This window comes from Amycolatopsis sp. NPDC033938 (assembly GCF_055575975.1).
Genome location: NZ_JBVIRO010000018.1, coordinates 39,864 through 155,206 on the forward strand (window position 1 = coordinate 39,864; position 115,343 = coordinate 155,206).

Below are 115,343 nucleotides of genomic sequence, written 5' to 3' on the forward strand. Positions count from 1 at the left end.
GGGGGGGGGCCGGGGGGTCGTTGTGGGGGTGGGGGGGGGGGGTGTGGGGGGGGGGGGGCGCGGTTCTTGGGGGTGGGGCTTTCGGGTTTTCACCCCGAATCGCCACTCACGACCACCTGTACCGAAGATCTGTCTACTTAGGACTCGTCGCGGAGAAGGTGAACTGCGCGGGCGTCTGCGGTACCCAGAACGCCATCACGGCGGTGATCAGGGTGGTGCCGATGAGGAAGCCGAACGCGGCGGTGTAGGAGAAGGTGTCCGCGAGCCAGCCCATCGCGACCGGGGCGACCGCGCCGGCCACCTGGCCGCCGAAGTTCATCACCCCCATGCCGATCCCGGTGACCGCCGTGGGAAGCACCCGCAACGGAAGGCCGAAGACGGCCATCGTCGCCACGCCGAAGACCGCGAGGGCGAGCGTCTCGTAGAGGGTGAATTCCGCCGTGCTGTCCGCGTTCACCATGAGCGTCAGCAGCACCACGGTCACCAGGGCGATCGAGCCGAGGTACCAGCGGCCGTGGTCGTGGAAGTACTTGTCGAACAGCCAGCCACCGAGGATGGTCGTGCCGATGCTGACCAGCATCGGGATCGCGGCCAGTACCCCGGTCTGGCTCAACGACAACCCGCGCGACTCCAGCAGGTAGCTGGGTACCCAGGTGATCATCCCGTAGTTGAGCATGTTGGTGACGCAGAACAGCAGGGTGAACTTCCAGATCACCGGGGACTTCAGCACCTGCTTGCGGGAGACCTCCGGCGTCTTCGCCTCGTCACGGGGAAGGCTGCTGAGCGATTTCGGCAGCGCCTTGGGCAGGATCGCCCAGACCACGACGCCGATGAACGCGCCGATCCCCGCCATCCAGAAGAAGGTGTGCCGCCAGCCGATGGCCATCAGCAACGGCCCGACGATCAATGGCGCCAGCCCCGCACCGATCCCGCCGGCCGAAAGCATCACGCCGGTGACCGTCGCCCGGTTGGCGGGAGTCGTCCGCTCCGCGATCGCCTTGAACGACGCCGCCGGGAAAAGCCCTTGGCACACCCCGAAAAGCCCACGGACCACGAGCAGCATCCCGAAGGTGCCCGCCATCCCGGTCATCGCGGTGAACACCGACCAGAGCAGCAACGTGACCAGCATCGGACCGCGGGAGCCGTAGCGGTCGGCGAGGAATCCGGCCGGGATCTGGCAGACCATGTAGACCAGTGCGAACACGGTCACGAGCCAGCCCTGCTGGGTCTTGCTGAGGTCGAACTCGGCGCCGATCATCGGCAGCGCCATCCCGATGGAGAACCGATCGATGTAGTCGACCGACCAGGCGAACACCATCACCACCATGGTGATGACCGCCGTCCGGTTGATCCGCCGCGCCGTCCAGGTGTCCTCTTTGACCACTGTCGCCATCACGCCTCCGCCGAAACCGTTGGGAGAGAAGGAGAACGACGCACGCTGTCGGGACCGGTTGCCGTTCCGGTGTCGCGCCGATCACTTATTTTGAACAGCGGGTGAACAGGAGAGTTGGTTCGATCCCACGAACATCCGGCGATCTTTCGGGCCGGGACGACCAACCTCCGACGGAGAATCAGGACTCTTCGACGGTGGGCGGCCCGGTCCGCGCGTCGCGGGGCAGCAGCCGCAGTTGCAGCATGGCGGCGAACCGCTCCCCCGCGTCGTCGAGGTCGATCTCGCCGACTTCGGCCAGCCGCCGCAACCGGTAGCGGAAAGTGTTGGGGTGGACGTAGGCCGCGGCGGACGCGGCACCGATGTCCCCGAAGGCGTCCAGCCAGCACCTGAGGGTGTGCACCAGCTGCGACTGATGCTGTGCGTCGTAGGCGAGCAGCCGCGCGACAGGGCCGGTCGCGACGTCCCCCCTCGCCGCGGCCAGATCGGCCAGCTCCAGCATGAGAGCGTCGACGTGGACGTCCTCGACGGTCGCGACGCGTTTGGCGCCGCCGTTGGTGAGCAGTACCCGCAACGCCCGGTCGGCGCCGTCGCGCGAGGCGCGCAGGCCGGAGCCGTCGAGCGCGAGCGGTCCGATGCCGATCGCGGCGGCCGCCCGGCGCCCGGTGCGCTCCAGAAACGTGGACGCGACCCGGATCGAGCGCTCCTGGCAGTCGGCGTGGCTGCCCGGCATCGGGACGATGCCGTAGGCGACGTCGCCGACGAGGGCGACGGCCGAGCGTGGCTGGACGGCGCTGAGGTGCATGGCCAGCGCGTCCGCGACCCGCTGGCGGTCCGCGGCCAGGCGGAGATCGTCGTCCGGGGCCGGCGCGCCGAGCAGGCCCATGGCGAGCACGATCGACGGCTGGCCGAGCAGACCGAGCCGGGCGATGGCCTCCGGGGCGGCGGCACCGCCTTCGAGCGCCGTGCTCACCAGCTCCGCGCGCAGCCTTCGTTCGACGTCGGCGCCCGCACGCAACCGGAGCATGTGCAACGCGACGAGTTTGGCGGCGTCGATGAACGCCTGGGTCCGCTCCTCGCTGAGCGGTTCCCGGACCGCCGCCCAGATCGACCCGAGCACCTCGTCACCCGCGCGGACGGCGAGTGCCACCCGCGGGATCACGATCTCGTGAGCGTCGTAGCGTTCCGGGTCGACGTACACGGGCGTGTGATCGCGGTAGAGCTTCTCGAAGATGCCGTCCCGTTCCAGGTTGCGGGTGAACCGCTCCGGTACCTGCCTGCCGAGGATGGTCTCGACCCGCGACGGGTCGGCCTCGTCCTGGCGCCCGGAGAACGCGAGGACCCGCGAGTTGCGGTCCTCGATGGTCACCGGCGCGTCGAGCAGCGCGGCCACCGCGTTGGCGAGGGCGAAAAGATCACCCGAGGGCATTCCGCCGAGTGTCTGCGGCGAGACTTCGCCGACGTCGCCCTCCGCGAGCAAGGTCCTGAGCATGGCGGCCAGCTGGGCCCAGGAAGCGCCGCTGGCGAGGCCGAGCAGGGCGACCCCGGTCGAGTCCGCGGCACGGCGGAGTTCCGGCGTCGGGGTGACGGGAGAACGGACGACGAGCGCCGCCGCTCCCCTCGCACCCACGTCGTGCAGGAGACTGACGACCTCGTCGTGTTCCCGCACCCCGACGCCGAGCACGACGGCGGAGGCGGGAAATTCCGACTCGTCGTGCGGATCGTGGATGACCACCCCGCCGAGCTGCTTGCGGGTGGTCCCGCCGACCGCGATCGGCTCCAGGAGCACGTCCCCGAGGTCTTCGAGGACGCGCCCCAAACTCGTGTGCGGCTTACTGGGCACCGGTGTCAGCACCCCCCGAAGTTAAACCCGGCCTCACCGAACCGAGTGGTTCGATCCGACCAAATCTAACCCCGGAATTCGTAGTTTGCTACGAATCGATCCACGCTTTCGACTTTGTTACCTCGTCCAGCAGGTCCGGAATCGGAGTCACCCCGAGGCCTGGGCCGGTCGGCACCGGCAGGTGCCCGGACTCGAGCACGAACGGCTCGGTGATGTCCGTGCGGTAGAACCGGCCGGACGCCGAGGTGTCGCCGGGGAGCGTGAAGCCCGGCAGCGAGGCGAGGGCGACGTTGGCCGCCCTGCCGAGCCCGGTCTCGATCATCCCGCCGCACCACACCGGGACCCCGTGCGCCGCGCAGACGTCGTGCACCCGGCGGGCTTCGAGGTAGCCGCCGACCCGGCCCGGTTTGATGTTGACGATCTGGCACGCGCCCAGCTTGATCGCGTCCGCGGCGGCCCTCGCCGAAACGATCGACTCGTCGAGACAGATCGGCGTCCGGATGCGGCGTGCCAGTTCGGCGTGCCCGAGGACGTCCTCCTCTTCGAGCGGCTGCTCGATCAAGAGAAGGTCGAACGGGTCCAGCCTGGCCAGCAGCGGCGCGTCGCCGAGGGTGTACGCGGTGTTCGCGTCGACCTGCAGCAACACGTCGTCACCGAAGCGCTCCCGCACCTGGCGGACGGGCTCGACGTCCCAGCCGGGTTCGATCTTCAGCTTGATGCGCACGTAGCCCTCGTCGAGGTACCCACCGACGACGTCGAGCAGCTGCGGGATGGAGTCCATGATGCCGACCGACACCCCGCAGGCCACGGAGTCGCGAGTGGACCCCAGCTCGGCGGCGAAGGACCGGTCATGCGCCCGCAGTTCGGCGTCGAGCACCGCCATCTCCAGCGCGGCCTTCGCCATCCGGTGGCCCTTGAACTTCGCCAGCAGCGGCGTCACCTTGTGCGCGGTGAGGTCACCGGCCCCCAGCAACGCCGGGATCAGATGGTTCCGCAGCACGTGCTCGGCGGCGTCGTTGTACTCCGACGAGTAGAGCGGCGCCTCCATCGCCACGCATTCGCCCCAGCCCTCGCCCGCCGGGGTCACCGCGCGGACGAGCAGCAGTTCCCGTTCGGCCTGCGTCCCGAACGACGTCCGGAACGGGGCCACGAGCGGCATCCGGACCCGGCGCAGTTCCACACCGCTGAGTTTCACGACTGCTCCTTCGAGATCACGTACCAGCCGGCACGATCGAAACCGGCGACATGGGCGTTGTCCGCCATCAGACCGCCGAGGACTTCGCGCAGGGCGACCCGCCACGCGTTACCGCGACCGGGATCGGTGCGGCGTAACCGTTCGACGTCGGGCGGGACGGCGACGAGCACGGTCGGCGTGTCGGCGGGACCGGCGAGCGGACCACCGTCCGCGTCGATCGCCAGCGCCTTCGCCGCGCCCAGTGCTTCCGCGTCGATCAGGACGGGTTCACCGAGGGCGGCGGCGCGGACGTCCGGACTCGTCAGGTCCCAGCCGACCATCAGCCGGTCGGTGTCGCCCGAACCGTTGATGCTGTCCTCCATCGGACCGTAGAAGTCGGGCAGATAACCGATGGGGCGCGCGCCGAGCTTCCCCAGGTTGAAATAGGCGTTGCGCCGCACCAGCGGATCGAAGGTCCAGGTGATCACCGAGACGTCCTGAAGCAGCGCCCAGCCGCGCTGGTGCAGTTTGAGCGCGTGACCGATCCCCCGGCCCACGCCCGCTTTGGCGACCCCGGCGATGTGACTGTGCAGGCTCGCTTTCCCCGGATTCCCGAAGAAACCGAAGCAGGCTCCCAGAAGTTCGCCGTGTTCGAACGCGCCCGCGACGTAGTTCCCGGCCGTGGACATCGCCCGGAGCAGCTCCGTGCTCACCGGGCGGGCGCCGGGCGCGGACTTCCAGATCGATTCGAACAGGTCCACGACGGCGGCCAGATCGGCGATTTCGGTGAGTTCGCGGATTTCGACGCCCGAAGCCACGGCCGCGGCCTGAGCGGCGGCGACGGCTTCGTCGCGCACCTCGGCCGAGGCCAGGCTTTCCGTATTCGTCGCAAGATTCGTCACGGGACAATCCTTTCCCGGCTCGGTGGCCGAGTCACCGTCGTGCCGTACCAGATTCGCCCGCGGGATTCGTCGCGCCGGACGGACCCCGCTTCGCGAGGACGTTTTCCACGAGGGCGGCCAGCAGGGCGGTGCGCCGCGGCAATTCCGCGACGACGACGTGTTCGTGATCCGCGTGGGCCCCGCCGCCGACGGCGCCGAGACCGTCGAGGGTGGGAACGCCCATCCCCGCGGTGTAATTGCCGTCCGAGGCACCGCCGACGGAGGCCGCCGTCAGTTCACCGAGACCGAGTTCGTCCGACAATTCCCGCGCCAGCGCGAACAATCCCGACGACGAGCCTTCCTCCAGCGGCGGCCGGTTGATACCGCCGGTGACCCGGATGACGGCGTCCTGAAGAACCGGCCGGAGGTCTCGGATGGCCCGGTCGACCCGGAGTTGTTCGGCCTCGTTCCAGACGCGGACGTCGACCTCCACCTTCGCGACGGCGGGGACGGTGTTGACCGTCGTTCCCGCCGAGACGACGGTGGGGGTCACGCTGGTCCCGGTTTCCGGGTCGGCGAGCGCGGCCACCGCGAGGATCTGGTGCGCGATCTCGATCCCCGCGTTGATCCCCTTCTCCGGTTCGAGCCCGGCGTGCGCCGCGCGGCCCGTCACCTCGACCTGGTAGTGGGAAACGCCTTTGCGACGGCATTTCAGCGCACCACCGTCGGCCGAGGCCTCCAGCACGAACGCGGCGTCACAGCCCGCCGCCGTCTCCTCGATCAGGGCGCGCGACGACGGCGAGCCGATCTCCTCGTCACCGGTGACCAAAATGGACAGTCCGGCGCGATCGGGGACGACAGCGGCGGCGTGCAGCGCCATCACCACCCCGGCCTTCATGTCGAAGCAGCCGGGACCACGCAAGACGCCGTCCCGCACGGAAAACGGATGGGTCTCCAGCGATCCGTGCGGCCAAACCGTGTCGTGATGACCGAGGAGCAGCACCCGTGTCGGCCCGTCGCCGAATCGCCAGCGCAGATGGGTGACCCCGTCGACGACGATCCGTTCCGGATCCGTCCACAGCAGTCTCCGGCCCAGCCCCGCCACGACCTCGGCGCTACGGGCCACCGCCTCGTGATCCGACGACGGGGACTCGCAGCGGACGAGCGTCTCGATGTCGGCGAGCAGTTCGCTCATCGCGGCTCACCGCGCAGCGGTTTGCCCGGGAACGCGTCGGTGCGCAGGTTGCCGTCGGTGACGACAGGAACGCCCGAAACGAACAAATGCCGGACACCGACCGAAGGCCTCGTCGAATCGAAGTAGGTGGCCGCGTCGGTGATGGTGTTCGGGTCGAGGACGACGATGTCGGCGTCCGCTCCGACGCCGAGCCTGCCCTTGGCCCGCGCGGCGGGGGCGACCTCGTCGAGGACGCGCGCCGGCAGGTAGGAACAGCGCCGGAACGCCTCCAGCCAGGTCCATGCCTTGCTCTCGCGCACCATCAGGCGCAACGTCTTGGCGTAGGTCCCGGCCGTCCGTGGATGCGTCGCGCCGCCGGGCGGCAACGGCCATTCGGTACTTTCACTGGTGCCGTTCTTCCAGTACACGGGCAGCGCGTCGCTGGCGACGATGGCGTCCGGGAAAACGAGCGCCTGACGCAGCAGTTCGAGGTCGCGGGGGTTGCTTTCGTCGAGGAACTCCAGGATGCAGGGCGCCCCCGGCTCCTCCTCGCGGACCTGCAGCAGACGGCCCTCGTCGGCGATCCGCTCCCCCGACTCCAGCATGATCACACTGGACGGCGAGAGCCCCTTCATCTTCAACCGCTCCGGCGAAAGGAAGGCCGCGCCGATCCCCGTGCTGCCCGCGCCGTACGGATAAGCCTCGACGGTCACCCGCGACCCGGCCGAACGGCTCGCCTCCAGCGCGGCGAGCACGCGGTCGATCTGGTGGCCGGAAGTGCTGTTGACATGGCAGTGGTGCATGGCCGCGCCGGTCTCGGCCGCGACGATCGCGATCTCCTCCGAACCGTCGACAGGGGTCGCCGGGTCCACTTCGACCAGTTCACGGACGTGGGTGTAGGTCGGCGCCCCGGCCTCCTTGGCGAGCCGGGCGAGCGCCACGAACTCACCCGGATCCGTCAAGGGCGCGTAGCCGAGCAGGACGCCGACGCCGAGCGCGCCCGCGGCCAGCTCACCCTCCACAAGGGACAGCCAGGCCGCCAGCTCCTTCGGCGAGGAAGACCTCTGCCAGGAAGGGTTCCCGAGCACGGCGAGCCCGCTGTCGATATTCGCGTCGGGCTCGATCCCGGCGAGCACCTGCGCCCTGGCGGAACCCCACGACGCGGAGAAACCGTAGTGCAGCGGGCGTCCCGCCGCGGCGGCCTCGGCGTAGGCCCGCTCGATCGGCATCAGCCCGGCTTCGAGGTCGAGCGCGGTCGTGACCCCGTCCATCGCCTGCAGCCGCTGGCCGGCGATGGTGTGCACGTGACTGTGCAGGTCGATGAAACCGGGGCCGACGACGAGCCCGGAGACGTCGATCTCCGTGTCTCCCGCTTCCGACGGCAGACCCACCCCCACGGCGGTGACCACCCCGTCCGTCACCAGCACGTCGGCCGTGCCGTCGAAACCCGTCGCCGGGTCGATGACACGACCGCCACGCAAGAGTGTCCGCATGCTTCGCCTCCTAGGATCGCCTCGTTCATGGCGACCCTAGGAGGTTTCGAGAAGCGTCCGTTCGTAGCGAGCGACGAATCGGGGGGCCGGGATCCATCCGCCCGCACGAACCGGCGAAATCAACGGTCAATATGCGGCGAGGCGGACGGCCTTCCAGCCGTTGCCGATCTCCGTGCCCTGCCCGAACGTGCCGGGCCCGCCGCCGAGCCACTGCCACAGCGTCCCGTCGGATGCCCGGACCGCGACCAGGTCGGCCTTCGTGTCCCCGTTGATGTCCATGGAGGTCACCGGCCCGAACCCGGACCAACCACTGCCCACCTGGACGCCGCTGGCATAAGAGTCACCATTGCGCTTCCAGTAGTAGAGACCGCCCGACGAGTTGATCGCCCACAGATCGCCATCGCCATCGCCGTCCGCGTCGGCGGACGTGTGCCGCGGATAGGCCGACCAGCCGGGTCCGACGACGTCGGCACCCGCGAACGTGCCGTTTCCCCTGCCGATGTAGACGTTGAGGTTGCCGGCGTCCCTGGCCAGGATGTCCGCCTTGTTGTCCCCGTTCACGTCCGTGACCGAGAAGTACTCGACGGCCGTCCAGCCGGAGCCGACCTGCGCCGCCTGCGAGAACTTGCCGCCGCCCAGGTTGCGCCAGTGGTACAGCCCGGAACCGCTGGTGGCGAACAGATCCGCCAGGCCGTCGGCGTTCGCGTCCCCGATGGCGATCCGGTCGAACGCGTTCCATCCCGAACCGATCCGGACCCGGGCCCCGAAGCCTCCGGCCGCACGCCCGGGATACATCCACGCGACGCCGTCCCCGTCCACACCGACGGCGTCGTCGTATTTGTCACCGTTGAGGCTCTTGGCCGGCTTCGGGGCAGGCGGCGTGGCACCGATCGCCGCGCGAGCGTCGTCGAGGAACTGCCGGTAGGAGCCCGAGCGGTAGGTCGACCACTGCGACCAGTCGGTGCCGCTTTCGGAAATCCGGAAGGCCGCGTTCGCGTTGCACTGCGCGTTGTACGCGCAGGCGTCCGAGACCTCCGGGTGGTAGTAGTCGTTGATCTGCCACAGGCCACGATCGACCGAATGTCCGGGGTTCACGCCCCTGGCCGCCGGATCGCACCGTGATTCCGCCATCGCGACGGCCACGGCGACGACGAAGTTGTTCCCGGTGAAACCCGCCGCCCGGCCCACGGTCACACAGAGATCGATGTCGCCTGCCGCCTGTGCCGGTGCGACCGCCACGGTCGAGCAGGCCGCGACGGTCGCCGCGGTCACCGCGGCGAACCGGCGGAGGAGCGAATGTCCTTTGCTGGTCATGGTTACCCCTCGTCAGAACGCCGCGAGGCGGACGGCCAGCCAGCCAGCGCCGATCCCCGTGCCCTGCCCGAACGTGCCGGACCCGCCACCGAGCCATTGCCACAGCGTCCCGTCCGAGGACCGGACCGCCACCAGATCGGCCTTGTTGTCCCCGTTGATGTCCATCGAGGTCACCGGCCCGAACCCGGACCAGCCACTGCCCACCTGGACGCCGCTGGCATAAGAGTCACCATTGCGCTTCCAGTAATAGAGACCACCCGACGAATTGATCGCCCACAGATCCCCATCGCCATCACCGTCCGCGTCCGCCGCCGTGTGGCGCGGATAGGCCGCCCAACCGGGCCCCACTGTCACGGCCGCGCTGAAGGAACCGGTTCCCTTGCCGGTGTAGAACTTGAGGTCTCCCGCGTCACGCGCGAGGATGTCGGCCTTGTTGTCGCCGTTGACGTCGGCGACCGAGAAGTAGTCGATGCCCGTCCAGCCGGAACCGACCTGCACGGCCGGCGAGAAGCTGGCGTCGCCGCGGTTGCGCCAGTACTTGAGCGCACCGCCGCCGTCCGTGGCGAAGAGATCGGCCCAGCCGTCGCCGTTGGCGTCCGCGATGGCGATCCGGTTGTACCCGCTCCAGCCCTCGCCGAGCTTCACCCTCGTGCCGAATCCACCGGCCGCGCGCCCGGGATAAAACCAGAGGTCGCCCGCGGCGTCCACACCCGCCGCGTCGTCGTACTTGTCACCGTTGATGCTCTTGGCGGCCTTGACCGGGGCCGACGCACAGTTCTTCGAGGTCAATGTTCCCTCGGGATAGGGAAAACGCGCGCCGTCGAACGTCGCGGGCCGGATGTTGCCCGGATATCCCGAGGAGCCATAGCGGACTTCGTAGTGCAGATGCGGCGAGATTCCGGGGTTCGTCTCGCTGGTGTTGCCGACCCAGCCGATCAGCTGGCCCTGGCTCACCGACTCGCCCCTGTCGACGGCCATGTCGTCCAGATGGGCGTAATAGGTGTAGTAACCGGAGGAGCCGTGCCTGATCTTCACCAGGTTCCCGAATCCGTTGTCCTGCTGGTAGGCGGCGGTCTCGACGGTCCCGGCCGCGGCGGCCAGCACCGGCTTGCCCTTGTCCTGCGCACCGCTGGCGAGGTTGAAGTCGAGTTCCCAGTCGGTCCGGTGCGCTCCGCTGTTCGGGTTGTTGCCCTTCCACACCTCGCCGCAGGTGAACGGCAGCTGGAAGTCGGGTTCAGCGGCTTGCGCGGTGGTGGCGAGCCCGGTCAACGCGGTGACGCCCGCGAGCGTGCTCACCACCAAGCGTCTGGCGAATCTGTGCTCTCTCATGGCTTCCCCTTCGGTCGGGATGGGCGAGCCACACTCGCAGCAGCCGCTAAGTAACCACTAACCGCGGGAACGACGTCGGTCTCGTGAGTGCTCGGCGATGATCTCCGCGTAGCGGTGACCACTCGCCTTCACCGTGCGAACCTGCGTGTCGTAGTCGACCCGCACGAGCCCGAACCGTTTGCTCAGCCCGCTGTCCCATTCGAAGTTGTCGAGCAGCGACCACGCGAAGTAGCCCCTCACCGGCGCTCCCGCCTCAGCCGCTCCCGCCACCGCGCCCAGGTGTTCCTCCAGGTAGGCGATGCGGTCGGCGTCGTCGATCGAACCGTCCTCGGCGACCTTGTCGTCGAAGGCGGCTCCGCTTTCGGTGACGTAGATGGCCCGCGCGCCGTACTCGTTGGCGAGGCGGTGGATCAGGTCCGCGAGGCCCTGCCCGTGGATCTCCCAGCCCATCGCGGTGGTGGCGGCGCCCTCGACCGGCACCTGCCGGGCACGCGGCGCGGGACCGGCCGGGTCGTCCTCGACGATCTGCCGGAAGTAGTAGTTCAGCCCGTGGTAGCCGACCGGGGCCGAGATCACCTCGAGGTCGTCACCGATCACGGGCGGCTCGACGCCGTACACCTCGATCATGTCCGCCGGATAGCCGCGCCCGTTCGCCGGGTCGAGCCACCAGCGGTTGACGTGGCCGTCCATCCGGGCCGCCGCTTCGACGTCTTCGGTGGAGTCGGACGCGGGCTCGATCCCGCTGAGGTTGAGCACCAGGCCGACGTTGGCGGGTTCGGTGGCGTTCGCGGTGATCGCCTGTACGCCGAGACCGTGCGCGAGCAGGAGATGGTGCGACGCGTGGATCGCCTGCTTCAGATCCTTGATCCCCGGGGCGAAGCGGCCCTCAAGGTAGCCGAGCCAGGCCGAGCACAGCGGTTCGTTGACGGTGTTCCAGTCCTTGACCCGGTCACCGAGCCGAGCCGCGACGACGGCCGCGTACTCGGCGTAGGCGTAGGCCGTGTCGCGTTCGGGCCAGCCGCCGTTCGCCTGCAGCGCCGAGGGCAGGTCCCAGTGGAACAGCGTGACGAACGGCCGGATCCCCGCTTCGAGCAGCGCGTCGACCAGCCGGTCGTAGTGGTCGAGCCCGAGCGCGTTGACCTCGCCACGGCCGGTGGGGATCACCCGCGGCCACGCGACCGAGAACCGGTAGGCGTCCAGCCCCAGCCGTTTCATGATCTCGAGGTCCTCCGGCCAGCGCCGGTAGTGATCGCACGCGACGTCGGCGGTGTCTCCGTTGAGGACGGCACCCGGGACCCGGACGAAGTCGTCCCAGATGGACGGGAGGCGACCGTCGACGTCCACGGCGCCTTCGACCTGGTACGCGGCGGTGGCCGCACCCCACAGGAAATCGGCGGGAAGGTGCAGGTTCAAGGCAGACCTCTCTGTATCGGGACGGCGCGTCATTTCACGGCGCCCGCGGTGAGCCCGGCGACGAGATAACGCTGGAGCAGAAGGAATCCGGCGACGACCGGGACGGAGACGATGAGCGAGGCGGCCATCACCTGGTTCCAGTAGACCTGGACCTGGGTGGAGTACTCCTGCAGGCCGACGGCGAGGGTCCGCGTGCCGGAGTCGGTCATCACCGACGCGAACAGGACCTCGCCCCAGGCCGTCATGAACGAGTAGATCCCCACCGCGACGATGCCCGGCATGGCGGCCGGGATGACCACCCGGATCAGCGCGCCGAGCGGTCCGGTGCCGTCGACCATCGCCGCTTCGTCGAGTTCCTTGGGGATCGAGTCGATGTAGCCGGCGAGCATCCAGATGGCGAACGGCAGCGAGAAGGTCAGGTAGGTGACGATCAACCCGAGCCGGGAGCCGTACAGCACGATGCCGGTGGTGTTGCCGATGTTGACGAAGATGAGGAACAGCGGCAGCAGGAACAGGATGCCGGGGAACATCTGCGTTGACAGGACGGTCATCTTGAAGAAGTTCTTGCCCCGGAACCGGAACCGGCTCAGCGCGTACGCCGCGAAGATCGCGATGAGCACCGACAGGACCGCCGCCGAGCCGGAGATGATCAGGCTGTTCACGAAATACTCGGCGAGCGGGATGGTCTCCCAGATGTCGAAGAACGGCTGGATGGTCAGCGTCGTCGGGATCCACTCCCATTTCCCTTGTACATCCCCGAGCGGCTTCAGCGACGACGAAACCATCGCGTAGAGCGGCACCAAGGTGAACAGGGCGAGGAAGCCGAGGACGAAACGTCGGGCCCACGGGACCCAGCGAGGCTCAGACAACGGCTTTCCTCCTTCGCGAAGTCAGTCCCAAGTAGACGGTGCTGACGATCAAGAGGAACAGCAGCAACAGCACCGACATCGCCGAGCCGAGGCCGAAGTTCCAGGTCACGAAGGAACTCTGGTAGATGTGGATCGAGATCAGTGACGCCTCCTTCGGGGCGGACGCTCCGAAAAGGACATACGGCGTGTTGAAGTCGTTGAAGGTCCACAGGAACAGCACCAGCAGGAGAACCTGGTTGACCGGCCGCAGCATCGGCTGGGTGATCGCCTGGAACTGACGCCACCAGCCCGCGCCGTCGATCGCCGCGGCCTCGTAGAGCTCACCGGGGATGTTCTGCAACCCCGCCATCACGATCAGGAACGCGAACGGCCAGTTGCGCCACACCGAGACGACCACCAGCGACCAGAAGCTGTTGTCGCCGATCAGCCAGAAGGAGTCGGTGCCCAGCAGACTGTTCACCAGGCCGGTGTCGCGCTGGAACATGAAGGACCAGGTGATCACCGCGGCGTACATCGGCAGCGCGTACGGCACCAGGAACAGGGTCCTGAGCACCCCGCGGCCCCGGAAGTTCTTCTGCATCAGCACGGCGGCCGAAGTCCCGAAGAGCCAGCAGAACCCGACCGAGAGAACGGTGTAGACGACGCTGATCCAGAACGAGCCGAGCAACGCCTTGCCCGCGGCGGAGTTGAAGTCCAGGACGAACCTGTAGTTGTCCAGTCCCGCCGCCGGGGCGGACGAGAAGTCCCGGATGGAGAACTGCGTCAGCTTGAAGAAGCTCATCACGAGCCCGGCCACCATCGGGATCAGGTGCACGAGCAGTTCGAGCAGGATCGCGGGAAGCAGCAGCAGGTACGGCAGCGCGACCCGGCGCCGTCTCCGCCGGACGCGCTGGGGACCGGACGCCCCGGCCGCTTTCACGGCCGGGGCGTCATCGAGCGTGATCGGCATCAACTACCGGCCGCGATCTGCTGGTCCGCCTGGTTCAGCTGGTCACGGATCTTCGCGTCGTCGACAGGCTTGCCGGCGGCGACGTCCGCGAACATCGTCTTCATGGCCGTACCGATCAGCGTTTCGAACTGCGACTCCTGCGGCACCTGCGGCATCGGCTCGGCCGTGTTCGCGAGCACGCTCTGGAAGACCTTGACGTCCTCGGTCTGGAACGCCGCGTCGTTGTAGGCGTCCTGGACGGTCGGCAGTGAACCGTAGGTCTTGTTGAGCAGTGCCTGCTCCGGCGCCGAGACCATGAACTTCACGAAATCCAGTGCGGCGTCGGTGTTCTTGGTGTTCTTGAACACCGACATGTTGATGCCGGCGACGAAGCTGGTCACCTTCCGGCCGTTCGGCGGTGCGGCGGCGGGCAGCGGGATCGGCGCGACGCCGAGGTCGGCCATGTTCATCCCGATGTTCTTGAACGAGCCGGCGGAAGCCTGGTTCATGAACATCGCGGCCTTGCCGTCCGACAGGTCCTTGAGCGACTTGGCGGTGTCGGCGTACTCGGCGTTCGACGGGTTGACGATCTTGTCCTTCTGCATCAGGTCGACGAACTGCCGCACGGCCGCGACCGACGGCTCCGAAGCCAGCTGCGGCTTGCCGTCGGGGGTGAAGAACCGCGCCCCCTGCTGGGCGCCGAGAATCGCCGCGTGATGGCTGTTCTCCGTGACCTGACCGGCCTGGAGCGAAAGGCCCCACTGGCCCTTCTCTGGCTTGGTGAGCTTCTTGCCGTCCTCGACCAGCTCCTCCCAGGTGGCGGGCGGTTTGGTGATCCCGGCCTCGGAGAAGAGCTTCTTGTTGTAGTACAGGCCGTACGCCTGGCCGTAGAGCGGTACGCCGACCGGCGGCTGACCGCTCGCCCCGGTGGCCGCCAGCGACGGCCCGAGGAACCGCGACTTGCCCCCGACCTTCTCCAGCGCGGCGTCGTCGAACGGCAGGAAGGCCCCGGTCGCCTGGAGCGAGGCCGACCAGGTGTTGCCGATGTTGAGCACGTCCGGGCCCTTGCCGGAGGTGGTGGCCGCGAGGATCCGGTTGAGCAGATCCGTCCACGGGACGACCTCGAGCTTGACCTTGATCCCGGAGGCCTTCTCGAACTTGTCGAGTTCGGGCTGCAGGACGGCCTTGTCGTTGTCGAGACTGGTGCCCTGGTTGGACGCCCAGTACACGAGCTCCTTGGGAGCGCTGGACGACGTGTCGCCGCCGCCGCACGCCGTCGTGGCGGCAGCCGCCAGCGCCAGGACGAGCGCGGGCGCGATCTTTCCGATTCGCATCGATGGTCCTCGGGGTGAGTGGCCAAGCCGCATCCCCGTGTGTGACACGGGACACGCCTTATTTCAGGGCTTGAGTTAAGCCGTGGCCAAGCTTGCCGTCAAGCCCTGGAAGCCACTTCGTGCCACGTTACTTTCCGGTGAGCACGTCGAGAGCTTGACCGCGATGCGCAGCGAAGAGATCGAGGGCTTTCTCGCCGTCACGGGCACGAAGCGCCGACGCCAGCCTCCGGTGTTCCTCCGGAATGCTCGCGAGGTACCCCTCGGAGTTCACGCCGATGCGGGTCAGCAGGAACAGGTGGACCTGCGACCGGATGGCTTGCCAGGCCTCGTTGAGCCGACGATGCCCGGAAGCCGCGTAGACCGCGTCGTGGAAGTCGATGTCGCAGCGCACCATTTCGTGCTCGTCGCGCGCCCGTTCCATCCGCTCGACGACCTCGTCGATCGCGGCCAGATCCTCGTCCGAAGCGGAAGCGACGACCAACCGGACGGCGAGCTGCTCCAACGCGGAACGGAGACTGTCGAGTTCCGCGACGTCCACATCGGACAGTGTCGTGACGAGGGCGCCACGATGCCATTCACTGCGGACAAGCCCCTCGCGCTCCAGCCTGAGCAGCGCTTCGCGCACCGGACCGCGGCTGACGCCGAGCGCGGCCGAGAGTTCCACCTCGCGCAACTGCGCGCCAGGCGGATAGGCGCCACCGAAGATCGCGTCCCGGACCCTGTCGGCGACCTCGTCCGCCAGCCCGCGACGACGCGCCGGCACCACCCGCGCGGGTTCGCTCATCGCTCATCCCTCCTCTGGAACGCCTGATCGTAGCGACGGGATCACCGGCCCTGTTTTGTCCTAATGTTAACATCACGACAAGTGCCCGTCCGGAAAGGATCTCCTCGCCATGACCGTCCTCGACTCCCCGATCCCGCGCTTCCACCTCGCCATGCCCGTCGACGATCTGGCCGCCGCGCGCACCTTCTACGGCGACGTCCTCGGTCTCGAACAGGGCCGTAGTTCCGCCACGTGGATCGACTGGAACCTGCACGGCCACCAGTTCGTCACGCACCTCGCGCCGGAGCGGCCACAGCGGATCCACAACCCGGTCGACGGACACGACGTGCCCGTCCCCCACTTCGGCCTGATCCTCACCGTGCCGGAGTTCCAGAAGCTGGCCGATCGGCTGCGGGCCGCGAAGACGCGGTTCGTCATCGAGCCCTACGTCCGGTTCGAGGGGCAGACGGGCGAACAGTGGACGATGTTCCTGCTCGACCCGGCGGGCAACGCGCTGGAGTTCAAAGCGTTCGCCGACGACTCTCAGGTCTTCGCCGCTTGATACGCGCCGGCCTGGCGCGCGTCCGCACCGATCGATAATCCCCGGGTTATCGATCGGTGCGGATACCCGCGTTGATCAAGCCTTGGCGCCGGGAGAAGCTTCTTCTGTCAGCGAGCCGTTGACCACCGAAGACCAAGGAGATCGCCACCGTGTTCGACCCCATCCTCCTCCGTGCCGCCGACGCCGAGATCGTCAGCGACGCGCCGGGCAGCCACATCACCCTGCTGGCCGACTCCGACACCACCGACGGCGGCTTCACCGCGAACCGCGCGACCCTGAAGCAAGGCGTCTTCGGCACCCCGGCCCACTTCCACACCCGCGCGACCGAATTCTTCTTCGTACTCGAAGGAAAGCTTCAAGTACTCGTCGAGGAAACCCTGCACACCTTGGAAAAGGGCGATTTCCTCGCCGTGCCACCCCGGGTGCCGCACGCCTTCGGGCCCGCCGCCGACTCGGACGCCGACGTCCTGGTGACCTTCACGCCGGGCATGGCCCGCTTCGACTACTACCGGCTCCTGGATCGGGTCGCCCGCGGGGAAGCCGATCCCGCGGAGATCGCCGCGTCGTCGAAGCAGTACGACAACCACTACGTCGACAGTCCGATCTGGCGCGCTGCCCGCGGTCAGTGAGCGTCAGTCGATGACGGCGGTCGCTTCGACCTCGACCAGATGCTCGGGCACGTCGAGTGCGGCGACGCCGATCAGGCGTCCCCGGTGGGGCCGGGGTGCCGCCAGTTTCGCGACGTCGCCGACAAAGTGGGCACACCGACCGTGCCGCCGCGGGTCGACTACACCCTCACCGAGGCGGGCCACGGCATATGCGACCGGACCCACCGGTTCCTCGGCCACATCGAAGACTCGCGCCGACGGTTCGATACACCTGTTAACGGTTAACGCCCTGGCCAGCGCATCGCCTGGTTCACTTCCCGGCAGCGCGGACCTATGCTCGTCGCGTGATGTCCGGCCGAGCGGAACCCCGGCCCGAGTTCGAACGGTTGCTGCGCGACGGGCCCTTCGCCGACGCGCTGCGTGAGGCCATCCGGGCGCGTGGCCTCAGCCTGGAACGCCTTCGCGACCACCTGCGTGCTCGCGGCGTTTCGATCACTGCGGCGACACTCAGCTATTGGCAGTCCGGACGCAGCCGCCCCGAACGCCGGGATTCCGTGCTCGCCCTCCGCCACCTCGAGCAGGTGCTGGAAATCCCGTCCGGCTGTTTGGTCACATTGCTCGGACCGCCCCGCGCCCGCGGCCGATGGCCCGCCCGCGCCGACGGCCTGCCGGAGATCGGCCGGTTCTGGCCGGACCGGACGCGGATCGACGCGGCCGTCAGCGAGGTCGACACCCGGTGGGACGAGCGGCTGACGAGGATCAGCCAGCACGACGTCGTCTTCGTCGGGCCCGGCCAGGAGGAACTCGCGTTCCACTCCCGGCAGGTGCTGCGCGCCGAGGCCGACGGCCCGGACCGGTGGGTGGTGATCGTCCACATCGACGAACACGACCGGCCACTGCCGCGCGTGACGTCGCTGCGAGGCTGCCGTCCCGGCCGGAGCGTCCACCGCCCCGAAGACGGTCTTCTCGTGATGGAACTGCTCTTCGAACGACCGCTCGCGAAAGGCGAAACGGTCATCACCGAACACACCCTGTCCAACAGCGCACCGTTCCCGCACGCGACGAACTACGAACGCAAATTCCGCCTTCCGGTAAGGGAATACGTGCTCGAGGTCCGGTTCTCCCCCGATGTGCTCCCGGTATGCTGCCGCCGCTATTCCGAACAGGACGGACAGCAGGCGGAATGGACCGAAGTCCTTCCGGGTGGCGATTCCGTGCACGGGGTGGCCCTGAATTTCGGCCCCGGCCGCTTCGGGTTCGCTTGGGACTGGGAGGCTTAAGGCGTGTCTCGTGTGGTTCTTTTGCGGGCTTCACACCGCTCACTGCTCGCGAAGGTGCCTACGCGCGCTACGTAGTTTCTTGGCCGTAGTTTGCTCCCGTGTAGTCTGAATATGCGATAGCACAGGTGTTCGAGTAGGGGTATTGTTGGGGTCGTGGCCAGCGAAAACAGACCCCAGGTGGTGCGCTCCGAGTGGTGGCGTGCCGACACTGCGACGCTGCACGCCCGCAAACAGGAAATCGAGGTGTTGAAGCGTCAGCTGGAGGCGGAGCAGTACGCGATCCTCGCGGAAATCAATTCCCGCGGTATCCGCGGCTGCTCCGGCCATTCCACGCTCGCGGCGATGATCTTCGAAGACTTCCAGGTGACCGACCAGGAAGCTGGAGCCCGGGCCGATCGGGTTCTGGCGTTGCATCCGGGGCCGTCTATCGGTGGAGATCCTGAGCCGCCGCTGGCGCCGTTGACCGCCGAAGCTGCCGCCGAGGGTGCGATCGGGGGTGCGCAGATCGACGCGATCATCCGCACTCTCGCCCGCATCCCCTCCACCGTCTCGGAGGAAGCTGTGCGGGGCGGGGAGAAAATCCTCGTCGACTTGGCCCGGTGTGCGGGTCCTCGGCAGATCGCCCGCGCCGGACGACGACTCTTGGACAAGCTGGATCCCGACGGCAAAGAACCCCGCAACGAAGACCCCAAAGACACCCGGCCGGAGCTGCGGTTCGTCAAACACCGCGACGGAACACTCGGCCTCAAAGCCAGACTCGACCTCGAAACCTACGCGCGGTTGAAGTCCGACCTCGACCCGATGGCGAAACCCCACAAGGCCATCGACGGGGTCCGCGACTCCCGCACCCAGGACGAACGCTACGGAGACGCGTTCACCGACTATGTGCGGTTGAAGACCACCAGCCGGAACCTTCCCGGCCAGGCCGGGGAAGCCACCCACATTCTCGTCACCCTGTCGTATGAGGACCTGATCCGGGACATCGGTGAAGCACACCTGGATCTGGTCGGGCCGATCAGCGCCACCGACGCCCGCATCCTCGCCTGCGACGCCCGTGTCCGACCCGGCGTCCTCGGCACCGCGGGCGAACCACTGGATATCGGCCGGTCGAAACGGACGGTGTCACTGGCGCAGAAGTACGCGCTGACCCTCCGCGACGGCGGCTGCGCGTTTCCCGGCTGCGACATGCCGGTACCCCGCTGCACCGCACACCACATCGTCTTCTGGCGCCACCACGGCGAAACGAAGATCGACAATCTCGTGCTGCTCTGCACGAAGCATCACCGGCTCATCCACCACAGCGAATGGAAAGTCCAGATCGCCCAAGACGGGCTGCCGGAGTTCACCCCGCCCGCTTACCTCGACCCCACCGGGGCTCCGAGGCGCAACACCATGCACCTCAGGACATAGAAGAGCTTGATGTTCCCTGTGGGCTGAACGCCTCCGCAGGTGTCACTTCCTGCCCAGCCAAGAAAACTCAGGCAGGGCGGACCCCAGGCACCAGAACATCTCTGGTGCCCCTATGGGCTGGCCGCAACAGAGCCCGCGCAACACAAGCTTTTAATTGTTAACGACTCGCGGGTCTAAAATTCCACCGGACAGGAGCCTTACCGTCTGCGCACCTACTTTTCGATTCAAGGAGTGCGCATGCGACGGCACAGCAAAGTGCTTTCCTTTTTGAGCCTCATGGCGTTGGCCGCACTGGGATTCGGTCCGACGGCCCAAGCGGTCTCACCACCGGCTCCGGCCCATCCCGACGCCGAAGTGAACGGGGTGGCCGCCGCCTTCGGTCTGACCGTGTCCGAAGCGAAGTCCCAGCTCGCTGCCCAGGACGAGGCACATCGGCTGGCCGCGTCGCTTCCGGCCGGTCTGCGCGACCGCACTGCCGGGCAATGGTTCGACGCCGCCACGGGCAAGCTGACCGTGGCGGTCACGAACACCGCCGACGCCGACGCGGCCAAGGCGGCCGGTGCCGAAACGCGGCTGGTCGCCCGCACCAAGGGCGAACTCGACCGGACCGACGACGCCGTCCGCGCGCTGGTCGGCGACGGTGTTCCTGGCGTGTTCGGCTGGGGTGTCGACGTCCGCGGCAACGAGGTCGGCGTCTCGGTCGACCGTTCACGCAAGACCGCCGAGACCGAGCGTTTCCTTTTACAGGCGAAGAATCTCGGCGTGCGGATCACCGAAACCGGGTCGTCGCCCCGGCAGCAGGCGGGCACGATCCACACCGGCGACCCGTGGTGGCCGGGTAGCGAGTCCAACTGTTCGGTCGGATTCGGCGTGACGGATTCCTCCGGCGGCAAGCACTTCCTGACCGCCGGGCACTGCACGAACGACCGCGACCAAGCCGCCTATGGCGCGTCCGGCCAGCAGAACCGGATCGGCACGTCGAACGTCGGCGGGACGCGCAGCGTCAACGCCCGCGAGGGTGACATGGGTGTGGTCGCGGTGACGCAGTCCGGCTGGGAACTCTCGGCGGCGGTCAACACCTGGGGCGAGCCCGCCGTCACGGTCACCGGTTCGGCCGAGGCGATGGTCGGCGACCGGGTCTGCCACTCCGGCAACACTTCGCACTGGAAGTGCGGCGAAGTGAAGTACACGCACAAGGCCGTCGACTACGGCGGCGGGCTGATCATCGAAGATCTGACGTGGACGACGGCGTGCTCGCTCGGCGGCGACTCGGGCGGCGGCTGGTTGCTCGGCACCAAGGCGGTCGGCCTGCACGACGGCGGCCCGTCGAAGTGCGTGGAGAACCCCGGCGACGGCGACATGTCCCTCTTCCAGCCGGTGCTCGAAGCGCTGAACAAATGGAACCTCACCCTGGTGACGGGCGACGGCGGCGGCGACACGACGGCACCGAGCGCCCCCGGCAACGCCCGGTCCACCGGCACGACCTCGAACAGTGTCACGCTGGCCTGGGACGCGGCCACGGACAACGTCGGCGTCGCCGGTTACGACGTCTACAACGGCTCGGCACCGGCCGCTTCCACGACGGGCACCAGCACCACCGTGACCGGTCTCAGCCCGGACACCTCCTACAGCTTCACGGTGAAGGCCCGCGACGCGGCGGGGAACGTGTCGCCTGCGAGCGGTGTGGTGTCCGTCAAGACGCAGCCCGGCGACGCGGGCGGCCGGACGCTGAGCAACGGCACCGACTTCGCGATCCGTGACTACCAGCAGGTGTTCAGCCCGGTGACCTCGACACTCACCGGACCGGCCGCGACCACGCTCGGAGTTTCGGTGACGATCCGGCACACCTGCGCCGAGGATCTCGGCGTCACGCTCTTGGATCCGGTGGGCAAGGCCTACCCCCTCAAGTACAGCGGCGGCTCCACCTGCACGGCTTGGAACGGCACGCGGACGTTCTCGGTGCCCGGCGCGTCGTCCCCGGCCGGCGGGAAGTGGCAGTTGCGTGTCACCGACTACGGGCCCGGCGACATCGGAGTGCTCGATGTCTGGGCGCTGACGCTTTAAGGGCGCGGGAAGGCCCGCGTTCCTACGGCAACCTCACCACCCGCAGGAACGCGGGCAACAGCCACGGCCGGGGACCACTGACGACGATCTTGCGGGTCAGCGCGGAACGCGCCTTGCCGACCCGGTGGAACAACATCAGGTTCAGCGACGGCGGATCGAAGGAGATCCGCGCGTCCACCGGGCCGTCGGGCCGCTCGACCGTGACCCGCCCCCGATGCAGCATCAGGACGACCGGAGCCGTGTACGCCGATCGGAAGGCGACGGCGATGCGTCTCTCCCTCGGTGGTTCGTCGGTGTCGAGGAGATGCCCGACGTCGTGGGTCAGCACGCCCACCAGGAAGAGGTCGAAGAACAGGGCCGCGTCACCCGGTGGGATCGTCCAGGGCAGCTTCAACGCCTTGGCGATGTCCCAGCCGTGGATCTGCAATTCGTTGACCAAATGGGCGAGGACACCGGCAAGTGGCACCTTCGAGTCCCCGAGCCAGCTCAGCGGGGTCGCCGGATCGGCGTCCTCCGTCACTCGCAGCACTTCCTCGATGTCAGCGAGCAACCCCGCCACCAGCACGCCGATGTCGCGTTCGGGAAACTTCTCCAGCACCAAGGCGTTCAGCACGGAAACCGTGTCCACAGTGGTCTTCTCGACCTGCCCCTGCCCGCGGGCGTCCAGCAGCCGCGCGCCGTCCGGCCGCACCAGCGAGGTGTACATCTTCGCGATCAGCGCGACGTGGGCGACGGTGTCGGCCACCGTCCACTCCGCGGTGACCATCGAGGCCGGATCCGGGACGCCGGTCACCAGCTCGGCGAAACGCGCGCCCGTCACCCGATAGGCGCGTCGCACCGACCTCCACTGAGCCACGGTGATCTCACTGGTCACAGCACGATTTTAGGTTGGCGGGACGGGAAATTCGTTCCTCTCCCGTGCGGAGCGGTCGTCCGCCCACAGCGGAGTGACCGTACTAACTACGGAAATCGACGTGACACACACCGGCCGGCACAGGCAGACTGAACCCCGATCAGCCTCGCCTTCGCTGTCACCGTTGCCGTCGCCGGAGGCGGCCCGACGCGGACAGCGGCCTTCCAGGAGCCCCACACAGATGACCGAAACCATGCCCGAAACGACTCACGACCAGGAAAGAGCACCGGCGAGCGCCGGGCTCCTGATCGGGGTGCTGGTCCTTTCCGCGTTCGTGATGATCCTCAACGAGACGATCCTGAGCGTCGCGTTGCGTGACCTGACCGTCGACCTCAAGGTCCCGACCACCACCGTGCAGTGGCTGACCAGTGGCTTCCTGCTCACCATGGCGGTCGTCATCCCGACCACCGGGTTCTTGCTCGAACGGTTCACCCCGCGCCAGGTCTTCCTCGCCTCGCTGACCCTGTTCAGCCTCGGCACCCTGGTCAGCGCGGTCGCGCCGGGATTCGCCTTCCTGCTGGTCGGCCGGGTGATCCAGGCTTGCGGTACGGCGGTCATGCTGCCGCTGCTGATGACGACGGTGATGCGCCTGGTCCCGGTGGAGAAGCGCGGCGCGACGATGGGCACGATCACCATCGTCATCGCGGTCGCCCCCGCCATCGGCCCGACCATCGGCGGCGCGGTCCTCTCGTCGCTGGGCTGGCGCTGGATGTTCTGGATCGTGCTGCCGCTCGCGCTCGCCGCGCTGGTGGTCGGCATGCTGCGGCTGCGGCTGGACAGCGATACCCGCAAGGTCCCGCTGGACGTGCTGTCGGTGATCCTGTCCGCCGTCGGTTTCGGCGGCGTGCTGTACGGCCTGTCGGTGTCCGGCGAGTCGGCGGGCGGGCATCAGCCGGTGCCGCCGTGGGCGCCGATCGCATTCGGCGTGGTGGCGCTCGCGGTGTTCACCTGGCGACAGCTGCGCCTGCAAAAAGAAGACCGCGCGCTGCTGGACCTGCGTCCGTTCACCCACCGCAGCTTCGTCGTCTCACTGGTGCTGACGGCGCTGTTGTTCATGTGCCTGCTCGGCGCCGCGGCGATCCTGCTGCCGCTGTACCTGCAGACCGTCCTGCACACCAGCACGTTCGTCAGCGGGCTCGCGGTGCTTCCCGGCGGCCTGGCCCTCGGCCTGCTCGGCCGTCCGGTCGGTGCGCTGTACGACCGCTTCGGCCCCCGGCCGCTGGTCATCCCCGGCGCGGCCTCGATGGCGGTCTCGCTGTGGCTGTTCGCCCTGCTGGGCGCGGAATCACCGCTGGTCGCGGTCATCGCCATCCACATCCTCCTGATGTGCGGGCTCGGCCTCATGATGACGCCGCTGATGACCGAGTCCCTCGGTTCGCTGCCCGAACACCTCTATTCACACGGCAGCGCGATCCTCGCCACCCTTCAGCAGCTCGCCGGCGCGCTCGGCACCGCCTTGTTCATCGCGGTCGCCACGGCGAGCACGGTGACGGCCGGGGCGGCCAGCCCCGACGCGACGGGTATCCGCACCACCTTCATGGTCGCCGGCTGCGTCGGTCTGGCCGCGTTCGTCGGTTCGCTGTTCGTCAAGAAGAACGCCAACGCCGGTGCGGTGGCCGCGCACCACTGACGACCTGGCTCACCTCGCGCCCGCCGCGGCCTCCACCGGAGGCTCGGCGGGCGCGCGTCGTCCGATCATCTTCCGCCCGTAGGCGATGGCGGGCTGTTCGACCCATCGGCGCAGCGCGCAGGCGAACAGCAGGGCGACCCCCGTGGTCACCGCGGCCTTGGCGATCCCGCTGGGCAGCAGCCAGCCGGACACTCCGGCGGCCGCGGTCTGGGCGAGGTAGAGCGCGTACGAGCGATCGCCGACGAAGGTCATCGGGCCGCTCGAGAGCAGCTGCCGGACCGGACCGGGTGAAACGACGGCCACGAGCAGCAGCGCCGAGCCCGCCGCGTAGACCGGGACGACGGACTGCCAATGCCCGCCGAGTGCCTTCGCCAGCGGTCCGACCGAGAACTGCAGCACGACGAACCCGCAGGCGATCACCGTGGCGACGGCGGGACTGGTCAGCGGCCGGAACAGGGCGAAGCCGCGGGGATGGTGCAGCGCCATCGCCAGCAGGCACCCGATGACCAGTGAGCAGTAGTGCACCGAAAGGCTCGCCCAGGTGTGCGACGGCGCCAGCGGCAGCGCGACCAGCACCACGCCGAGGACGGCCGACGTGCCGAGCAGGAGCCGCAGCGCTGTCTTCCCGCTTCGCGCGAACGAGGTGAGCACCAGCAGCGCGGGCCAGACCAGGTAGAACTTCTCCTCCACGCCCAGCGACCACGACGTCGGGTAGGGCGTGTTGAAGTCGACCAGCTCGTTGCCGAAGACGAGGTAGTACGGCATGGCGTCGGCGAGCCTGCTGCTCTGGTACGTGCCGCCGATGATCACCGCGATCGTGGTCAGCGCGAGGAGCAGGAAGTACACCGGAAAGATCCGGAAGACGCGCCGGAGGTAGAACTCGCGCAACGAGATCCGGCCGGTGCGGCCCTCCTCGCGCAGGGACAACGTGGTGATCAGGAAGCCGGACAGCACGAAGAACAACTGCACGGCGATCCAGCCCTGCAGCCGGTCCACGATCGGACCGCCGTAGTGGAAGAACACGACGGCCACGGCGGCGAGCGCGCGCACGCCGGTGAGGCCGGGGAACCAGGACGACTCCAGGTAACCGGCGTGGCTGAGCGGCTGCCACCAGGAGCGGCGCGAGAGATCGGACATGGCCCGTAGGTTCGGGCCCGGACGCTGAACCGAAGCTTAAGGAAGCTGAAGCCGTCTTCAGCTTCGTGTTCCCGCCGAGGGCAATCGGACGACGAGGCGGGCACCGCCGTCGTGATCGTCGACCTCGGCGGTACCGCCATGGGCGTGGGCGATGTCGGCGACGATCGCCAGCCCGAGTCCGGCGCCGCCTTCGTCACGCGCACGGCCGTCGTCCAGCCGAACGAACCGGTCGAACACCCGCTCACGGTCCGCGGCGGGAATGCCGGGGCCGTCGTCGGTGACCGTCAGCACGCAGAACTCGTCCACTGTGGACACGGCGACCTCGACGCCGGTGCGGGTGTGCCGCTGCGCGTTGTCGATCAGGTTGCGGAGCAAGCGTTCCAGCCGACCGCGGTCGCCGAGCACCACCGGATCCCCTTCCAGCCTTGCCCGCACCCCCTGCCGTCCGGAGAGACAGGATTCGACCACTTCGGACAGTCGTACCGGGGTGAGCCGTTCGGGGCCGGAGTTGTCCAGCTTGCCGAGGAGCACGAGATCGGCGACGAGATCCTGCAGCCGGGTGATGTCGAGGAGCGCGTTGCGGCAGGCTTCGCGCCAGTCCAGCCGGTCCGGATGTGCGAGCAGGACCTCCAGCTGCGTCCGCAGCGAGGCCAGCGGCGTGCGGAGTTCGTGCGACGCGTCCGAGGTGAACCGGCTCTGCCGGGTGACGGCGGTGTCCAACCGGGAGAGCATCGTGTTCATCGTCTCCGCGAGCTTCGCGATCTCGTCACCGCTGTCCGGGGCCGGTACGCGGCGGGAAAGATCGTGCGCGCCGATTTCCGCGACCTCGGACCGGATCGCCTCGACCGGTCGCAGCGAGCGGCGGACCGCGAGCCACGCGATCACACCGATCAGCAGGGCTACCACCGGGACACCGATCAACAAGGTCATCCGTACCGAGTCCAGCGCCGCCTGCCCGGACTCGTCGACGATGGCGGCACCGAAGACCCGATATTTGCTGTCCCCGCTCGCGGTCGCGTGGACGTGCAACCGGAGCCCGTCCCCCTCTGGGTCCGTCCCGAGCACGGGTGCGCAGCCGACGGATTCCTGCCTGCCGAGGTCCACCTCGCCGGGCTTGATGATGCGGACGTCGTCCCCGGACCCGGTTCTTTCGTCCGGCTCGATCGCTCCGGAGCGCAGACCGGGACAGGAGGCGAGGCGCTTCCCGGTCTGGCTGGTCACCTCGTAGATCGAGTCCCGGACGAGGAGGCGCAGGTCGGCGGGAGCCGCGCCGTTGTTCAGCAACTGGACGATCGCGTCCGCCCGCGCCCGCGCCAGTTGCGCCGCGCCGTACCCCAAGCGGCTCTGGGCATCGAGCACGAGCCAGGCCGAAACGACCCCGAGCGCGATGATCGACGCCAGGAACGCGGTCAGCGCGACCCGGAAACGGGTCGACCGCAAGCCTTTACGCACCGGAGGTCACCACGTGGTAGCCGGCGCCGCGGACCGTCCGGATCGTCTCCGCGCCGAACGGCAGATCGATCTTGCGCCGCAGCGCGCTCACGTGGACCTCCACCAGGTTCGCCGTCGCCGACGCCGCGAAGTCCCAGAGGTTTTCGAGCAGTTCGGCCTTGGTCACCACCTCGCCCTGCCGCTTCATCAGGTACGCCAGGAGGGCGAACTCCTTGCCGGTCAACGGGATCACCGTGGCGCCACGACGGCAGACGTGGCTCGCCTGGTCGAGCTCCAGATCGCCGAGCCGCAACGTGCCCGGCCGGGTCGCTCCCCCGCGCCGGATCAGCGCCCGCAACCGGGAGAGGAGGACGCCGTAGGAGAAGGGCTTCGGCAGGAAGTCGTCGGCGCCGGTGTCCAGCGCCTCGATCTCGTCGTCTTCCCCGTCCTTGGCGGTCAGCATGAGGATCGGCGTGGTGTCGCCCCGTTCGCGCAGCCTGCGGCAGACGCGGTAGCCGTTCAAACCCGGCAGCATGATGTCGAGGATCATGGCGGCGTACGGGTGTTCGTCGGCGTACCAGAGCGCGTCGCGGCCGTTGTGCGCGACGTCCACGGCATAGCCCTCGGCGCTCAGCCCGGCGCGCAACGATTCGGCGAGCCGCCGCTCGTCCTCCACGAGCAAGATCCTCATCGGGTCACGATCCCATACGGCCGCTTCAGGCCTGTTCGCCGCTGTCCGGGTGTAGGCGGCACCCCCATCAGGACGAGCCTTCCCCCGGGTGGCTTAGTCCTTTCGTAGCCTTCTGGGAGCGATCCCACATTACGGACCAAGCGACCTTGTCATGTCCGGCTCACCGCCTTACGGTCCCCATGGGAGCGCTCCCAGACATCGGATTCCGGTCGCAAGGAGGCGACGTATGAGATTCCGCAGAAAGGGTGTTTCGGCACCCCTGGCCGTCACCGCGGTACTCGCGATGGTCGGGGTACCGGCGGTCTTGGGCTCGAGCGCCGAAGCCGCGCCGGGGTGCAAGGTCGACTACACGATCACCAACCAATGGGACACCGGTTTCGGGGCGACCGTGACCGTCACCAACCTCGGCGACCCGATCAGCGGTGGCTGGACGCTGGAGTGGGACTTCCCCGGAAATCAGCGGGTCCAGCAGGGCTGGAACGGGACGTTCGGTCAGCAGGGCGGGCACGTGACGGTCCGCGACGCGGGGTGGAACGGTTCGCTCTCCACCGGCGGCACCGTCTCCCCCGGCTTCAACGGAAGCTACTCAGGCACCAACGCGAAACCCGCGGTCTTCACCTTGAACGGCACCACCTGCACCGGTTCCACCACCCCGACCACGACCACCACCACGACGACGTCGTCCCCGACCACCACGACCTCCACCCCGAACCCGGGCGGCCCCAAGGTGGACAACCCCTACGTCGGCGCCGGGGTGTACGTGAACCCGGACTGGTCGGCGAAGGCCGCCGCGGAACCGGGTGGCGCCCGGATCGCGAACCAGCCCACCGCCGTCTGGCTGGACCGCATCGCCGCCATCACGGGCACGACCAGCGGCCGCGGGTTGCGTGCCCATCTCGACGAGGCACTCCGGCAGAGCGCCGGGAAACCGTTGGTCATCCAGCTGGTGATCTACAACCTGCCCGGCCGTGACTGCTCCGCGCTCGCCTCGAACGGCGAACTCAAGGCGGACGAACTCGGGCGATACCAGACGGAGTACATCGACCCGATCGCCGCGATCCTCGCCGATCCGAAATACTCGACGTTGCGGATCGTGAACGTGGTCGAGCTCGACTCGCTGCCGAACCTGGTCACCAACGTGACACCCCGTCCGACGGCCACGCCCGGATGCGACGTCATGAAGGCCAACGGGAACTACGTCAAGGGCGTCGGCCACGCGCTGGCGAAGTTCGGCCCGATCCCCAATGTCTACAACTACATCGACATCGGGCACCACGGCTGGCTCGGCTGGGACGACAACCTCGGCCCGTCCGCCGCGCTGATGGCCGAGGCCGCGCGGTCCTCCGGCAGCACGACGGCCAACGTGCACGGTTTCATCGCCAACGCCGCGAACTACGGTGCGCTCAAGGAGCCGTACTTCACCGTGAACGACAGCGTCGGCGGCACTTCGGTGCGGACGTCGAAGTGGGTCGACTGGAACCGCTACGTCGATGAACTGTCCTACGCACAGGGATTCCGGCAGGAAGCCATCCGCGCCGGGTTCTCGTCGGACGTCGGCATGCTCATCGACACCTCCCGCAACGGCTGGGGCGGCGCCGCCCGGCCGACCGGCCCCGGGCCGTCCACCACGGTCGACGCCTACGTGAACGGCAGCCGGACGGATCGCCGCATCCACCTCGGCAACTGGTGCAACCAGGCGGGCGCGGGGATCGGCGAACGCCCCAAGGCCGCACCGGAACCCGGGATCGACGCCTACGTCTGGGTCAAGCCGCCGGGCGAGTCCGACGGTGCCAGCAAGGAGATCCCGAACACCGAAGGCAAGGGTTTCGACCGGATGTGCGACCCGACCTACACCGGTAACCCGCGGAACCAGTACAACATGTCCGGGGCGCTTCCCGACGCGCCGCTCTCCGGTCACTGGTTCTCCGCACAGTTCCAGGAACTGATGAAGAACGCTTACCCGGCGCTCTAGGGGTGGGTCTCGTGAGTGGTGATGACGGTGCTGACCGTCATCACCACTCACGGGCTTTTAGCGGGCCAAGGCCTGCCACCGCTGGTTGGCCCCGTTGGTGGGCTGATAGAGCCCGATCCGCGCACCGTCCTCACGGGACTCGCCGGTCACGTCGAGCAGCCCGCCCGTCGCGACGTTGACGAAGGCCCAGGTCCCGTCGCCGGTGCTCGACAACATCCAGCGTGACGCCGGGCCGTCCGTTCCCGCGGGAGCCAGCGTCACCGCGCCGCCCGAGGCGCCGAGCACCTGTCCAGTCCCCGCGTTCGTGATCGTGAACTGATCCCGGTTGCCGTACCGGCCGGTGCGGTCGGTCAACGTCCACCGCTGAGCCGCGGCGGAGGCGTCCGTCGTCCGCTGCACCAGGGCGCCGTTCTCGGCGCTGAGCGATTTGCCGCTCTGTACGCCGGCGAAACCGAACGCCTTGCCGGAGCCGAGGCCCGTCCCGGAGGCGACCGACCCGACGCCGTCGACCACGAAACTGGTCACCGACCGGGCCGGGACACGCAGCGTCGCCTTCTGGCCGGCCACCTTCACCGCCTTACCCGGCTTGAGCGCGCCACCGACGTCCGTCACCACAGGAGTCACCTTGGCGCCGGGCTGGATCCGGCCGAAGCCGGACAGGTCGAGGGTGACGTCCCGTTCGGTGTCGCCCGCGTTGACATGGACCACCGTCGCCAGGTTCTCGCCACGCATCGCGGCGGTGCTGGAAGTGTCGTTCACGCCGATCACGCGGTCACCCGGCTTGATGTAGTGGGTGAAGTTCCGCATGGTGTGGTACTTCGTGTTCGTCCTGATCGGACAGTTCGCCAAGGTGGCGTTCGCCGGGCAGTCGAACGGGATCTGGATCTCGCCCCAGTTCATCCCCTCCGGCCGCTCGCCGCCCGGCTTCATCGCGTTGTAGTCCTCGATCGGCTGCCAGCCGATCCACGCGCTCGGCTCCAGTTCGCGCAGGTCGCCGGTGATCTGCCGGGCCAGACCGAGGCCGGGGTCCATACTCGTGAAGTCCTGCCCGTCCTTCCAGCTACCGCCGACCTCGCTCATCCACAGCGGTTTCGCCGCGCCTTTGGCCAGGTCACGCGGGATGGGACGGTTCCCGGTGCCGTAGGTGTGCACGTTGAGCCGCCCGGCCGCCGCGCGGGCTTCGGGCGACCAGCCGTTCCAGTCCGCGGCGAAGATGTCCGGATTGGTTTCGTCGGGGGCCGACACGATCGCCCGCGAACCGCTCGCCGCCAGCGCCTTCGCCATTTCGGGGATCAGCCGGGACTGGACCGACGGCCCGATGTGCGCGCCTTCCTGCCTGCCGCCGGTCGGGTTGCCGTCGGCGCCGAGGGTGGTCTTCCAGTAGTTCGTGTTGGGCTCGTTCAGCGGGTTCACCGACGTGAACTTGATGCCATGCGCGTTTTCGAGGGTCTTGGCGGCCTTCGCCAGATACGCGGTGAAGTCGCCCATCTTCTCGGCGCGCAGCTGCTCGTCGGTGGGATTGAACCCGCCGGAGACGTAACCCGACACCGTGTGGAAGTACGGCGGCGAGTTGCTGAACGCCTCCCAGCGGGTGATCCGCTTCTTGATCCGGTCCACCCACCAGCGCTGATTCGGGTCCGCGGCGGGGTCGAACTCCGCGGGGTCACCGGGGGTCCACCAGTCCTTGTCCGCGCGGGTCGTCCCGGCAGGCGCCTTCCACCAGCCGGGGATCGCGCCGCCAGGACGCAGGTACGGCGGGACGTCCGGCGCGTTGCCGCCGCCGATGTTGAACCGGGCGATGGTGAAGTTCAGCCCCTCCTCACCGAACACCATGTCGGCCAGCTTCGTGCGGATCGGGTCCGGGTAACGGCCGGTGGCCTCCGCCATCCACGCGAGGCTGGAGCCCCAGCCCTCGAAGGTCTGATGGCGGTACGTGGGGTCGGGCCGGACGGTGACCGCGTCGGCGGCCGAGGCCGTCGCGACGAACAGCCCGGCCGCGGTCAGCGGTACACAGAGGACGGTGAACAGACGGCGGAACGCGGTTCTCGAGTTCATCGGTGAACTGCCCTTCGTTCGGATCCGTTTGCCGGTCAGGCTTCGGTGTGCCCCAAAAGCGGACGGGGAACGAACCGCGCCTCGGTTTCGAGCATCGTGTCGAGTTCCAATACGACCAGATCGTTGACGCCGGCCCGGACGACCGGTCGCGGCACGTACAGCGTCCTTTGTGGACCTCGGCGCCAGTACCGGCCGAGCAGGAACCCGTTGATCCAGACCAGGCCCTTGCCCCAGTGCGCGGTATCGAGGAAGAGGTCGGCGGGTTCGTCGAGCTCGAATCCGCCCCGCACCACCACCGGGCCGGACAACGGCCCCGCCTGGCTCTCGGTCGTGGAGACCTCCGGGAGGAGATCCGGCAGCGCGGCCACGTCGATCGGGACGACCTCCCAGCCGGTCAACGGCTCGCCGTGCAGGCGCGCGCCGCCGACGATCCCCTTGGCCTCGCCGATCCGCTCCCCGTAGTTGACCCGCCCCAGGTCCTCGATCAGCACGAGCAGTTCGCCGCGCGCACGGGGCAAGCGGATCGCGCGGTCGCGGTGCTCGCGAAGAAGGGTGCCGAGGCGGTCACCGTCGAAGAACACGGTCGCCCGGTCACGTACCTCCCCGAAGGTCAGGACACCCGGCTTCTCGGCGTCGACGTCTACCCGCAGGAACGCCAGGCGCGGCGTCGGGGTCAGTTCGTCGAAGGCGGGCAGGTGTTCGTGGACCTGCGCGGTCCCCCAGTGCCGCGGCGAATCGAGCAGCCAGATGGGGTCGTGCAGTGCCGCTACCGGCGTCGGCGCCGGACGGGCTTCGGGCGGAACGCTGTCGGGAACCTTGTGGTAACGCGCGATCACGTCACGGAACGCGTGGTACTTCGGTGTCGGGTCACCGGCTTCGTCGAGCGGGGCGTCGTAGTCGTAAGAGGTGACCAGCGGCTGGTAGACACCCTTGTCGTTGGCGCCGTTGGTGAGACCGAAGTTGGTACCGCCGTGGAACATGTAGAGGTTCACCGAAGCGCCGGCCGCGAGCAGCGCGTCCAGATCCGCCGCGGAATCGGCGACCGTGGTCGTGTGATGGTGCGCGCCCCAGTGGTCGAACCAGCCGTCCCAGAACTCGCTGCACATCAGCGGCCCGGTCGGCTGGTGTTCACGCAGGGTCTTCATTCGCGCGGTGCTCTGCGAACCGAACGACGCCGTCCGGTGGAGCACCCCGTCGAGGCCGCCGTTCTCCAGCATTTCGTGGGTGGGCTGGTCCACCGTGGTCAGCGGGACGGTGATCCCGGCGGCGCGGGTGTAGTGGGTCAGCGCGGCCAGATACCGCTTGTCTGCGCCGAAAGCGCCGTACTCGTTCTCGACCTGGACGAGCAGGACCGGTCCGCCGCGGTCGATCTGGTGCGGCGCGACCACCCGGAACACGTCGTCCAGGTAGCCGCGGACGGCGGCGAGGTAGCGCGGTTCGAACTCGCGGACCCGGAGTTCGCGGTCGCGCAGCAGCCAGGTCGGCAGGCCGCCGTTGTCCCATTCCGCGCAGATGTACGGTCCCGGCCGGACGATCGCGTACATCCCGGCCTCGGCGATCAGCCGGAGGAACCGGTCGAGATCGAGGCCGCCGGAGACGTCGAACTCGCCTTGTTCGGGCGAGTGGGCGTTCCACGCGACGTAGGTCTCGATGGTGTTGAGGCCCATGCGGCGGGCCTTGTCGATGCGGTCGGCCCAGAGGTCCGGGTGCACCCGGAAGTAGTGCAGTGCACCGGAAATGATCTGGAACGGTTTGCCGTCGAGCAGGAAGTCGTTCTCCCCGATGCTGAACTCAGACATCCCGGACCACCACCGTGGCCAGCCGGAGCGCGGTCCAGGAAAGGGGCGGGAGCGTGGCGGTGATGGTGGTTCCTTCCGGGTCGTGCTCGGCCGTCACGTCGGGCGACGGGACGGGCCGGACTGGTTCTCCGTGGACGGAATTCGTGGCGTGGCGGTCGTGCCCGTCCGGGACCGTGACGGTCCAGGCCCCGTCCGGCGTCAGCCGCGCGCCGCGGACGCGCAACCGCACTTCGGTCGCGGACACGGTGGAGCGGTTGGTGAGGAAGACGGCACAGCGGCCGTCTTCGTCGAAGGTGGCCGCGGCGTCGACGACGTCGACCCGGCCGTGCAGTCCGGTGTGGACGGTGTCGCCCTCGACGGTGAGCCGAAGGCTGTTCCCCTTGGCGAGCTTCGAAACCAGGCTGAACGGGTGGAACGTCGTCTGCCGCCACGCCGGACCGCCGGGTTCGGCGCGGATCGGCGCGATGACGTTCACCAGTTGCGCCTGGTTGGCCATCGTGACGCGGTCGACGTTACGCAGCAGGGAGCCGAGCAGCGAGCCGACCACGACAGCGTCGGTGACGGTGTAGTCGTCCTCGATGATCCGGGGGTGTTCCCGCCAGCCGCCGCCGATCAGTTCGTGCTGCTCGACCTCGTTCCAGTGGCGCTGATCCCAGACGTTCCACTCGTCGACGCTGATACCGATCTTCTTGTCGAGACCGGTTTTCGCGAGGACGTCGTCGATGATCCCGGCGGTGGTGCGGATGAACTCGTCGAGCCCGGCCGCACTGGCCAGGTAACTCGCGACGTCACCGTCGTGCTCCTGGTAGTAGGCGTGCAGCGAGAGATGGTCGACGAGCGCCGCGGTGTGCTCCAGGACGGTGCGCTCCCAGTGCCCGAACGTCGGCATCTCGCTGCTCGAACTCCCCGCGACGACGAGTTCGACGCCAGGGTCGATCATCCGCATGAGCCGCGCCGTCTCGGCGGCAAGGCGGCCGTACTCGTCGGCGGTCTTGTGCCCGACCTGCCACGGCCCGTCCATCTCGTTGCCGAGGCACCAAAGCCGGAAGCCGAACGGACGGTCGGCGCCGTTCGCACGCCGCCGTTCGCTCAGTTCCGTCCCGCCAGGGTGATTGCAGTACTCGAGGACGTCGGCGGCCTCCTGGATACCGCGGGTGCCGAGGTTGACCGCGTACATCACCTCGACGTCCGCGGCTTCGGCCCACGCGGCGAATTCGTGCAGGCCGAAGCGATTCGACTCGACGCTGTGCCACGCGGGATCCAGCCGGACGGGGCGGCCGTCCACCGGACCGACGCCGTCCTCCCAGCGATAGCCGGAGACGAAGTTCCCACCGGGATAGCGGACGACGGACGGACCGAGTTCACGGACGAGGCCGAGGACGTCACCCCGGAAACCGCTACCGTCAGAAGTGGAGTGTCCTGGTTCGAAGAGTCCCGTGTAGACGGACCGGCCCATGTGCTCGACGAACGAGCCGAACAGCCGTCGCGGCACCGGGCCGACCACCTCGGAGACGTCGGCTTCGATCTGGATGCCCACGCCTCACCCCGCGCTGACGGTGAAGCCCTGCTGGTTGCCGTAGTCCACGAGCGCCTGCTGCCAGGCGTTGAGTCCGGCATCGAGCGAGGTGCCGTTGAGGTAGGCCTTGCCGACGGTGTCGCTGAAGACGCTGTTGGCGTAGGTCTGGTACGGCAGGTACGTCCAGCCCTTGGCGACGTTCTTCGACGCCTCGGTGAGCACCTGGTTGATCTTCTGCCCGCCGAAGTAAGGATTGGCCTCGTCGAGGAAGGCGGGCGAGCTCAGGTCGGCCGTGGTGGCGGGGAAACCGCCACTGGCGATGAACGGCTTGACGCCGTTGCCGTGGTTGAGCCAGCGGACGAACGCCGCGGCCAGCGCCGGGTTGCCGCTCTGCTTCAGGACCGACTGTGTGCTGCCGCCGTTCTCCGCGGTGACCGGCTGTCCACCGTCGTAGGTCGGCATCGGCGCCACCGCCCATTTCCCGGCACCACCGGGGACCGAGGATTTGAAGTTACCCGGCATCCAGGCGCCGGTGACCAGCGAGGCGATGGTGCCGTCACCGAGTGCGCGGAACCAGTCGTCGGACCACTCCTTGATCGGGGCGAGCAGCTTGCCCTCGACCAGCTGGTTCCACATCGCGGTCCACTTCTTGGTACCGGCGTCGGCCAGGTTGATCTTCACGTTCCGGCCGTCGGCGGTGAACGGCTTGCCGCCGGCCTGCCAGATCATGCTGCTGGCGAAACCGGGGTCGCCGGTGTCGGAGGTGATGTACTTGCCGGGGTCGGCAGCGTGCAGCTTCTTGCCCGCGGCGACGTATTCCTCCCAGGTCTTGGGCACGGCGATACCGTTGGCGTCGAAGACTTCTTTGTTGTAGAAGAGCGCCATCGGACCGGAGTCCTGCGGGAGGCCGTATAGGCCGTTATTCACCCGGACGCTGGACCAGGTCGAGGGCGAGTAGTCCTTCTCGAACGCGCCGAAGCCGTACTGGTCGAGGTTGGCCAGCGACTCGGTCAGGGCGAACTGCGGCAGTGCGTAGTACTCGATCTGCGCGACGTCGGGTCCGCCGGTGCCTGCCTTGATCGCGTTCTGCAGTTTGGTGTACTGCTCCTTGTTGGTGCCGGCGTTGACGTAGTTGACCTTGACGTTCGGGTATTCCTTCTCGAACGCCGCGACCTGGTCCTTGGCCGACGGGGTCCAGCTCCAGTAGGTGATCGTGCCGCCTGCCTTCAGCGCGGCGTCGACCGAGTCCTGTGTCCCGGTGGCGGTGGCCGGGCCGCCCGCGCCGGAGGAACAGCCGACGGCCAGCGCCGCGGCCAGTGTCACGGCGACGACCGCTTTGACGCTTCTGTGGATGCGTGGCATCGAGTGTCCTTTCGGGACGGTGTTCATTGCTTGACGCTGCCCGCGCTGAGGCCGGACTGCCAGTAGCGCTGCATGAGCAGGAAGGCGAGGACGAGCGGGATGATGGTGAGCAGCGAACCGGTCAGCACCAGGTGGTACACCGGCTGTGCCCCGGCGCCGGAAGCCTGCGCGCTCCACTGGTTGAGCCCCACGGTGAGCGGATACCACTTCGGTTCGCTGAGCATGATCAGCGGCAGGAAGTAGTTGTTCCAAGTGGACACCATGGTGAACAGCGCGACGGTGACGATGCCGGGCGCCAGCTGGCGCAGGGTCACGGTGAGGAAGATCCGGATCTCCCCTGCCCCGTCGATCCGTGCCGCCTCCAGCAACTCGTCCGGGATCGCGTCGGCGGCGTACACCCAGATCAGGTACAGGCCGAACGGGCTGATCAGCGACGGGATGATGATCGCCAGCGGGTTGTTGGTGAGGCCGAGCTTGCTGAACATCAGGAAGGTCGGCACCGCGAGCGCCGTGGTGGGGACGGCGACCGCGCCGAGTACGACCGCGAACACCGCGCGGCGGCCGGGAAAGCGGTATTTGGCCAGTCCGTAGCCCGCGGCGGTGGCGAGGATGGTCGCTCCCCCGGCGCCGACGATGACGTAGAGCAGCGTGTTCCCCAGCCAGCGCAGGAAGATCCCGTTGTCGTAGGTGAACGTTTCGCCGATGTTCTCGAACAGCGCGAACGGGCCGCCGAACGCCAGTCCCGAGGTGGTGAACAGGGCGGGCTGCGTTTTGGTCGCGTTGATCACCAGCCACACGAGCGGTACGAGCGTGTAGATCAGGTACAGCGCCATCACGGCGGTGAGGACACGCGACTTACGGGGCCGCGTCACCGAAAACGTGGCCATCACATCTCTTTCCGGGAACCGCGCAGCTGCACGACGTAGGCGATGATCGCGGTGATCACGCCCATCACGATCGCGACGGTCGCGGAATAGTTGTACTGCTGTCCGTTGAAGGAAAGGTTGTAGGCGTACATGTTCGGCGTGTAGAAGGTGCCGATCACGTTGGGCTCCAGGGTGCGCATGATGTTCGGCTCGTTGAACAGCTGGAAGCTGCCGATGATCGAGAAGATCGTCGCGATGACGATCGCCCCGCGCAGCGCGGGCAGCTTCACGCTCAGGATGGTGCGGAACGCGCCCGCGCCGTCGATCGCCGCCGCCTCGAACTGCTCCTTGGGGATCACCTTGAGCGCGGAGTAGAAGATGAGCATGTTGTAGCCCACGAACTCCCAGGTGACGACGTTGCCGATGGACGCGAGCATCCAGTTGTCCGACAACGGTTTCACCACGTCGCGGCCGAGCAGGTGATTCAGGTCGGCCGCCAGTCCGAAGTGGTCGCCGTAGATGAAGCCCCACATCAGCGCCGCGACCACGGCGGGCACGGCGTACGGCAGGAAGATCACGACCCGGAAGAAGCCGGACGCGTGCAGCCGGGCGCTGTCGATCGCCAGCGCCGCGATCAGCGCGAGCACCAGCATGATCGGGACCTGTACGGCGAGGAACACCAGCACCCGCTGGAAGGAGTCCCAGAACTTCGGGTCGCCGAGCACCTGCGCGTAGTTGGCCGCGCCGACGAACGTCGTGCCGCCGAAGAAGGCCTGATCACGGAAGAGGCTCAGGACGAACGCGTAGACGATCGGCGCCAGGAAGGTCAGCGCGAAGACCAGCATGAACGGGGCGACGAAAAGCCAGCCTCGCCAGTTGCGGCGTCGGCGGCGCATGGTGGCCGTGCGGCGGGGCGGCGCCGGGGTGGGCGCGACCGCGGTGGACGTCATCGTCTCTCCGGACTCACCGAGCGATATCGCGACTCGGCGGAATGTTTACGTCAACATCAGTGCGGCGGAGGCTATCGTGTTGACGTAAACATGTCCAGAACCCCTCCGAGGAGACCACTGTGGCCGGACGCGGACCATCGATGGCCGACGTCGCCAGAGAGGCCGGAGTGTCCGGCCAGACCGTCTCCCGGGTCGCGAACGGGAAGTCGAACGTCGACGAGGCGACCCGTGAACGCGTGCTCGCGGCGATGCGGCGCGTGGGCTACCGCCCCAACAGCGCCGCCCGCGCGCTGCGTAACGGCCGGTTCCGCAGCATCGGCGTCATCATCTCGGCGCTGTCGACCTTCGGCAACAGCCGCACACTCGACGCCGTCGCGACCGCGGCCGCCGACGAGGGGTTCTCGATCGTCCTCATGCCCGTGACCAGACCGTCCCAAGGCGAGGTGTCGGGCGCCTTCAGCAGGCTGAACGAACAGGCCGTCGACGGCGTCATCATCCTCATCGAACAGCACGAGCTGGACCAGAGCGAGATCGAGCTGCCCCACGGGCTACCCGTCGTCGTCATCGACGCCGGCGGACGCCGCGACCATCCGGTCGTCGACTTCGACCAGGCCTCCGGCGCCATCGCCGCGACCCGGCATCTGCTCGACCTCGGGCACGAGACCGTCTGGCACGTCGCCGGGCCACCCGAGTCCTACGCCGCCGAACAACGCCGGAAGTCGTGGCAGGACACGCTCGACGAGTACGGCCGGGAAGTGCCGCCGCCACTCATCGGCGACTGGTCGTCACGGTCCGGCTACGAACACGGCGTCCGGCTGGCGGGCGATCCGGAGGTCACGGCCGTCTTCGCCGCCAACGACCAGATGGCGCTCGGCCTGCTGCGGGCGCTTCACGAAAAGGGCCGGTCGGTCCCCCGCGACGTGAGCGTGGTCGGCTTCGACGACATGGACGAGGCCGCACACTTCTGGCCACCGCTCACCACCGTCCGGCAGTCGTTCGACGAGGTCGGAAAACGGGCGGTGGCCGCGCTGCTCGCCGAGATCACCGACGTGGGCACGGCGGGCGCCATCAGTGTGCCGACCGAACTGATCGTCCGGTCCAGCACCGCGCCCCACGTTCACCGGACTGTCGCACGATAGGCGTGGCAGGCCTCGGACAATGAGGCCGCCACTGAAACTTTCACTGTTCACGCTCACAGCGGGCACGCGCCGGAGAGCACGGCAGCCGCCCTGGTCGATCTCGTAAGCCGTGATTATCGAGGCACAGCAACGATCTTCGGATTCGTACAATCGGTGGCAATGACTGTTAACGCTCACTTCTCACGTTGACTGGCCTTGGCCGGCGGCGCTACATTTGCCCGAAGTCAAGTCGCGCCCAGGTTTTGCTCCCACCCGGTCGAGCTGCCGCAGCCCCGACCGCCCGTCAACGATGACGCCAGGGGTTTCGATGCGAACGAATCCGATGACCAAGCTCGGGGACACCGCCGCTCCATCCATTGAGGACGGTCCAGGCACACTGGCCGAGCAGGCCGCGAACTCCGTCCAACGCAGGCGGCGACAACCGTTTCGCCCTGCCGGCCGCGAACTTCACCAACCCCTTGCCATGGCAGGACTTCGCTGAGGCGCGCCGATCCAGCGGTGACGGCGCACCGCCTCGAACTCGCCATTCCCTGACACTGAAGGAGAATCACCATGAATTCGATGGGTCAAGCTCCGCCGGCCGGGCCACTCCGGGCGGCACCCCGCCGTAGGGATCGCGCCCGGCGCGGCCGTGGGGCGCGCACGCTGATCACCCTGCTCACGACCGTCCTCGCGGCTTCCGCGGCGGTCGCGTTCAACACCACCACCGCGTCGGCGGCGACCGTCGACACGAACGCGTGGTACGTCCTGGTCAACCGCAACAGCGGCAAAGCGCTGGACGTCGCCGGCGTTTCCACCGCCGACGGCGCGGTGGTCCAACAGTGGTCTCGCCACGACGGAGCCAACCAGCAGTGGCAGTTCGTGGACTCCGGCGGCGGCTACTACCGGCTGAAGTCGAAGAACTCCGGCAAGGTGCTCGACGTCGACAACTTCTCGACCGCCGACGGCGGGAAAGTCCAGCAGTGGAGCGACCTCAACGGAACCAACCAGCAATTCCGCCTCGCCGACTCCGACGGCGGCTACGCCAGGCTGATCAACCGCAACAGCGGCAAAGCCGTGGAGGTGACCGGCTCGTCGACCGCGGACGGAGCAGCCGCCGTCCAGTACGGCGACCAGAACCGGTCCAACCAGCAGTGGCAACTCGTCCGCCTGGGCGACACACCCAGCGGATGCGCTCTTCCGTCGACGTATCGCTGGTCGTCGACGGGAGCGCTGGCCACGCCGAGGCCGGGGTGGGTCTCACTCAAGGACTTCACCAGCGTCCCCTACAACGGCAAGCACCTGGTCTACGGGACGACGCACGACACGGGGACCAGCTGGGGCTCGATGAACTTCACGACCTTCACGAACTGGTCCGACATGGCCTCGGCAGGCCAGAACGCGATGAACTCCGGCACCGTCGCACCCACGCTGTTGTACTTCGCCCCGAAGAACATCTGGGTACTCGCCTACCAATGGGGCGGGACAGCGTTCAGCTACAAGACGTCGACCGACCCCACCAACCCGAATGGCTGGTCGGCTCCGCAGACGCTCTCCACCGCGAGCATCTCCGGCTCCGGCACCGGACCCATCGACCAGACCCTCATCGCCGACGACACGAACATGTACCTGTTCTTCGCCGGTGACAACGGCAAGATCTACCGTTCGACGATGCCCCTCGGGAACTTCCCCGGCAACTTCGGCTCGTCCTACACGACCATCATGAGCGACACCCAGGCCAACCTGTTCGAAGCGGTCGAGGTCTACAAGGTCAAGGGCCAGAACCAATACCTCATGATCGTCGAGGCGATGGGCCGCAACGGGCGCTTCTTCCGCTCGTTCACGTCCAGCAGCCTGGGCGGTACGTGGACACCGCAGGCCGCCACGGAGAGCAACCCGTTCGCCGGCAAGGCCAACAGTGGCGCCACCTGGACCAACGACATCAGCCACGGCGACCTGATCCGCAGCACCGCCGACCAGACCAAGACCATCGATGCCTGTAACTTGCAGCTCCTCTACCAGGGACGTGACCCCAACTCCGGCGGCGACTACGGCCTCCTGCCCTACCGACCGGGCGTGCTGACCCTGCAGCGCTGATCACCTCACGCGGTCCTACCCCAGCCGGGTCGGCGCCCTCACCCCTCGCCGGGTGTGGGGGCCGATCCGGCTTTGAAGGAGATCCTGTGTTCGCGTCCTCTTCCTCCACGTCACGGAGATCGGTGTCCGTGTCCGTGGTGACCGCGGCCTTGACCGCCGCGATGGCCGTGGTGGCCCCGGTCCCTTCCGCTTCCGCGGCCACGACCACTCTTCACGCGTCCCCGTCCGGCACCGGCGCCGGTTGCTCCGCCGCCGCTCCATGCTCGTTGGCGGCCGCACAGGCCGCGGTGCGGTCGCTCACCGGCGCGATGTCCGGTGACCTCGTCGTGGAGCTGGCAGGCGGGGTGTACCGGCTTTCCGAGCCGCTGCGGCTGACCGCGGCGGACTCCGGCAACAACGGTCACCGTGTCGTGTGGCGGGCGGCCACGTCCGCCCGTCCCGTGATCAGTGGCGCCCGCGCGGTCACCGGCTGGTCGATCGCCGACGCGGGGAAGAACATCTGGCGTGCGAACGTGGGTGCCGGTACCGATACCCGGCAGTTGTACGTCGACGGCGCGATCGCCACCCGCGCGCGTACCCAGGTGAACCGGTCCTTGTTCACTTTCACCAGCACGGGCATGACCTTCTCCAGCTCCGCGCTGAGCTACCTGAACGGCCTGGCCGGCCAGAACCGGGTCGAGGTGGAGAGCGTCAACTCGTTCACCGACCGGTACTCGCCGGTGCAGAGCATCAGCGGGAACGCCATCACGATGCAGCAACCCGCGTGGAACAACAACACCTTCGGCTACGACACGGTCGCGGCCCCGCACCGGGCCGGTCCGTTCTATCTGGCCAACGCCTACGAGTTCCTCGACTCGCCTGGTGAGTGGTACGTCAACCCAGGGACCGGCACGCTGTACTACACCCCGCTGCCAGGACAGAACATGAGCGACGTCAGTGTGGAGCTACCGGTGTTGCAGTCGCTGGTGAACGTCGGGGGCACCTATGACGCGCCCGCGCACGACATCACGTTCAGCGGCATCACGTTCACCGGGACGAGCTGGCGCGGTCCCAGCAGCAACCAGGGATACGCGGACCAGCAGACCGGCGCCTACCTCGCGGGCAACTGGAACTGGCCCGCCGACCGGCTGACGTCCTGCCAGAACGGTTGCCAGCAGTTCGAGGCGGCTCGGCCGCACTGGAACCAGATGCCCGCCGCCGTGCAGGTGTCCGCCGCCCGCGGCATCACCTTCAGCGGCTCCGCGTTCGTCAACCTGGGACAGACGGCCATCGGCATCGGCAACGACGCCAACGCCCACGCCAGCGGAGTCGGTCTCGGCGCGAGCGACATCAAGGTCACCGGATCGGAGATCGCCCGCAACTCCGCGGGCGGTTTCGTGGTCGGTGGCGTCCGGGCCGACGCGCACCATCCCGGCGATCCGCGGATGGTCAACCGGAACATCACCATCAGCGACAACCGCGTCCACGACCTCGGCCTGGAGTACCGCGGCAACGTCTCGGTACTGACCACCTACGTCACGACCACCGACGTGTCCCACAACGAGGTCTACAACATGCCGTACTCCGGCATGTCGATCGGATACGGCTGGGGCAGCAACGACGCGGGCGGCAGCAACCACTACGCCAACCGCGGCCTGTACAACTACCAGCCGCGGTACTCGACGCCGACCACCGCGTCCGGCAACCGGCTCGTCGGCAACTACATACACGACGTCATGCAGCAAATGAACGACGGTGGCTGCATCTACACGCTGGGGTGGAACCCGAACGCGACGATCAGCGGCAACCACTGCCTGCGGACCAACGGTTACTTCGGCATCTACTTCGACGAAGGCTCCCGGTACTACACCGCGACGAACAACGTCTTCTCCGCCACGGGAACCTGGGCCACCGCCAACTACTGGGGCGGCGAGAACATGGGCAACTGGACCGTCACCGACAACTGGTCGACCAACGGCAGCACCAACGTGTCGAACGGCGACCGCGGCAACGTCGTGTCCGGCAACGTCACCGTGACCAATGGGAACTGGCCGTCCGGCGCACAGGCCGTGATGGCGAACGCCGGCCCGCGGGGCAGCGGCGAGCCACAGGCAGGCACGATCGTGGGCGGACAGTCGGGCCGCTGCGTCGAGGTCGGTGGCGGAAGCACGGCCAACGGTGCCAGGACACAGCTGCGGGACTGCACCGGTGCCGTCAACCAGAGATGGACCTACACCTCCGCGAAGCAGCTGGTGGTATACGGCAACAAGTGTCTCGACGCGTCGGGACAGGGAACCGTCGACGGCACCGCGGCGATCATCTGGGACTGTCACAGCGGGGTCAACCAGCAGTGGAACGTCAACGCCGATGGCACCATCACCGGCGGGCAATCCGGACTGTGCCTGGACGCCAGTGGCAACGGGACCGCGAACGGCACCGTGATCCAGCTCTGGTCGTGTCACGGTGGAACGAACCAGCAGTGGGCCCTGCGGTAGCACAAGTGTCCCTTATGGACAGCTGTCCCGGCCGCGTCCGAGCGGCGCGGCCGGGACAGCGATCAGGTCAGCGGCGCCAGTGCTGGCTGGTGGCACCCCGGCAGTCGTACTGCTGGAGCCGGGCACCGTTCGCCGTCGAGGAACCGACGACGTCCAGGCACCGGCCCGAGTGACGGGCGACGATCTCGAGGTAGCCGTCGGCGTCGCGTAGCTGCCACTGTTGATTGGTCCTACCATTGCAGGACCAGAGGACGATCCTGGCGTTGTTCGCGGTCGAAGCGCCGCTGATATCCAGGCATTTTCCGGAATGCCTTGAGACGAGCTGGACGTGACCATCGGCGGCGGGGCGCGCTTCCCACTGCTGGTTCGTCCCGCCATGGCAGTCCCATTGGATGATCTCGGCACCGTCGGCGGTCGAGGCGCTCACCACGTCGACGCATTTGCCGGAGTTCCGGTTCGCGATGGCGGCGACCGGCGTGCCAGGGCTTCCGTTGTCACCCCAGGCGTGCCGCAGCCGGTCGGCGCCGCTGGTGTTGCGAAGGCTCAGCGAGAGCCCGGTGCCGCTGCCGTGGAGCGCGAACATGGAGTACCAGTCGTAGGTCTGCCCGGCGGTGACCTTACCGCCGAGCGCCGGCCAATAGGTCCCTCCCATAACGCGGTCGCGCATGGTGTCGGTGATGGCGCGGAGATACCGGACGAAGTTGTCGGAACTGTTCGCGTTTCCGTAGTCGAGACCGGTGTCCATCGGCGCACCGAATTCGGTCACGACCGCACGGGAGGCACAACTGCCCAGCCGGGTCTGCGCGAGATCGCGCCAGCCTGCGTAATCGTGCTGCCCGTAGAAGAATGCGTAGAAATGGAAGGACAGCAGGGTTCCGGCGAAACGGCTGTCAGCACACACGGGCCTGAGATCCTGGCTGAAACCCGTGCCGCCGATGAGAATTCGGCCTCGCGGAATCGACGGGCGCGCGCTGATCCAGTTGGCGGCGACGTTCAACCATTCGCTCGCACCGTATCCGTGCGGTTCGTTCATCGGCTCGAAGTGCACCAGGCCGTTACCGCCGTACTGGGCGATCACGGTGTCCCACATCGAGTTGAAAGCGGCCATGTTGGTGATGCGGCCACCCGAGGCGGCCCCGTCCTCCCAGTAGGCGAGGATGACCTTGAAGCCGCGGCCGGTCGCGGCGTCGATGGCGCCGCGGTAGGCGTTCCACCAGGATGAACCGACGGTGTGGGTGTTGACGGGCAGCCGGACGGTGTTGACGCCGAGCAGGTTCTCCATGCCGGCGTAGATCGCGTCGGCCTTGGCCCGGACGGTCGCGTAACTGTCAGATCCGTTCAACCCTTCCAGCACGAGGGTGCCGGTCGTGAAGTTGTCGCCTTTCCGAGCCCAGTTCATACCTCTGAACTGACTCGTGTCGGCGACGGCGGGCGACGCACTGACGAGCGCGACGGCGGACATCAGGGCCGCCGTCATCAATACACCGAGGAGGCGGCGGAGCGGCAGCGTGAACTTGTATCTTTTGGTGGACATGACACCGACCGTTCTCGTGCGACGTTGCAGGAAGTGGTCATCGAGAGAGGGTCGGTCGTGAGTGGCGATTCGTGTTACACCCCGAATCGCCACTCACGACCGTCGAAGGGTGTGCGGTAGGACGGAGGCTGGTCTCGCAGGTCGAGACACAGCGTCAAGCGGACACGAGTGGAGGGAGGCAACTCGACGCCGAGCCACGGCCCGCCGACCTGTGTGGACACCGAAGTCACCGTCGGCTGACGATGTCCGTAGTCGTACAGGTCGCCGAGCCAAGACGAGTCCTCGCAGACGGTGTGCCGCACGGAGCGGATGGAGTGCTCGGCGAACGCCCCCGCCTGCACGACAACGGAACGCGCCGTTCCCGGATCGAGATTGACCAGCTCGACCATGGTCGCCTCCGGCTCGATGCTCGACACGAGCGCCGCCACCGAGGGCGGCAGGCCGGGCCGCAGGGCTTCGGCGTCGTAGTAACGCACCCGAGCCTGCTGCAAACCACCGTTGTAGATCACCTGCGGGCCACCCCACGTGAGTTGCACCAGTGCCTCGGTGACGACGGGATTCGACTGCTGCCACAGGTGGATGTCGGCCTCGGACACGTCATGGTCCCGGTGGCGCTCCATCCTGGCGAGCCGGTGCCGCACCTGCGCCTGCGCGGCGGCCAGTATCCGTTCCGGGTACTCGGGGTTGTCCCCGGCGAGGAAGGCGAACCAGGGCTCTTCGTGCCCGGCCTCCTCCTTGAGCCGGAACGGTCGCACGGTGCGCCAGTCGTGACCGCTGGCTCTGCGCAGTGACTCGACGCGCTCCCGGTCGGCGGGTGCGGCCGAGTGATGCCACAGCGCGGCGGGAACCGACATCAGCATCGGGTTGTAGTCGAACCATCCCCGGTCGTCGTGCCGGAACGGTACGAGCAAGGTGGGTGTGTGGACGTCCTCGCCGAGTTGCCTGATCCACCGGGACCGCAGGCTGGAGTCCGCCTCGGTGAACGCCATCGTCTTGCCCCGTTGGATGACCTCGTCCAGCGCGGGCCGCACCAGGTCGAGAAAGGACTCGTCGCCGGTCGCCGCGACCGCCGCCAACGCCGCGACCATCGCGGCGTGCCCGACGCTGTACCAACCGTGCGGCCAGGACCAGCCGTAATGCCCGCCGTACCAGCGTCCATCCAGCAACCCGCCGACCGTGCCGTCCGGGCCGACGTTGTCGGGGATGATGCCGCCGTTGCCGTCGGCCCGCTTCCGCCATGCCCCGACGTAATCGGCGATCCAGTCCCGATAGCGCTGCTTTCCGGACAGCAGCAACGCGTTGTGGACGAGCCCCGAGGCCGCCAGGTTGACCGCGGTGTCACCCACCGCCATCCGCCGGTGCATCTCCTCGCCGAGGCGCGGGTCCCGATCTCGCGGCGGTTCGTCCTCGCCGGGAGGCAGCACCCAGTCCAGAGGAAAGCCGTACATGCGGGCTTCTTGCGGCAGCCAAGGATAGGAATCGCCGTCGAACAATCCCTCCCGGTGCGGATCGCTGCCGTTGTGCGGCCGGCGGATGATCCGGTGTTCGGGGTCGTAGTTGCCGTGCGCCGGGTCGACGTAGAGCTCCGCGAAGCGCAAAGCCCGCTCGGCCCAGCGATCGGGCGCGGCCATACACAGGAAGTAGAACATCTGCAGGCTTTCGCCCTGATGGAACCAGTCGTAGCCGCGCTCGTACTCGCCGTGGAGCATGCCCAGTCCGGCGAGCTGGCGGGTGACCCCCTCCCAATGCCATTCGGACGCGGGCAGGAGGTCGTCGGCCCCACCCAGCAGGTAGAGCTGGGGCCAGTTGAAGAAGGTCTCGTAGAAGTCGTCCACGCCGTCGCGTGAGGTGAGCCCGGCCTGGTAGTTCAGCTGCCCGTCGGCACCGGTGAAGTCGTGCTCGAACCGGCGCCAGGCATGGTCGAGCAGGTCGAACAGTTCACGTTGCGCGATCGCCCAGTTCGGCGGCTCGAGCAGGGGCACCGAGGCGGTGATGAGGGGATGCATCCGGGGCGATCACTCCTTGGTCGCGCCGGCCAGCATTCCGGCGACGAGGAATCGTTGGGAGAAAAGGAAGACGGCGAGTACCGGGATGATGGCGACCAGCGTCGCCAGCGCCAGTTGGGGACGCTGGACCGCGAGTTCGCCGACGGTCGGATTGAACTGGGGGACGTTGTTGAGCAACTCGCCCAGGCCGACCTGGACCGGGAAACGGTCGCTCGTGGGCAACAGGACGTAGGGAAGGAAGTAGTTGGTCCAGTTGGTCACGAAGCTGAAGAAACCGACCAGTGCGACGACCGGAGCGGCCAGCGGCAGGGCGACGCGGCGGAACACCCCGAATTCCGAACAGCCGTCGAGTCTGGCGGCGTCCAGCAGTTCCCTCGGCAGCGCGGTGGTGAAGAAGATGTAGGCCAGGTACACGCCGAACGGGTAGAACGAGTACGGCAGGACGATCGACCAGACCGAGCCGATCAGGCCGACCGCGTTGAGCTCGAGAAACAGCGGTACCACCAGGGTCGCGTTGGGCATGAGCATCACCACGAGGGTGGCCACCAGCAGGGTGTGCCGACCGCGGAACTCGGTCATCGCGAGCGCGTATCCGGCCGGAATCGCCACGCACAGGGTGATGACCAAGGCGAGACACGAGTACAGCGCGGAATTGCCCAGCCAGCCGAAGATCGCGTTGTCCCCGAACGCTGTCAGCGCTTCCCAGTTCGCCCGTAGTGCCTGCCATGACCCGAAGGACAGCGGGCTGCCGTGCACGAGCTGGTCGTCGGTCTTGGTGGCGGCCAGCACCAGCCAGAGTGCCGGGAGGGCGAAGAAGAGCAGGAAGAACACAAGGACCACTGTGGACAGTGGGTTCGGAAGGTCGCGGCGAGTGCTGTCAGTCGGCATCGAAGAACCTCGATCGCGTGACGAACAGACCCGCGGCGATGAGCCCGACCACCAGCAGCTCGACCGAGATGGCGGCAGCGGTGTTGACGTTGTCGTTCTGAAAGGCGAAGTCGTAGGAAAGCTGGTTGAGCGAATAGTCACGACCGGCGACCCCGACACTGGCTTGTGACAGCAGTTGCGGCTCGACGAACAACTGCGTCCCACCGGCGAACGCCAGGATCACCATGTACACGATCCATTTGCGCAGCAACGGAAGCTGGATACGCCGCGCGATCTGCCATGGTCCAGCGCCGTCGATTCGTGCCGCTTCGACAAGGTCCGGTGAGATGTTGTTCAACGCCCCGTACAGCACCACGATCCACCCGCCGGCACCGGTCCAGAACGCGATGAGAGTGAACAGGACCGGCAGGTGTCCCGGCGCCACCACTTGGCCGAAGGTGTCGAAACCGAACGCGCGCAGCAGGAAGCCGACCGGGCTGACCGCCGGATCGAGCAGGAACAGCCAGACCAGGACGCTCGCCGCTCCGGCCAGTGCGCCGGGAATGTAGTACAGGAAACGCAAGGACCTGCTGAGGGCGCGGGAGGACACGCGGTGCAGCAGCAGCGCGAGGCCGACCACGAACACCACCAGGGTGGCCAACCAGAAGACCAGGTAAAGCGCGACATGCCCGACGGCCGAGACGAACCGGAAGTCGCTCGCGGCGGTGGCGAAATTCGCCAACCCGACGAAGCCACCCTGGGAATCGGTGAAGGCGAAGTAGAACGCGTACCCGATCGGCACGACACCGAATCCGGCCAGCAGTACCACGTAGGGTGCGACGAAACCGTAGCCGGCGCGGCCACGCCGGCGCGCCACGGCGCTCGACGGCGAGGTCATGGGCTGACTTGGTATCCGTCGGACCGCGCGTGGTCGGCGATCGCTTTCTGCCATTCCGGAAGCATCGACACGATGGTCTTGCCGGCGTTCAGTCCCGGGGTGACCGTCGCCGCCCAGATCGCCTCCTGACTGAACTGCCCGTAACCCCAGCCCGGCCACACCTGGCCCGCCGCGGCTTGCAGCGGTGGGGCGATGTCGTGTGCGTAGTACCCGGAGGAGTTCTGGTTCGCCAGCCAGGTTTTCGCCGCGGGCCCGTATGCCGGATAGCCGGGTGCGATCTTGCCCTGGTAGTCGTCCGATGTGGTCACCCAGGTCAGGAAGTCGGTGGCCGCCTTCAAATTCGCGCTGTGGGCGGACAGCAGCCAGGTGCCACCGCCGACATTGCCGACCGCAGGGTTGCCGTCGCCGGACCACTGCGGCATCGGGGCGACCGCGGTCTGGCCTGGCGGGACTTTGAAGGTGCCCTGGAACAGCGAGCCTCCGTACCACGCCGGCCCCGGCATCATCAGGATCTTGTCGGCGTGGTTCTTGCCGAAGTCCGAACTGAACACGCTACTGGTGGACAGCGTGCGGTTCTTGATCAGCGTGTCGAGCAGCGATGCCATCCGGGTGCACTCCGGGCTGGTGGTGTTCACCGTGACGGCCTTGGGCCCGGTGATCTGGTTGGCGCCGCATTTTCCCGCCCACAGATAGATTTCCGGGGTGAACGTGTCGCCTGCGGAGCCGACCAGGTAGCCGGGGTGTTCGGCGGCGACCTTCTCACCGAGTGCCTGGTACTGCTCCCAGGTCGTGGGGACTTGGTACCCCCACTGCTTCATCAGGGACGCGTTGTACCAGAGCACGGTCTGGGACACGTCGTTGCGCAGACAGTAAAGTGTGCCCTCGACCAGGCACGGGTCGTTGGCACGGGGAGCCCAGCCGTCGAGCAGCGGCTGCGGGATCAGTCCCTTGTTCAGCGGCGCGGTGAACTTCGCTTGCACAGCCCAGGTGGTCTCGTTGTTCTGTGAGCTGAAGACCACGTCCGGCCAGCCACTTCCGGTCCGGTTGAACAGACTCACCTTCGTCTGCAGGTAGTTCGAACCGTTGGCGCCACCGTCGTAGGTGACGATGTCCATCGGCACCGAAGGGTTCTGCTTCTGATAGAGCTGCGCGGCGGCCAGACGCGTCGAATCCACCCACACCGTCAGCTTGCCGCCGGTCTGTTCCACCGGCGTGAACTCGTTCTGCGCGCCCGCGGGTACACCGCCGTTTCCGCAGCCGGTGACCGCGGCCAGGACCAGTGCGGCACCACCGGCCAGCAACGCCGTCCGCCTTCGGCCCTTCCTTGACTTCGTTCCGCCGCCCGCGTCGAGCTTCGCTGTCATGAGCTACTCCACTACGTTGTGGTGCCCGCCGATCGATGCACCGCGGGCTCCAAGCTTCCAGCATGTATCTGACTCATTTTCGTGTCGCAGACAGGCGAACCGAGTCATTGCCGGGTTTTGTGCGGTCGCCGGGACGGAGTACCTTGCATAGATCACACATAACAGCCGCCCGAACGCGGTCAGTCAAGAGATGAACCTGACTAATCCACCGATCACCGGAACCCAGCGCGTCCGTTTGGCCCTGTCGTGAGGGCAACGTCCACAGACGGCGCCAGGTAGTGTCATGTGGAGTCCGACGATGACTCACACTTCTTCTGGTGGTCCTACGTTGTAGGAGGCATGCAGGTGGACAGTGAGCCCCTACCGGCCGGTGCCGTCGCGCCCGCGCGGGAGCAGGATGTCGGCTCGTCCGGCGGGTACCGGCCTGGTTACGAACTGGTGGCCGAGCGGATCCTGCACCTCATCGCCGAACTGAAGCTGCGGCCAGGTGACCGCATGCCCACCGAGAACGACCTGGCCACCCGGCTGGGCTCGAGTCGTACCGTGGTGCGGGAAGCGGTCAAGATCCTCTCGGCCATCGGCCGGATCCGGGCCCAGAAGGGCAGGGGGCTCTACGTCGCGGACGACGACGGCATGCTGGGTTCGGCACGCTGGGGAGGATTCTTCCTGCCCACCGACCTGGACCACGTGTACATGCTCTTCGAGTTCCGCCGGGTCCAGGAAACCGCGGCCAGCCGGCTGGCGGCGACCAGGGCGACACCGGCCGAACTGCGAGCCATCGAAGCCGCCGCCGAAACCTGCCACCAGGGCCACCTGACCGATCAGGCCGCGCTGTTCGATCGCGGCGACGACGACTTCCACCTCGGCATCGCCGCCGCGTCACACAACGACTTCCTGGTCGCCTCCGTGCGCGAGGCCCGCCGTCTTCAACGCCAGTCCAGCGCCATCGGCCTGAACGGCACGGTCGGCGGCCACGCCGAGGGAGCCATCGAGGAGCATGCCGCCATCTACCGGGCGATCCGGGACGGCGACCCGGAAGCCGCGGCACAGGCCACCGCCGTGCACCTGGACAACACGCTGCAGGACTACCGCCGCGAGATCCAGCGTCGAGTCTTCGGCTGACCTCGGCGCTCCACTTGGTGACGGGACAACCGGGCCGCAGTAGCTACCTAACGTGGTGCTGTTGCCGGGGGGATGTTCCTATGTTGGTTGTCAACTGGGAGTCGGGTTTCTGGTCACCAGAGTTCGTCGAGGGTTGCGAGTTGTTGCCGAAAGGTTCTGGCATCCTTGGGCGGAAGGGCGTGTGCAACAAGGTCGAGGGTTCGTCGCAGTTCGGCCGGGTCGGGGCAGCATTGCGGTACACCGCAGCCACTGTGAGGGTCCCAGAGTCGATGCATGGGTTCGTGGACGAACAGTCTCCAAGCTTGAAGTGCTTCGGCGGCGGCGCCGGGCCATAGCCGGGTGCGTTCGAGGCGGGCGATGCTGGCTCGCCCTCGGGGTGAGAGGCCCTGAAGCGTGAAAATCCGCTCGTCAGTGCGGCAGCGGCGATGAGTATCGGCCCGGACACGGGCTGGCGATCTATGCGGCATTGCCCTTTCGGATGGTCGACATAGCGTTGATTGTGCCACGCGCAGGCTTCGGTGCGGCGAGGTTCAAGCGGCTGATGCCGTGGGGGTTGGTAATGGGTGCGGTTGCGGAGCATGGCGAAGAGGACGTCGCAGCGTCGTCGGCGAGGCAGATGAGGGCGGCGTTGTGTTTCTTGCCTTCGGCGCGGCCGCGTCGGGTGGCGGTGCGGTAGAGGGTCCCGCCTCGGTGGGATGCTCGGTGATCCCAACCGGCGCCGTGTCGCGGCCAGCCCACAGGGGCACCAGAGATGTTCTGGTGCCTGGGGTCCGCCGTCCCCGGCGGACGGAGGCGTTCAGCCCACAGAGGGACATCAAGCAGGTCTATGTCCTGAGGTGCATGGTGTTGCGCCTCGGAGCCCCGGTGGGGTCGAGATAAGCGGGTGGGGTGAACTCCGGCAGCCCGTCTTGGGCGATCTGGACTTTCCATTCGCTGTGGTGGATCAGCCGGTGATGCCGAGTGCACAGGAGCACGAGATTGTCGATCTTCGTTTCGCCGTGGTGCCGCCAGAAAACGATGTGGTGTGCGGTGCAGCGGGGCACCGGCATGTCGCAGCCGGGAAACGCACAGCCGCCATCGCGGAGGGTGAGTGCGTACTTCTGGGCCAGCGACACCGTCCGTTTCGACCGGCCGATGTCCAGTGGTTCGCCCGCGGTCCCGAGAACACCGGGCCGGACACGGGCATCACAGGCGAGGATGCGGGCGTCGGTGGCGCTGATCGGCCCGACCAGATCCAGATGCGCCTCACCGATGTCCCGGATCAGGTCCTCGTAGGACATGGTGACGAGAATGTGGGTGGCCTCGCCCGCCTGCCCAGGCAGGTTCCGGCTGGTGGTCTTCAACCGCGCATAGTCGGTGAAGGCGTCTCCGTAGCGTTCGTCCTGGGTGCGGGAGTCCCGGACCCCGTCGATGGCTTTGTGTGGTTTCGCCATCGGATCCAGGTCGGACTTCAACCGCGCATACGTCTCCAGATCCAACCGGGCCTTGAGACCCAGGGTGCCGTCACGGTGCTTGACGAACCGCAACTCTGGCCGCGTGTCCTTGGGGTCCTCACTCCGGGGCTCTTTGCCGTCGGGATCCAGCTTGTCCAGCAGGCGTCGTCCGGCGCGGGCGATCTGCCGGGGCCCGGCACACCGGGCCAAGTCGACGAGGATTTTCTCCCCGCCCCGCACTGCCTCCTCCGACACCGTGGACGGAATCCGGGCGAGAGTGCGGATGATCGCGTCGATCTGCGCACCGCCGATCGCACCCTCCGCCGCCGCCTCCGCGGTCAACGGCGCCAGCGGCGGCTCAGGATCTCCACCGATAGACGGCCCAGGATGCAACGCCAGAACCCGGTCAGCACGGGCCCCGGCTTCCGCGTCCGTGACCTGGAAGTCCTCGAAAATCATCGCCGCCAGCGTCGAATGACCCGAGCAACCACGGACACCGCGGGAATTGATTTCCGCGAGGATCGCGTACTGCTCCGCCTCCAACTGCCGCTTCAACACCTCGATTTCCTGCTTGCGGGCGTGCAGCGTCGCAGTATCGGCACGCCACCACTCGGAGCGCACCGCCTGAGGTCTGTTTTCGCTGGCCACGCCCCCAACAATACCCGTGCTCGAACACCTGTACTATCGCATATTCAGACTACACGGGCACAAACTACGGCCAAGAAACTACGTAGCACGCGTAGACACCTTCGCGAGCAGTGAGCGACGTAAAGCCACAAACCATTACACGAGCCACACCTAAGGAATGATTCCCAGAACCCGGAATCACCACTCACGACTGCACGGCCGCTTTCTGCGCCGCCCCGGTGATGTTGCGGACCATGCCACCGAAGATGACACCGTGGAACGGCGCGATCCCCTTCCAGTACGCGTGCCCGGCGAAGCCGTGTGGCTCGAACACCGCACGCTGCTTGTAGATCGTCCCGCCGTTCCCGTCGGGCTCGACGCCGAGTTCGAGCCAGGCTCGTCCCGGCAGCTTCATCTCCGCGCGGAGCCGCAGCAGGCGTGGCCGGTCGAGGTATTCGACGCGCCACCAGTCCAGTGCTTCGCCCAGGTGCAGCCGCCGTGGATCCCGGCGGCCGCGCCGCAGCCCGACGCCGCCGACGAGCCGGTCGGCCCAGCCTCGGACGGACCACGCCAGCGGGAACGAGTACCACCCGTGTTCGCCGCCGATCGATTCGATGACATCCCACAGCGCCTCCGGCGAGGCGTCCGTCCTCTGCTCACGTTTGTCCTCGTAGACCGTCCCGCCCGCCCAGTCCGGGTCACTCGGGAGCGGATCCGAAGGTGCCGAGGCGGTCGACGCGTCGGACCAGCGGGTCGGCACGTCGGCGTTGCGGATCCGGGTCAGCGCCAGGCCGACGGCGTGTTCGTAATGGGTCAGGCCCGCTTCCGGGTCGGGGATGTGCTCGGCGATCGCGTGGTCGTGACAGACCACCTCGTGCACCAGCGATTCGATCAGCGGGACGGCGATCGACTTCGGCACGGGGGTCACCAGGTTGACCCACTGCGCCGAAAGCCACGGCGTCAGCACGGGCACGGGTACGACGGCTCGCCTCGGCAGCCCGGCGACGACGGCGTAGCGGCGCATCATGTCCAAATAGGTCAGGACGTCGGGACCGCCGATGTCGAAGGCACCTTGTACGTCGGGCGGCAGATCCGCGGCATGCACGAGGTAGTGCAGCACGTCCCGGATGGCGATCGGCTGGATGCGGCTGCGCACCCATCGCGGGGTGACCATCGCCGGGAGCCGCTCGGTCAGATAGCGCAGCATCTCGAAACTCGCCGAACCCGAACCGATGATCACCGCGGCCTGCAGGACGATGGCGGGCACCCCCGACTCCAGCAGGACCCGGCCGACCTCGGCCCGCGACGCCAGATGCGGCGACAACTCGTCGTCGTCCGGCACGATGCCGCCGAGGTACACCAGCCGTCGCACGCCCGCCGCCTTCGCGGCCTCGGCGACCGTACGGGCAGCCTCCCGGTCGATCTCGACGAAGTCCTTGCGCGACAAGGAATGCACGAGGTAGTAGACGACCTCGCCGTCAGTGAGCACCTGCTCGATCGACGCCGGATCGGTGACGTCGCCGCGTTCGACCTCGACGCGGTCACGCCAGGGCTCTTCGGCGACCTTCTCCGGAGAGCGCGCCACCACGCGGACCTCATGACCGGCGTCGAGCAGCTGGGGCACCAGCCGCCCGCCGACATAACCCGTCGCACCGAGCACCACACATCGCATTCCACCGAGTCTTCCCGGAGGAGGCCGGTGGCGCAGCCCGAGTGGCCCGTTCAGGGGGCCAGGCGCCCGCGGACCTCCACCGTCGCGGCGATGCTGCTCCGGAGGAACCGGGCGACCGTCCGGCGCTCGTCCTCCCCCAGATCCCGCCACGCCGCGGAGAAACGCTCACCCAGCGGAAGGAAGAACTCGGACCCGATCCGGCGGGCCTGGTCGTGCATACGCAGTTCGACCTTGCGCCGGTCGGTCGCGCTGCGGTCCCGGTAGAGGTGCCCCGCCCGCTCCAGCCGGTCGAGCACCGCGGTCGTCGCGGACGCACTGAGATGCAGCGCCTCCGCCAGCCGGCTCGGACTCATCGGTGTGCCCATCTTGGCCGCGTCCATGATCACCGCGAGCGCGTTGAGATCGGTCCGGTGCAGGCCGTGGGCCTCCCCGAACATCTCGGCGAACCGGTCCGACTCGACGGTCAGTTGACGCAGCAGGAGGACGAGCAGGGCGTCCGTGACCTCCTCGGTGTCCTCAGCCACGCCCGAAACCTCCCCTCACGCTGCACCGGCCAGGCGACCACTCTACTATTTCGATGGTCGAACTATTCACTCGTCGAAGTAGTATTGCCACGGGAGCCATCCGCTCATGATCTCGGAAGTCGAACACCCCACCCGCACGCGGTCACGTCTGCGCTGGCTGCTCCCCGCGCTCGTGGCGGTGGCCTGGCTGATCTTCGGCGGGCCGTACGCGGGCAAACTGAGCCAGGTCACGGAGAACGACAGCAGCAGTTTCCTGCCCGCGTCGGCCGAGGCGACCGAGGTCGGCGAACTCCAGAAGCGATTCTCGAGCGCCGCCGTCATCCCGGCGATCGTCGTGGCCGAACGGCCGTCCGGCCTGACCGAGGCTGACAAGCGCTTCCTCGCCGACCGGACCTCGAACGCGCGGCTCGTCCCCGCGCCGGAGAGCGACGCCGGCGCCCAGGTCGTCGTCCTGCTCGACGCCAAGGGCGATCCCGGTGACGTCGTCGAGGCACTGCGAGAGGCGCTGGCCCGTGACACCCCCGACGGCCTGAAGGTTCTCGTCACCGGCCCCGCCGCCCAGGTCGCCGACCTCAAGGAGGCGTTCGGCGGGATCGACGGGCTGCTGCTCCTGGTCGCGGGCGCGGTGGTCGCGCTCATCCTGATCATCGTCTACCGAAGCCCGTTGCTCCCGCTGCTCGTCCTGTTGTCGGCCGTGTTCGCCCTCGGGACGGCGAGCCTCGCGGTGTACCTCCTCGCGGACAACGACCTCCTGGCTTTGAACGGGCAGAGCCAGGGGATCCTCTTCATCCTCGTCTTCGGCGCCGCCACGGACTACGCGCTCCTGATGATCTCCCGCTATCGCGAAGAACTCCGGACGACCGACGACGCCCGGACCGCCCTGCGCACCGCATGGCGCTCGACGATCGAACCGATCGCCGCCTCCGCCGGGACCGTGATCCTCGGCGTCCTCTGCCTGCTGTTCAGTGACTTGAACTCCAACAAGGGACTCGGCCCGGTCGCCGCCATCGGCATCGCCGCCGCCCTGCTCACGACGGTCACCTTCCTGCCCGCCGTTCTGGCCTTGTGCGGCCGCAACGCCTTCTGGCCCTTCCGGCCGACAGTGGCTCCGCCTCGCGAAGAGACCGGCAAGCTCTGGGGACGCGTCGCCGGCTGGGTCGCGCGTGCTCCCCGCACGATCTGGATCGCCACCACCGTCGTCCTCCTGGCGGGTGGTGCGTTCCTGCCGCAGCTCAAGGCTTCCGGAACCGCGCAGTCCGACGTCTTCCTCACCCCGGTCGACTCCGTGGCGGGACAGGAGGTCCTCTCGCGCTACTTCCCCGGTGGCTCCGGCTCCCCCACGGTGATCGTCACCCCTGCCGGACAAGCCAAGACGGTGACCGAGCTGGCGCGCGTCCCCGGCGTCTCGGACCTCCGTCAAAGCGGCGAAGCCGACGGCCTCGCGAAAATCGACGCTGTGCTGGCCGATCCCCCGGACTCCGACGCGGCAGTCGCGACCGTGGAACGGATCCGCTCGGCCGTGCACCCGGTCGACGGCACCAAGGTCGGCGGCCCGACGGCGACCCTGCTCGACACCAGGACGACGTCCGAGCACGACCGGATGGTGATCATCCCGATCGTCCTGGTCGTGATCTTCCTCGTGCTCGCCCTCCTGCTGCGTTCATTGCTCGCACCGCTGCTGCTGATCGCCACGGTGGTGCTGTCGTTCGCCGCCACGATGGGCGTCTCGGCGCTGGTGTTCAACCACGTCTTCGACTTCCCCGGCGCCGACCCGGTCGTCCCCCTGTTCGGCTTCGTCTTCCTCGTCGCGCTGGGCATCGACTACAACATCTTCTTGATGACCCGGGTCCGCGAGGAGGCGGGCAGGATCGGCACGAGGGAAGGGACCCTGCGCGGCCTGCGGGTCACCGGCGGCGTGATCACGTCCGCGGGGGTCGTCCTCGCCGCGACCTTCGCCGCCTTGGCCGTCCTGCCGATCCTCTTCCTGGCCCAGCTGGCGTTCATCGTCGCGTTCGGCGTTCTGCTGGATACCCTTCTGGTCCGGTCGCTGCTGGTACCGGCGCTGACGATCGACGTCGGACGGAGGATCTGGTGGCCGTCGAAGCCGGCGAAAGCGGACCGGGGATGAACGCGGCGATCGCCAGTGCCACGAGGGCGGTCCCGCAACCGAGTCCCATGATGAGCCGGAAGCCGCCCTGCGACGGGACCGCGACCGGGCCGAAAGACACGGTCAGCTGCGCCAGGATCACCCCCGCGACGGCACTGGACACCGAGGTGCCGATCGCCCGCATCAAGGTGTTGAGGCTGTTGGCCGCGGCGGTCTCCGAGACCGGGACGGCGCCCATGATCAGCGCGGGCATCGCGCCGTAGGCGAGGCCGATCCCGGCCCCGATGGTGGCGGACACCAGCACCAGTTGCCACACGTTCGCCATCAGGACGGTGCCGAAGCCGTACCCGGCGGCGACCACGAGGGCGCCGGCCATCAGCGTCACCTTGGGGCCGCGCGCCTTCGTGATCCGCGCGGAGAGCGGGGCGGTCAGCATCATCACGACCCCGGACGGCACCAGCACCAGTCCGGTGACCAGCATGGTCTGCCCGAGCCCGTATCCGGTCCCCGTCGGCAGCTGCAGGATCTGCGGCAGCACCAGCGACTGCGCGAACATGGCGAACGCGAACACGATCGACGTCAGATTGGTCAGCAGGACCTGACGCCGGGTGGTCGTCCGCAGATCCACCAGTGGCCTGGCCGTCCGCAGCTCCCACCAGCCCCACAGCAGCAGAACCAGCGCGGCGGCGCCGAACAGGCCCGAAGTCCGTCCGCTCGCCCAGCCCCACTGCCCGCCCTTCGAAATCGCCAGCAGCAGACAGACCAGCGCCACCGAAAGCCCGGCGGCGCCGACGAAGTCGAACCGTCCGCCGGTCCGCACACTCGATTCCGGAACGAAGGCGAGCACGAGCCCGGTCACGATGGCGCCGAGCCCGGCCGCGATCCAGAACAGCAGATGCCAGTCGGCGTTCTCCGCGAGCAAGGCGGCCGCGGGCAGGCCGAGTGCGCCGCCGACGCCGAGTGACGCGCTCATCGTCGCGGTCGCCGACGCGAGCCTCTCCGCCGGGAGTTCGTCGCGCATGATGCTGATCCCGAGCGGGATCACCCCGGCCGCGAACCCCTGCAGCACCCGGCCGGCGACCATCGGGACCAGTGTGTCGCTGAGCGCGGCGAGCACCGAACCCGCGATCAGCATGCCGAGGCTGAGCAACAGCATCCGCCGCTTCCCGTACATGTCGCCGAGCCGGCCGACGACCGGTGTCGCGACCGCGCTCGCGAGCAACGTCGCCGTGATCACCCACGTCGTGTCGGCCGCCGGCGCGTGCAGGAGTTCCGGCAGTTTCGGGATCAGCGGGATGACCAGGGTCTGCATCAGCGAGACCACGATCCCGCCCAGCGCTAACACCACCACGACGAGCCGAGGTCGTGGCACGGCGGACGACTGGGGCATACGAGGCCTCCGGTGAAGAGCACGAGTGAGTGCGACCAACTTAAGTCAGTTGATTGACTTATGCCAACACTCCGGGCACTGTGTGAATCAAGGAACCACCACGCTGAAGGAGTCCTTGATGACGCAGAGCGACCAGGATCGGCTGCCGAGCTTCCCGTTCCCGACCGAGGCCGCACTGGCGCCGCCCGCCGAATGGGCCGAGTTCCGGGCCAAGTGCCCGGTCGCCAAGGTCGCGCTCGCCAGCGGCGACGAGGCGACGCTGCTCACCCGGTACGCGGACGTCAAACGCGTCCTGTCCGACCCGCGGTTCACCAGGCCGACCCCCGAGGACAAGGCGGCCAGGGTCGCGGACACCGAGTCGGGCGGGGTCTTCAACAGCGAGATGGCCTCGGTCATCCCCCAGCACGGCGAGGCGCACCTGAAGTGGCGCCGGATGCTCGGGAAATGGTTCACCGCCAAGCGGATGACCGCGCTCCGGCCGCGGATGGAGGCCATGTCCGTCCAGTTGATCGACGAGATGGTCACGAAGGGACAGCCCGCGGATCTCAAGGCGGGCTTGGCCTTTCCGCTCCCGGTGTGGGTCATCTGCGACATGCTCGGGGTGCCGGACACCGACCGGGACCGCTTCGCGCACTGGTCCGACGTCATGCTCAGCATGACCCGGTACACCCAAGCGGAGTTCGACGTCGCGCAGGCGGAATTCGGCCGGTACATGGGCGGGCACATCGCCGCCAAGCGGGCGGAACCGGGCGAGGACATCCTGAGCGCGCTCATCACCGACACCGACGTGGACGGCGAGCGCTGGTCCGACAAGCTGCTCGTCGCCACCGGGATCGGCCTGCTGATCGCCGGGCACGAGACCACCGCGAACATGATCGCGAAGATGGTGGCGATGCTGCTGGAGGACCGGACCCGCTGGGAGGCCCTGCTCGCGGACCGGACGCTGATCCGCACCGCCGTCGAGGAATCCCTGCGGATGGACGCCAACGCGGGCATCGGAATGTCGCGCTACCTCACCGAGGAATTCGAGGTCGGCGGCACCACCTTGCCGGCGGGCACCACCGCGATGTGCAGCATGGCGGCCGCCAACCGCGACGAGAGCGCGTTCGAGGCCGCAGGCGACATGACACTCGATCGCAGCCCGAACCCGCATCTGGCGTTCGGCGCCGGAGCGCACGCGTGCCTCGGGCAGCCTCTCGCCCGTACCGAACTGCAGGTCGTACTCGGGGTCCTGCTGGAGAAACTGCCTTCGCTGGAACTCGCCGTCCCGGCGGCCGAACTGCGCAAGGTCGAAGGACTCGCCGTCGGCGGACTACGGGAACTGCCCGTGCGATGGTGATGCCCATGACGAGTGAGATCACCGGTGCCCGCGCCGAACGGGTGCACGCCACGCGGGAACTGATCCTGACCGCGGCGGAACGGCTGTTCGCCGAACACGGCGTGTTCGCCGTGTCCAACCGCCAGGTCAGTGAAGCTGCGGGGCAGGGGAACAACACCGCGGTCGGCTACCACTTCGGCACCAAGGCCGATCTGGTCCGGGCGATCGCGCGGCGGCATTCGGGGCCGATCGAGGAGATCCGCCGCCGGAAGCTGGCCGAACTCGGGGACAGCACGGACCCGCGGGACTGGATCGGCTGCCTGGTCACCCCGGTGGCCGAGCATCTGGCCACCCTCGGCAATCCCACCTGGTTCGCGCGGTTCGGCGCACAGGTCATGACCGATCCCGCGCTCCGCCCGATCATGGTCGAGGAATCGCTGACCTCGCCGTCACTGGTGCGGATCGTCGAAGGATTGCACCGGTGCCTGCCCGACCTGCCGCCCGAGGTACTCGCGGAACGCGGCGACATGGCCCGCCAGCTGCTGGTCCACATGAACGCCGAACGCGAACGCGCCCTCGCCGAGGGCACCCCCACTCCCCGGTCGTCCTGGCAGGACGCCGCGACCGGGCTCATCGACGCACTCGCCGGGATGTGGCTGGCACCGGTCACCCCCGGCCCGGACGGAGGAAAAGGATCATGAAGATCACCGTCGACCAGGACAAATGCTGCGGCGCCGGCACCTGCGTGCTGCTCGCCCCCGACGTCTTCGACCAGCGAGAGGAGGACGGCATCGTGATCCTGCTGGAGGACGCGCCCGGCACCGACCTGCACGACGTAGTCCGCGAGGCGGCGGACGTCTGCCCCGGCGCCGCGATCGCCGTGAGCGAGAACGCGTGACCGTGCTCGTCGTCGGCGCCTCCGCCGCCGGTCTCGCGACGGTGGAGGCGCTGCGCCGCAAGGGATATCAGGACGAGATCACGGTGCTGGGCGCGGAACCGCATCTCCCCTACGACCGGCCTCCACTGTCCAAACAGGTCCTTTCCGGACTCTGGGAGCCGTCGCGGACCCAGCTGCGACCCGCCGACCGGTTGTCCACATTGGACGCCGAGTTCGTGCTCGGAGACCAGGCCACGGCACTGGACGTCCAGGAGAGGGCCGTCCACACGGCGTCGGGCCGGACGCTGACCGCGGACGAGATCGTGATCGCCACCGGGCTGCGGCCACGCACCTTGCCGGATCAGGACGGACTGGCCGGAGTCCACGTTCTCCGCACCCTCGAAGACGCGGTGGGCCTGCGAGCGGACCTGCTGTCCTGCTCCAGGGCGGTGGTCGTCGGGGACGGCGTCCTCGGCACCGAGATCGCCGCGAGTGCCGCCGGGATGGGCGTCCACGTCACCCTCGCGGGACCGCAACCGGCGCCCCTGGCCGCCCAGTTCGGGCCGGTCGTCTCGGAACTGCTGGCGGAACTGCACACGTCCCGCGGTGTCGCCTTGCGGCTCGGCGCCGCGGTCACCGGACTGGCTTCACAGGGCGGACGCGTCAGCGGCGTGCGGCTGGAAACCGGCGAAGTACTCCCCGCGGACGTCGTCGTGGTGGCTTTCGGCGCCGCACCGGCGACAGAGTGGCTGGAAGGAAGCGGGCTGGCGCTGGCGAACGGTGTCGTCTGCGATACCCGATGCCGCGCCGCCGAGGGTGTCTACGCCGTCGGCGACGTCGCCCGCTGGCATCACGAGACCCTCGACATGGCGCTGCGGCTGGAGAACCGGACCAACGCCACCGAACAGGCAGGACACGTCGCCGGGGTCATCCTCGGCGACGACCGCCCCTATACCCCCGTCCCCTATTTCTGGACCGACCAGTTCGACGCCAAGATCCACGTGCACGGCACCCTCTTCGCCGACGCCGAAGTGTCCATTGTGGAGGGCGACCTGGCCGGACGCCGGTTCGTCGCGCAGTACCGGCGCGACGGCGCGGTGACCGGCGTCCTCGGCTGGAACATGCCCAAACAAGCCCGTCTGCGCCGTCCGGAACTCGCTGGAGGAACGCTGAGCACGCCCGGCTGCCCGTGACGTGGTGATCAGCGTTCGCCACGCATCGCGGGGATCAGCACCGGAAGCACGGACAGCAGCGCGACGCCACGCACGACACCGGCCACCGGATACGGAACACGAAGGCCGAATCGGTGGGCGAGCAGTCCACCGGTCAACGCGCCGAGCGGCATCAGGCCCCAGCCGACCAGCCGGTAAACGCTGTTGACCCGGCCGAGCAAGGTCGACGGCACGTTCCGTTGCCGGACGCCGACGGTCACGACGTTCCAGATCGTCGTGACGAACCCGCTCGCGGCCAAGAGCGCGCCGAGCATGATCACGTTCGCGCTGAACCCGATCCCGATGAAGACGAGGGCGTTCACGGCCAAAGAGGTGAGCAGGGCGCGCAGGTCGCCGAGACGGGTGACCAACCGCGCGCTCGTGAGCGCGCCGAGGACACTACCGATCGCAGCCCCGGCGAGCACGAGGCCGAACGCTCCCGAACCGCGACGCAGCTCGTCCGTCACGAACAGCACCAGGGTGGCGTTTCCGAGCTGACCGCAGAACGTGTTGACGCCGAGCAACAAGGCGAGGGCACGCAACAACCGGTGTCTCGTCAACCAGCGGAGTCCACCGAGGACATTCGCATTGTCCGAATGCTCGCGCCGTCGCCGGGGCAGCCGGGACAGCAACAGGGCGGCGATGACGAACGACACGGCGTCGACTGCGAACGGAAGGGTCCAGGCGAGCGCGAAGAACAAGCTCCCGAGGGGCGGCCCCAGGAACTGGTTGCCGACGGTCATCGCCACCTGCTGGCTACCGTTCGCCCGGTGCAACAGCTCCTTCGGGACGAGATCCGGGAGCACCGCTTGGGCGGCGTTGTCGTAGAAGACCTCGCAAGAACCGAGCGCGAGCGCCAGTACGACGAGGACCGGAACACCCAGCGCGCCCACGGCGACGAGCACCGAAAGGACGCCGACGACCAGAGCTTGGAGCACCTGCGTCCGCCACATGAGGAGGATGCGGTCAACCCTGTCGACGACGGATCCGGCGGTGAGGGACAGCAAAAGCCATGGCAGGTACGTCGCCACGGAGACCAGTGCGATATCCCGCGCGTCGTGGCTCACCGTCACCGCCACCAGGGGCAGTGCCGCGGTGAAGACGCCATTGCCGAGGCTGTCGATCCCGGTGGCCCGCCCACCACAGCCGCCGGTAGACACGGGGTAAGCGGGGCATGGTCGAATCGTGGCGACGTCACGCGACCCGGAGACACCTTTTAGTGCGGGGCTACATACTCGGGCGATGTCGATGACCATCGAACTCGGCGTCGCCGAACTCGCCGCGACCCGGTTCGCGCTCTCGCCGCTGTCCGAAACCGTGGCCTGTCTGCAGCAGATCGCCGGCCTCGACCAGAACACCGTCAACCTGCCTTGGCTCCGGTGGGCGCGCGAGGAACTCGACCGCGAACCACTCTCGCTTTCCTGGACGTGGCCGCTGCTCGTGAACGGCAGGCTCACCTGGCCGGAGTTCCTCGTTCCCGCTCCGCGGGATTCCGGGGCCTCCCTCGAAAACGACCTCGAGGCATTGCGGCGGACCTCCGGGGCTCAGGTCAAGGCCAGTCTTCACCGGGTCTTCGGCGGAGATCTTCCGCCCACCGCCGCCGCACTCGCCAAGGACCCGGCGTCCGGGCTACGGGAAATCGCCGAAGAACTCCGCCAGGCGCACGACCGCCTCGTCGCACCACAGTGGCCTCGGATCCGCGCGGTGCTGGACGCCGACGTCGGGCATCGGGCCCGGCGCCTCGCCGCCGGTGGTGCCGAGAGGTTGTTCGCGGATCTGCATCCGCACCTGCGTTGGCGCGCCGACCGGCTGATGCTGGTCCGCGACCGGCGGGAACGCACCGACCGCGTCGTCAACCGAGGGCCGGGCGGCCTGGTCCTGATGCCGGTCGTCCTCGGCTCGCCGTATGTCCTGATCAAAGAGAACACCTCGACCCAGACCACGGTGCGATATCCGGCGCGCGGCACCGGCACCCTGTGGGCGGCCGGGACCCGGCCGCCCCGGCACAGCACGGTGCGCCTACTGGGGCGGCCGCGCGCGGAACTCCTGCGGGCGCTCACTTCCCCCGCGACCACGACCGACCTGGCCCGCACTCTCGGCGTGACGCCGAGCGCCGTTTCCCAGCACCTCAAGGTCCTATGGGACAGCGGCCTCGTCGCGCGCGAACGCTCCGGGCGCAGCGTCCTCTACCTGACGACCGCGCTCGGCGAAAGCCTGCTCTGAGCCTCCCTCAGAGATCGATCAGCTCGACGGTCACCTTCGCGACATCACCCTCCTCGAGCCCTTCGGCCTTCCGGACCGCCTTCTTGACCGGCAGCACGTAAGCGCCGCGTTTGGCGTCCGGGAAGATGGACGTCTTCCACTTGCTGCCACCGATGCCGACCTGGACACGGACCGCGCCGAAGCCGCGACGCGGGCCGTCGGTGATCTCACGGATCTCCTCGGAGATGTCCTCGGGCAGGCTCACGAAGGTCCAGGTCTCTTCGCGGCGGGCGTCCCAGACCCACAGCTCGGCATCGAACACGACGATCATCCCCGGAGGGTCGCACAGGGGACCGACAATTCCCGCGCGGGATCGTGCAGAGCCCTGCCGAGGCCGCGGCCCTAATCCTGCGGAGGATGCCGCAGTGAGCGTGTCGTCGGAGTCCCGAGCACACGCGAGGCCATCCACGCGAGCGCGTCGGCCGTCCGCGCCGGGGTGTCCGACGGCTGCATGATGTGGCTCAGCACCGTCCGGACGACGACGTCGATCGCCACGTCCAGCTGCGCGGCGTCCAGCGGCGGGCCGTAGGAGCGCACGCGGCCGCGCAACATGATCGTCGCTTCGCTCAGCAGGCTGCCCGCACGAACCGTCAGCAGCGGCAGCAACTCGGTGTCGGCACCGTGTGTCGCCGAAACGATGGCGCGCAGCAGGAGGTTGTCGTCGGCGAGTTCGAGGACGCCGCGGACGGCGTCGTGGATCGCCTCGACGAGGTCGTCGGGATGCCGTTCGAAAGCCTCCCGGACGACCGAGAGGAACCTGCCGAGCTCGTGCGAGATCATCGCTTCGGCCAGCTGGGACTTCGAACCGAGCTCGTTGTAGACGGTCTGACGGCTGACGCCGACGATCTCCGCGAGTTTGCTCATCGTCACCGACGACCAGCCGGAGCGCACGGTCAGCTCGATCGCCGCCGCGACGATCGGCTGCCGGTACGGGCCACCCGTAACGGAGACTGAGGGTGCCTCGCTCATGATCGTCATTCTAGGCCGCCGTTCCCGCCGCGAACGCCAGCGCCTCCGGCCAAGGCGCCCGTCCGGCGATGTGGCGCCGGTACTTCATGATCTCGCGTGGCCGGTCGACGGTCAGCGCGCCGACGATCCGGTCCCCGCGCCGGTACAGCGCCGTGAACCCGCCGGAAGCCGGGACGGCGGCCACCACCTCGTCGGCGCGCGGGGTGCCGACGAACTGGATCCGGTGGTCGTACCAGTCCGACCAGAAGTACGGCACCGGCGCCAGAACGCGCGCCGACTCCGGGGCGAGCGCGTGACGAGCGGCCGCGGCACCCTGCTCCGCGGCGTTCGTCCAGTGCTCCAATCGCATCAGGTCGCCATCGAACAGCGGGTTCTCGGCGTGCGCGACGTCCCCGGCGGCGTACACACCCGGTATCCCGGTCGCGAGGGTGGCGTCGCAGACCACGCCGCCGTCGCGCTCGTGCAGCGGGACCCCGCTCCCGGCAAGCCAGTTCGTGGCGGGAGCGACGCCGATGCCGGTGACCACCAGGTCCGCGGGCAGCGTCTCGCCGGTCGAGAGCCGGACTCCGGTCACCACGCCACCGGCCGACTCCAAGCCGGTGACCGCCGTGGACAACCGCAGTTCCGTGCCCGCCTCCCGGTGCAGAGAAGCGCACACCTCGCCGGCCTCGGCTCCGACGGATCGGGCGAGCGGGACGTCGAGCGCCTCCACGATCGTCGCCGCCCGCCCGCGTTTCCTGGCCGCGGCGGCGACCTCCGAGCCGATGAAGCCTGCCCCGATCACGACCGTGCGTGCCCCGCGATCGAGCGCGGCCCGGATGGCCAGTGCGTCCTCGGCGGTCCGCAACGCGTGGACCCCGGCGATCCCGTCGCTCCCGGGCAGACGGCGCGCCGTGGCGCCGGTCGCGATCACCAGCGCGTCGTATGGCACGGCCCGGCCCGCCACCGCGACTTCCCGCGCGGCTGTGTCGAGCCCGTCCGCGGGTGCGCCGAGCAGCAGGTCGACGCCTAGTTCGTCGCGCAGAACCGCCTCGCTGTGGAACGGCTCGACCTGGCCTGGGCCTTCGGCGTCGAGGAACGACTTCGACAGCGGCAGCCGGTCGTAGGGCGGATGTTCCTCCGCCCCGATCAGCACGATCCGCCCGCGGTATCCGTCCCGCCGCGCGGCCTCCACCGCGCGCAGCCCGGCCAGCGACGCTCCCACGACGACCAACGTCATGATCAGTCCCGCAGCTTCAGGGCGAGGACCGGACAGGCGTCGACGGCGGCCGACAGGTCCTGCCGGTGCTCCTCGCCGGGCTGCTCGTCGAGCACCACGACGGTTCCGTCGTCACCCACCTCGAAGAAGTCGGGCGCCATCGCCTCGCACATGCCCAGGCCGTCGCATTTCGCGCGGTCCGCCTCGATCTTCATCATGCTCCGACCCTTCCCGGTGCCACGAAATCGATCTTTTCCCGCACACCGCAGTCCGGGCAGCACCACGAGTCCGGGATCGCCGACCACGGTGTTCCGGCGGGGAAACCCTCACGCGGGTCGCCGAGTTTCTCGTCGTAGACGTAGCCGCAGCCAGGGCACATCCCGCCATCGGACGCGTCGCCGTACGTGTCGGCGGCGGCGCGGGACGGCGCGGTGACGCGGGTTCCGTGGCGCGCGAGGATCTTGGCGCGTTTCGACGGCTGGATGTTGGCGCGGGAGATGTCGCCGTCGAAATGCGCGAGCACCCGCGGATCCATCACCCGGCGCCAGAGCGGCGGGAACAGGGCCAGCACGATCATCCCGGCGTATCCCGTCGGCAGCACCGGCGATTCCGCGAAATCGCGCAGCGTCTGGTAGCGGCGAGTCGGGTTGGCGTGGTGGTCGCTGTGCCGCTGCAGGTGATACAGCAGGACGTTGGTGGCGATGTTGTTGGAGTTCCAGCTGTGGCTGGGATCAACCCGTTCGTAGCGCCGCCGGTTCGGCGGGCCGACCTTCTGCCGCCGCATGCCGTAGTGCTCCATGTAGTTGACGACCTCCAGCAGCGAGAACCCGATCACTGCCTGGATCACCAGATACGGCAGGATTCCGACGCCCAGCCAGGCGATCATCGCCACCCAGAGCACCGCAGACATCAGCCAGGCGTTGAGCACGTCGTTGCCGATCCGGAACGGATGCCGGTCGCGCCGGGCGTACCGCTTGCGCTCCAGCCCCCACGCGGACTTCAGCGAGCCGAACACCGTGCGCGGCCAGAACCGGTAGAAGCTCTCCCCCACCCGGCTGCTGGCCGGATCCTCCGGAGTCGCCACCCGGACGTGGTGGCCGCGGTTGTGCTCGATGTAGAAGTGGCCGTAGAAGCTCTGCGCCAACGCGATCTTCGACAGCCAGCGTTCGTGGCTTTCCTTCTTGTGCCCGAGTTCGTGCGCGGTGTTGATGCCGATCCCGCCGATGCAGCCGATCGAGATCGCCAGGCCCACCTTGTCCACAACGGACAGATCACCCCGGGAGATGAGCCAGAACGCGGCCACGAAACCCGCGTACTGGATCGGCAGGAACGCGAAGGTGATCCACCGGTAGTAGCGGTCCTGCTCCAGCCGTTCGATCACGTCGTCGGGCGGATTGCTCCGGTCCAGGCCGGCGAGCAGGTCGATCAGCGGCACGACCACCAGGATCACGATCGGCCCGATCCAGAACCACACCCCCCACCCGGTGGCCGAGTGCAGCCCGATGGCGAGGAAAGCGAGCGAGGGGACCACCAGCCCGATCAGCCACAGATATCGCTTGCGATCGGTCCACCGTTCGGTCGAGCCCGCCGGGACCGTGCCCGTCATCTCGCTCATCGCACCCTCCTCCGTTGGCTGGGTTTACAAAACTGTAGGTGATGTACACCCCGTTTGACAAGTATCCACCTTTTGTAAATCCGCCGTTGCTTCATTTCGTGAGAACTTGGCGATATCTTGTGTTCGTAAGGAAACTTACTTAACTTGTGACGACACGCCGCGACCCACTTCGTCCGTCCCGAAGGAGCGCGAATGCCTCGATCATCCCGTCGGATCCGACCCGCCGCCGTGGCCGCCGTGGCCGCGGCTCTGCTGGCACTGCCCGCCACGACCGCCTCCGCGAGCACCGTGGCGAACAGCTCCTGGCCGGGCTCTTCCACCGTCACGAACGCCGACAGCTCGAACGTCCTCGGCGGCAACATGAGCGGACTGTCCTTCGGCGGACCCGACGTCCTCTGGGCGGTGAAGAACGGGCCGGGCACGCTGTACCGCCTCGTGCGCAACGGCACGAAGTGGCAGCCGGACACCGCCAACGGCTGGTCGTCGGGCAAGGCACTGCGTTATCGCGACGGCAACGGTGACCCCGATGCCGAAGCGGTCGTAGCGACCCCGGACGGCGTGGTCGCGGCCACCGAACGCGACGGTGACGAGAGCAGCACGAGCGCGCTCAAGGTGCTCCGGTACGACGTCTCGGGCACCGCCAAGACCCTCACCGCCAAAGCGGAGTGGAATCTGACGGCCGACCTGCCGAAAGTCTCGGCCAACGACGGTCTCGAAGCCATCTCCTGGATTCCGGACAGCGCCCTCACCGCGAAGGGTTTCGTGGACGAGCGCACGCAGGCGCCGTACAACCCGGCAGGCTATCCCGGTCACGGGACCGGCCTCTACCTCGTCGGCCTCGAAAGCAACGGGATGATCTACGCCTACGCACTCGACCAGGCAGGTGGGAAGTACACCCGCGTCGCGAGCTTCGCGAGCGGTCTCGACTCGATCATGGAACTCGAGTACGAGGCTTCGACCGGCAAGCTGTGGGCGGTCTGCGACGACAACTGCGGCGGCACCTCGACGACCCTCTCCGTCGGCACACAGGGCAAGTTCGCCGTGACCGCCACATACGACCGTCCGAGCGGGATGCCGGACTACAACAACGAAGGCTTCGCCATCGCGGCCACCTGCGCGTCGGGAAGCAAGCAGGTGGTCTGGGCCGACGACGGGAACGAAAGCGGCCACGCACTCCGCGCCGGGACTCTTTCCTGCGGCTGAACCGGCACCGTTCCGGCGCGGATCCGGGGGATCCGCGCCGGAATGGAGTGCATGGATTCCGGCCTTTGTTCCCGCCGGTGAGATGGACTACTTTGTCGGCATGAAATTCGCCTCCCTCGCTATTCTTCCGGCATTGGCCGCACCCCTGCTCTTACCCTCAGCGGCGTCGGCGGGCGACGGCCGGGAATCCATCGGCACCGGCATGACCTCGGGCGCCAGCGGTATCGCCGTCCTGAGCCGGGACGACGGCCGTATCGACGCACTGGTCTTGCGAGACAGCAAGAAATCCGGCGAGAACCGGGCGGCACGAGTCCGGCTCGTCGACGGCCGAGTGTCCAAGGTGGACCCGATCGACTGGCCGGGCGAACTCCCGGTCGACCTGGAAGCGGCCGAAGCGGTGCCCGGAAAAGCCGGCGAATTCATCGCACTGGCCAGCGGCGGTAAAGGCTTCCACATCAAGCTGAACGATCGGCGCCTGAAAGTGCTCGGCACCTTTCAGGTACCGAAGAGGGACGCCGACGACAATTACGAGAGTTTCGCACTGAAGAAGACGAATGGCCGATTGTTCGCGGTCTGGGCGGACCGGGGGCAGGACGCGCGCCCGGCGACGCTGTACTCCGCGGAGTTCTCGGTGTCGAAGCTGTCTTTCGGAAAAGTGAAGGCGATCCCGTTCCGCGTCTCGTACCCCACCACCCACGTCCGGCACGCCTCGGACGTCGAGATCACCGCCGACGACCGGATCCTGATCTCGTCGGCCTCCGACCCGGGTGACGACGGCCCGTTCGACTCCGCCGTATACGCGGCCGGATCGCTCCGCTCCGACGGTTCGATCGCCCTCTCCCCCGCCCCGGTGAGGATCGGTGACTTCCCCGGTCACAAGATCGAGGCGATGACCTGCCTCTCGCGCTCGTGCGACAGCGTGCTCTACGGAACCGACGACGAAGCCGGGGGCGGTAGTGTCCGGATCGTCACCAGTAACGAGCCGGAGGACCAGTGATCAGCGAAGACCTGCGCGAACGCCGCCTCAAGATCATCGAAGAACACATGGACACCGAGGTGACCCAGGAGTTCGACCGGACACTGGGCACCTTCAACGGCCATCCGCGCTACGAGATCATGGCGACCGGGCAGATCTTCGACGGCGACGAAGAGGTCATGGGCTACTACCGCATGACCCGCACGGCCTTTCCCGATCAGCGGCACGAAAACGTCCGCTACCACTTCGCCGACGAATCGGTCGTCGTCGAGTTCGACCTGCTCGGCACCAACCTCGGCGAATTCTACGGTCGCCCGCCCACCGGCAAGGCGTTCCGGGTGCCGATCATCGCGGTCTTCTTCTTCGACGAAGACCGGATCACCAACGAGCGGGTCTACTTCGACGCCGCCAGCCTGATCACCCAGGCGGGGCACGCCGAACTGCTGACGCTGCTCGCGGCGGGCGGGGCCTGAACCAATGGCCGCCCACATCGGCCGATCGGCCGATGTGGACGGTCGGGGCACGCGGAGAGGCTGACGGAGACCTGCCGTCGAGTCTTGGAGAACCACCCATGCCCCGAAACCGGGTCGCGACCGTGTTGCTCGCGACGACGTTGGCCGCGCTGGCGACACCGGCACTCGCCTCGGCGTCGTCGACCTCGCCGCTGGACTGGAAACTCTGCAAGGACGTCGCCAAGGACTGGCAACCCGCCGACGATCAGCGTACCGAATGCGCCATGGTGGCCGTTCCGGTCGACTACGCGAAGCCGGACGGCCGCAAGATCGACATCGCGGTCTCGCGGCGGAAGGCGGCCGACTCCGCCAAAAGGCGAGGCGTCGTCCTGCTGAACCCCGGTGGCCCTGGCCAGTCCGGGATCCACGAGCCGAGGTGGATCACCGACAGCAAGGCGGCCGCGATCGGGGTGGACCACGATCTCATCGGGTTCGATCCGCGCGGTGTGGACTACAGCGCCGACGTCGCCTGCCCAGCGCTTCCCGGTGACGACGCAGAACCATCGCCTTCCTTGCCGGACAAGGAAAAGGCCCGGTTCGTGTTCGAACGGGACGCGAGAGTGAACCAGCGGTGTGTCGCGGCCGATCCCGAGTTCGTCCGGAACCTGACCACCGACAACGTCGCCAGGGACATGGACCGGATCCGGGAGGCGCTCGGCGAGGAGAAGATCGGCTTCTACGGCGTCTCGTGGGGTACCGCCCTCGGTGCCGCCTACCGCACCCGGTTCGACTCCCATGTGGACCGGATGCTGCTGGACTCGCCCATGGCGCCGACCTTCGACGTCGGCGCCATGGACGACGCGATGATGGCGGCGGCCGACGTCACCGTCCGGGACTTCGCCGGCTGGATCGCGCGCTACGACGCGGTTTTCCACCTTGGTAGCACTCAGCCCGCAGTGCTCGATGCGCTGCTGAAGCTCCGCGACGAACTGACCGGACACCCCCGGACGGTGAACGGGGAGACCGTCGACGGCGAAACGGTGAAGAACTACCTCGCCGGTCCGCGGCGCGAGTGGGCGAATGCCGCCAAGGCCCTGGCGGCCCTGCGCGACGGCGTGACGCCCGGCGCGAAACCCGTGTCGGGTGGTGGCGCGGGCTTCGGCTGGGACACGAAACCGAGCGGGCACAACGCCTTCCAGCAGACGGCGATCCTCTGCAACGCCTCCGAAGGCCCTCGCGACTTCGAAACGATCTGGCAGCGACGGCTCGACCGCGTCCGCGCCTACCCGGCCGTCGCCTCCCCTGGGTTCTGGAACGGCCGGTGCGCGGGTTGGCCGCTGCCGGTCCAGCCGTGGAACTTCACAAAGGGAACCAGTCCGCTGCAACTGGCCGGGCACGTCTACGAACCGGTGACACCGATCGGCTGGGCGGTGGCCATGCACGAGCGGATCGGCGGTGCCCTGCTCACCATCGAGGACGATCACCACGGTTCGCTGTCCTCGCTCCCCTGCGCGAGCAAGGCGGTCCAGTTCTTCTCCACCGGCGAGACGAGCGACGAATCCTGTGCCGGAGCGCCGATCCCACCGCCGCACATCGGTCACTGACGACGGCTGCCACGGTGGGCGCGAACGGACGTCGTTCAGCCGTCGAGGCGCGAAAGGCCGAACGCGGTGAGGAAGCCCGCGACCGTGATCAGCCCGGTCCACAGGTGCGCGTCGTCGAAGGCCTCGGGAATCATCGTGTCGGCGATCATGGCGAGGATCGCTCCGCCCGCGAGTGCGGTGATCACGGCAAGCACGGTGCCGGACGCGCCACCGAGGAGACCATAACCGAGCAGTGCCGCCACCCCGCTGATCACGGCGATGCCACTCCAGAGCGTAAAGACATAACGCGGGCTTCGGCCTGCCCGCTTCATCCCCGAGGCGCTGGAGAGTCCTTCCGGGACATTGCTGATGAAGACGGCCGCCACGGTCACCACACTCACCTTCCCCCCACCGAGCAGGCTGGTTCCGATCACCATCGACTCGGGGACGCCGTCCAGCAACGCGCCGAGCGCGATCGCCGTACCGGAACCGGCCTGCTCCGCCTCGGACGGCTGCAGGTCACCCGACCGCTTGCGATGACGCGCGCCCCGCCGGGCGAGCACGATGTTGGCGAGCGTGTAGATCAGCGACCCGCCGAGGGCACCCAGGGCCGTCGGCAGGAAACCGCCCTTTTCGTGAGCCTCGGCGATCAGTTCGAAGGACACCGCGGAGATCAGGACCCCGCTGCCGAAGGCCATCACGCTGGCCACCGCCCTGCTCGGGATCCGGACCAGGAAACCGATCATCGCGCCGAACAGCAAGGCCGACCCACCGAGCAGACCCCAGCCGCCCGCCGCGAGCAACTCCGGCACGTGTCCCGTCTCCTTCCGTCCGGCGAAAACAGGCCGGGCCGGCCGCGAACCGCGGCCGGCCCGGTCTCAAGCCAGGTTCAGGCTCGGATCATGCCACGTCGTACCGGTCGGCGTTCATCACCTTGTCCCATGCCGCCACGAAGTCGCGGACGAACTTCTCCTTGGCGTCGTCGCTGGCGTAGACCTCCGCCACCGCGCGAAGCTCGGAGTTCGAACCGAACACGAGGTCGGCACGGGTACCGGTCCACTTGACCTCGCCGGTCGCGGAATCGCGGCCCTCGAAGGTCTCCGCGTCAGCGGACGTGGCGGTCCACTGAACACCCATGTCGAGCAGGTTCACGAAGAAGTCGTTGGTCAGCGACCCCGGCTTCGCGGTGAACACGCCGTGCGGGGACTGCTGGGCGTTGGCGCCGAGGACACGCAGGCCGCCGATGAGGACGGTCAGCTCGGGCGCGCTCAGGTTCAGCAGGTTCGCGCGGTCGAGGAGCAGGTACTCCGTCGGGAGACGGTGGCCCTTGCCCCGGTAGTTGCGGAAGCCGTCGACGGTCGGCTCCAGCGGGGCGAACGACTCGGCGTCGGTCTGCTCCTGCGTCGCGTCGGTCCGGCCCGGGGTGAACGGCACCTTGACGTCGTGTCCGCCGTCCTTGGCTGCCTGCTCGACGGCCGCGACGCCACCGAGGACGATCAGGTCGGCGAGCGAAACCTTCTTGCCGCCGGTCTGGGCGCTGTTGAAGGACTCCTGGATACCCTCCAGGGTCCGCAGCACCTGGGCCAGCGTCTGCGGGTCGTTGACCTCCCAGTCGCGCTGCGGCTCGAGGCGGATGCGGGCACCGTTCGCGCCGCCGCGCTTGTCGCTGGCGCGGAACGTCGAGGCCGACGCCCACGCGGTCGAGACCAGTTGCGAGACCGAAAGCCCCGAAGCGAGCAGCTTCTCCTTGAGGGAGGCGATGTCCGCGTCGTCGATCAGCTCGTGGTCGACGGCGGGCACCGGGTCCTGCCAGATCAGCGTCTCCTGCGGGACCAACGGGCCGAGGTAACGCTGGATCGGGCCCATGTCACGGTGGGTCAGCTTGAACCAGGCACGGGCGAAGGCGTCCGCGAACTGGTCCGGGTTCTCGTAGAACCGGCGCGAGATCTGCTCGTAGACCGGGTCGAACCGCAGCGCCAGGTCGGTGGTGAGCATGCCGGGCGCGCGGTTGAGCTTGCCGTCCTCGGGGTCCGGCACGGTGTTCTTCGCCTTGCCGTCCTTCGGCGTCCACTGGTGGGCGCCCGCCGGGCTCTTGGTCAGCTCCCACTCGTACTCGAAGAGGTTGTGGAAGAACCAGTTGCTCCACTGGGTCGGCGTCGGCGTCCAGGTGACCTCGAGGCCACTGGTGATCGCGTCACGGCCCTTGCCGCTGCCGAAGGTGTTCTTCCAGCCGAGCCCCTGCTCCTCGATCGAGGCGCCCTCGGGCTCGGGACCGACGTACTTGTCCGGGTCTGCCGCACCGTGCGTCTTCCCGAAGGTGTGCCCGCCGGCGATCAGCGCGACGGTCTCCTCGTCGTTCATCGCCATGCGGCCGAAGGTCTCGCGGATGTCGCGGGCCGCGGCCATCGGGTCCGGGTTGCCGTTCGGGCCTTCCGGGTTCACGTAGATGAGACCCATCTGCACGGCGGCCAGCGGGTTCTCCAGCTCACGGTCGCCGGTGTAGCGCTCGTCCCCGAGCCACGTGCGCTCGGGACCCCAGTACACGTCCTCGTCCGGCTCCCACACGTCCGCGCGGCCACCGGCGAAGCCGAAGGTCTTGAAGCCCATGGTCTCCAGCGCGCGGTTGCCGGTGAAGATCATCAGGTCGGCCCACGAGATCTTGCGGCCGTACTTCTTCTTGACCGGCCACAGCAGCCGACGGGCCTTGTCCAGGTTGCCGTTGTCCGGCCAGCTGTTGAGCGGGGCGAACCGCTGCATGCCCGCGCCCGCGCCACCGCGGCCGTCCTCGATGCGGTAGGTACCCGCGCTGTGCCATGCCATGCGGATCATGAAGGCGCCGTAGTGGCCGAAGTCCGCAGGCCACCAGTCCTGCGAAGTGGTGAGGACGGCGTCGACGTCCTTGGCGAGTTCGTCGAGGTCGACGGTCTTGAACTCGGCGGCGTAGTCGAACCCGGCGTCCATCGGATCGGAGGCCGCGGAGTGCTTCCGGAGGATCTTCAGGTTGAGCTGGTTCGGCCACCAGTCACGGTTGCCCGCGCCTTCGGTGGGGTGATTGCGGCGCCCCGCCGAGACGGGGCAGCCGCCCGCGCCCTCTTCGTTCATTTCGCCGACGACGGCGTCTGGGCTGTCAGACACAGGGATCCTTCCGGAGGATTCAGAGCTTGCAGGGCTCAGGAACGGGATTCTTTCGCGCAGTCGGGACACAGGCCCCAGTAGATGACCTCGGCCTCTTCGATCACGAAGCCGTGGTCGTCCGACGCGCTCAAACAGGGTGCGTGGCCGACGGCGCAATCGACGTCGGCGATGACACCACATGATCGACACACGACGTGGTGATGGTTGTCCCCGACCCGGGACTCATAGCGTGCCACGGATCCGGCCGGCTGGATGCGCCGGACGAGACCCGCGGTGGTCAGTGCCCGCAACACGTCGTAAATGGCCTGGTGAGAGACCTCGCCGAGCTCCGAACGCACGGCACCGATGATCGAGTCGGTGTCGGCGTGCGGATGGTCGCGTACCGCGGTCAGTACGGCCACCCTGGGACGCGTCACGCGCAGGGAGGCCCCGCGCAGCATCCGTTCGAAGTCCGGGTTCGTGGGCACGGCCGCAGTCTGGCCCATTTTCTGGAATGAATCAAGTTCGTGGATCCCGGGCGTGTCCCGCGCCACAGGACGCCACGAGGACCCCGCCCGCCGACTCGCGGCGGGCGAGGTGATACCTCCCAAGGGCGGCTAACCCTGTAGCCGTCACTTTTGTCGCCCTTGTTACAGATTTCATTCGAATGTTTTGCTTCGATGACAAAAACGGCCGAAGACCTATTCCTTCGATCGTTTTGCAATATTCCCGAAAGGGCGAGGTCAGCCGGTCGCCGAAGACTGGGCACCGGTCCGCACCTACCGCGGAAACGAGCCACGAAAGTGCGGAAATCGAACCGGATTTGCGCTCATGGCAAGGAATCTCCGCCACCGGAGGCCGCTTTGGTTACACATCAACCGAAAGAGGCTCTCCGATGCACCTGGAAGAGTGAGCGTCTTCAGCGGAGCGTCGCCGGCCCGGCATGATCGAATCCGCCGCGGGGCGCCCAGAACCGTTGCCAGAGCGCCGATCCGAGTGTTTCCGCTGCTCCAGGACCTGCTCAACATGGTGCCACGACCCGATTCTTCCGTGGTAGCGTCTGCGCCCTGTTCGAATTCGATCCCACTCGACGATCGCCCGATCCAGTCAAGGAAAACGACATGCCTGAACACGGTGCCGGTACCGTCATCGCGGTGGACGGCCCGGCGGCCGCGGGCAAGACCACCACCTGCCTGGCGCTGGCGAAAGCCTTCGACCTTCGCTACCTGGAAAGCGGCAGGACCTACCGCATCATCGCCTTCGAAGCCCTTCAACGGGAAATTCCGGTGGACGACGCACGAGAAGTCACCGGCCTCTGTGACGAACTGCTCGTGGAGAGCCACCCGGCCGGCCTGCTGACATCGGAGCGCTATGCTTCGGACAAGCTGCGCGAAACCCCGGTCAATGTCGCCGTTTCCGCCGTCGCGAAGATCGCGGACGTCCGCCAGCGGGTCACCGGTCTCATCAGGCTTTGGGCCAAAAGCCAAGCGCGCTGCGTCATCGAGGGCCGCGACATCGGGACGGCCGTCTTCCCGGCGGCACACGTCAAGTTCTACTTGACCGCTTCGCCCGAAGTCCGGGCGATGCGGCGAGTACGGCAGGAGCGGGCAGGTACTTACGAGAACGTGCTCAAGGACGTGATTCGCCGAGATGAAGCCGATATGAACCGAGCGGCGTCACCATTGGTCCCCGCCGAGGACGCCATCAGGATCGACACGACTCGGCTCACCATCGACCAGGTGATGAGCCGGATGTCGGCGGCGTGTCGCAATCGAGGGTTAGAGATCATTCGTTAGTGCGAGTAGGCTTCTGCTTTGTCTGCGACGAAGCTAAGTTGACCAACGGTATGACTTCAAGTGATCGATCAATGACAAGGGGTATCAATGATGGAGCCGGTGATGGCGAAGGAAAACGGCGCCGAGCCGGCCGCTGGCAAATGTCTCTTCTGCCAGCTTCACGATCCCGATGTCAACGAGCTGGTGATCGACGGCGGCGAGGTCTACGTCCGCTGGGACAACTACCCCGCCGCCAAAGGCCATGTCGAAGTCGTCCCCAAACGACACGTGGAGTCCTACTTCGAGCTCACGAAAAGTGAACACGCCGAAGTCTATGCGCTGATCAAGGAAGCGAAGACGCGGATCGAGGAACGGTTCCAGCCCGCCGGTTACACCATCGGGGTGAACGAGGGGCGTGCCGCCGGCCGGACGATCGACCATCTCCACATCCATCTGATCCCCCGCTACGAAGGCGACGTCGAGGATCCCCGGGGCGGCATCCGTCATGTCCTTCCCGGGACGAATCCCGATGAGTGGCTGGCTTGAGCTTTCACCGCCTCCACGACGAACCAGGTGCCCCGGCCGCTCGGCAAGATCCGGGCCGACGCGAAGCCGACCTCAGTCAGTTCCTTCACAACGGCCTCGGGCCTGCGCAACGAAAACCACCGCGCGGAGGGAATCCGGCCGTCCCGTACCCATCCCTCGCCCTTCCCTGCTTTGAGACTGATCGCCGCGAGGCCGCCGGGCGCGAGAACGCGATGGATCTCGGAGAAGGCATCGGGATGTGCGGCGCTCGGCAGATGAAGCACACTCGCGCAGGCCCAGACGCCATGGAACGCCCCTGCCGCCAACGGTAACGCCAGAAGATCGCCATGGACCGCGCCGAAAACCGCGCAACGACCACGGGTGTGGCGCAGCATCTCCCCGCTGATGTCGCTCGCCACCACGGCCGCACCTCGCAGAGTCAGATATTCGGAATCGCGGCCGGCGCCACAACCGAGGTCCAGCACCAGATCTCCGGGCAAGGCCGCGAAGAAGCGATCCAGCTCGCGGTCGAGACCGGGAAACTTGTCAAGCGTTTCAGTGGCCCGGACGTACATCGCGGCACTTTCGTCGTAGGTCCGGCGAGTACTCGACACGAGTGCGCGCAACTCCTCGCCGGTCAGGTGCATTCGAAGTCCTCACGACCGATGGCCATCCCCAGATTGGTCATCTCTTCGAACAGTTCCCTCCGGTGGAGCACGTCGTAGCCGCGGCTGCTGTCGACGCTCACACAGCCGACGAATTTGTTGCGCCCGCTCCTGATCGGCGTGACGAAGAGCGCCGCTCGATGGTTGAAGGCCTGAAACTCCCCCCACGTCAGGTTCATCACCGCTTCCGATCCGTACCGAGCCACGTGGTCGTCGTACTTCGCCTCGTCATCGAGGCTCTTCACCAGCGACGCGACGTCGAACCACACTTCACGATCATGTCGCCAGCACAGCCCCACCGCCCCCACACCCCGCTTCGGGGCGAAAGCTCGTGTAGCCGGATAGGAGGACATCCGATAGGAGGAAAGTCGCTTCAAAACCCCATGTACCGGATGCCGCAGCGTCCGCCTCCTCCGCCAGACATGGAGCGCCAGATCGCCTCGGTCCAACGGAGGATCGATTTCCGCGCTGATCTCCAGCAGCCTGCCGAACGTGGACAGCACCCGTCTGCGCATCATGACGTTCCGGTCCACGAACGAGCGCCGCCGCCAGCTTTCGAACGGCGTGAAGGCACCGAAAACCCCGGCCACGACGAGAGAGGTCAACAGCAGGTACGGACGGCCGTTCAGGACAGCGTCCCAGAAGTCCCTGGAAGGAACGTTGTAGGCCTTGCCTGCGAGGAACAAGGTCGCCGACAGCAGGACCGCCTTGTCCGCAGCCTTCGCCGTCGTCCGGCTCATGCGCTTCCGTCGCCCTGGTGCCGCCAAGCCTTACCGGGCAGGGCCGTACGAGTGCCGTCCCCGCTGAGCAAAACCACCTCGCGCTTCTCGGTGACGATCCCGATCCGGTGGAAGTTCAGCGATTCGGCGAGCTCGTCCACCCGGCCGGGCGGCACGGTGAAGACCAGTTCGAAATCGACGGAATCGCCCATGACCAGGCTCAGCGGCTCCATACCCACGTGGGCGGCCACCGCGGCGACCGCTTTGGGAACCGGGAGCGACTGTTCCTCGACGGCGATCCCGACACCGCTCAGCTCGGCGATGCTCAGTAACGTGGCTTTCAGCCCGTCCGAAGTGTCCTGGCAACTCGTGACCATTCCACCGGCTCCGAGCGCGAGTCCCTCGTCGATCCTCGCCACCGGCCGTTTCCAGTTGGCGATCAACGACGGAAGCAAACTGTCGATGACCAGGTCCGGCTCCCCCGCCCGCAGATAGGCCATCGCGGCCCCGGCGAGCCCGGTCGGAGCGGTGAGGCACACGACGTCACCGGGTTTCGCTCCGGACCTCAGGAGCGCTCCACCCGCCGGGCACACCCCGAGCGCCGACGCAGACAGGATCAGGCGTTCCGCTCCGCCGATGTCGCCACCGACGTTGAGGCAGCCAAAGGCGGCACACGCGTCACGGATGCCCTTCATGACGGAGCCGAACACGACGTCGTCCATGTCGGCGGGGTACCGGACGACGGAGAGCAGGCCGATCGGCTTCGCGCCCATCGCCGCGATGTCGCTCAGATTCGCCGCGACGAGGAAGTACCCCAGATCGTATTCGTCGAGGTATCCCATCTCGTACAACCTGAACTTCGGGCCGCGGACGTAGTCGGTGCCCACCACCAGGTCGTGTGCTCCTTCCAACCGGAAGACCGCGCAATCGTCCTGTGCGTCGGCGCCGGCGGTCAGCTGCACCCGGCCACCGTCCGCCGACAGGACCGGAACGAACTCGCCTGCCTGACGAGAGAACAGCGGGACGATCGTCCGGGCCAGCCGGGTAGGTTCGTCGGAGAATCCTTCAGTCGCCACAGGACATCTCCGCGCCGGCGGTCATGAGGGCCCCACCTGGTTTGCCGGGCCAGTAGCCCACCCTCCGCATGGTCTCGCGGAGATCTTCTTTCCGCATCACCACCGCGTAGTCCCATTCCGGATCCTCGATCGCCAGCACGGCTCCGACGACCGAACGCAGGTACTGTCTTTTCTGCTCGCCGGTCGGCCGATAGACGCGGCACTCGCCTCGGTACAGACGAAGGAAATAGGCGGAGGAAGGCCACGGCGGGCGCGCGAGTTCACCGAGGGAACCCAGATCCTCATAGGCGAGGCTGTCCCCGATCAGAAGATCGTCCACGCGGTCGCCGTCGACGGGGAGAAAATGCAGATGCGCGTGCGTGATACAGGCGTGACTCTCCTGCCCCGCGCTCGATCCGTGCTCCAAGATCAGCGGCTCGCCGAAGGTCTCCCGGTACAGCGGAACGAAGTCGGCGAGAAAACCTCTCACCTCCATCTCATGGAGGGAAAGTACCTGAGCAAAGGACAAGTAGTGATTCGACGGCAGCAACAGAAGATGCCCGAGCACGAGCGGCGACATATCGGCGAGCAAAGTCAAATTTTCCGTTGAATATATTGCCCGGGACGGCGGATCACCTTCGTAGAAACGGGTGAAGGAGGTTTCCCCGGAACCTGCGAGCTCTTCGCAGAAATCCGCGCCCGCGCACCGTATGGTCTCGATCATGTCTCCCCCGCCACTCGTCCCGGCCGTCGTCGATCAGGGCACCTGGATTTTTGCGCACCGATATGGCCGACTTGAATGGTCGTTGCGGAGGTTAACTCGAACGTCGCAACCTGATCGTTGATTCGTGATGGCGACACTTTGGACAAATGCGGGACACATCATGGCCGAAAAACCACCGGAAGGCCAGGGCATGGAAAAGCGTCCGCCGCCCGACTGGACAGCGGACGCTTTTACGGTTGTCGCGATCCGCTCACCTTCCCGCCGATCCCGACGGAATCACGCACGTGTACGTATTTCTCGGCGAAATCCGTACCTACTGCCCTTCGCGTGCCAGCAACTCCCGAACCCGTTCCTGCAGCGCCTCCCTCGGATACGCGTTCACCTGGGCGCCTGCCATCCGCACCGGGTCGCCGAAGAAGAAGTACTCGTACAGCGATTCCCGCCCGGCGAAGCTCGAGACCGACGCGTCGAGTGCCAGCTTGAACAGCCGCGCGCGGTCCTTGGCCGGCAGGGTGGCCGATTGGAGGTAGACGTCGATGTCGGGACGGCCTTCCGCCTCGAAGTCCGCTTCCCCCGGCAGGGCCATGAGCCCGGAAGCGGAGAACTTGCGGATGATCTCGGTCAGTCGCGGCGAAACCTTGGTGGGGTACCAGTTCCGGGCGGCGTTGAGGACTTCCCACTTCGGCAGGAAGACTCCGTCCTCGCTCACCGCGCCGTCGGCTTCCGCCGCGCGCAGCACGGCCTTCTCGATTTCGACGTAGGAGATCAGTTCCGACAGGTCCTGCTGGATGTGCTGGAACCCGCCGATGCCGATCGCCGCGGCGATCTCGCTGGCGAGCCCGAGGTAGAACTCGGTCTTGGCCAGCGTGCGGGTCACGACCTGGTGGGTCATCAGCGCGCCGGCGCCGGTCTCGGAGTACCACGCGTTGCACAGCTCCGGGTGACCCAGCAAGAAGACCCGCTCGTTCGGGACGAACACGTCGTCGAAGACCACGACCGCGTCCATCTCCTCGAAACGTGACGCGAGCGGCTCGTCGAAGTGCGAGCGGCCGTGGTCGAGTCCGGCACGGCAGAAGTACTTCAACCCGGGCGCGTCGTTCGGGACAGCGAAGGCGTAGGAGTACGGGGCGTCCTCGGGGGTGCCACGCAGGACGGTCGACGGGAACACCAGCAGTTCGTCGGCGATCGGCGCGATCGTGGCGAGCATCCGGGCACCGCGGACCACGATGCCGTCCTCCCGCTCCTCCACCACTTTCGCCGAAAGGTTGCCACCACCCTGCTGACTCCCGGACACCGAGCGGTTGACCTGCGGCGGGATCAACGTGTGCGTCGCGAGGAGATCGTTCTCGCGCACCTTCTCGTAATACTTCTCGATGCGCTCACCGAAGACGGGATCGGCCCGCGAGAAGAACTTCTTCGCGGTCGAAAGCGCGGTGAGCGACGAGTTCATGTAGTCGCCGGTACGGCCGAGGAAACCGTGGGAATACTGGGCCCACACGGAAAAAGCGGCACGACGGCGCTTGAGATCCTCTTCGGTGCGCGGCACCAGGAAGGATGTCCCGACACGCTCCCCCGTCGTCGGCGACTCGTAGGTCAGGACGTCGCGGTGCGCCGGGTCGTGCTGGAGGTCGAACAGCTTCGCGTAGGTGAGCGCGTTGTTGCGGAACGCGGGGTGCTCTGCGACCTTCGAGGTCACCTTCTCGCCGTCGACGTACAGCTCCGGCGTCATCGCGTTGAGCTTGTCGAGGTACTGCTGTCCGGTACGTGCTCCCATGTCATGCTCCTTCTGCGGGGACGTCGTTGTCAGAACAGGGATTCGTGGCCTTGCGCGGATTCGTGGACGGTCGAGAACTGCCCGTTGACGAAGCCGAGCGCGTCGCCGGATCGGTAGTCGAACTCCCGCACCTCACCGAGGAACAGCGTGTGGTCGCCGCCGTCGTAGGCGGCCCACGGCGTGCAGTCGAACCAGCTGAGGACGCCGGCGAGCCGCGGCGCGTGCCCGCCTTCGATCCACACCGGCGCGCCTTCGGGAGTCGGGCGACCGGCGAAGTTCATCGCGAGTGCCTGCTGTTCGGCGCCGAGGACGTTGACCGCGAACGGCCGTCCTTCGAGCAGATCGTGACTCTTGACCGTGCGCTGGATCGACACGAGCACGAGCGGCGGCTCCATCGAGACCGCGGTGAAGGAGTTCACCGTCAGGCCGTGCCGCTTCACCGAGCCGTCGGCGGTGATGGCGTCGAAGGTCACCACCGCGACGCCCGTGACGAACCGCCCGAGACAACCCCGGAAGAACTGCGCCGGTGGCCGATAGAGGTTCGAGCCCGGCGAGAAACTGGTTTCGCGTGACATCATCGTCGGATCCTGTTCTATAATCGAACAGCCAGTTCAACTATCGAAATGGATCGTATACGATGGTTTCGGACTCCCGCAAGACCGCGAGCACGTCCCAAACACTCAGCCGCGGCATCCGCGTACTCGAAGTGCTCGCCGACGCCCAAGAAGCACTCAGCGTCGACCAGATCGCCGAACGGCTGGGCGTGCACCGATCGATCGCGTACCGGCTCATCCGCACGCTCGAAGACCACGGACTGGTGACCCGCGATCCCGCCGGCCGGATGGAACTCGGCGCACGGCTCGCGGCGCTCGCGGCGGGGATCAAGCACGACCTGCAGGCCGCCGCGCTGCCCGAACTGACCACGGTCGCGAACGAACTCGGCATGACGTGTTTCGTGGCGGTACTCGACCGCGAAGAGTGCGTGACCCTGGTCAGCGTGGAACCCCGGCACGCCGTCGCGTCCGTCGCGCAGCGCCCGGGGTCCAGGCATCCGTTCACCGCGGGCGCGCCGGGCCGCGCGATCCTTTCCCAGCTGCCGTCGGAAGACTGGCCGGTGGACGTGCGTGAAGTGGCCGCCCGCGGATACGCGGACAGCCATGGTGAGGTGATCGAGAATCTCAGCGCCGTCGCCGTGCCGCTCCCCCTGCGTGGGCACAACCCCGCCGCGCTCGCGGTGGTCTATCTGTCCAGCCCGCACACCCCCGCCGAACTCGCGGAGCGGCTCAAGGCGGCGGCGAAGGCCGTCCGTGACGCCCTCGGCGGATGAACGTCACGGACGGCGTGCTTGGCGAGGGGTCCGGCAGGGGCTGAAGGGGCCTTTCCTCTCATCACATGCGGCGAAGGGCGCTTTCCCCGCATCGCATGCGGGGAAAGCGTCCTTCAGCCCCCGAACCGCAGCGGGCTCACCGCCTGTTCGGCTTCGTGGTCCGGGCCGAGCGGGATCCCCGAACGGTCGCGCAGGAGCAAGGTGGCGATGAGGCCGATGACCGTCATCCCCGCCAGGTACCCGGCCACGGACAACGACGTTCCGGTCGCGCCGACCAGCGCGGTGGCGATCGTGGGCGCGAACGCGCCGCCGAGGATCGCGCCGAGCGCGTAGGAGATCGAAACGCCGGAGAACCGGATCGACGCGGGGAACAGCTCCGCGTAGAACGCCGCCTGCTGGCCGTAGGTGAACCCGAGCCCGACACTGAGAATGATCAAGCCCAGCGCCAGCAGCACGACGTTTCCGGTGTCCACCAAGGGAAAGAGCACCGCGACCCCGGCGAGTTGCGCGATCCAGCCCAGTACGTAGGTGCGTCGCCTGCCGATCCGGTCGGACACCGCGCCCGCCGCCCACGTCGAGACCAGCCAGGTCGCCGCCGACGCGGTCACCGCCCACAGCACCGGGCCGCGGTCGAGTCCGATCGGGCCCTTCGGGTTGGTCGCGTAGTTCTGGATGTAGCCGCCCGTGGTCATGTAGCCGACGGCGTTGTTGCCGGCGAACACCAGCGCGGCCACCAGGACGAGCACGGCGTGCTTGCGGAACAGCTGGATGACCGGGGTGCGGGTCTGCTCGCGGCGTTCGGCGATCTCACGGAAGACGGGACTCTCCTCGACGCGGCGCCGGACGTAGTGTCCGACCAGGATCAGCCCGACGCTGAGCAGGAACGGGATCCGCCAGCCCCAGTCGAGGAACGCCTGACCGGGGACGAGCAGGCTGGTCAGCGCCAGCACGCCGGAGGCCAGCAGCAGGCCGAGCGGGACCCCGATCTGCGGCGAGGCACCGAAGAGCCCCCTGCGCTTCGGCGGAGCGTGCTCGACGGCCATCAGCACCGCACCGCCCCATTCACCACCCGCCGAGACACCCTGCAGGACACGCAGGAGGATCAGCAGGACCGGTGCGAGGACGCCGATCCGGTCGAAGGTCGGGAGCACGCCGATCAGCGTGGTCGCGGCACCCATCAGGATCAGGGTGAGCACGAGGACGACGCGACGGCCGTACTTGTCGCCGAAATGCCCGGCGAGGAACGCACCGAGCGGGCGGAACAGGAAGCTCACGCCCACGGTCGCGAAGGACACCAGTGTGCTGTTCGCCCCGAGGCCGGAGAAGAACAGCTTCCCGAAGACGAGCCCGGCGGCGGACGCGTAAACGAAGAAGTCGTACCACTCGACCGTGGTGCCGACGACGGTCGCGAACGCGACCCGGCGCCGATCGGCGGCCGGTGGAGCGGTCCTGCCGGAGGTGCGCTGATCCTGCGCTGGATTCGACACGTGGACTCCTTTGTCGTCGGCCGCCTTGCCACTGTGGCACGGAATCATATACGTTATTAGATACGAAGCAAGGGCCGAGCGATTCAGGGAAACATGGACACTTACGAGCCACCGGCACCATCGGGACGCGGGTCCGGTCCTCTGGGGACACGGCCGGGCAAGATCATCGCCGTCCATCTCAGCTACGCGTCACGGGCGGAGCAGCGCGGGCGGCGTCCGGCGAACCCGTCGTACTTTTTCAAACCGTCGAGCTCGATCGGCGCGTCCGGGGGCACGGTCGAACGTCCCGCCGGTACCGAACTGCTGGCCTTCGAGGGTGAGATCGCGCTGGTCATCGGCACCCCCGCGCGGTGGGTGAAGCCGGACAAGGCGTGGGACCACGTCGCCGCGGTCACCGCCGCGAACGACTTCGGCCTCTACGACCTGCGCACCGCGGACAAGGGCTCCAACGTCCGGTCCAAGGGCGGCGACGGCTACACCCCGCTCGGGCCCGGCCTCATCGACGCGCGCGACGTCGACCCCGCCTCCCTGCGCTTGCGCACCTGGGTGAACGGCGACCTGGTGCAGGAGGACACCACGGCCGGGCTGCTGTTCCCCTTGCGGCAGTTCGTTTCCGACCTCTCCCAGCACTTCACGCTCGAACCCGGCGACGTCATCCTCACCGGCACCCCCGCCGGATCCACCGTGGTCTCCCCCGGCGACGTCGTGGTGGTCGAGGTGGACGTACCCGGCACTTCCGCCAGCAGCGGACGGCTCCACACCACCGTCACGCAGGGAATCCGCTCCTTCTCCGACATCGGCGCTCTCCCCGAGGTCGACGAGAAGCAGCGCGCCGAGGCGTGGGGCGCTCCCGTCACCGAGCAGGAGGTAGAGGAAGCCCCCGCGCTCAGTCAGGAACTCCGGGCGAAGCTGCTGCGCGCGCCTGTCGCGGGTCTGTCCGCCCAGTTGCGCAAGCGCGGGCTGAACAACGTCGCGATCGACGGCGTGCGTCCCAACATCCCGGGCTCGAAGATCGTCGGCACGGCACGGACCTTGCGTTTCGTCCCGAATCGCGAAGACCTCTTCAAAACCCACGGCGGCGGCTACAACGCGCAGAAACGCCTGTTCGACTCGGTCGGCACCGGAGAGGTGATCGTCATCGAGGCCAGGGGCGACGCGGGTTCCGGGACACTCGGCGACATCCTGGCGTTGCGGGCACGGTATCTCGGCGCCACGGGAGTGATCACCGACGGCGGGGTCCGCGATTTCGACGCCGTCGCCGCGACCGGGCTCCCGGTGTTCTCCCAAGGCGCGCATCCCGCCGTCCTCGGCCGCAAGCACGTGCCGTGGGACACCGACGTCGCGGTCGCCTGCGGCGGGGCGACCGTCCTGCCCGGCGACATCATCGTCGGCGACGACGACGGCGTGATCGTCATCCCGCCGGAGCTGGCCGATGAGGTCGTCGCCGCGACGCTGGTCCAGGAGGACGAAGACGCCTGGATCGCGGAGCAGGTCGGACAGGGACGCCCGATCGAGGGGCTCTTCCCGCTGAACCCGTTGTGGCGGGAAAGGTATGAGGCATGGCAGAAGAAGCAGTGAAGACGGCCAGCAAATCCGAACTCGCCTACGAATGGCTGCGTGAGCGGATCGCCCGGCACGAATACGGACCCGGCTACCGGCTCGTCCTCGCCGAGATCGCCGGTGCGCTCGACATGAGCGTCGTCCCGGTGCGCGAGGCGATCCGGCGCCTGGAGGCCGAACGGCTGGTGACCTTCGAACGCAACGTCGGCGCGCGCGTGGCGATGGTGGACCAGAACGAGTACGTCCACGCCATGCAGACCCTGGGTGTGGTCGAAGGTGTCGCCACCGCGCTGTCCGCGCCGGGACTGACCGAAGAGGACATCGCGAAGGCGCGCAGGGTGAATGAACGGATGATCACCCTGCTGGACCACTTCGACGCGCACGAATTCACCGCGCTGAACCAGCAGTTCCACTCACTGCTGTTCGCCTGCTGCCCCAACCCGCAGATCCTCGATCTCGTGCACCAGGGCTGGACACGGCTGTCCGGACTGCGCGACTCCACCTTCGCGTTCGTCCCCGACCGCGCGCACCGCTCGGTCGAGGAGCACGAAGAGATCCTCCGGCTGATCTCCGAGAAGGCCGACCCGCTCGACATCGAATTCGCCGCGCGCAATCACCGCTGGGCCACCATGCAGGCCTTTTTGGACGCTCGAGACCGCGCGAACCGCTGACTGAGGAGGACTTTTGACCAGCACGACTCCCCGGCCGATCCCGGACGGTGTCCCGGAGCGGATCCGGCACTACATCGGCGGTGAACTCGTCGATTCGGCCGACGGCGCGGTCTTCGACGTGCTCGACCCGGTGACCAACGAGGTCTACGTGCGGGCCGCCGCGGGGAAGAAGGCCGACATCGACCGCGCCGTCGCCGCCGCGCGGAAGGCGTTCACCGAGGGACCGTGGCCGAAGCTGCTGCCGCGCGAACGGTCGCGGGTGCTCAACCGCGTCGCCGACCTCGTCGAGTCGCGGGACAAGCGGCTGGCGGCGCTGGAGAGTTTCGACTCCGGACTGCCGATCTCGCAGGCGCTGGGCCAGGCACGCCGGGCCGCGGAGAACTTCCGGTTCTTCGCCGATCTGATCGTCGCGCAGGCCGACGACGCCTACAAGGTGCCCGGCCGCCAGGTCAACTACGTCAACCGCAAGCCGATCGGTGTCGCCGGGCTGATCACGCCGTGGAACACACCGTTCATGCTGGAGTCGTGGAAGCTCGCCCCGGCGCTGGCGACCGGCAACACGGTGGTGCTCAAACCCGCCGAGTTCACCCCGCTTTCGGCATCGCTGTGGGCGGAGATCTTCGAGGAGGCCGGGCTTCCGCCGGGCGTGTTCAACCTCGTCAACGGCTTCGGTGAGGACGCGGGCGACGCGCTCGTGAAGCATCCGGACGTCCCGCTGATCTCGTTCACCGGTGAGAGCCGCACCGGCAGCCTCATCTTCGGCAACGCCGCGCCGTTCCTCAAAGGACTGTCGATGGAACTGGGCGGCAAATCGCCCGCCATCGTCTTCGCGGACGCCGATCTGGAGACCGCGATCGACGCGACCATCTTCGGCGTGTTCTCCCTCAACGGCGAACGCTGCACCGCGGGCAGCCGGATCCTGGTCGAGCGCGCGATCTACGACGAGTTCGTCGAGCGGTACGCCGCGCAGGCGGAACGCGTCGTCGTCGGTGACCCGGCGGACCCCGCGACCGAGGTCGGCGCGCTGGTGCACCCCGAGCACCACGAAAAGGTCATGAAGTACATCGAGATCGGCAAGACCGAGGCCAGGCTGGTCGCGGGCGGTGGCCGACCGGAGGGTTTCCCGACCGGGAACTACGTGGCGCCGACGGTGTTCGCCGACGTCAAACCGGACGCCCGGATCTTCCAGGAGGAGATCTTCGGCCCGGTCGTCGCGATCACTCCGTTCGACACCGAGGAAGAAGCGCTCGAACTCGCGAACAACACGAAATACGGTCTGGCCGCCTACGTCTGGACCAACGACCTCAAGCGGGCGCACAACTTCGCGCAGTCCGTCGAAGCCGGAATGGTCTGGCTCAACTCGAACAACGTCCGGGATCTGCGCACGCCGTTCGGCGGGGTCAAGGCGTCCGGACTGGGGCACGAGGGCGGGTACCGCTCGATCGATTTCTACACCGACCAGCAGGCGGTGCACATCAATCTCGGCGAGGTGCACAACCCCGCCTTCGGCAAGGGCTGACCCGTCCCTCCGTCCACAAAGGATTCCGCAATGAAGCCGATCCCCACCCCGTCCGCACCGCCGCCGGACGTCCTGCGCTGCGCGTACATGGAACTCGTCGTCACCGATCTCGCCCGCTCGCGCGCGTTCTACGCCGACGTCCTCGGCCTGACGGTGACCGAAGAGGACGAGACCACGATCAGCCTCCGCACGATCGACGAGTTCATCCACCACAACCTCGTGCTGCGCCAGGGCCCGGTCGCCGCGGTCGCGGCCTTCTCCTACCGCGTCCGGTCGCCGGAGGACCTGGACAAGGCCGTGGCGTTCTACACGGAACTGGGCTGCCGGGTCGAGCGCAACGCGGACGGGTTCACCAAGGGCATCGGCGATTCGGTGCGCGTCCAGGACCCGCTCGGCTTCCCGATCGAGTTCTTTCACGACGTCCAGCATGTCGACAGGCTCAGCTGGCGCTATGACCTGCACGTTCCGGGCGCGCTGGTCCGGCTCGACCACTTCAACCAGGTCACCCCGGACGTCCCGCGTGCGGTCAAGCACATGGAGGACCTGAACTTCCGGGTCACCGAAGACATCCAGGACGACCAGGGCGTCACCTATGCGGCGTGGATGCGCCGCAAGCCGACCGTGCACGACACCGCGATGACCGGCGGCGACGGGCCGCGGATGCATCACGTCGCGTTCGCCACGCACGAGAAGCACAACATCCTGTCCATTTGCGACAAGCTCGGTTCACTGCGGATGTCGGACCACATCGAACGCGGCCCCGGCAGGCACGGCGTTTCGAACGCCTTCTACCTCTACCTGCGGGACCCGGACGGGCACCGCGTCGAGATCTACACCCAGGACTACTACACCGGCGACCCGGACAACCCCGTCGTCACCTGGGACGTGCACGACAACCAGCGCCGCGACTGGTGGGGCACGCCGGTGGTCCCGTCGTGGTACACCGAGGCGTCCCTCGTGCTCGACCTCGACGGCAAACCGCAGCCGGTGGTCGCGAGGGCCGAAGAGAGCGAACTGGAAGTCACCATCGGCGCCGACGGCTTTTCCTACACCCGCAAGGGCGACGACGAAGGGCAACTCCCGTCCTGGAAACAGGGCGAGTACAAACTCGGCAACCAGCTCTGAGGCGGGGTCATGTTGGATCAGGAAACGATCACCGCGATCGCCGACGAACTGGCTGCCGCGGAAGAGGCCAGGGAGACGGTACCGCTGCTGACGGCGCGCTATCCGGACATGACCGTCGAGGACTCCTACGCCGTCCAGAACGAATGGCGGCGCAGGGGTATCGCGGCGGGACGCCGTCCGGTCGGCCGCAAGATCGGGCTCACCTCGAAGGTCATGCAAGCCGCCACCGGGATCACCGAGCCCGACTACGGCGCCATCTTCGCGGACATGGTGTTCGAGAACGGTTCCGTGATCGAGCACAGCCGGTTCTCGAACGTGCGGATCGAGGTCGAACTGGCCTTCGTGCTGCGTGATTCCCTCGCCGGACCGGACACCACGGTGTTCGACGTGCTGCGCGCGACCGAGTACGTCGTGCCCGCGCTGGAGATCCTCTCCTCACGTATCGAGATGGCGGGCCGGACCATTGTGGACACGATCAGCGACAACGCGGCCATGGGCGGGATGGTCTACGGCGGCAACCCGGTCGCCGTGGACGCCGTCGACCTCCGGTGGGTTTCCGCGCTGTTGTACCGCAACGAAACCATCGAGGAATCCGGCGTCGCCGCCGCGGTACTGAACCATCCCGCGAACGGGGTCGCGTGGCTGGCGAACAAACTCGCGCAGCACGGTGACAAGCTCGATCCGGGCGACATCGTGCTGGCCGGTTCGTTCACCCGGCCGATGTGGGTCCACCCCGGCGACACGGTGACCGCCGATTACCGGGACCTGGGGGCGATCACATGCCGCTTCGTCTAGCGCCGACGTTCCGCGCGCGGCTGGCCGAGTCCGCCCGTCCGCTGATCGGCATGTGGGTCACGTCGGGCAGCCCGGTCGTCGCCGAGATCTGCGCGGGCTCCGGGCTCGACTGGCTGCTCGTCGACACCGAACACTCCCCCGCCGGGCTGGAGACGGTTCAGTCGCTGCTGCAGACGATCGCCGCGTATCCGATCACGCCGATGGTGCGCGCCCCCTCCGGCGACACCGTCGCGGTGAAACAGTTGCTCGACCTCGGGGCGCAGAACCTGCTCGTCCCCATGGTCGACAGTGCCGAGGAGGCGGAGGCCGTCGTGCGTGCCGTCCGCTACCCGCCGCGGGGCGTACGCGGCGTCGGCAGTGCCCTCTCCCGGTCGGCGCGCTGGAACCGGGTCGAGGACTACCTCACCAAGGCGGACGAGTTCACCTCACTGTTCGTGCAGATCGAGTCGACCGCCGGGGTGGCGGACGCGGCGAAGATCGCGGCTGTCGACGGCGTCGACGGCGTCTTCGTCGGCCCGTCCGATCTGGCCGCGTCGATGGGCCTGCTCGGACAGCAGACCCATCCCGACGTCACCGCCGCCGTGCTCGGCACCTTCGAGGCCGTGCGGACACAGGGAAAGCCGGTGGGCGTCAACGCCTTCGACCCCGCACAGGCCCAGCGCTATCTCGACGCCGGCGCCTCGTTCGTCCTCGTCGGCGCCGACGTCACGTTGCTCGCCCAGGGTTCGGAGGCACTCGCCCGGCGCCATCCTCGGAACCCTTGACCGGGCGGTGGGTCGCCACGCCATCGGATCGCGGCGACCCACCGCGTTTCATCCTGCGGTGCAGGATGCCGTCCCCAACCGGAATTCCGAAGGTGCCGGGGATGCCGCCCCGTTGGCCTGGAATCCGATAGTCACATTCGCTCCTGCGGCCAGCGTCGGTGCCCATGCCGGGGCCGTCGCCGTCACCGTGCTGCCCTGTTGGGCCACCGTCGCGTTCCAGCCGCCGGTCACCTGCACACCGGACGGCACGGTCCAGTTCGCCGTCCAGTTCGCGATCGCGTCCGTTCCCGTGTTGGTCAGCCGGAGCGAGGCGGTGAAGCCGCCGTTCCAGGTGTTTTCGACCCGGTACGCCGCCGTGCACCCCGGTCGCGGCTCCTGCGTCCCACCGCCCGACGGCGGGATCAGGTACGGGCTCAGGTACCCGTGCTTGACCGTGTTCACCGTGGTCCAGTCGTCGTTGAGGATGCCGCCGGTGTCCCCGGAGTTGGGATTCCAGGACCAGTAGGTGAAGTCCATTCCGGACGGTCCGGATCCCGCGTAGCGCATCAGTTCCCGGAGCCAGACGCCGTCACGCGGATCCCGCAGCGTGGTGCCGAACTCGCCGAGCAGTACCGGCGCGATGTTCTCCTTCTCCAGATAGCCGAACCAGTGGTCCCACAGCGCGGGCAGGTTCGCCGGGAAGGCCGGATCGGAGAACCACGGCTGCGCGAACACCGAAGTCGCGTACTCGTGCGCCGAATAGACCAGCTTGTCCGGTTTGCTCAGCCGGACGGGGAACTGCCGGGCACCGGAGAGGTTCCCGCCCCACCAGCCGCATTGCGGCGAACCGGTACCGGCGACGCAGTCGACGCCTTCGACGATGATCAGCCAATCCGGGTTGACCGTGAGGATCGCGTTGCCCGCCCTCTCGGCCGCCGAGCGCCAGTCCACCGCCTGATCACCGCAACCCCAGCAGGCTCCGCCGCCGCCGGACACCGCATGCGGTTCGTTGTGCAGATCCGCACCGACCACGGTGGGATTTCCCTTGTACCGCAAGGCGAGCTTCTTCCAGTCGTCGATCCAGCGCGACTCGGGATAGGCGGCGGTGTACCAGAGCGGCGACTGCCCGGCACCGTCCGGGCGATGCCTGTCGAGGATCACCCGCATCCCCCGCGACCCGGCCTCGGCGATCACCTTGTCGATGATCTGGATCCCGGAAAGACCCGCCAGATCGGGATTCTTCGTCAGATCGATGCTCGTGGGCGCCGAACCCGCGTCGAGCATCTGGTTTGAGTACGGGATTCGGATCGTGTTGTAACCGAGGCCCGCCATCTGCGCGACCATGTCGCGGTAATTGCGGCTCCACAAGCCGTGGAAGGTGAAGTTCGTCGTTTCGGCGCCGAACCAGTTGATGCCGGTCATCCGCACCGGATCGCCCTTCGCGTCGACAAGCTGCGCGCCGCGAGCGCTCCAATAACCGGATCCCGTTCCCGCCGCGGATGCGGTCGGGCTCACCGCCGTGAAGACGGCGAGCCCGACCAACGCGGCGATCAAGCACTTCATCGTGCGTGAACGCCATGCTTTCACCGATGTCCTCCTGGTCAGCCGAAGAGTTGGACGTGCAGGGAGAACGCGGTCGCCACTTCGGCCTGCGCCCAGAACCTGTGGAAGGTCAGGGACGGTGCCGCCCCACCATCCAGATAGGACTGGACCTTCGGCCATTGCGGATCGTTCTTGAAGAAGGAGCGGATCGACAGGAACGTGCTGTTCGCTCCGATGGCGTCCCCGTTGGGCATCTTGCCGGTCCAGCCCGGCGGAACGTAGGTCCCTTCTCCCGTGGTCGCGTTGTAGGCGTCATCGAATCGGTTGTAGTCGGTGCGGGTTTCCGGGGTGCTGATCCCGAGCGGGTCGGTATGCGCCAGCATCCCGTTCAACAGCGCCTCACCCGTGCTCTTGGCGGCGGCGTTGCCGGATTTGGCCGCGTAGTTCAGCAGAACCTTGGCGTACGACGCCGCGACCCCGACGTCCTGGTTGTGATTGAGCACCTTGACGTGCAGGCCCGTGTTGCCCGCGGGGTTCGCCGGGTTCCACGTTTCCGGCGCACCCGTCCATTCGAGATCCGCCGGGATCTTGAAGTCCGCACCGGTGGTGGTGTTGGCGATCGCCCACGGGACCCATTTGTCCAGGATCTTCTTCGCCCTGGCGTCACCGGTCAGCTGGTACAGCGAAGCGACCCGTTCCAGGTTCCACACCTGGAAGCCGAACCAGCGGTTGCTCGGCGGGTCACGCCAGACCGGATGGGCGTCGTAGAACATGCCGTAGAACGTCGGCGTCCCCACGGGCGGTGCGCCGTACTGGCCTTCCCAGCTGTTGGTCACGCCGCCGGCGATACCGCCCTCGCTGGCCTGCAGCCACTGCAGGACCTCCAGCTGCCGGTCCAGGCTCTTCGCCCAGTCCGCGGCACCTGTCGCCGAGCGCGGCTTCAGCGCCGAGTCGTTCGCCAAAGCGTACGCCGCCAGCGGGTTCTGGTAGCCCTGGTGGTTCGCGCCGTCACCGATCCGCCAGGCCCAGCCCGCCGAGGTGTCGGTGGCGCCACCCCAGGCGTAGTACCAGGACATCAGGTAATGCGCGCTGTCCTTGCCCGTCCCGGCCGGGCAACCCGGGCTCGTGCAGCCACCGATCTTCTTGAAGTACTTGTCGAACATGGCGTACCGCAGATAGTCGCCCATCTTCGACGCCTTCTTCACGACCGCGTCGATCTGCGCGCCCTTGCCCTGCGCCGTCGCCCATTTCTGGGCGAGATAGGCGACCTGGACGGCCCGCGCGTCGGCGTCCGGCGCGTTGGTGAACTTCCATTGCTTGGCGTACGACGAGTCCTTAGTGAACAGATCGAGATACCCGTTCGGACCGCCGTGGGCGAACGTGTCGCAGGACGGCTGCGGGATCGTCTCCCACACCGATTCCGACGAACCGCGCTGATAGGTGTTGATGTACGCGGGCGCCGTGGTCCCGTCACCGCAGCGGCCGAAGCCGTAGGTGTTGTCGACGTCGAGCAGCCAGTGCATCCCGTAGATGTCGTCGGTGCCGTAGGCCGTCTTCAATTCCGCGGCGATCGGGTCGGACCCGACCGAAACGCTGGAATCGAGCACGGAGGGATACTTGTCCATCCGGGGATGTTCGGGCGCGTACGTCGCGGGCTTTCCCGCGTTGTACTTGTCGTTCGTCGGCTGATCGGCGTGCGCCGGGATGATGTACTTCTCCAGTGACGCCCATGCCGCGTTGAACGGTGCCCAGTCGCCTTGGATCTGACCGTACGCGGCCTCGAGCCACAGGTAGTAGCTGAAGGCTTCGGACGTCGTCTCGTGGCCGTGGTCCGGGGCTTCGACGAGCAGGGTCTCCACCGAGTGGTAGGGCACCAGCAGGTCGCCGAACCGCCGGAAGTAGCCGCTCGCCGGGTCCTTGATCTTGTTGTACTGCGTCAGGAACGCGGCCTTGAACGCCGGCGTGGCCGGGTCGAGTTCGCTCGCCGTGATGGTGGCCGCGTCGTAACCCGCCGCGGTGGCGGAGAAGGTCGCCGTGGCGAGCGCTCCCCCATTGGCGGCCGAGGTGATCGTGACCTTTTGAGCGACGTTCCAGTTCGCGGGCGTGAAACTCAGCTGCGTCGGTGACGCCGCGAGATCCGTACTGCCCGACGTCCTGGCGATCGTGACCGGGACCGTCGCCGACGGCGCGCTCGCCAACGTCACGTCCACCGTGGCCGTCGTGCCTTGTCTGACCGAGACGGTCGCGGGGGTCGCGACGATCGTCGGGGCCGCGAGGACCCGGACCGCGATCGGCGAGGACACCGTGGACGCGCCCTTGTCGTCATAAGCCTTGGCAGCGACGGAATACTGGCCCGCGGCGGCCGGGGTCCAGCCGAGCTCGAACGGGGCCGAGGTGTCGGTGCCGATGAGTTCGGTACCGGCGTAGAACTCGACCTTGCCGATCGTGCCGTCGGCGTCGCTCGCCTCCGCGGCCAGCGGGATGACCGTCGACACGGGATGGCTGGAGTTGTTCGCCGGGCTGGTCAGCGCGACCGACGGCGCCCGGTTGGCGCCGGTGCACGCGATCCCGTTGACGGCGAAGTCCACCGGAGCCCGGTTCCCGGCGGTCTTGCTGCCGTTGAACCCGAATTGGACGGACCCGCCGACGGGGATCGTCCTGTTCCAGTCCACGTTGCGCACCGAGACCGCGGCTCCGGTCTGCGTGTGGACCCCGTTCCAGAGCTGGGTGATCCGCTGGCCGTCGGCGAACGTCCAGGTCAGATCCCAGCCGTTGATCGGTTCGGTGCCAGGGTTCCGGATGGTCACGGCGGCGCCGAATCCCGTCGACCACTCGTTGGTGACGCCGTACTCGGCCGTGCACGACACGGCCGCCGCCGCGGGCTCGGCCGCCGTCATCAGGGCGGCCGAGAGTAACACCGTCATGGATAAAGCGGGTAAGGCTCTTCTGGATCTCATAAATCCTCTCCTCTGGCCGGACGGGCGACTGGGAGCGCTCCCATGCAGGGTAGCCGGGCCGTTACGTTCTGGGAAGACACACTCCGCCGAATGGAGTCTTCTGTCCTTTGTGGATGATCAAAACGGTATATCGGTTGCGGCGGAATCCGCGTTCCCGCACGATGAGCCGCCTACCGAGCGAAACGAAAGAACGAATGGGTGGTTCATGTTCGATGTGATCATTGCCGGGTGCGGGCCGACCGGCGCGATACTGGCCGCTGAACTGCGGTTACACGATGTGCGGGTACTCGTGGTGGAGAAGGAGACCGAGCCCGCGTCGTTCGTCCGGATCGTCGGTCTGCATATTCGCAGTATCGAGCTGATGGCCATGCGCGGACTGCTGGAGCGCCTCCGCGAAAAAGGGCGGCAACGGCCGGCGGGTGGTTTCTTCGCCGCCATCGACAAACCCGTGCCCGAGGGGCTGGATTCCGCGCACGCCTATCTGCTGGGCATCCAGCAGCCTGTCCTCGTCCAGCTGCTCGAAGAGCACGCGAGCGAACTGGGCGCGGAGATCCGGCGCGGTCGCGCGGTGACCGGCTTCGAACAGGACGACGACGGCGTGACCGTCGAGCTGTCCGACGGGGAACGGCTGCGGACGCGCTACCTCATCGGCTGCGACGGCGCGCGCAGCACCGTGCGCAAACTGCTCGGTGTCGGCTTCCCCGGCGAGCCTTCACGGAACGACGCGCTCATGGGCGAGATGAAAGTGGGTGTGTCGCAGGAGGAGATCGCCGCCACGCTGGCCGCGCTCCCCGAGCCCCCTCGGCGATTCTGGCTCAGGCCCTTCGGTGAAGGGGTCTACAGCGTCCTGGTTCCCGCCGCGGGAGTCAGTGACCGCTCGGCGCCACCGACCATCGAGGATTTCAAGCAGCAGTTGCGCGCCGTCGTCGGAACCGATTTCGGGGTGCACTCCCCGCGCTGGTTGTCCCGCTTCGGAGACGCCACCCGGCAGGCCGAACGGTATCGGGTGGGACGAGTGCTGCTGGCCGGCGATTCGGCGCACATCCACCCGCCCATCGGCGGCCAGGGCCTGAACCTCGGCCTTCAGGACGCGATCAACCTCGGCTGGAAACTGGCCGCGCAGATCCGCGGCTGGGCGCCGGAAAACCTGCTGGACACCTATCAGGCCGAACGTCATCCGGTCGCCGCGGACGTACTGGACAACACCCGCGCCCAGACGGAACTGCAGTCCCCCGGACCGGGCCCGCGGGCCGTGCGCAGGCTGCTCACCGAACTGATGGACTTCAACGAGGTGAACCGGCATCTGATCGAGAAGATCGCCGCGATCGGCCTCCGCTACGACTTCGGCGACGGCCCCGACCTGCTCGGCCGCCGCCTGCGCGACCTCGACCTGAAACAGGGCCGCCTCTACGACCAGCTGCGTCAGGGCCACGGCCTGGTCCTCGACCGCACCGAACGGCTGACCGTCGAAGGCTGGTCGGACCGGGTCGGCCTCATCGCCGACCCCACCGCTGCGGTGGACGCTCCGGCTCTGCTGCTCCGGCCAGACGGCTACGTCGGCTGGATCGGTGAGGAGCAGCAGGGCCTGAACGAGCACCTCACTCGTTGGTTCGGCTCACCCACCGACTGAGCCCCAGTCCGGTCGAGTGCGCGGTGACCGTGTGGATATTGCTTCATCTAACGCAACAAAATCCACACGGTCACGCATCCGCCGTCTGGACGAGGGTTCCGTAGCTCACGACTGTGCCGCACGATCGGCGACCGAACCCACCGGCAGCCGGACCGCCGGGTCACGCGGTCACCACCCCGAGCGATCGCGGGAGGGTGTCAGCCGGCCGAATCGTGCCGCTCCCGCGCCGCGCGGATGTCGTCCCGGTGCGCGTTCGCCCAAGCGTCCAGCGCGCTCAGTGGCACCAGCAGCGTCCGGCCGAGCTCGGTGAGCGAGTAGTCGACCCGCGGCGGCACCGTCGCGTACGGCGTCCGCGTCACCAGGCCGTCCCGGACCAGTGCGCGCAGGGTCAGCGTCAGCATCCGCTGGCTGATTCCTTCGATCCCGCGGTGCAACTCGCCGAACCGGAAGGTCCGCCTGCCGAGCAGGACCACGATGAGCACGCTCCACTTGTCCCCGATCAGGTCGAGGATCTCGCGCGTCGGGCAGTCGTGGCCGGCGGGCACGGGCATGGGCACATCGATGTGCGTAGCTGACATGGAAGTGCCTCCTTACCGCCGCGGCCCATACTGGCGTAAGTTGCGGTTACGAACAAGAAGTAACCAAGGAAGTGGTCATGACTGCGCCCACCGAACACGAAGCACCCGAAAACGCGCTTCCCGAAGAACCGGAGCCTGCCGGGCCGACGTTGGTCGTCCTCGGTGCCGAAGACGCGCCGGCCTGCACGGACGGGGTGTGCTCGTGGTGATGTACATCGACGTCTGGTCCGACGTCGTCTGTCCGTGGTGCTACATCGGCAAACGCCGGATGGAGACCGCGCTCGGCGAGTTCGCGCACGCCGACGAGGTCGAGGTCCGGTGGCACAGCTTCCAGCTCGACTCCTCGCATCCCCGGGGTCACCGCGAGCCGGTGCGGGACATGCTGGCCAAGAAGATGGGCGCACCGCCGGAACAGGTCAAGGCGATGACGCGGCAGGTCACCGAACTCGCCGCCGCGGAGGGTCTCACCTACGACCTCGACAACGCCGTGTCGGTCAACACGCTCGACGCCCACCGCCTCAACCATCTCGCCGACCAGCACGGGCTCGGCGATCGGATGCACGAACGGCTGCTCAAGGCGCACCTCTGTGACGGCGAGATCGTCGACGATCTCGACACGCTGGTCCGGCTAGGCACCGAAGTCGGCGTCCCCGAGGACGAGGCGCGCGAGGTATTGGAAGGCACGAAGTTCGCGGGCGAAGTCGACGCGGATTTCGCCGAAGCGCGCCGGATCGGTGTCAACGGCGTCCCGTTCTTCGTGCTGAACGGCGCTTATGGCGTTTCCGGTGCGCAGTCCCCGGTCACGTTTCTTTCCGCGCTGGAAAAGGCACACCGATCACGATAGGGCGGCCGTCTTCCTCGGCGTTCACCGCCTGGTGCCGGGCGAAATAGCTCGCCGAATACGCCGTCGCCGCCGGAACACCCGAGGAAACCGAACTCGCCGAAATGGTCGTCGCCGATACTTCGGCCTTCGCATGGCGGGTGGTCGACGCCGCCCTCTGCCGGTTGCGATGCCCAGAATGCGGCGACGAACTCGGTGCCGGTCCCACCGGGTGCGAGAAATGCGACCAGGCGAACGGTTTCCGGTTCGCGGCCATCGAGATCGACAGGCCGGCGACGCCGCGGGGCACCGAACACGGGCTTCGCGTCGCCACGGCCGTCGCCCGCACCCGGCACCGCTACGGAGTACGGGCCCGCTGCGGCTTCGAACTCGGACTGCCGGTTCTACTCGGCGGCGAACTGCCCAGCACGGCCCAAGCACAGGCCTACCGGGCGGCGATCGACAAGCTCACCGAGGAGGAATGCGAGCGCGTGACCTCCTTCGCGGAGGTCACGCGCCGGCTCAGTAGTCGTCGCGGCCGGTGAACTGCTGTTCGAGCACTTCCGCCGAACCCGCGACGAGTTCGAGCGGATCGGTGAACTCGTTGATGTCGAGGTTCACCAGCGGCAGGGAATGGCGCAGTACCAGGTGTTCCCCCATGACCACCAGGCCACCGACGACGATCGTGTTGCCGATCTCGGTCAGCACGGTCGCCAGGTCGACCTCGTCGACGCGCGCGAACGGCGTCGCGATCTGTACCCAGTCCTCACGGCGGTCGAAGATCTCCCGCGCGATGACCACGGTCTGGGCCCGCTCTTCGTAGTCGTCGTCGCCATAGGACAACCGGATTCGGATTTCGTCCGGTTCATCCCGAATGACCCGGTATTCGTGCCGTACGAACGCGACCAGATCGGCCCATTCCGCCATGAACTCAGTCCTCCTCGCAGTCGAAGACACAAGCCTAGCGACAGCGAGCGGACCGGAGCCGCCGAGTAACTCGTGAGTGGTGATGACGGCGGTTCCCACCGTCATCACCACTCACGAGACCCATGATCAGCCGCCGCGCGGCAGCCCCGCTCGCGCTTCCTGCGAGGTCAGCGGCCGCAGCGACAGCGTGTACTCGTAGGTGCGGTCCTGCTGGACCTGGCTACGCTCGCGGACCGGGTTGGGCGTGTCCCCGACCCCGGTCACCGCGTGGCTCGCGTGCAGCGTGAACCACCCCTTGTTGCGCTGCAGCTGGAACGGGTACGCCGCCCGGTCGAGGTCGTCGAACGGCGTCACACTGACGTCGTTCGCTCCCGCGACCAGCAGGCCACCGGTCCGGCCGTCGGTGAGCAGCGCCCACCGGCTGTCGGTGTGGTTGCCGTGGTCCTGCGGCCGGTGGTAGTCGACGTACTGCTGGTCCACCGTGGTCGACTGCACGCCGATCGGCGTCCCGTCCTTGCGGTCGACGTAGCTCTCGGCCTTCCGCCCGTACCAGGCGAACCGGTCGTAGGAATCCGGCACCGCCAGCGAGACACCGATCCGGGGCAGGTACGGCAAGGTACGCACACTCCCCTGCGGCACCACCTTGTTGCCGAGGCTCAGCGTCCCGGACCTGTCGACGGTGTAGGTCATCGTCTGGTCGAACCACGCCCCGTCGACGTCCGGTGCGGCGACCCGGCTGTCCACGATCACCCGCGCGCTCCGCGAGCCGTCCTTCTCCACGCGGACACCGGTGACCGTGGTCTTCAGCCGGTCCAGTCCGGCCTTGCGCCAATCCTCGCCTTCGGCCCGGCCCCAGGCGAAGGTCTCGTTGCTGATCGGCGCCCGCCACGCGTCGAGCTTCGGCCCGCCGCTCAGCAGTTCCTTGCCCTGGTGCCGGATCGACGACAACGTCCCGGTGGCCTTGTCCACCTTGTACGTGACGCCTGCCGCGGACGCCGTCACCGATGCCGCGTCCTCGACGACGCCGACGGACTTCCCGTCGAGCGGTGAGCGGTCCAGACCCGGAATCCGCTTGCCGCCCATGGAGAACTGGTCGTGCGCCAGGACATGCCCCCGCGCGAGCATCGGCTCGCCCTGGGTGGTCACCGCCTCGACGGTGAGGAACCGCTCCCGATCGGCCGGATTCGCCGGTACCGGCAAGGAGATCTTCCCCGTCGACGCCGCACCGACGCGCAACGGCCGCTCGCCCTGAGCGACGATCCGGGAACCTTCCTGGATCCGCCACCGCAGGTTCAGCTCGTCAGTGCCCTTGAACTGCCGCTCGTTGGTCACCGCCAGTGTGCCGCCGTCGTAGGCGAAGCGGATCGGCTGGTGTGCCCACGCCATCTGCGCGGTCTCCGGCTGCGCCGAACGGTCCGACCCGATCAGACCGTCCACACCGGACAGACTGGATCCGTAGGAGAGGTGGCTTCCCCGATCGGTGACGCTGTCGAAGTCCAGCGCCAGTACCGCGCCGCCGACCGGCGTGGTCCCGGACAACTCCGCGGCGGAAAGCGGCTTGTCGTAGATGCGGACGTCGTCGACGGCGCCGCGTCCCATCCATCCGATCGTGGACGGGTCGTTCCACGACGTTTCGAAATCGCGGCCGATGTTGACCTCGGCCGACGAGGTGTCGATCGCGCCGGTGAACGGCTTGTTCGCGACCTCCTTGCCGTCGAGGTACAACCGCAGGGCCGTGCCGTCGTAGGTGCCGCTCACCCGGTGCCAGTTGCCGTAGAAGTCCGCGGGCACCTTGGCCTGGACGGCCTGCCACGTTCCACTGTGGATGAAGAACTCCAGGGTGTCCTGCGTCTTCATCTTGAGCGCGTACTGGTGGTCGCCCTTGCCGAGGATGCGGAAGTCTCCGGTCCACTTGCCCGGCTTCACCCACGCGTCGAGCGTCAGCGCCTTGCCGGTGATGTCGAGCTTCCGATCGCGGTAGACCTCGACGAAATCGTCCAATCCGGACAGTGCCAGCGCCTTGCCGCGATGCCCGTCGACCAGATCCGGCTTCCCGCTCACGTGCGCCGAGATGTCGTTGCCGGACGAGTCCGGGGTGATCCGGATCGGCTGCCGGATGTTCTGCTCCGCCCAGTCCCAGATGAACCCACCCTGGGTCTGGGGGTTCGCACGGATGGTGTCCCAGAACTCACGGAAGTTGCCGAGGCTGTTGCCCATCGCGTGGGCGTACTCGCCGAAGATCAGCGGTTTGGTGGTGTTCTTGGCCTGCTCGGCGAACTTCTCCGGAGACGGATACCGCGGCCCCCAGACGTCGGCGAAGGGAGCGTCGCCGTCCGGGTTGTTGGACTGGTGGTAGATCGGCCGGGTCGGCTCGTTCGCGTCCAGCCATTCGGCCAGCGCGAAATGGTGAGCGCCGAGCCCCGCTTCGTTACCGGTGTCCCAGAGGAAGACGCTCGGATGGTTCTTGTCGCGTTCGACCATGCCGATCATCCGGTCGAAGAACGCGTCGCGCCAGGCCGGGTCGTTCGCCTGACAGTACTTCGCGCAGTTCTCGTGGTTGTGGGTCTCGATGTCGATTTCGTCGTCGATCCAGATCCCGTGCCGATCGGCCAGCTCGTAGAAGTACGGATCCGACGGGTAGTGCGAGGTGCGGACCGCGTTGACGTTGAGCTGCTTCATCAGCGCGACGTCGCGTTCCTGCGCCCGGCGCGGCACATGCCTGCCGTGGTCGGGATCGGTCTCCGCCCGGTTGACGCCCTTGAACAGTAAGCGCTTTCCGTTGACCAGCAATTGTTTGTCGCGGATCTCGATCTCGCGGAACCCGACGGTCTCACTGGTGACGTGCGTGACCCGGCCATCGGGGGCGGTCAGCGTGAGGACGGCCGTGTACAGGTTCGGCGTCTCGTCGGTCCACTTCGCCGGGTCGCGCACCGGCAGGGTCAGCGCGGTCTTTCCCCCGGGATCGACGTCCCCGCTGGTCTTACCGACTTCCTTGCCCGCCGCGTCACGCAGGCTCAGGCCGACACGGTGCTTACCCGTCGTTCCACCGGGCTTCGTGGCGACCTCGACCGCGGCCTTCAGCGTGGCATCGGTGTAGGTCGCGTCGAGATCCGTGGTCAGGCCGACGTCCTGAATGAAGGTGCCCGGCGTCGAACGCAGGGTCACCGAGCGGAAGATGCCCGAATACCGCCATTGGTCGACGTCCTCCAGGTAAGCACCCGCGCTCCAGCGGTGCACCTGCACGGCGATCCGGTTCGGTCCCGGCCGCAGCGCGGACGAGATGTCGAATTCCGCCGGCGTGTACCCGCCCTGGTCGTAGCCGATGTACTTCCCGTTGACCCAGACGAAGTACGCCGAAGTGACGCCCTCGAAGCGCAGGAAGGTCTCGCGCTGGGTCCAGTCCGCGGGCAGCGGGAAGTCCCGGACGTAGGCGCCGGTCGGGTTGACGTCACGCGGGACGCGCGGCGGGTCGTCCGGCTGGATCTCGGTGGCGATGTTGCGGAAGATCGGGTGGTCCAGGCCATCGGTCTGCCACGTATGCGGTACGGACACCTCGCGCCAGCGTGACGCGTCATAGCCGTCTTCGTGGAATCCCGCCGGGACCTGCGCCGGATTGTCCGCCATCGCTATCCGCCATTTGCCGTCGAGCGACAGCGTGTACGGGCCGCGTTCGTCACGGCGGGCGGCGGCGGAAACGTCCGCGTACGGACGCAGGTCGGCGTGGGCTGGTTCCTGCCCTTCGGACACCTTCCGTGGATCTTCGAGGTAGGAATAGACATCGGGCGGGCCTTCGGCCATGGCCGGTGATCCGGCCGCGACGAGGGTCCCGGCGAGCATCGCCAGTACCCCGAGAATGGGGCGTGTTCGCAGCACTGCGTTCAACCTCCCAGAGAGTTCAGCTGAGCCGATAGCTGACCCGTTGACGATCTCGTACCCCGGCACCGGGACGGAAGGGCAAGATCCTTCCATTGTCGTGGGCCAAATAGGTGGCCGAGTCGCCGAGCAGACGGAACGACACCGCCTGCGAGTCCGCCAGGCCCGGCACCCGGGTGAAGCTCGCCGCCCTGCCGTAGGCGTCGCTTTGGTCGTACGGATCGATCCGTACGGTCGCACCGTCGACCACCCGGACGTACCGGTCCGGGAAGTTCACCGACTGCAGCGCCACCGTCCCGGCACCGCGGAAGCCGTCCACGATCCGGAACTGCGAGTCGGCGAGTTCCCGGACGTCGCCGTCGACCGTCAGCCGGTATTCGTAGTGCCGCACATAGGACGCCGGAGCGTCCAAAGGGGACAACCGGAGGCATGGCCCGCCCTTGCCGACCGGGACACCGAAACTCGGGGTGCCGTCGTTGTTCCAGTACAGCCGCTGGACACGCGTGTGCCGGTTCGGGTCGTACAGCGGATCACCGGTGATGTCCCGGTAGTCGCGGGCGTGGTACACGAGCACGTCGGTCCGGCCATCCTCGGCGACGGTGAACGAGTTGTGCCCCGGCCCGTATTGCCGCGTCGCCTCGTTCGTGGTGAAGACCGGCTGCGGCGACTTCGTCCACGACCTCGGATCGAGCAGGTCCGAACGCTCGTCGGCGGTGAGAAGTCCCATGCAGTACCGGGCATCGGTGGCGCTCGCCGAGTAGGTCATGAAAACCCGTCCGTTGCGGATGATGACGGCCGGGCCCTCGTTGACCTTGAAACCTTGGATCTCCCACGGCAACGTCGGCACGGCGAGCCGCACCGGATCGCCCTTGAGTGCCAGCGGTGAGGCCATCTCGGCGAGGTAGAGATTGCTGTTGGTCTCGATGCCCGGTTCGCTCTGCGCCCAGGCGAAGTACCGCTTGCCCCGGTGCTCGAACGTCGTCGAATCCAGGGTGAAGGTGTCCCATTTGGTCACCATCTGCCCGCGCAGCACCCAGGTGTCCGCACGCGGATCATCCGAAGTGGACTCCAGCACGTAGGTCCGGATGCGGAACACGTTGTCCGAGTCCCCGGCGGCGAAGTAGATGTACCAGCGGCCGTCGATGCGGTGCAGTTCGGGCGCCCAGATGTGCCCGCCCATCTTCCCGGACGACGGACGCCGCCAGACCGTCTTCTCCTTGGCGGTGGCCAGTCCGTCGATCGTGGCGGCGCCGCGCACGACGACGCGGTCGTATTCGGGCACCGAGCCGGTCAGGTAGTACATCCCGTTCACCGGCCGGGTGATGAACGGGTCGGCCCGTTGCTCGACCAGCGGGTTCCGGGTGGTCAACTGGGTCGGCGCGGCGGTCGGGCCGGCAGTGGCTTCGGCGGCGGTGGCGGTGGCGGCGTTCTGCGCCAGCGTCCCCACGGCGGTGGCGGCCAGCAGCCCGCCACCCGCTCTGAACAGGTCACGTCGGTCGATGGTCATGGTCATCCCCTCACTCGAGCCGGAAAACGCAGGAAGGTCACGGAGTTCGGCGGGAAGGTGTAGCTGAAGGTGTTCGCCACCCCGGTGAACCGCGATTCGCGCGGCGCGATCGGCGTGGCGAAGGCGGTGTTGACGTCGTCGGGCGAACCCTGCAACGTCGTCACGCGAGCCGTGGAGCCCGGCTGGACGCGGGTGCCGAGGTCGACCCGGGTGCGGGCGGCCGCGTTCTGCACGTTGACCACCTTGACCACGAGTTCGCCGGTCTTCAGGTCGCGGGTGACGACCTGCCGGAACGGTTCGGCGACCTTGTCGTCGGTGAAGGAGCCCCACTTCTGCCCGTCGAGGAACAACGTCACCTGACGGCCGCGGACCTCGACGCGCAGGTCGTACTGACGGCCGGTCTCGATCTTGGTGTCGTTCTGGAACAGCGTCTGCTTGGCGCCGCCCTCGGCCTTCTCGACGGCGGAGACGGTGTTGTTCCAGCCGCCGAGGTTCCACCAGTAGTTGTTGCCGGTGTCCTTCACCCCGAACGCGACGAGGAACCCTTCCCGCCCGGCGGTCTTGGTCGCCTTCACCGAGAAGTCGTAATTGCTCCACGCCGGATCACCCGCGGTCACCAGCGTGTTCTCCGCGGCCGGATCGGACTGGACGTACGCGCCGTTCGACACCGCCCACAAACCGCGTCCGGCCACCTTCGACCAGCGTGAATCGTCACCGGAGAAGTCGTCGGAGAACAGTTGCGCGCCCTCGGCCGACGTGACCTTGACGTCGTCGTAGGCCGCGCTCGTGGCCCAGGTCGACAGCCCGATCGCACCCGAGATCGGGGCCACCGTCGACGGCGTCGAGGAGGCCTTGCTGGGCACGACGTGGTCACCGGCGTTGGTCATGAACAGCTTCTGCGTCTCGTAGCTGGCCGATCCCCACGAGCGCTGGTTGTCGAACCAGATCATGTCCGGTTTCCACTGCACGTAGTCGGTGTTCGCCAGCAGCGGCGCGTACGACGCGAGTTTGACGACGTCGGCGTTGCGCTCCAGCCCCGTCATGTACGCCGCCTCGGCCAGCGCGTTGCCGAACTTGTTGTCCAGCGACGCGTACTCGCCGAGGAACACCTTGGGACCGTTGCGGTCGTAGGTGTCGTAGCGCTGGTTGTTCTGCAGGAACCATTGCGGGCTGTTGTAGTAGTGCTCGTCGACCATCGAGACCTTCGCGTCGCGGTTCAGCTGCCACAGCCTGTCGAAGGTGCCCCCTGTGTCGTCCGGACCGGAGTTGCTGATCACCGTGATGTTCGGGTACTTCGCCGCGATCGCCTTGCGGAATTCCGAGAACCGCGCGAAGAACTCGTCCGGCAGATTCTCTTCGTTGCCGACGCCGAGGTGCGTCAGGTTGAACGGCGCAGGATGCCCCATCTCGGCCCGTTTCTTGCCCCAGGTCGAGGTGACCGGGCCGTTGGCGAACTCGATCAGGTCGAGGGTGTCCTGGATGTGCCGCCGCAGCAACGCGGGATCGTCGGTGGCCCGGTTCTGGCCGCAGCCGGTGACCAGCGCGGGCACCACCGGCAGCGGCATCGCGCCGATGTCCTCGGAGAACTGGAAGTACTCGTAGTAGCCGATGCCGTAGGACTGGTTATAGCCCCAGAAGTTCGCGTTCGTGGCCCGCTGCTCGACCGGCCCGATCGTGTCCTTCCACTGGTACGAGCGCTTACGCTCCCAGTCCGGTGCCTCGTAACCCCGATGGCTGCCGGTGTTGACCAGGCAGCCGCCGGGGAACCGCACGAAACCGGGCTTGAGCGCGGCGATCTTCTCCGCGAGGTCGGCCCGCATCCCGTTGGGCCGGTTCTTGTAGGTGTCGTGAGGGAACAGCGACACCATGTCGAGCCGCAGTGTCCCGCCGCCGGACGCGGTCAGCGCGAGCCTGCCGAGCGCACTCGACTCCCTCGCCCGGACCGCACCCGAGTACTTCACCCAGCCGTCGCCGCGAACCTGGACCCGCAGCGGGTCGGCAAGCGCTTTCCCGGCGGGGTCGGTGACGGCCACCGTGAGCGGCGTCCCCGCCGCCCGATCGGACCGGGCGAACACCGAGAAGTCGTACTGCTTGCCCCTTTCGACACGGATCCCCGAGTTGTAGCCGGAGTTCGCGACGCCGTACTCACCACTGGAAAGGTCGAGCCGGAGGTAGCGCCGGTTCCGCTCGTTGAGCCGCTGGGCGTCGTCGGCGACCTGCGCCGTACCGGTCCCCCCGCCGAGTGACGTCGGTGCCCAGGACGTCAGTGGGGTGTAGGACGCGTTGTCGGCCTTGTCGTATTCGAAGGACCGGTTCTGGACGAGTTCGGCGTACAGCCCGCCGTCCGCGGCACGGTTGATGTCCTCGAAGAAGACGCCGTACATCGAACGGTCGATCGTGGCGCCCCGGCCCGCCGCGTCGACGGCGAGCGTGTAGTCGGTCATCGGTGTCTGGCCCGAGGCGGCGGGGACGGGAACTCCGATCCCCACGGCCATGATGGACGTCAGCGCACCCAGCCGGACGATTCTCCTGCGCACAGCACTTCCTTTCGCACCTTCGCGATGGTCGTGGTTCGTTTCGGGTCCGGGTCAGATCCGGGTCCGGATGAAGCCGATCTTGTCGACCTCGTCCCCGGCCCGGCCGTGGAATCCCGCGATCTGCCAGCCCGGCACCGCGGCTCGGGTCACGCAGTCCGACGTCGCGGTCCCGGCCGACAACGTCCTGCCGCGGTCGGTGGTGAACGTGGCCGAGAAGATCCGGGTGGTGTTGTCGTGCTTGCCCCGGCAGAGCGTCGCGGAGGTGAGGTGTTCGCCGTTCGCCAGGGTCAAGGTGACGGCGGTTCCCCCGCTCCCGCCGTGGGACAGCGTGGTCCCGTTGGCGAGGGTGAGGCCGATGTTGTCCACCCGGGAGCCACCGCGTAGGGACAGCGAGCGGACACCGGCCCCGGCGGGGATCGCGTCGATGTCGGTGAAGGAGGAGCCATGCGGGCCGCCGAACTGATCGGTCGGCAGGAAATCCGCGTTCTGGCGCCAGGTGAAGGCGGTGGCGATCGGGGAATGATCCGACAGCATCGCGCCTGATTCGTCGAGGAACTTGGCGTGCTCGTTGGCGTAGGAGGTCGCTTCGAGGCTCACGAGCTTGCTGCCCCGGTAAAGGATCTTGTCGACGACCTCGCAGTCGTTCGTCACCGCCGCCGGGTCGCACACCAGCGCGGGGCTGCCCTGCGCGGGCGCGGTCCCGCCGCGGACCAGCTGGACCCAGGCGTCGGTCAGGCCGTTGTCGGCCGCGAACGTCGCGATCGTGTCGCCCGTCCTGGTGTAGCGGGTGTTGGTGTCGCCCATGACCACGACGGCGTTCCCCGCCGACCGGGTCTTCATGAACGCCGTCAGCTGCCTGAGGTTGGCCGCCCTCGACTTCAGATCACCGTCATTGGTCCCGGCGTTGGTGTGGAGGTTGTAGAAATCGGTGAACACACCCTCGGCGAGCCGGACCCGCATGAAGGTGAACCCCTTCGGCGTGAGGCAATCGCCGGAGTCGAACTGGCACGAGTCCCATTTGACGCGTTCGAAGTCGTCGACGTCGTAAGGGATCCCCGACAGCGTGTTGAGGCCACTGCCGAAACCGGCGCCACCGCTGGTCGGCGTCCGATGAGGATGGCCGTCGGCGGCGTAGAGCGTGGCGTGGTAGTTGAAATCCTCCTGGACGTGCACGACGTCGTAGGGGCCGATCCGGCCGCCGATCGCCCTCGTGGCCGGTTCCCGGGGCGTCGGCGCGCTCGAGAGGGACTCGGGCAGGCCCGCGATGTTGTAGGTGAGAACGGAGAACGTCCCGCTCGAAGCCGCCTCCGCGGCCGCCGGGACACCTGCCGTGAGAAGTAAAGCGGACGCTAGAACGAAGAACAGGCGCTTCGACACTGAAGTCTCCTGAGGTTCGGTACGGCGTGGGTGTCCCGGGTCGCCGGAGCGGCCCGGAACACCCACGCCGTCAGGCGGCGGTACGGGCCCGTCGTTTGGTCCAGATGTCGTAGGCGACGGCGGCGAGCAGCACGAACCCCTTGACCAGGTTCACGCTCTCGGTCGGCGCGCCGATGAGGGACATCCCGTTGTTGATGACGCCCATGATCAGGCCGCCGGTGATCGCGCCGACCACCTTGCCGACCCCGCCCTGAACGGCGGCGCCGCCGATGAAGGCCGCGGCGATGGCGTCGAGTTCGAACATGTTGCCCGCGGTCGGACCGGCCTGGTTGAGCCGTCCGGCCACGATGATGCCGGCGAGCGCGGCCAGCACGCCCATGTTGACGAAGATCCAGAACGTGACCGCTTTGACCTTCACCCCGGACAGCGTCGCCGCCTGGAGGTTCCCGCCGATGGCGTAGATGTGGCGGCCGAACACCGCCCGCGTCGTCACCAGCGAATACCCGATCACCAGTACCGACAGCAGGATCAGCACCCACGGCAGGTTCTTGTACCGCGCCAGCTGGACCACCACGAACAGCACGACGGCGGCAGCGGCGACCATCTTCAGCAGGAACATCGGCAACGGGTCGACCTCTTGGAGGTAGTTGATCCGCGCCGTGCGCTTACGCCACTGCGAGAAGACCGCGCCCGCGATCGCCAGCACGCCGACGAGGAGGCTCACCAGATCGGCACCGCCGAGCGGGCCGAGGCCGATGTTGCCGAGATAGCCGCCGGTGAACCCGTTCGCCAGCGTCCGCACCTCGTCGGGGAACGGGCCGATCCCCTGGTTGCCCAGTACGGTCAGGGTCAACGCGCGGAAGATCAGCATGCCCGCCAGCGTCACGATGAACGCGGGAATGCCGAAGTAGGCGACCCAATATCCTTGCCAAGCCCCGATCGCCGCGCCGACGAGCAGCGTGATGAGCAGCGCCAACGGCCATGCCATGCCGAGGTTCACCATCAGCACGGCCGAGATCGCGCCGGTCAGCGCCACCACCGAACCGACCGACAGGTCGATGTGCCCGGCGATGATGATCAGGATCATGCCGATCGCGAGCACCAGCACGTAGGTGTTCTGCACGATCAGGTTCGAGATGTTCTGCGGTTCCAGCAGCGCACCGCCGGTGAGGAACGAGAACAGCACGACGATCAGCGCGAACGCGACGTAGATGCCGCTTTGACGCGGGTTGAACGAGATTCGCCTCGGCGCTTTGGCCGGGGCGTCTTCGTTCCGTTCCGGGGCACCGCTGACGGTGCCGGCGGAGACGGTACTCATGGTGTTACTCCTGTTCCCTGGTCATGGCACGCATCAGGACCTCCTGTGTCGCCTCTTCCCGGCCGACCTCACCGGTGATCCGGCCCGCCGACAGCGCGTAGATCCGGTCGCACAGCCCGATCAGCTCCGGCAGCTCGGAGGAGATGACCAGCACGGCCTTCCCTTCGTCGGCCAGCCGGTTGATGATCGTGTAGATCTCGTACTTCGCACCGACGTCGATACCGCGCGTCGGCTCGTCGAGGATCAGCACGTCCGGATCGGTGAGGATCCATTTGGACAGCACGACCTTCTGCTGGTTGCCACCGGACAGCGTGCCCGTCACGCTCTGCACGTTCGGGGCCTTGATGTTCATGCTCTTGCGGAAGCCTTCCGCGACACGGTGTTCCTCGTTCCAGTCCACCCAGCCGCGACGCGCGATCTTGCCGAGCGCGGCTCCGGAGACGTTGCGCTGGATGTCCTCGATGAGGTTCAGCCCGTAACGTTTGCGGTCCTCGGTGGCGTAGGCGATCCCGTGCTCGATGGCCTCTCCGACGGTCCGCGCTTCGATCTCCTTGCCGTCCTTGAACAGACGGCCGGAGATGTCCTTGCCGTACGACCGCCCGAACACGCTCATCGCGAGTTCGGTCCGGCCGGCGCCCATGAGTCCCGCGAGCCCGACGATCTCGCCACGGCGCAACTTCAGGTTCGCGCCGGAGACCACCACCCGGCCACGCTGGGTGGGGCTGTGCACGGTCCAGTCCTCGATCCGGAGCACTTCGTCGCCGATCCGCGGTTCCCTCGGGGGGAACCGGTTCTCCAGCTTCCGGCCGACCATCCCGGAGATGATCCGGTCTTCGGTCACGCTGGCCGCGTCGAGGGTCTCGATCGTCTTCCCGTCGCGCAGGATGGTGATCGAGTCGGCGATCGCGGCGATCTCGTTGAGCTTGTGCGAGATCATGACGCAGGTGACGCCGTCGTCACGCAGTTCTCGCAGCAGATCGAGCAGATGCGCCGAGTCGTCGTCGTTCAGCGCGGCCGTCGGCTCGTCGAGGATGAGGAGCTTGACCTTTTTGGACAGTGCCTTGGCGATCTCGACCAGCTGCTGTTTGCCGACACCGATGTCGAGCACCGGCGTCACCGGGTTCTCCCGGAGACCGACCCGCTTCATCAGCTCGCCTGCCTCGTGGTTGGTCCGGTTCCAGTCGATCAGGCCGCCGCGTGCCTTCTCGTTGCCGAGGAAGATGTTCTCCGCGATCGACAACTGCTGGCAGAGGGCGAGTTCCTGATGGATGATCACGATGCCGCGGCGTTCGCTGTCGCGGATCGCGGAGAACGCGCACGGCTCGCCGTCGAAGACGATCTCGCCTTCGTACGAGCCGTGCGCGTACACGCCCGAGAGCACCTTCATCAGCGTGGACTTGCCCGCGCCGTTCTCACCGCAGATCGCGTGGATCTCACCCCGCCGCACCGACAGGTTCACGTCCTGCAGTGCCTTGACCCCGGGGAAGGTTTTGGTGATCCCCCGCATCCGAAGGATTTCGTCGGTCACTTCCACTACCTCAGCTGTTCCGCTTTGTAGTAGCCCGAGTCGATGAGTTCCTTCTGGTAGTTCCCCTTGTTCAGGATCACCGAATCCAGCAGGAACGCCGGGACGACCTTCTGGCCGTTGTTGTAGTCCTTCGTGTTGTTGACCTCGGCCTTGCCGCCCTTGAGCACCGCGTCGGCCATCTTGACCGTGGTGTCGGCGAGCTTGCGGGTGTCCTTGAAGATGGTCGAGTACTGCTCGTTCGCGATGATGGACTTCACCGACGCGACCTCGGCGTCCTGCCCGGTGACGACCGGGTACGGCTGACCCGGCGTGCCGTAGCCGTTGCTCTTGAGCGCCGAGAGGATGCCGATGGAGAGCCCGTCATACGGCGAGAGCACGCCCTGCACCTTGTCGCCCGAGCTGTAGGTCTTCGTCAGCAGGTCTTCCATGCGCCGCTGCGCGGTCGCCGCCTGCCAGCGCAGGATCGCCGCGACGTTGAACGCGGTCTGGCCGCTCTTGACGACCAGCGTCCCGTTGTCCAGGTACGGCTTCAGCACCGACATGGCGCCGTTGAAGAAGAACGTCGCGTTGTTGTCGTCCGGCGAACCGGCGAACAGCTCGACGTTGAACGGGCCCTTGCCCTCGCCGGGGGAACCGTCCTCCTTGAGCACCTTCAGCCCGGTGAGCAACGACGTCGCCTGCTGCACGCCGACCTTGAAGTTGTCGAAGGTCGCGTAGTAGTCGACGTTGGGGGTGTTGCGGATCAGCCGGTCGTAGGCGATGACCGGGATCTTCTTGTCCGCGGCCTCCTGCAGCTGCGTGGTGATCGCGGTGCCGTCGATCGAGGCGATCACGAGCAGCTTCGCGCCCTTGGTGATCTGGTTCTCGATCTGGTTGACCTGGGTGGGGATGTCGTCCTCTGCGTACTGCAGGTCGACCTGGTAACCCAGCTTCTCCAGCGCCGCCTTGATGTTGTCGCCGTCGTGGATCCAGCGCTCCGACGATTTCGTCGGCATGGTGACGCCGACGAGGCCACCCGCGGCACCCGCGCCCGCGGCCTGCTGCTGCTCTCCCGTCTTCTCACTCGAACCGCAGGCGGTCAGCGCCGCTCCGACGCCGATCGCCATGGCCAAAGTGGCCAGTTTCGTGAACTTCATTGTTCCTTCTCCTCCGGTGGGGACCGCTCAGAAACCTTGTGCGAGCCGGTAGTACGCCTGGTTCCAGCGCATCCGGTCCGCGATCGACTCCGGCGTCGTCGTCTGGTCGATGACCAGCAGTTCGACTTCGAGCATGGTGGCCAGATCGCGGATCGATTCCGCGCCGACCGCCTGGGTGAGCACCGTGTGGTGTGGCCCGCCCGCGGTGATCCAGGCCTCCGCCGACGTCGCGAGCGACGGCGCCGGCTTCCACACCGCGCGGGCGACCGGCAGGTTCGGCAGCGGTTCGTCCGGCGCGACGACCTCGACCTCGTTGGCCACCAGGCGGAACCGGTCGCCGAGGTCGGCCATGCCGATCACCACGGCGTCACCGGGAGCGGCGTCGAACACCAGCCGGACCGGATCCTCGCGGCCGCCGATGCCGAGCGGGTGGATCTCGCACGACGGACGGGCGGCGGCGATGCTCGGGCAGACCTCGAGCATGTGCGCGCCGAGGATCTTCGGTTCGCCAGGGCCGAAGTGGTAGGTGTAGTCCTCCATGAAGGACGTTCCGAGCGCGGAATCACGGCCCATCGCCTTCACCGCGGTCAGCAGCGCGGACGTCTTCCAGTCGCCCTCGCCGCCGAAGCCGTAACCGTCGGCCATGAGGCGCTGCACGGCAAGACCGGGAAGCTGACGGAGACCGCCGAGGTCCTCGAAGTTCGTGGTGAAGGCACCGAAACCGCCACTGGTGAGGAAAGTGCGCAGGCCCTGTTCGATACGAGCCGCGTAGCGCAGGGATTCGTGCCGCTCCGCGCCCTTCGCCAGCTCCGGCGCGAGTGCGTACGAGTCGGCGTACTCCGCCACCAGCTTGTCGACCTCGGCGTCCGGGACCGCGTCGACCAGTGCGACGAGTTCGTTGACGCCGTAGGTGTTCACGGAGACGCCGAGCTTGAGTTCCGCCTCGACCTTGTCCCCGTCGGTGACCGCGACGTCGCGCATGTTGTC

At 67.6% G+C, this 115,343-nt stretch carries 92 protein-coding genes and 4 pseudogenes (1 of these 96 only partly in view); 35 read left to right on the forward strand and 61 right to left on the reverse strand.

Going from position 1 to position 115,343, the window contains the following annotated elements; all coding sequences use genetic code 11:
- Nucleotides 1–133: 133 nt before the first annotated feature.
- The 13 genes from ACZ5ZX_RS33065 to ACZ5ZX_RS33125 form a co-directional block, all read right to left on the reverse strand.
- Nucleotides 134–1,393, reverse strand: coding sequence for an MFS transporter (locus ACZ5ZX_RS33065; protein WP_465505915.1), 1,260 nt, complete (start codon nucleotides 1,391–1,393; stop codon nucleotides 134–136).
- Nucleotides 1,394–1,571: 178 nt separating this feature from the next.
- A complete protein-coding gene (locus ACZ5ZX_RS33070; protein WP_465505916.1) occupies nucleotides 1,572–3,245 on the reverse strand; it encodes a PucR family transcriptional regulator in 1,674 nt (557 codons plus the stop codon).
- A gap of 76 nt (nucleotides 3,246–3,321) precedes the next feature.
- On the reverse strand, nucleotides 3,322–4,428 hold the full coding sequence (menC, locus tag ACZ5ZX_RS33075) for an o-succinylbenzoate synthase (RefSeq protein ID WP_465505917.1): 1,107 nt from the start codon (nucleotides 4,426–4,428) through the stop codon (nucleotides 3,322–3,324).
- Nucleotides 4,425–5,309 carry a GNAT family N-acetyltransferase gene (locus ACZ5ZX_RS33080; RefSeq protein WP_465505918.1) on the reverse strand — a complete coding sequence of 295 codons (885 nt, stop codon included), beginning with the start codon at nucleotides 5,307–5,309 and terminating at the stop codon, nucleotides 4,425–4,427. The genes menC and ACZ5ZX_RS33080 overlap by 4 nt, the downstream gene beginning before the upstream one ends.
- A 31-nt stretch (nucleotides 5,310–5,340) precedes the next feature.
- Complete coding sequence (locus ACZ5ZX_RS33085) at nucleotides 5,341–6,483, reverse strand: M20 family metallopeptidase (RefSeq protein ID WP_465505919.1); 1,143 nt, start codon at nucleotides 6,481–6,483, stop codon at nucleotides 5,341–5,343.
- Complete coding sequence (locus ACZ5ZX_RS33090) at nucleotides 6,480–7,955, reverse strand: amidohydrolase family protein (RefSeq protein ID WP_465505920.1); 1,476 nt, start codon at nucleotides 7,953–7,955, stop codon at nucleotides 6,480–6,482. The genes ACZ5ZX_RS33085 and ACZ5ZX_RS33090 overlap by 4 nt, the downstream gene beginning before the upstream one ends.
- Before the next feature lie 126 nt (nucleotides 7,956–8,081).
- Nucleotides 8,082–9,269 (reverse strand): FG-GAP-like repeat-containing protein, encoded by a 1,188-nt coding sequence (locus ACZ5ZX_RS33095; RefSeq protein ID WP_465505921.1) that lies wholly within the window; start codon nucleotides 9,267–9,269, stop codon nucleotides 8,082–8,084.
- Between the two features lie 12 nt (nucleotides 9,270–9,281).
- Nucleotides 9,282–10,598 (reverse strand): FG-GAP-like repeat-containing protein, encoded by a 1,317-nt coding sequence (locus ACZ5ZX_RS33100; protein ID WP_465505922.1) that lies wholly within the window; start codon nucleotides 10,596–10,598, stop codon nucleotides 9,282–9,284.
- 57 nt (nucleotides 10,599–10,655) lie between these two features.
- Nucleotides 10,656–12,011, reverse strand: a complete 1,356-nt coding sequence (locus ACZ5ZX_RS33105) for a GH1 family beta-glucosidase (RefSeq protein ID WP_465505923.1) — start codon at nucleotides 12,009–12,011, stop codon at nucleotides 10,656–10,658.
- Nucleotides 12,012–12,040: 29 nt separating this feature from the next.
- A complete protein-coding gene (locus tag ACZ5ZX_RS33110; RefSeq protein ID WP_465505924.1) occupies nucleotides 12,041–12,880 on the reverse strand; it encodes a carbohydrate ABC transporter permease in 840 nt (279 codons plus the stop codon).
- The gene (locus ACZ5ZX_RS33115) at nucleotides 12,873–13,829 is read right to left on the reverse strand and encodes a carbohydrate ABC transporter permease (RefSeq protein ID WP_465505925.1); all 957 of its coding nucleotides are present in this window, start codon (nucleotides 13,827–13,829) and stop codon (nucleotides 12,873–12,875) included. The genes ACZ5ZX_RS33110 and ACZ5ZX_RS33115 overlap by 8 nt, the downstream gene beginning before the upstream one ends.
- Complete coding sequence (locus tag ACZ5ZX_RS33120) at nucleotides 13,829–15,142, reverse strand: ABC transporter substrate-binding protein (protein ID WP_465505926.1); 1,314 nt, start codon at nucleotides 15,140–15,142, stop codon at nucleotides 13,829–13,831. The genes ACZ5ZX_RS33115 and ACZ5ZX_RS33120 overlap by 1 nt, the downstream gene beginning before the upstream one ends.
- A 127-nt stretch (nucleotides 15,143–15,269) precedes the next feature.
- Complete coding sequence (locus tag ACZ5ZX_RS33125) at nucleotides 15,270–15,926, reverse strand: GntR family transcriptional regulator (protein ID WP_465505927.1); 657 nt, start codon at nucleotides 15,924–15,926, stop codon at nucleotides 15,270–15,272.
- Between the two features lie 109 nt (nucleotides 15,927–16,035).
- Between ACZ5ZX_RS33125 and ACZ5ZX_RS33130 the strand changes: the two genes are divergently transcribed.
- Together ACZ5ZX_RS33130 and ACZ5ZX_RS33135 are read left to right on the forward strand one after the other, a co-directional pair.
- Nucleotides 16,036–16,467 carry a VOC family protein gene (locus ACZ5ZX_RS33130; protein WP_465505928.1) on the forward strand — a complete coding sequence of 144 codons (432 nt, stop codon included), beginning with the start codon at nucleotides 16,036–16,038 and terminating at the stop codon, nucleotides 16,465–16,467.
- A gap of 149 nt (nucleotides 16,468–16,616) precedes the next feature.
- Nucleotides 16,617–17,096: a cupin domain-containing protein gene (locus tag ACZ5ZX_RS33135; protein ID WP_465505929.1), complete on the forward strand. Its 480-nt coding sequence runs from the start codon at nucleotides 16,617–16,619 to the stop codon at nucleotides 17,094–17,096.
- A gap of 3 nt (nucleotides 17,097–17,099) precedes the next feature.
- Here ACZ5ZX_RS33135 and ACZ5ZX_RS33140 read toward each other — a convergent pair.
- Nucleotides 17,100–17,202, reverse strand: a pseudogene (locus ACZ5ZX_RS33140) (RidA family protein); the annotation flags it as partial.
- 29 nt (nucleotides 17,203–17,231) lie between these two features.
- On the opposite strand from ACZ5ZX_RS33140, the pseudogene ACZ5ZX_RS33145 reads away from it, so the two are divergent.
- From ACZ5ZX_RS33145 to ACZ5ZX_RS33160, 4 genes and pseudogenes are all read left to right on the forward strand, one after another.
- Nucleotides 17,232–17,360: pseudogene (locus tag ACZ5ZX_RS33145) on the forward strand (winged helix-turn-helix transcriptional regulator); the annotation flags it as partial.
- 62 nt (nucleotides 17,361–17,422) lie between these two features.
- On the forward strand, nucleotides 17,423–18,355 hold the full coding sequence (locus ACZ5ZX_RS33150; RefSeq protein WP_465506008.1) for a helix-turn-helix domain-containing protein: 933 nt from the start codon (nucleotides 17,423–17,425) through the stop codon (nucleotides 18,353–18,355).
- Nucleotides 18,356–18,508: 153 nt separating this feature from the next.
- Nucleotides 18,509–19,765 (forward strand): HNH endonuclease signature motif containing protein, encoded by a 1,257-nt coding sequence (locus ACZ5ZX_RS33155; RefSeq protein ID WP_465505930.1) that lies wholly within the window; start codon nucleotides 18,509–18,511, stop codon nucleotides 19,763–19,765.
- A 237-nt stretch (nucleotides 19,766–20,002) separates the two neighbouring features.
- A complete protein-coding gene (locus ACZ5ZX_RS33160) occupies nucleotides 20,003–21,829 on the forward strand; it encodes a fibronectin type III domain-containing protein (protein ID WP_465505931.1) in 1,827 nt (608 codons plus the stop codon).
- Between the two features lie 22 nt (nucleotides 21,830–21,851).
- Here ACZ5ZX_RS33160 and ACZ5ZX_RS33165 read toward each other — a convergent pair whose 3' ends face one another.
- On the reverse strand, nucleotides 21,852–22,667 hold the full coding sequence (locus tag ACZ5ZX_RS33165; RefSeq protein WP_465506009.1) for a maleylpyruvate isomerase N-terminal domain-containing protein: 816 nt from the start codon (nucleotides 22,665–22,667) through the stop codon (nucleotides 21,852–21,854).
- A 256-nt stretch (nucleotides 22,668–22,923) separates the two neighbouring features.
- On the opposite strand from ACZ5ZX_RS33165, the gene ACZ5ZX_RS33170 reads away from it, so the two are divergent.
- A complete protein-coding gene (locus ACZ5ZX_RS33170; RefSeq protein ID WP_465505932.1) occupies nucleotides 22,924–24,372 on the forward strand; it encodes a DHA2 family efflux MFS transporter permease subunit in 1,449 nt (482 codons plus the stop codon).
- 9 nt (nucleotides 24,373–24,381) lie between these two features.
- On the opposite strand, the gene ACZ5ZX_RS33175 is transcribed toward ACZ5ZX_RS33170, so the two are convergent.
- The 3 genes from ACZ5ZX_RS33175 to ACZ5ZX_RS33185 are packed head-to-tail and all read right to left on the reverse strand — an operon-like array spanning nucleotide 24,382 to nucleotide 27,631.
- Entirely contained in the window at nucleotides 24,382–25,509 is a 1,128-nt protein-coding gene (locus ACZ5ZX_RS33175) for an acyltransferase family protein (protein ID WP_465505933.1), read from the reverse strand.
- Nucleotides 25,510–25,566: 57 nt separating this feature from the next.
- Nucleotides 25,567–26,961, reverse strand: coding sequence for an ATP-binding protein (locus ACZ5ZX_RS33180; protein ID WP_465505934.1), 1,395 nt, complete (start codon nucleotides 26,959–26,961; stop codon nucleotides 25,567–25,569).
- Nucleotides 26,954–27,631, reverse strand: coding sequence for a response regulator transcription factor (locus ACZ5ZX_RS33185; RefSeq protein ID WP_465505935.1), 678 nt, complete (start codon nucleotides 27,629–27,631; stop codon nucleotides 26,954–26,956). Before ACZ5ZX_RS33185 ends, ACZ5ZX_RS33180 begins: the two co-directional genes overlap by 8 nt.
- Nucleotides 27,632–27,857: 226 nt before the next feature.
- On the opposite strand from ACZ5ZX_RS33185, the gene ACZ5ZX_RS33190 reads away from it, so the two are divergent.
- Nucleotides 27,858–29,603 (forward strand): glycoside hydrolase family 6 protein, encoded by a 1,746-nt coding sequence (locus ACZ5ZX_RS33190; RefSeq protein WP_465505936.1) that lies wholly within the window; start codon nucleotides 27,858–27,860, stop codon nucleotides 29,601–29,603.
- Nucleotides 29,604–29,660: 57 nt separating this feature from the next.
- Here ACZ5ZX_RS33190 and ACZ5ZX_RS33195 read toward each other — a convergent pair whose 3' ends face one another.
- The 6 genes from ACZ5ZX_RS33195 to ACZ5ZX_RS33220 are packed head-to-tail and all read right to left on the reverse strand — an operon-like array spanning nucleotide 29,661 to nucleotide 38,151.
- On the reverse strand, nucleotides 29,661–31,658 hold the full coding sequence (locus ACZ5ZX_RS33195; RefSeq protein WP_465505937.1) for an RICIN domain-containing protein: 1,998 nt from the start codon (nucleotides 31,656–31,658) through the stop codon (nucleotides 29,661–29,663).
- Nucleotides 31,659–31,693: 35 nt separating this feature from the next.
- Complete coding sequence (locus tag ACZ5ZX_RS33200; RefSeq protein ID WP_465505938.1) at nucleotides 31,694–33,457, reverse strand: glycoside hydrolase family 35 protein; 1,764 nt, start codon at nucleotides 33,455–33,457, stop codon at nucleotides 31,694–31,696.
- Nucleotides 33,450–34,994 (reverse strand): arabinosylfuranosidase ArfA, encoded by a 1,545-nt coding sequence (arfA, locus tag ACZ5ZX_RS33205; RefSeq protein WP_465505939.1) that lies wholly within the window; start codon nucleotides 34,992–34,994, stop codon nucleotides 33,450–33,452. Before arfA ends, ACZ5ZX_RS33200 begins: the two co-directional genes overlap by 8 nt.
- Nucleotides 34,995–34,997: 3 nt before the next feature.
- A complete protein-coding gene (locus ACZ5ZX_RS33210; RefSeq protein ID WP_465505940.1) occupies nucleotides 34,998–36,335 on the reverse strand; it encodes an ABC transporter substrate-binding protein in 1,338 nt (445 codons plus the stop codon).
- Nucleotides 36,336–36,358: 23 nt separating this feature from the next.
- Nucleotides 36,359–37,222 carry a carbohydrate ABC transporter permease gene (locus ACZ5ZX_RS33215; protein WP_465505941.1) on the reverse strand — a complete coding sequence of 288 codons (864 nt, stop codon included), beginning with the start codon at nucleotides 37,220–37,222 and terminating at the stop codon, nucleotides 36,359–36,361.
- On the reverse strand, nucleotides 37,222–38,151 hold the full coding sequence (locus ACZ5ZX_RS33220) for a carbohydrate ABC transporter permease (RefSeq protein WP_465505942.1): 930 nt from the start codon (nucleotides 38,149–38,151) through the stop codon (nucleotides 37,222–37,224). Before ACZ5ZX_RS33220 ends, ACZ5ZX_RS33215 begins: the two co-directional genes overlap by 1 nt.
- A gap of 140 nt (nucleotides 38,152–38,291) precedes the next feature.
- Between ACZ5ZX_RS33220 and ACZ5ZX_RS33225 the strand changes: the two genes are divergently transcribed.
- From ACZ5ZX_RS33225 to ACZ5ZX_RS33235, 3 genes are all read left to right on the forward strand, one after another.
- Complete coding sequence (locus ACZ5ZX_RS33225; RefSeq protein WP_465506010.1) at nucleotides 38,292–39,290, forward strand: LacI family DNA-binding transcriptional regulator; 999 nt, start codon at nucleotides 38,292–38,294, stop codon at nucleotides 39,288–39,290.
- 552 nt (nucleotides 39,291–39,842) lie between these two features.
- The gene (locus tag ACZ5ZX_RS33230) at nucleotides 39,843–41,366 is read left to right on the forward strand and encodes a non-reducing end alpha-L-arabinofuranosidase family hydrolase (protein ID WP_465505943.1); all 1,524 of its coding nucleotides are present in this window, start codon (nucleotides 39,843–39,845) and stop codon (nucleotides 41,364–41,366) included.
- A gap of 122 nt (nucleotides 41,367–41,488) precedes the next feature.
- Entirely contained in the window at nucleotides 41,489–43,840 is a 2,352-nt protein-coding gene (locus tag ACZ5ZX_RS33235) for an RICIN domain-containing protein (protein ID WP_465505944.1), read from the forward strand.
- A 67-nt stretch (nucleotides 43,841–43,907) separates the two neighbouring features.
- On the opposite strand, the gene ACZ5ZX_RS33240 is transcribed toward ACZ5ZX_RS33235, so the two are convergent.
- The 5 genes from ACZ5ZX_RS33240 to ACZ5ZX_RS33260 all read right to left on the reverse strand — a co-directional run bounded on the left by ACZ5ZX_RS33240 (nucleotide 43,908) and on the right by ACZ5ZX_RS33260 (nucleotide 50,509).
- Nucleotides 43,908–45,374 carry an RICIN domain-containing protein gene (locus ACZ5ZX_RS33240; protein ID WP_465505945.1) on the reverse strand — a complete coding sequence of 489 codons (1,467 nt, stop codon included), beginning with the start codon at nucleotides 45,372–45,374 and terminating at the stop codon, nucleotides 43,908–43,910.
- A gap of 74 nt (nucleotides 45,375–45,448) precedes the next feature.
- Complete coding sequence (locus ACZ5ZX_RS33245; protein WP_465505946.1) at nucleotides 45,449–47,380, reverse strand: DUF8034 domain-containing protein; 1,932 nt, start codon at nucleotides 47,378–47,380, stop codon at nucleotides 45,449–45,451.
- 9 nt (nucleotides 47,381–47,389) lie between these two features.
- Nucleotides 47,390–48,268: a carbohydrate ABC transporter permease gene (locus ACZ5ZX_RS33250; protein ID WP_465505947.1), complete on the reverse strand. Its 879-nt coding sequence runs from the start codon at nucleotides 48,266–48,268 to the stop codon at nucleotides 47,390–47,392.
- Entirely contained in the window at nucleotides 48,258–49,145 is an 888-nt protein-coding gene (locus ACZ5ZX_RS33255) for a carbohydrate ABC transporter permease (RefSeq protein ID WP_465505948.1), read from the reverse strand. Before ACZ5ZX_RS33255 ends, ACZ5ZX_RS33250 begins: the two co-directional genes overlap by 11 nt.
- The gene (locus tag ACZ5ZX_RS33260; protein WP_465505949.1) at nucleotides 49,142–50,509 is read right to left on the reverse strand and encodes an ABC transporter substrate-binding protein; all 1,368 of its coding nucleotides are present in this window, start codon (nucleotides 50,507–50,509) and stop codon (nucleotides 49,142–49,144) included. Before ACZ5ZX_RS33260 ends, ACZ5ZX_RS33255 begins: the two co-directional genes overlap by 4 nt.
- A 345-nt stretch (nucleotides 50,510–50,854) precedes the next feature.
- Here ACZ5ZX_RS33260 and ACZ5ZX_RS33265 point away from each other — a divergent pair, with 345 nt between their 5' ends.
- The gene (locus tag ACZ5ZX_RS33265) at nucleotides 50,855–51,631 is read left to right on the forward strand and encodes a FadR/GntR family transcriptional regulator (RefSeq protein WP_465505950.1); all 777 of its coding nucleotides are present in this window, start codon (nucleotides 50,855–50,857) and stop codon (nucleotides 51,629–51,631) included.
- 824 nt (nucleotides 51,632–52,455) lie between these two features.
- Here the strand turns inward: ACZ5ZX_RS33265 and ACZ5ZX_RS33270 are convergent.
- From ACZ5ZX_RS33270 to ACZ5ZX_RS33280, 3 genes are all read right to left on the reverse strand, one after another.
- Nucleotides 52,456–53,712 (reverse strand): HNH endonuclease signature motif containing protein, encoded by a 1,257-nt coding sequence (locus tag ACZ5ZX_RS33270; RefSeq protein WP_465505951.1) that lies wholly within the window; start codon nucleotides 53,710–53,712, stop codon nucleotides 52,456–52,458.
- Between the two features lie 184 nt (nucleotides 53,713–53,896).
- Nucleotides 53,897–55,363: an SDR family oxidoreductase gene (locus ACZ5ZX_RS33275; protein WP_465505952.1), complete on the reverse strand. Its 1,467-nt coding sequence runs from the start codon at nucleotides 55,361–55,363 to the stop codon at nucleotides 53,897–53,899.
- A 50-nt stretch (nucleotides 55,364–55,413) separates the two neighbouring features.
- Complete coding sequence (locus ACZ5ZX_RS33280; protein WP_465505953.1) at nucleotides 55,414–55,887, reverse strand: MarR family winged helix-turn-helix transcriptional regulator; 474 nt, start codon at nucleotides 55,885–55,887, stop codon at nucleotides 55,414–55,416.
- Nucleotides 55,888–55,993: 106 nt separating this feature from the next.
- Between ACZ5ZX_RS33280 and ACZ5ZX_RS33285 the strand changes: the two genes are divergently transcribed.
- Nucleotides 55,994–58,015 carry an MMPL family transporter gene (locus tag ACZ5ZX_RS33285; protein WP_465505954.1) on the forward strand — a complete coding sequence of 674 codons (2,022 nt, stop codon included), beginning with the start codon at nucleotides 55,994–55,996 and terminating at the stop codon, nucleotides 58,013–58,015.
- On the opposite strand, the pseudogene ACZ5ZX_RS33290 reads toward ACZ5ZX_RS33285, so the two are convergent.
- Nucleotides 57,978–59,384, reverse strand: a pseudogene (locus ACZ5ZX_RS33290) (MFS transporter); the annotation flags it as partial. The gene ACZ5ZX_RS33285 and the pseudogene ACZ5ZX_RS33290 overlap by 38 nt on opposite strands.
- A 118-nt stretch (nucleotides 59,385–59,502) precedes the next feature.
- Between ACZ5ZX_RS33290 and ACZ5ZX_RS33295 the strand changes: the two are divergent.
- From ACZ5ZX_RS33295 to ACZ5ZX_RS33310, 4 genes are read left to right on the forward strand one after another with little or no spacing between them, the layout of a single operon-like run.
- Nucleotides 59,503–60,723: a cytochrome P450 gene (locus ACZ5ZX_RS33295; protein ID WP_465505955.1), complete on the forward strand. Its 1,221-nt coding sequence runs from the start codon at nucleotides 59,503–59,505 to the stop codon at nucleotides 60,721–60,723.
- Between the two features lie 5 nt (nucleotides 60,724–60,728).
- A complete protein-coding gene (locus tag ACZ5ZX_RS33300; RefSeq protein ID WP_465505956.1) occupies nucleotides 60,729–61,403 on the forward strand; it encodes a TetR/AcrR family transcriptional regulator in 675 nt (224 codons plus the stop codon).
- Nucleotides 61,400–61,600: a ferredoxin gene (locus ACZ5ZX_RS33305; RefSeq protein ID WP_465505957.1), complete on the forward strand. Its 201-nt coding sequence runs from the start codon at nucleotides 61,400–61,402 to the stop codon at nucleotides 61,598–61,600. Before ACZ5ZX_RS33300 ends, ACZ5ZX_RS33305 begins: the two co-directional genes overlap by 4 nt.
- Nucleotides 61,597–62,772: an NAD(P)/FAD-dependent oxidoreductase gene (locus ACZ5ZX_RS33310; RefSeq protein ID WP_465505958.1), complete on the forward strand. Its 1,176-nt coding sequence runs from the start codon at nucleotides 61,597–61,599 to the stop codon at nucleotides 62,770–62,772. The genes ACZ5ZX_RS33305 and ACZ5ZX_RS33310 overlap by 4 nt, the downstream gene beginning before the upstream one ends.
- A gap of 8 nt (nucleotides 62,773–62,780) precedes the next feature.
- Here the strand turns inward: ACZ5ZX_RS33310 and ACZ5ZX_RS33315 are convergent, their stop codons facing one another.
- Nucleotides 62,781–63,950, reverse strand: a complete 1,170-nt coding sequence (locus ACZ5ZX_RS33315; RefSeq protein WP_465505959.1) for an MFS transporter — start codon at nucleotides 63,948–63,950, stop codon at nucleotides 62,781–62,783.
- 82 nt (nucleotides 63,951–64,032) lie between these two features.
- Between ACZ5ZX_RS33315 and ACZ5ZX_RS33320 the strand changes: the two genes are divergently transcribed.
- A complete protein-coding gene (locus ACZ5ZX_RS33320) occupies nucleotides 64,033–65,013 on the forward strand; it encodes an ArsR/SmtB family transcription factor (RefSeq protein WP_465505960.1) in 981 nt (326 codons plus the stop codon).
- 7 nt (nucleotides 65,014–65,020) lie between these two features.
- Here the strand turns inward: ACZ5ZX_RS33320 and ACZ5ZX_RS33325 are convergent, their stop codons facing one another.
- The 5 genes from ACZ5ZX_RS33325 to ACZ5ZX_RS33345 form a co-directional block, all read right to left on the reverse strand.
- Entirely contained in the window at nucleotides 65,021–65,323 is a 303-nt protein-coding gene (locus ACZ5ZX_RS33325) for a DUF1905 domain-containing protein (RefSeq protein WP_465505961.1), read from the reverse strand.
- A 71-nt stretch (nucleotides 65,324–65,394) separates the two neighbouring features.
- Nucleotides 65,395–66,030, reverse strand: coding sequence for a TetR/AcrR family transcriptional regulator (locus ACZ5ZX_RS33330; protein WP_465505962.1), 636 nt, complete (start codon nucleotides 66,028–66,030; stop codon nucleotides 65,395–65,397).
- A 1-nt stretch (nucleotide 66,031) separates the two neighbouring features.
- Complete coding sequence (locus ACZ5ZX_RS33335) at nucleotides 66,032–67,240, reverse strand: NAD(P)/FAD-dependent oxidoreductase (RefSeq protein ID WP_465505963.1); 1,209 nt, start codon at nucleotides 67,238–67,240, stop codon at nucleotides 66,032–66,034.
- Between the two features lie 2 nt (nucleotides 67,241–67,242).
- Nucleotides 67,243–67,437 carry a ferredoxin gene (locus tag ACZ5ZX_RS33340; protein ID WP_037338602.1) on the reverse strand — a complete coding sequence of 65 codons (195 nt, stop codon included), beginning with the start codon at nucleotides 67,435–67,437 and terminating at the stop codon, nucleotides 67,243–67,245.
- A complete protein-coding gene (locus ACZ5ZX_RS33345; protein WP_465505964.1) occupies nucleotides 67,434–68,834 on the reverse strand; it encodes a fatty acid desaturase in 1,401 nt (466 codons plus the stop codon). Before ACZ5ZX_RS33345 ends, ACZ5ZX_RS33340 begins: the two co-directional genes overlap by 4 nt.
- Nucleotides 68,835–69,026: 192 nt before the next feature.
- Between ACZ5ZX_RS33345 and ACZ5ZX_RS33350 the strand changes: the two genes are divergently transcribed.
- The 4 genes from ACZ5ZX_RS33350 (at nucleotide 69,027) to ACZ5ZX_RS33365 (ending at nucleotide 73,069) form a co-directional block, all read left to right on the forward strand.
- A complete protein-coding gene (locus ACZ5ZX_RS33350; protein WP_465505965.1) occupies nucleotides 69,027–70,037 on the forward strand; it encodes an SdiA-regulated/phytase-like domain-containing protein in 1,011 nt (336 codons plus the stop codon).
- A gap of 100 nt (nucleotides 70,038–70,137) precedes the next feature.
- On the forward strand, nucleotides 70,138–71,034 hold the full coding sequence (locus ACZ5ZX_RS33355; RefSeq protein ID WP_465505966.1) for a hypothetical protein: 897 nt from the start codon (nucleotides 70,138–70,140) through the stop codon (nucleotides 71,032–71,034).
- The gene (locus ACZ5ZX_RS33360; RefSeq protein ID WP_465505967.1) at nucleotides 71,031–71,486 is read left to right on the forward strand and encodes an ester cyclase; all 456 of its coding nucleotides are present in this window, start codon (nucleotides 71,031–71,033) and stop codon (nucleotides 71,484–71,486) included. The genes ACZ5ZX_RS33355 and ACZ5ZX_RS33360 overlap by 4 nt, the downstream gene beginning before the upstream one ends.
- A gap of 98 nt (nucleotides 71,487–71,584) precedes the next feature.
- Nucleotides 71,585–73,069 carry an alpha/beta fold hydrolase gene (locus ACZ5ZX_RS33365; protein WP_465505968.1) on the forward strand — a complete coding sequence of 495 codons (1,485 nt, stop codon included), beginning with the start codon at nucleotides 71,585–71,587 and terminating at the stop codon, nucleotides 73,067–73,069.
- Nucleotides 73,070–73,104: 35 nt separating this feature from the next.
- On the opposite strand, the gene ACZ5ZX_RS33370 is transcribed toward ACZ5ZX_RS33365, so the two are convergent.
- The 3 genes from ACZ5ZX_RS33370 to ACZ5ZX_RS33380 all read right to left on the reverse strand — a co-directional run bounded on the left by ACZ5ZX_RS33370 (nucleotide 73,105) and on the right by ACZ5ZX_RS33380 (nucleotide 76,650).
- Nucleotides 73,105–73,860 carry a ZIP family metal transporter gene (locus ACZ5ZX_RS33370; RefSeq protein WP_465505969.1) on the reverse strand — a complete coding sequence of 252 codons (756 nt, stop codon included), beginning with the start codon at nucleotides 73,858–73,860 and terminating at the stop codon, nucleotides 73,105–73,107.
- Between the two features lie 88 nt (nucleotides 73,861–73,948).
- Nucleotides 73,949–76,183 carry a catalase/peroxidase HPI gene (katG, locus tag ACZ5ZX_RS33375; RefSeq protein WP_465505970.1) on the reverse strand — a complete coding sequence of 745 codons (2,235 nt, stop codon included), beginning with the start codon at nucleotides 76,181–76,183 and terminating at the stop codon, nucleotides 73,949–73,951.
- A 35-nt stretch (nucleotides 76,184–76,218) separates the two neighbouring features.
- Entirely contained in the window at nucleotides 76,219–76,650 is a 432-nt protein-coding gene (locus ACZ5ZX_RS33380) for a Fur family transcriptional regulator (RefSeq protein WP_465505971.1), read from the reverse strand.
- 666 nt (nucleotides 76,651–77,316) lie between these two features.
- Here ACZ5ZX_RS33380 and cmk point away from each other — a divergent pair.
- Together cmk and ACZ5ZX_RS33390 are read left to right on the forward strand one after the other, a co-directional pair.
- On the forward strand, nucleotides 77,317–77,958 hold the full coding sequence (gene cmk, locus ACZ5ZX_RS33385; RefSeq protein ID WP_465505972.1) for a (d)CMP kinase: 642 nt from the start codon (nucleotides 77,317–77,319) through the stop codon (nucleotides 77,956–77,958).
- An 87-nt stretch (nucleotides 77,959–78,045) separates the two neighbouring features.
- The gene (locus tag ACZ5ZX_RS33390; protein ID WP_465505973.1) at nucleotides 78,046–78,483 is read left to right on the forward strand and encodes an HIT family protein; all 438 of its coding nucleotides are present in this window, start codon (nucleotides 78,046–78,048) and stop codon (nucleotides 78,481–78,483) included.
- On the opposite strand, the gene ACZ5ZX_RS33395 is transcribed toward ACZ5ZX_RS33390, so the two are convergent.
- The 6 genes from ACZ5ZX_RS33395 to ACZ5ZX_RS33420 form a co-directional block, all read right to left on the reverse strand.
- Nucleotides 78,441–79,109, reverse strand: coding sequence for a class I SAM-dependent methyltransferase (locus ACZ5ZX_RS33395; protein WP_465505974.1), 669 nt, complete (start codon nucleotides 79,107–79,109; stop codon nucleotides 78,441–78,443). The genes ACZ5ZX_RS33390 and ACZ5ZX_RS33395 overlap by 43 nt on opposite strands.
- On the reverse strand, nucleotides 79,100–79,867 hold the full coding sequence (locus ACZ5ZX_RS33400; RefSeq protein ID WP_465505975.1) for a hypothetical protein: 768 nt from the start codon (nucleotides 79,865–79,867) through the stop codon (nucleotides 79,100–79,102). Before ACZ5ZX_RS33400 ends, ACZ5ZX_RS33395 begins: the two co-directional genes overlap by 10 nt.
- On the reverse strand, nucleotides 79,864–80,922 hold the full coding sequence (gene thiL, locus ACZ5ZX_RS33405; protein WP_465505976.1) for a thiamine-phosphate kinase: 1,059 nt from the start codon (nucleotides 80,920–80,922) through the stop codon (nucleotides 79,864–79,866). The genes ACZ5ZX_RS33400 and thiL overlap by 4 nt, the downstream gene beginning before the upstream one ends.
- Nucleotides 80,912–81,625 carry an HIT domain-containing protein gene (locus tag ACZ5ZX_RS33410; protein ID WP_465505977.1) on the reverse strand — a complete coding sequence of 238 codons (714 nt, stop codon included), beginning with the start codon at nucleotides 81,623–81,625 and terminating at the stop codon, nucleotides 80,912–80,914. Before ACZ5ZX_RS33410 ends, thiL begins: the two co-directional genes overlap by 11 nt.
- Nucleotides 81,626–81,938: 313 nt before the next feature.
- Complete coding sequence (hpaB, locus tag ACZ5ZX_RS33415) at nucleotides 81,939–83,399, reverse strand: 4-hydroxyphenylacetate 3-monooxygenase, oxygenase component (RefSeq protein ID WP_465505978.1); 1,461 nt, start codon at nucleotides 83,397–83,399, stop codon at nucleotides 81,939–81,941.
- 29 nt (nucleotides 83,400–83,428) lie between these two features.
- Entirely contained in the window at nucleotides 83,429–83,977 is a 549-nt protein-coding gene (locus ACZ5ZX_RS33420; protein ID WP_465505979.1) for a flavin reductase family protein, read from the reverse strand.
- Between the two features lie 59 nt (nucleotides 83,978–84,036).
- Between ACZ5ZX_RS33420 and ACZ5ZX_RS33425 the strand changes: the two genes are divergently transcribed.
- Nucleotides 84,037–84,726: an IclR family transcriptional regulator gene (locus ACZ5ZX_RS33425; RefSeq protein ID WP_465505980.1), complete on the forward strand. Its 690-nt coding sequence runs from the start codon at nucleotides 84,037–84,039 to the stop codon at nucleotides 84,724–84,726.
- Between the two features lie 113 nt (nucleotides 84,727–84,839).
- On the opposite strand, the gene ACZ5ZX_RS33430 is transcribed toward ACZ5ZX_RS33425, so the two are convergent.
- Nucleotides 84,840–86,213: an MFS transporter gene (locus ACZ5ZX_RS33430; RefSeq protein WP_465505981.1), complete on the reverse strand. Its 1,374-nt coding sequence runs from the start codon at nucleotides 86,211–86,213 to the stop codon at nucleotides 84,840–84,842.
- 93 nt (nucleotides 86,214–86,306) lie between these two features.
- On the opposite strand from ACZ5ZX_RS33430, the gene ACZ5ZX_RS33435 reads away from it, so the two are divergent.
- Genes ACZ5ZX_RS33435 through ACZ5ZX_RS33460 form a run of 6 tightly spaced genes read left to right on the forward strand, consistent with a single transcriptional unit; the run spans nucleotide 86,307 to nucleotide 92,647 of the window.
- Nucleotides 86,307–87,791, forward strand: coding sequence for a fumarylacetoacetate hydrolase family protein (locus ACZ5ZX_RS33435; RefSeq protein ID WP_465505982.1), 1,485 nt, complete (start codon nucleotides 86,307–86,309; stop codon nucleotides 87,789–87,791).
- Nucleotides 87,773–88,444, forward strand: a complete 672-nt coding sequence (locus ACZ5ZX_RS33440; RefSeq protein WP_061982504.1) for a GntR family transcriptional regulator — start codon at nucleotides 87,773–87,775, stop codon at nucleotides 88,442–88,444. The genes ACZ5ZX_RS33435 and ACZ5ZX_RS33440 overlap by 19 nt, the downstream gene beginning before the upstream one ends.
- A gap of 13 nt (nucleotides 88,445–88,457) precedes the next feature.
- A complete protein-coding gene (hpaE, locus tag ACZ5ZX_RS33445; protein WP_465505983.1) occupies nucleotides 88,458–89,963 on the forward strand; it encodes a 5-carboxymethyl-2-hydroxymuconate semialdehyde dehydrogenase in 1,506 nt (501 codons plus the stop codon).
- A 30-nt stretch (nucleotides 89,964–89,993) separates the two neighbouring features.
- Nucleotides 89,994–91,088, forward strand: a complete 1,095-nt coding sequence (gene hpaD, locus ACZ5ZX_RS33450) for a 3,4-dihydroxyphenylacetate 2,3-dioxygenase (RefSeq protein ID WP_465505984.1) — start codon at nucleotides 89,994–89,996, stop codon at nucleotides 91,086–91,088.
- A 9-nt stretch (nucleotides 91,089–91,097) separates the two neighbouring features.
- Complete coding sequence (hpaH, locus tag ACZ5ZX_RS33455) at nucleotides 91,098–91,883, forward strand: 2-oxo-hept-4-ene-1,7-dioate hydratase (RefSeq protein ID WP_465505985.1); 786 nt, start codon at nucleotides 91,098–91,100, stop codon at nucleotides 91,881–91,883.
- On the forward strand, nucleotides 91,868–92,647 hold the full coding sequence (locus ACZ5ZX_RS33460) for an HpcH/HpaI aldolase family protein (protein WP_465505986.1): 780 nt from the start codon (nucleotides 91,868–91,870) through the stop codon (nucleotides 92,645–92,647). Before hpaH ends, ACZ5ZX_RS33460 begins: the two co-directional genes overlap by 16 nt.
- A gap of 48 nt (nucleotides 92,648–92,695) precedes the next feature.
- Here ACZ5ZX_RS33460 and ACZ5ZX_RS33465 read toward each other — a convergent pair whose 3' ends face one another.
- On the reverse strand, nucleotides 92,696–94,189 hold the full coding sequence (locus tag ACZ5ZX_RS33465; protein WP_465506011.1) for a cellulase family glycosylhydrolase: 1,494 nt from the start codon (nucleotides 94,187–94,189) through the stop codon (nucleotides 92,696–92,698).
- 38 nt (nucleotides 94,190–94,227) lie between these two features.
- On the reverse strand, nucleotides 94,228–97,092 hold the full coding sequence (locus ACZ5ZX_RS33470) for a glycoside hydrolase family 48 protein (protein ID WP_465505987.1): 2,865 nt from the start codon (nucleotides 97,090–97,092) through the stop codon (nucleotides 94,228–94,230).
- 238 nt (nucleotides 97,093–97,330) lie between these two features.
- Between ACZ5ZX_RS33470 and ACZ5ZX_RS33475 the strand changes: the two genes are divergently transcribed.
- Nucleotides 97,331–98,755: an FAD-dependent monooxygenase gene (locus tag ACZ5ZX_RS33475; protein WP_465505988.1), complete on the forward strand. Its 1,425-nt coding sequence runs from the start codon at nucleotides 97,331–97,333 to the stop codon at nucleotides 98,753–98,755.
- 197 nt (nucleotides 98,756–98,952) lie between these two features.
- On the opposite strand, the gene ACZ5ZX_RS33480 is transcribed toward ACZ5ZX_RS33475, so the two are convergent.
- The gene (locus tag ACZ5ZX_RS33480; RefSeq protein ID WP_465505989.1) at nucleotides 98,953–99,333 is read right to left on the reverse strand and encodes a winged helix-turn-helix transcriptional regulator; all 381 of its coding nucleotides are present in this window, start codon (nucleotides 99,331–99,333) and stop codon (nucleotides 98,953–98,955) included.
- 77 nt (nucleotides 99,334–99,410) lie between these two features.
- Here ACZ5ZX_RS33480 and ACZ5ZX_RS33485 point away from each other — a divergent pair, with 77 nt between their 5' ends.
- From ACZ5ZX_RS33485 to ACZ5ZX_RS33495, 3 genes and pseudogenes are all read left to right on the forward strand, one after another.
- Nucleotides 99,411–99,542, forward strand: a complete 132-nt coding sequence (locus ACZ5ZX_RS33485) for a hypothetical protein (protein ID WP_465505990.1) — start codon at nucleotides 99,411–99,413, stop codon at nucleotides 99,540–99,542.
- 59 nt (nucleotides 99,543–99,601) lie between these two features.
- A pseudogene (locus tag ACZ5ZX_RS33490) lies at nucleotides 99,602–100,093 on the forward strand (DsbA family oxidoreductase); the annotation flags it as partial.
- Between the two features lie 185 nt (nucleotides 100,094–100,278).
- Entirely contained in the window at nucleotides 100,279–100,698 is a 420-nt protein-coding gene (locus tag ACZ5ZX_RS33495; RefSeq protein WP_465505991.1) for a hypothetical protein, read from the forward strand.
- Here the strand turns inward: ACZ5ZX_RS33495 and ACZ5ZX_RS33500 are convergent.
- The 9 genes from ACZ5ZX_RS33500 to araA all read right to left on the reverse strand — a co-directional run.
- Entirely contained in the window at nucleotides 100,676–101,080 is a 405-nt protein-coding gene (locus tag ACZ5ZX_RS33500; protein WP_037303728.1) for a hypothetical protein, read from the reverse strand. The genes ACZ5ZX_RS33495 and ACZ5ZX_RS33500 overlap by 23 nt on opposite strands.
- A 126-nt stretch (nucleotides 101,081–101,206) precedes the next feature.
- On the reverse strand, nucleotides 101,207–104,953 hold the full coding sequence (locus ACZ5ZX_RS33505; RefSeq protein WP_465505992.1) for a glycoside hydrolase family 2 TIM barrel-domain containing protein: 3,747 nt from the start codon (nucleotides 104,951–104,953) through the stop codon (nucleotides 101,207–101,209).
- A 22-nt stretch (nucleotides 104,954–104,975) separates the two neighbouring features.
- Nucleotides 104,976–106,460, reverse strand: coding sequence for a family 43 glycosylhydrolase (locus ACZ5ZX_RS33510; protein WP_465505993.1), 1,485 nt, complete (start codon nucleotides 106,458–106,460; stop codon nucleotides 104,976–104,978).
- Nucleotides 106,461–106,462: 2 nt separating this feature from the next.
- Complete coding sequence (locus tag ACZ5ZX_RS33515) at nucleotides 106,463–108,997, reverse strand: alpha-L-arabinofuranosidase C-terminal domain-containing protein (protein ID WP_465505994.1); 2,535 nt, start codon at nucleotides 108,995–108,997, stop codon at nucleotides 106,463–106,465.
- Between the two features lie 51 nt (nucleotides 108,998–109,048).
- On the reverse strand, nucleotides 109,049–110,374 hold the full coding sequence (locus tag ACZ5ZX_RS33520; protein WP_465505995.1) for a jacalin-like lectin: 1,326 nt from the start codon (nucleotides 110,372–110,374) through the stop codon (nucleotides 109,049–109,051).
- A gap of 70 nt (nucleotides 110,375–110,444) precedes the next feature.
- Nucleotides 110,445–111,692, reverse strand: coding sequence for a multiple monosaccharide ABC transporter permease (gene mmsB / locus ACZ5ZX_RS33525; RefSeq protein WP_465505996.1), 1,248 nt, complete (start codon nucleotides 111,690–111,692; stop codon nucleotides 110,445–110,447).
- 4 nt (nucleotides 111,693–111,696) lie between these two features.
- On the reverse strand, nucleotides 111,697–113,220 hold the full coding sequence (mmsA, locus tag ACZ5ZX_RS33530; protein WP_465505997.1) for a multiple monosaccharide ABC transporter ATP-binding protein: 1,524 nt from the start codon (nucleotides 113,218–113,220) through the stop codon (nucleotides 111,697–111,699).
- A 5-nt stretch (nucleotides 113,221–113,225) separates the two neighbouring features.
- Nucleotides 113,226–114,356: a multiple monosaccharide ABC transporter substrate-binding protein gene (chvE, locus tag ACZ5ZX_RS33535; RefSeq protein WP_465505998.1), complete on the reverse strand. Its 1,131-nt coding sequence runs from the start codon at nucleotides 114,354–114,356 to the stop codon at nucleotides 113,226–113,228.
- Between the two features lie 27 nt (nucleotides 114,357–114,383).
- Nucleotides 114,384–115,343 carry the 3' portion of an L-arabinose isomerase gene (gene araA, locus ACZ5ZX_RS33540; protein ID WP_465505999.1) on the reverse strand. It continues 546 nt past the right edge of the window, so the window shows 960 of its 1,506 coding nt (coding positions 547–1,506); the start codon falls outside the window, past its right edge; its stop codon occupies nucleotides 114,384–114,386.

Bases quoted from the DNA above. Each gene is read 5' to 3' on its own strand.
- chvE (WP_465505998.1), bottom strand. From the start codon at position 114,356: ATGAAGTTCACGAAACTGGCCACTTTGGCCATGGCGATCGGCGTCGGA.
- ACZ5ZX_RS33190 (WP_465505936.1), top strand. From the start codon at position 27,858: ATGAGATTCCGCAGAAAGGGTGTTTCGGCACCCCTGGCCGTCACCGCG.
- ACZ5ZX_RS33085 (WP_465505919.1), bottom strand. From the start codon at position 6,483: ATGAGCGAACTGCTCGCCGACATCGAGACGCTCGTCCGCTGCGAGTCC.
- ACZ5ZX_RS33095 (WP_465505921.1), bottom strand. From the start codon at position 9,269: ATGACCAGCAAAGGACATTCGCTCCTCCGCCGGTTCGCCGCGGTGACC.
- ACZ5ZX_RS33500 (WP_037303728.1), bottom strand. From the start codon at position 101,080: ATGGCGGAATGGGCCGATCTGGTCGCGTTCGTACGGCACGAATACCGG.
- ACZ5ZX_RS33100 (WP_465505922.1), bottom strand. From the start codon at position 10,598: ATGAGAGAGCACAGATTCGCCAGACGCTTGGTGGTGAGCACGCTCGCG.
- ACZ5ZX_RS33440 (WP_061982504.1), top strand. From the start codon at position 87,773: ATGGCAGAAGAAGCAGTGAAGACGGCCAGCAAATCCGAACTCGCCTAC.
- ACZ5ZX_RS33250 (WP_465505947.1), bottom strand. From the start codon at position 48,268: ATGCCGACTGACAGCACTCGCCGCGACCTTCCGAACCCACTGTCCACA.
- ACZ5ZX_RS33200 (WP_465505938.1), bottom strand. From the start codon at position 33,457: ATGTCTGAGTTCAGCATCGGGGAGAACGACTTCCTGCTCGACGGCAAA.
- ACZ5ZX_RS33510 (WP_465505993.1), bottom strand. From the start codon at position 106,460: ATGACCATCGACCGACGTGACCTGTTCAGAGCGGGTGGCGGGCTGCTG.
- ACZ5ZX_RS33220 (WP_465505942.1), bottom strand. From the start codon at position 38,151: ATGACGTCCACCGCGGTCGCGCCCACCCCGGCGCCGCCCCGCCGCACG.
- ACZ5ZX_RS33175 (WP_465505933.1), bottom strand. From the start codon at position 25,509: ATGTCCGATCTCTCGCGCCGCTCCTGGTGGCAGCCGCTCAGCCACGCC.
- ACZ5ZX_RS33420 (WP_465505979.1), bottom strand. From the start codon at position 83,977: ATGATGTCACGCGAAACCAGTTTCTCGCCGGGCTCGAACCTCTATCGG.
- ACZ5ZX_RS33435 (WP_465505982.1), top strand. From the start codon at position 86,307: ATGGACACTTACGAGCCACCGGCACCATCGGGACGCGGGTCCGGTCCT.
- ACZ5ZX_RS33475 (WP_465505988.1), top strand. From the start codon at position 97,331: ATGTTCGATGTGATCATTGCCGGGTGCGGGCCGACCGGCGCGATACTG.
- ACZ5ZX_RS33130 (WP_465505928.1), top strand. From the start codon at position 16,036: ATGACCGTCCTCGACTCCCCGATCCCGCGCTTCCACCTCGCCATGCCC.
- ACZ5ZX_RS33465 (WP_465506011.1), bottom strand. From the start codon at position 94,189: ATGAAGTGCTTGATCGCCGCGTTGGTCGGGCTCGCCGTCTTCACGGCG.
- ACZ5ZX_RS33480 (WP_465505989.1), bottom strand. From the start codon at position 99,333: ATGTCAGCTACGCACATCGATGTGCCCATGCCCGTGCCCGCCGGCCAC.
- ACZ5ZX_RS33115 (WP_465505925.1), bottom strand. From the start codon at position 13,829: ATGCCGATCACGCTCGATGACGCCCCGGCCGTGAAAGCGGCCGGGGCG.
- ACZ5ZX_RS33425 (WP_465505980.1), top strand. From the start codon at position 84,037: ATGGTTTCGGACTCCCGCAAGACCGCGAGCACGTCCCAAACACTCAGC.
- ACZ5ZX_RS33390 (WP_465505973.1), top strand. From the start codon at position 78,046: ATGATGGAGCCGGTGATGGCGAAGGAAAACGGCGCCGAGCCGGCCGCT.
- ACZ5ZX_RS33400 (WP_465505975.1), bottom strand. From the start codon at position 79,867: ATGAGCCGGACGACGGCGAAGGCTGCGGACAAGGCGGTCCTGCTGTCG.
- ACZ5ZX_RS33120 (WP_465505926.1), bottom strand. From the start codon at position 15,142: ATGCGAATCGGAAAGATCGCGCCCGCGCTCGTCCTGGCGCTGGCGGCT.
- ACZ5ZX_RS33275 (WP_465505952.1), bottom strand. From the start codon at position 55,363: ATGCGATGTGTGGTGCTCGGTGCGACGGGTTATGTCGGCGGGCGGCTG.
- hpaH (WP_465505985.1), top strand. From the start codon at position 91,098: ATGTTGGATCAGGAAACGATCACCGCGATCGCCGACGAACTGGCTGCC.
- hpaD (WP_465505984.1), top strand. From the start codon at position 89,994: ATGAAGCCGATCCCCACCCCGTCCGCACCGCCGCCGGACGTCCTGCGC.
- ACZ5ZX_RS33090 (WP_465505920.1), bottom strand. From the start codon at position 7,955: ATGCGGACACTCTTGCGTGGCGGTCGTGTCATCGACCCGGCGACGGGT.
- ACZ5ZX_RS33230 (WP_465505943.1), top strand. From the start codon at position 39,843: ATGAATTCGATGGGTCAAGCTCCGCCGGCCGGGCCACTCCGGGCGGCA.
- ACZ5ZX_RS33395 (WP_465505974.1), bottom strand. From the start codon at position 79,109: ATGCACCTGACCGGCGAGGAGTTGCGCGCACTCGTGTCGAGTACTCGC.
- ACZ5ZX_RS33240 (WP_465505945.1), bottom strand. From the start codon at position 45,374: ATGTCCACCAAAAGATACAAGTTCACGCTGCCGCTCCGCCGCCTCCTC.
- ACZ5ZX_RS33150 (WP_465506008.1), top strand. From the start codon at position 17,423: ATGTCCGGCCGAGCGGAACCCCGGCCCGAGTTCGAACGGTTGCTGCGC.
- ACZ5ZX_RS33460 (WP_465505986.1), top strand. From the start codon at position 91,868: ATGCCGCTTCGTCTAGCGCCGACGTTCCGCGCGCGGCTGGCCGAGTCC.
- hpaB (WP_465505978.1), bottom strand. From the start codon at position 83,399: ATGGGAGCACGTACCGGACAGCAGTACCTCGACAAGCTCAACGCGATG.
- ACZ5ZX_RS33355 (WP_465505966.1), top strand. From the start codon at position 70,138: ATGAAATTCGCCTCCCTCGCTATTCTTCCGGCATTGGCCGCACCCCTG.
- ACZ5ZX_RS33335 (WP_465505963.1), bottom strand. From the start codon at position 67,240: ATGACGTTGGTCGTCGTGGGAGCGTCGCTGGCCGGGCTGCGCGCGGTG.
- ACZ5ZX_RS33260 (WP_465505949.1), bottom strand. From the start codon at position 50,509: ATGACAGCGAAGCTCGACGCGGGCGGCGGAACGAAGTCAAGGAAGGGC.
- ACZ5ZX_RS33325 (WP_465505961.1), bottom strand. From the start codon at position 65,323: ATGATCGTCGTGTTCGATGCCGAGCTGTGGGTCTGGGACGCCCGCCGC.
- ACZ5ZX_RS33495 (WP_465505991.1), top strand. From the start codon at position 100,279: ATGGTCGTCGCCGATACTTCGGCCTTCGCATGGCGGGTGGTCGACGCC.
- ACZ5ZX_RS33485 (WP_465505990.1), top strand. From the start codon at position 99,411: ATGACTGCGCCCACCGAACACGAAGCACCCGAAAACGCGCTTCCCGAA.
- ACZ5ZX_RS33285 (WP_465505954.1), top strand. From the start codon at position 55,994: ATGATCTCGGAAGTCGAACACCCCACCCGCACGCGGTCACGTCTGCGC.
- mmsB (WP_465505996.1), bottom strand. From the start codon at position 111,692: ATGAGTACCGTCTCCGCCGGCACCGTCAGCGGTGCCCCGGAACGGAAC.
- ACZ5ZX_RS33470 (WP_465505987.1), bottom strand. From the start codon at position 97,092: ATGACGGTGTTACTCTCGGCCGCCCTGATGACGGCGGCCGAGCCCGCG.
- ACZ5ZX_RS33350 (WP_465505965.1), top strand. From the start codon at position 69,027: ATGCCTCGATCATCCCGTCGGATCCGACCCGCCGCCGTGGCCGCCGTG.
- ACZ5ZX_RS33410 (WP_465505977.1), bottom strand. From the start codon at position 81,625: ATGATCGAGACCATACGGTGCGCGGGCGCGGATTTCTGCGAAGAGCTC.
- ACZ5ZX_RS33210 (WP_465505940.1), bottom strand. From the start codon at position 36,335: ATGCCACGCATCCACAGAAGCGTCAAAGCGGTCGTCGCCGTGACACTG.
- ACZ5ZX_RS33215 (WP_465505941.1), bottom strand. From the start codon at position 37,222: ATGGCCACGTTTTCGGTGACGCGGCCCCGTAAGTCGCGTGTCCTCACC.
- ACZ5ZX_RS33170 (WP_465505932.1), top strand. From the start codon at position 22,924: ATGACCGAAACCATGCCCGAAACGACTCACGACCAGGAAAGAGCACCG.
- ACZ5ZX_RS33185 (WP_465505935.1), bottom strand. From the start codon at position 27,631: ATGAGGATCTTGCTCGTGGAGGACGAGCGGCGGCTCGCCGAATCGTTG.
- ACZ5ZX_RS33365 (WP_465505968.1), top strand. From the start codon at position 71,585: ATGCCCCGAAACCGGGTCGCGACCGTGTTGCTCGCGACGACGTTGGCC.
- ACZ5ZX_RS33125 (WP_465505927.1), bottom strand. From the start codon at position 15,926: ATGAGCGAACCCGCGCGGGTGGTGCCGGCGCGTCGTCGCGGGCTGGCG.
- ACZ5ZX_RS33065 (WP_465505915.1), bottom strand. From the start codon at position 1,393: ATGGCGACAGTGGTCAAAGAGGACACCTGGACGGCGCGGCGGATCAAC.
- ACZ5ZX_RS33255 (WP_465505948.1), bottom strand. From the start codon at position 49,145: ATGACCTCGCCGTCGAGCGCCGTGGCGCGCCGGCGTGGCCGCGCCGGC.
- ACZ5ZX_RS33340 (WP_037338602.1), bottom strand. From the start codon at position 67,437: ATGATGAAGATCGAGGCGGACCGCGCGAAATGCGACGGCCTGGGCATG.
- ACZ5ZX_RS33305 (WP_465505957.1), top strand. From the start codon at position 61,400: ATGAAGATCACCGTCGACCAGGACAAATGCTGCGGCGCCGGCACCTGC.
- ACZ5ZX_RS33225 (WP_465506010.1), top strand. From the start codon at position 38,292: ATGGCCGACGTCGCCAGAGAGGCCGGAGTGTCCGGCCAGACCGTCTCC.
- ACZ5ZX_RS33330 (WP_465505962.1), bottom strand. From the start codon at position 66,030: ATGACGATCATGAGCGAGGCACCCTCAGTCTCCGTTACGGGTGGCCCG.
- ACZ5ZX_RS33345 (WP_465505964.1), bottom strand. From the start codon at position 68,834: ATGAGCGAGATGACGGGCACGGTCCCGGCGGGCTCGACCGAACGGTGG.
- ACZ5ZX_RS33320 (WP_465505960.1), top strand. From the start codon at position 64,033: ATGTCGATGACCATCGAACTCGGCGTCGCCGAACTCGCCGCGACCCGG.
- ACZ5ZX_RS33300 (WP_465505956.1), top strand. From the start codon at position 60,729: ATGACGAGTGAGATCACCGGTGCCCGCGCCGAACGGGTGCACGCCACG.
- ACZ5ZX_RS33195 (WP_465505937.1), bottom strand. From the start codon at position 31,658: ATGAACTCGAGAACCGCGTTCCGCCGTCTGTTCACCGTCCTCTGTGTA.
- ACZ5ZX_RS33245 (WP_465505946.1), bottom strand. From the start codon at position 47,380: ATGCATCCCCTCATCACCGCCTCGGTGCCCCTGCTCGAGCCGCCGAAC.
- ACZ5ZX_RS33160 (WP_465505931.1), top strand. From the start codon at position 20,003: ATGCGACGGCACAGCAAAGTGCTTTCCTTTTTGAGCCTCATGGCGTTG.
- ACZ5ZX_RS33295 (WP_465505955.1), top strand. From the start codon at position 59,503: ATGACGCAGAGCGACCAGGATCGGCTGCCGAGCTTCCCGTTCCCGACC.